Annotated in this window: 101 protein-coding genes and 1 riboswitch (1 of these 102 cut by a window edge); of the genes, 48 read left to right on the top strand and 53 right to left on the bottom strand. The window is 68.4% G+C overall.

Going from position 1 to position 114,991, the window contains the following annotated elements:
* Window positions 1–3,027 carry the 3' portion of an alpha-mannosidase gene (locus E3T61_RS09520; RefSeq protein WP_134640616.1) on the top strand. 183 nt of this gene lie to the left of the window's left edge, so only the last 3,027 of its 3,210 coding nucleotides appear in the window; its start codon lies off the left edge, out of view; its stop codon occupies window positions 3,025–3,027.
* 126 nt (window positions 3,028–3,153) lie between these two features.
* Here E3T61_RS09520 and E3T61_RS09515 read toward each other — a convergent pair whose 3' ends face one another.
* From E3T61_RS09515 to E3T61_RS09505, 3 genes are all read right to left on the bottom strand, one after another.
* Window positions 3,154–5,106, bottom strand: a complete 1,953-nt coding sequence (locus tag E3T61_RS09515; RefSeq protein ID WP_134640676.1) for an ABC transporter ATP-binding protein — start codon at window positions 5,104–5,106, stop codon at window positions 3,154–3,156.
* Window positions 5,107–5,298: 192 nt separating this feature from the next.
* Complete coding sequence (locus E3T61_RS09510) at window positions 5,299–6,654, bottom strand: MFS transporter (RefSeq protein ID WP_134640615.1); 1,356 nt, start codon at window positions 6,652–6,654, stop codon at window positions 5,299–5,301.
* 129 nt (window positions 6,655–6,783) lie between these two features.
* Window positions 6,784–8,535, bottom strand: coding sequence for a sensor histidine kinase (locus E3T61_RS09505; protein WP_134640614.1), 1,752 nt, complete (start codon window positions 8,533–8,535; stop codon window positions 6,784–6,786).
* A 71-nt stretch (window positions 8,536–8,606) separates the two neighbouring features.
* Here E3T61_RS09505 and E3T61_RS09500 point away from each other — a divergent pair, with 71 nt between their 5' ends.
* Window positions 8,607–8,981 (top strand): response regulator transcription factor, encoded by a 375-nt coding sequence (locus E3T61_RS09500; protein WP_134640613.1) that lies wholly within the window; start codon window positions 8,607–8,609, stop codon window positions 8,979–8,981.
* A gap of 49 nt (window positions 8,982–9,030) precedes the next feature.
* Here E3T61_RS09500 and E3T61_RS09495 read toward each other — a convergent pair whose 3' ends face one another.
* The 4 genes from E3T61_RS09495 to E3T61_RS09480 all read right to left on the bottom strand — a co-directional run bounded on the left by E3T61_RS09495 (window position 9,031) and on the right by E3T61_RS09480 (window position 14,157).
* Entirely contained in the window at window positions 9,031–10,347 is a 1,317-nt protein-coding gene (locus E3T61_RS09495; protein ID WP_134640612.1) for an MFS transporter, read from the bottom strand.
* On the bottom strand, window positions 10,344–11,798 hold the full coding sequence (locus tag E3T61_RS09490; protein ID WP_134640611.1) for an FGGY-family carbohydrate kinase: 1,455 nt from the start codon (window positions 11,796–11,798) through the stop codon (window positions 10,344–10,346). The genes E3T61_RS09495 and E3T61_RS09490 overlap by 4 nt, the downstream gene beginning before the upstream one ends.
* A gap of 29 nt (window positions 11,799–11,827) precedes the next feature.
* Window positions 11,828–12,616: an SDR family oxidoreductase gene (locus E3T61_RS09485; protein ID WP_134640610.1), complete on the bottom strand. Its 789-nt coding sequence runs from the start codon at window positions 12,614–12,616 to the stop codon at window positions 11,828–11,830.
* A 95-nt stretch (window positions 12,617–12,711) separates the two neighbouring features.
* Window positions 12,712–14,157, bottom strand: coding sequence for an FAD-binding oxidoreductase (locus E3T61_RS09480; protein WP_134640609.1), 1,446 nt, complete (start codon window positions 14,155–14,157; stop codon window positions 12,712–12,714).
* Window positions 14,158–14,411: 254 nt separating this feature from the next.
* Here E3T61_RS09480 and E3T61_RS09475 point away from each other — a divergent pair, with 254 nt between their 5' ends.
* Entirely contained in the window at window positions 14,412–14,987 is a 576-nt protein-coding gene (locus E3T61_RS09475; RefSeq protein ID WP_134640608.1) for a glycerol-3-phosphate responsive antiterminator, read from the top strand.
* A gap of 37 nt (window positions 14,988–15,024) precedes the next feature.
* Here E3T61_RS09475 and ribH read toward each other — a convergent pair whose 3' ends face one another.
* The 5 genes from ribH to E3T61_RS09450 form a co-directional block, all read right to left on the bottom strand.
* The gene (ribH, locus tag E3T61_RS09470) at window positions 15,025–15,498 is read right to left on the bottom strand and encodes a 6,7-dimethyl-8-ribityllumazine synthase (RefSeq protein ID WP_134640607.1); all 474 of its coding nucleotides are present in this window, start codon (window positions 15,496–15,498) and stop codon (window positions 15,025–15,027) included.
* The gene (ribA, locus tag E3T61_RS09465) at window positions 15,495–16,757 is read right to left on the bottom strand and encodes a GTP cyclohydrolase II (RefSeq protein WP_134640606.1); all 1,263 of its coding nucleotides are present in this window, start codon (window positions 16,755–16,757) and stop codon (window positions 15,495–15,497) included. Before ribA ends, ribH begins: the two co-directional genes overlap by 4 nt.
* Window positions 16,754–17,431 carry a riboflavin synthase gene (locus E3T61_RS09460; RefSeq protein WP_134640605.1) on the bottom strand — a complete coding sequence of 226 codons (678 nt, stop codon included), beginning with the start codon at window positions 17,429–17,431 and terminating at the stop codon, window positions 16,754–16,756. The genes ribA and E3T61_RS09460 overlap by 4 nt, the downstream gene beginning before the upstream one ends.
* 8 nt (window positions 17,432–17,439) lie before the next feature.
* The gene (ribD, locus tag E3T61_RS09455) at window positions 17,440–18,528 is read right to left on the bottom strand and encodes a bifunctional diaminohydroxyphosphoribosylaminopyrimidine deaminase/5-amino-6-(5-phosphoribosylamino)uracil reductase RibD (protein ID WP_241992486.1); all 1,089 of its coding nucleotides are present in this window, start codon (window positions 18,526–18,528) and stop codon (window positions 17,440–17,442) included.
* Between the two features lie 83 nt (window positions 18,529–18,611).
* A riboswitch (FMN riboswitch) is annotated at window positions 18,612–18,743 on the bottom strand.
* A gap of 75 nt (window positions 18,744–18,818) precedes the next feature.
* Entirely contained in the window at window positions 18,819–19,793 is a 975-nt protein-coding gene (locus E3T61_RS09450; protein ID WP_241992485.1) for a sugar-binding transcriptional regulator, read from the bottom strand.
* 174 nt (window positions 19,794–19,967) lie between these two features.
* Between E3T61_RS09450 and E3T61_RS09445 the strand changes: the two genes are divergently transcribed.
* From E3T61_RS09445 to glpK, 3 genes are all read left to right on the top strand, one after another.
* Window positions 19,968–21,701 (top strand): glycerol-3-phosphate dehydrogenase/oxidase, encoded by a 1,734-nt coding sequence (locus tag E3T61_RS09445; protein ID WP_241992484.1) that lies wholly within the window; start codon window positions 19,968–19,970, stop codon window positions 21,699–21,701.
* Window positions 21,702–21,842: 141 nt separating this feature from the next.
* Window positions 21,843–22,607 (top strand): MIP/aquaporin family protein, encoded by a 765-nt coding sequence (locus E3T61_RS09440; RefSeq protein ID WP_134640604.1) that lies wholly within the window; start codon window positions 21,843–21,845, stop codon window positions 22,605–22,607.
* A gap of 59 nt (window positions 22,608–22,666) precedes the next feature.
* Window positions 22,667–24,184, top strand: a complete 1,518-nt coding sequence (gene glpK / locus E3T61_RS09435) for a glycerol kinase GlpK (protein WP_134640603.1) — start codon at window positions 22,667–22,669, stop codon at window positions 24,182–24,184.
* A 200-nt stretch (window positions 24,185–24,384) separates the two neighbouring features.
* Here the strand turns inward: glpK and E3T61_RS09430 are convergent, their stop codons facing one another.
* The 10 genes from E3T61_RS09430 to E3T61_RS09385 all read right to left on the bottom strand — a co-directional run bounded on the left by E3T61_RS09430 (window position 24,385) and on the right by E3T61_RS09385 (window position 33,788).
* Window positions 24,385–25,131: an HAD family hydrolase gene (locus tag E3T61_RS09430; protein WP_134640602.1), complete on the bottom strand. Its 747-nt coding sequence runs from the start codon at window positions 25,129–25,131 to the stop codon at window positions 24,385–24,387.
* Window positions 25,132–25,195: 64 nt separating this feature from the next.
* On the bottom strand, window positions 25,196–25,828 hold the full coding sequence (locus E3T61_RS09425; RefSeq protein WP_134640601.1) for a GNAT family N-acetyltransferase: 633 nt from the start codon (window positions 25,826–25,828) through the stop codon (window positions 25,196–25,198).
* Window positions 25,829–25,850: 22 nt separating this feature from the next.
* Window positions 25,851–26,855, bottom strand: a complete 1,005-nt coding sequence (gene trpS / locus E3T61_RS09420; protein ID WP_134640600.1) for a tryptophan--tRNA ligase — start codon at window positions 26,853–26,855, stop codon at window positions 25,851–25,853.
* A gap of 52 nt (window positions 26,856–26,907) precedes the next feature.
* Complete coding sequence (locus E3T61_RS09415) at window positions 26,908–27,765, bottom strand: exodeoxyribonuclease III (protein WP_134640599.1); 858 nt, start codon at window positions 27,763–27,765, stop codon at window positions 26,908–26,910.
* Between the two features lie 39 nt (window positions 27,766–27,804).
* Window positions 27,805–28,878, bottom strand: a complete 1,074-nt coding sequence (locus E3T61_RS09410) for a YihY/virulence factor BrkB family protein (protein ID WP_134640598.1) — start codon at window positions 28,876–28,878, stop codon at window positions 27,805–27,807.
* 92 nt (window positions 28,879–28,970) lie between these two features.
* Window positions 28,971–29,732 (bottom strand): succinate dehydrogenase iron-sulfur subunit, encoded by a 762-nt coding sequence (locus E3T61_RS09405; protein ID WP_134640597.1) that lies wholly within the window; start codon window positions 29,730–29,732, stop codon window positions 28,971–28,973.
* Window positions 29,732–31,546 carry a succinate dehydrogenase flavoprotein subunit gene (gene sdhA / locus E3T61_RS09400; RefSeq protein ID WP_134640596.1) on the bottom strand — a complete coding sequence of 605 codons (1,815 nt, stop codon included), beginning with the start codon at window positions 31,544–31,546 and terminating at the stop codon, window positions 29,732–29,734. The genes E3T61_RS09405 and sdhA overlap by 1 nt, the downstream gene beginning before the upstream one ends.
* Before the next feature lie 27 nt (window positions 31,547–31,573).
* The gene (locus tag E3T61_RS09395) at window positions 31,574–32,026 is read right to left on the bottom strand and encodes a succinate dehydrogenase hydrophobic membrane anchor subunit (protein ID WP_134640595.1); all 453 of its coding nucleotides are present in this window, start codon (window positions 32,024–32,026) and stop codon (window positions 31,574–31,576) included.
* A gap of 12 nt (window positions 32,027–32,038) precedes the next feature.
* Entirely contained in the window at window positions 32,039–32,455 is a 417-nt protein-coding gene (gene sdhC / locus E3T61_RS09390) for a succinate dehydrogenase, cytochrome b556 subunit (RefSeq protein ID WP_134640594.1), read from the bottom strand.
* Between the two features lie 178 nt (window positions 32,456–32,633).
* The gene (locus tag E3T61_RS09385; protein ID WP_134640593.1) at window positions 32,634–33,788 is read right to left on the bottom strand and encodes a glycosyltransferase family 4 protein; all 1,155 of its coding nucleotides are present in this window, start codon (window positions 33,786–33,788) and stop codon (window positions 32,634–32,636) included.
* Between the two features lie 78 nt (window positions 33,789–33,866).
* Here E3T61_RS09385 and E3T61_RS09380 point away from each other — a divergent pair, with 78 nt between their 5' ends.
* The 7 genes from E3T61_RS09380 to E3T61_RS09350 all read left to right on the top strand — a co-directional run bounded on the left by E3T61_RS09380 (window position 33,867) and on the right by E3T61_RS09350 (window position 42,305).
* Complete coding sequence (locus E3T61_RS09380) at window positions 33,867–34,988, top strand: mannose-1-phosphate guanylyltransferase (RefSeq protein ID WP_134640592.1); 1,122 nt, start codon at window positions 33,867–33,869, stop codon at window positions 34,986–34,988.
* Window positions 34,989–35,195: 207 nt separating this feature from the next.
* On the top strand, window positions 35,196–36,296 hold the full coding sequence (locus E3T61_RS09375; protein WP_134640591.1) for a BMP family lipoprotein: 1,101 nt from the start codon (window positions 35,196–35,198) through the stop codon (window positions 36,294–36,296).
* A 175-nt stretch (window positions 36,297–36,471) separates the two neighbouring features.
* Window positions 36,472–37,989: an ABC transporter ATP-binding protein gene (locus E3T61_RS09370; RefSeq protein ID WP_134640590.1), complete on the top strand. Its 1,518-nt coding sequence runs from the start codon at window positions 36,472–36,474 to the stop codon at window positions 37,987–37,989.
* On the top strand, window positions 37,986–39,248 hold the full coding sequence (locus E3T61_RS09365) for an ABC transporter permease (protein WP_134640589.1): 1,263 nt from the start codon (window positions 37,986–37,988) through the stop codon (window positions 39,246–39,248). The genes E3T61_RS09370 and E3T61_RS09365 overlap by 4 nt, the downstream gene beginning before the upstream one ends.
* A complete protein-coding gene (locus tag E3T61_RS09360; RefSeq protein WP_134640588.1) occupies window positions 39,245–40,543 on the top strand; it encodes an ABC transporter permease in 1,299 nt (432 codons plus the stop codon). Before E3T61_RS09365 ends, E3T61_RS09360 begins: the two co-directional genes overlap by 4 nt.
* A 59-nt stretch (window positions 40,544–40,602) precedes the next feature.
* Complete coding sequence (locus E3T61_RS09355) at window positions 40,603–40,992, top strand: cytidine deaminase (RefSeq protein ID WP_240694553.1); 390 nt, start codon at window positions 40,603–40,605, stop codon at window positions 40,990–40,992.
* Window positions 40,989–42,305 carry a thymidine phosphorylase gene (locus E3T61_RS09350; RefSeq protein WP_134640587.1) on the top strand — a complete coding sequence of 439 codons (1,317 nt, stop codon included), beginning with the start codon at window positions 40,989–40,991 and terminating at the stop codon, window positions 42,303–42,305. The genes E3T61_RS09355 and E3T61_RS09350 overlap by 4 nt, the downstream gene beginning before the upstream one ends.
* A 246-nt stretch (window positions 42,306–42,551) precedes the next feature.
* On the opposite strand, the gene E3T61_RS09345 is transcribed toward E3T61_RS09350, so the two are convergent.
* Entirely contained in the window at window positions 42,552–43,454 is a 903-nt protein-coding gene (locus E3T61_RS09345; RefSeq protein ID WP_134640586.1) for a DUF559 domain-containing protein, read from the bottom strand.
* 185 nt (window positions 43,455–43,639) lie between these two features.
* Between E3T61_RS09345 and E3T61_RS09340 the strand changes: the two genes are divergently transcribed.
* Genes E3T61_RS09340 through E3T61_RS09330 form a run of 3 tightly spaced genes read left to right on the top strand, consistent with a single transcriptional unit; the run spans window position 43,640 to window position 45,543 of the window.
* Window positions 43,640–44,761, top strand: a complete 1,122-nt coding sequence (locus E3T61_RS09340) for an adenosine deaminase (RefSeq protein ID WP_134640585.1) — start codon at window positions 43,640–43,642, stop codon at window positions 44,759–44,761.
* Between the two features lie 30 nt (window positions 44,762–44,791).
* Entirely contained in the window at window positions 44,792–45,274 is a 483-nt protein-coding gene (locus E3T61_RS09335) for a PTS sugar transporter subunit IIA (RefSeq protein ID WP_134640584.1), read from the top strand.
* The gene (locus E3T61_RS09330; RefSeq protein ID WP_134640583.1) at window positions 45,271–45,543 is read left to right on the top strand and encodes a PTS sugar transporter subunit IIB; all 273 of its coding nucleotides are present in this window, start codon (window positions 45,271–45,273) and stop codon (window positions 45,541–45,543) included. Before E3T61_RS09335 ends, E3T61_RS09330 begins: the two co-directional genes overlap by 4 nt.
* 47 nt (window positions 45,544–45,590) lie before the next feature.
* Here E3T61_RS09330 and E3T61_RS09325 read toward each other — a convergent pair whose 3' ends face one another.
* Complete coding sequence (locus tag E3T61_RS09325) at window positions 45,591–47,294, bottom strand: phospho-sugar mutase (protein ID WP_134640671.1); 1,704 nt, start codon at window positions 47,292–47,294, stop codon at window positions 45,591–45,593.
* Between the two features lie 236 nt (window positions 47,295–47,530).
* Window positions 47,531–48,364: a purine-nucleoside phosphorylase gene (locus tag E3T61_RS09320; RefSeq protein ID WP_134640582.1), complete on the bottom strand. Its 834-nt coding sequence runs from the start codon at window positions 48,362–48,364 to the stop codon at window positions 47,531–47,533.
* 70 nt (window positions 48,365–48,434) lie between these two features.
* Between E3T61_RS09320 and E3T61_RS09315 the strand changes: the two genes are divergently transcribed.
* Window positions 48,435–49,874, top strand: coding sequence for an NAD(P)H-quinone dehydrogenase (locus E3T61_RS09315; protein ID WP_134640581.1), 1,440 nt, complete (start codon window positions 48,435–48,437; stop codon window positions 49,872–49,874).
* 34 nt (window positions 49,875–49,908) lie between these two features.
* Here the strand turns inward: E3T61_RS09315 and E3T61_RS09310 are convergent, their stop codons facing one another.
* Window positions 49,909–51,672 (bottom strand): acetyl/propionyl/methylcrotonyl-CoA carboxylase subunit alpha, encoded by a 1,764-nt coding sequence (locus E3T61_RS09310; protein WP_134640580.1) that lies wholly within the window; start codon window positions 51,670–51,672, stop codon window positions 49,909–49,911.
* A gap of 102 nt (window positions 51,673–51,774) precedes the next feature.
* Window positions 51,775–52,434 (bottom strand): Maf family protein, encoded by a 660-nt coding sequence (locus E3T61_RS09305; protein WP_134640579.1) that lies wholly within the window; start codon window positions 52,432–52,434, stop codon window positions 51,775–51,777.
* A gap of 41 nt (window positions 52,435–52,475) precedes the next feature.
* Here E3T61_RS09305 and E3T61_RS09300 point away from each other — a divergent pair, with 41 nt between their 5' ends.
* The 4 genes from E3T61_RS09300 to E3T61_RS09285 are packed head-to-tail and all read left to right on the top strand — an operon-like array spanning window position 52,476 to window position 56,880.
* Entirely contained in the window at window positions 52,476–53,789 is a 1,314-nt protein-coding gene (locus E3T61_RS09300) for a class I SAM-dependent RNA methyltransferase (RefSeq protein ID WP_134640578.1), read from the top strand.
* Window positions 53,790–53,820: 31 nt separating this feature from the next.
* Complete coding sequence (locus E3T61_RS09295) at window positions 53,821–54,528, top strand: response regulator transcription factor (protein ID WP_134640577.1); 708 nt, start codon at window positions 53,821–53,823, stop codon at window positions 54,526–54,528.
* On the top strand, window positions 54,515–55,822 hold the full coding sequence (locus E3T61_RS09290) for a sensor histidine kinase (RefSeq protein ID WP_134640576.1): 1,308 nt from the start codon (window positions 54,515–54,517) through the stop codon (window positions 55,820–55,822). The genes E3T61_RS09295 and E3T61_RS09290 overlap by 14 nt, the downstream gene beginning before the upstream one ends.
* Window positions 55,819–56,880, top strand: coding sequence for a hypothetical protein (locus E3T61_RS09285; protein ID WP_134640575.1), 1,062 nt, complete (start codon window positions 55,819–55,821; stop codon window positions 56,878–56,880). Before E3T61_RS09290 ends, E3T61_RS09285 begins: the two co-directional genes overlap by 4 nt.
* A gap of 240 nt (window positions 56,881–57,120) precedes the next feature.
* Here the strand turns inward: E3T61_RS09285 and E3T61_RS09280 are convergent, their stop codons facing one another.
* On the bottom strand, window positions 57,121–57,360 hold the full coding sequence (locus tag E3T61_RS09280; RefSeq protein WP_134640574.1) for a hypothetical protein: 240 nt from the start codon (window positions 57,358–57,360) through the stop codon (window positions 57,121–57,123).
* 11 nt (window positions 57,361–57,371) lie between these two features.
* On the bottom strand, window positions 57,372–58,970 hold the full coding sequence (locus tag E3T61_RS09275) for an acyl-CoA carboxylase subunit beta (RefSeq protein WP_134640573.1): 1,599 nt from the start codon (window positions 58,968–58,970) through the stop codon (window positions 57,372–57,374).
* Between the two features lie 178 nt (window positions 58,971–59,148).
* Here E3T61_RS09275 and E3T61_RS09270 point away from each other — a divergent pair, with 178 nt between their 5' ends.
* A complete protein-coding gene (locus E3T61_RS09270; RefSeq protein WP_134640572.1) occupies window positions 59,149–59,976 on the top strand; it encodes a biotin--[acetyl-CoA-carboxylase] ligase in 828 nt (275 codons plus the stop codon).
* 7 nt (window positions 59,977–59,983) lie between these two features.
* Window positions 59,984–60,541: a PH domain-containing protein gene (locus tag E3T61_RS09265; RefSeq protein ID WP_241992483.1), complete on the top strand. Its 558-nt coding sequence runs from the start codon at window positions 59,984–59,986 to the stop codon at window positions 60,539–60,541.
* On the opposite strand, the gene E3T61_RS09260 is transcribed toward E3T61_RS09265, so the two are convergent.
* Window positions 60,500–61,066 (bottom strand): GtrA family protein, encoded by a 567-nt coding sequence (locus E3T61_RS09260; RefSeq protein WP_134640571.1) that lies wholly within the window; start codon window positions 61,064–61,066, stop codon window positions 60,500–60,502. The two genes, E3T61_RS09265 and E3T61_RS09260, sit on opposite strands and share 42 nt — an antisense overlap.
* 109 nt (window positions 61,067–61,175) lie before the next feature.
* Between E3T61_RS09260 and E3T61_RS09255 the strand changes: the two genes are divergently transcribed.
* The 3 genes from E3T61_RS09255 to E3T61_RS09245 all read left to right on the top strand — a co-directional run bounded on the left by E3T61_RS09255 (window position 61,176) and on the right by E3T61_RS09245 (window position 64,254).
* Entirely contained in the window at window positions 61,176–62,342 is a 1,167-nt protein-coding gene (locus tag E3T61_RS09255) for a 5-(carboxyamino)imidazole ribonucleotide synthase (protein ID WP_255455668.1), read from the top strand.
* Between the two features lie 86 nt (window positions 62,343–62,428).
* A complete protein-coding gene (gene purE, locus E3T61_RS09250; protein ID WP_134640668.1) occupies window positions 62,429–62,896 on the top strand; it encodes a 5-(carboxyamino)imidazole ribonucleotide mutase in 468 nt (155 codons plus the stop codon).
* Window positions 62,893–64,254 (top strand): LCP family protein, encoded by a 1,362-nt coding sequence (locus tag E3T61_RS09245; RefSeq protein WP_241992482.1) that lies wholly within the window; start codon window positions 62,893–62,895, stop codon window positions 64,252–64,254. The genes purE and E3T61_RS09245 overlap by 4 nt, the downstream gene beginning before the upstream one ends.
* Before the next feature lie 25 nt (window positions 64,255–64,279).
* Here E3T61_RS09245 and E3T61_RS09240 read toward each other — a convergent pair whose 3' ends face one another.
* The 3 genes from E3T61_RS09240 to rfbB are packed head-to-tail and all read right to left on the bottom strand — an operon-like array spanning window position 64,280 to window position 67,264.
* Window positions 64,280–65,425 carry a glycosyltransferase family 4 protein gene (locus E3T61_RS09240; protein ID WP_134640569.1) on the bottom strand — a complete coding sequence of 382 codons (1,146 nt, stop codon included), beginning with the start codon at window positions 65,423–65,425 and terminating at the stop codon, window positions 64,280–64,282.
* Entirely contained in the window at window positions 65,422–66,276 is an 855-nt protein-coding gene (gene rfbD / locus E3T61_RS09235) for a dTDP-4-dehydrorhamnose reductase (protein WP_134640568.1), read from the bottom strand. The genes E3T61_RS09240 and rfbD overlap by 4 nt, the downstream gene beginning before the upstream one ends.
* 1 nt (window position 66,277) lies before the next feature.
* Window positions 66,278–67,264, bottom strand: coding sequence for a dTDP-glucose 4,6-dehydratase (gene rfbB / locus E3T61_RS09230; protein ID WP_134640567.1), 987 nt, complete (start codon window positions 67,262–67,264; stop codon window positions 66,278–66,280).
* A 74-nt stretch (window positions 67,265–67,338) separates the two neighbouring features.
* Here rfbB and E3T61_RS09225 point away from each other — a divergent pair, with 74 nt between their 5' ends.
* Together E3T61_RS09225 and rfbA are read left to right on the top strand one after the other, a co-directional pair.
* The gene (locus E3T61_RS09225; protein WP_134640566.1) at window positions 67,339–67,947 is read left to right on the top strand and encodes a dTDP-4-dehydrorhamnose 3,5-epimerase family protein; all 609 of its coding nucleotides are present in this window, start codon (window positions 67,339–67,341) and stop codon (window positions 67,945–67,947) included.
* A gap of 2 nt (window positions 67,948–67,949) precedes the next feature.
* A complete protein-coding gene (gene rfbA, locus E3T61_RS09220) occupies window positions 67,950–68,816 on the top strand; it encodes a glucose-1-phosphate thymidylyltransferase RfbA (RefSeq protein WP_134640565.1) in 867 nt (288 codons plus the stop codon).
* On the opposite strand, the gene E3T61_RS09215 is transcribed toward rfbA, so the two are convergent.
* Genes E3T61_RS09215 through E3T61_RS09205 form a run of 3 tightly spaced genes read right to left on the bottom strand, consistent with a single transcriptional unit; the run spans window position 68,813 to window position 71,722 of the window.
* Window positions 68,813–69,781: an NAD-dependent epimerase/dehydratase family protein gene (locus tag E3T61_RS09215; protein WP_134640564.1), complete on the bottom strand. Its 969-nt coding sequence runs from the start codon at window positions 69,779–69,781 to the stop codon at window positions 68,813–68,815. The genes rfbA and E3T61_RS09215 overlap by 4 nt on opposite strands.
* On the bottom strand, window positions 69,778–70,794 hold the full coding sequence (locus E3T61_RS09210) for a glycosyltransferase (protein ID WP_241992481.1): 1,017 nt from the start codon (window positions 70,792–70,794) through the stop codon (window positions 69,778–69,780). Before E3T61_RS09210 ends, E3T61_RS09215 begins: the two co-directional genes overlap by 4 nt.
* A gap of 40 nt (window positions 70,795–70,834) precedes the next feature.
* Complete coding sequence (locus E3T61_RS09205; protein WP_241992480.1) at window positions 70,835–71,722, bottom strand: glycosyltransferase family 2 protein; 888 nt, start codon at window positions 71,720–71,722, stop codon at window positions 70,835–70,837.
* A 202-nt stretch (window positions 71,723–71,924) separates the two neighbouring features.
* Here E3T61_RS09205 and E3T61_RS09200 point away from each other — a divergent pair, with 202 nt between their 5' ends.
* The 7 genes from E3T61_RS09200 (at window position 71,925) to E3T61_RS09170 (ending at window position 81,106) form a co-directional block, all read left to right on the top strand.
* The gene (locus E3T61_RS09200) at window positions 71,925–74,156 is read left to right on the top strand and encodes a YfhO family protein (protein WP_166793195.1); all 2,232 of its coding nucleotides are present in this window, start codon (window positions 71,925–71,927) and stop codon (window positions 74,154–74,156) included.
* The gene (locus E3T61_RS09195) at window positions 74,153–75,142 is read left to right on the top strand and encodes a glycosyltransferase (RefSeq protein ID WP_134640562.1); all 990 of its coding nucleotides are present in this window, start codon (window positions 74,153–74,155) and stop codon (window positions 75,140–75,142) included. The genes E3T61_RS09200 and E3T61_RS09195 overlap by 4 nt, the downstream gene beginning before the upstream one ends.
* A complete protein-coding gene (locus E3T61_RS09190) occupies window positions 75,139–75,984 on the top strand; it encodes a glycosyltransferase (RefSeq protein WP_134640561.1) in 846 nt (281 codons plus the stop codon). The genes E3T61_RS09195 and E3T61_RS09190 overlap by 4 nt, the downstream gene beginning before the upstream one ends.
* Window positions 75,985–76,031: 47 nt before the next feature.
* Window positions 76,032–77,198: a UDP-galactopyranose mutase gene (glf, locus tag E3T61_RS09185; protein ID WP_134640560.1), complete on the top strand. Its 1,167-nt coding sequence runs from the start codon at window positions 76,032–76,034 to the stop codon at window positions 77,196–77,198.
* 25 nt (window positions 77,199–77,223) lie between these two features.
* On the top strand, window positions 77,224–78,447 hold the full coding sequence (locus tag E3T61_RS09180; RefSeq protein WP_166793194.1) for an acyltransferase family protein: 1,224 nt from the start codon (window positions 77,224–77,226) through the stop codon (window positions 78,445–78,447).
* A gap of 80 nt (window positions 78,448–78,527) precedes the next feature.
* Window positions 78,528–80,210 carry a glycosyltransferase gene (locus E3T61_RS09175; protein WP_134640558.1) on the top strand — a complete coding sequence of 561 codons (1,683 nt, stop codon included), beginning with the start codon at window positions 78,528–78,530 and terminating at the stop codon, window positions 80,208–80,210.
* Window positions 80,198–81,106 carry a glycosyltransferase family 2 protein gene (locus tag E3T61_RS09170; RefSeq protein ID WP_134640557.1) on the top strand — a complete coding sequence of 303 codons (909 nt, stop codon included), beginning with the start codon at window positions 80,198–80,200 and terminating at the stop codon, window positions 81,104–81,106. The genes E3T61_RS09175 and E3T61_RS09170 overlap by 13 nt, the downstream gene beginning before the upstream one ends.
* A 27-nt stretch (window positions 81,107–81,133) precedes the next feature.
* Here E3T61_RS09170 and E3T61_RS09165 read toward each other — a convergent pair whose 3' ends face one another.
* The 6 genes from E3T61_RS09165 to E3T61_RS09140 form a co-directional block, all read right to left on the bottom strand.
* Window positions 81,134–83,371 (bottom strand): YfhO family protein, encoded by a 2,238-nt coding sequence (locus E3T61_RS09165; RefSeq protein ID WP_134640556.1) that lies wholly within the window; start codon window positions 83,369–83,371, stop codon window positions 81,134–81,136.
* Entirely contained in the window at window positions 83,371–84,666 is a 1,296-nt protein-coding gene (locus tag E3T61_RS09160) for a hypothetical protein (protein WP_166793193.1), read from the bottom strand. The genes E3T61_RS09165 and E3T61_RS09160 overlap by 1 nt, the downstream gene beginning before the upstream one ends.
* On the bottom strand, window positions 84,659–85,408 hold the full coding sequence (locus E3T61_RS09155) for an ABC transporter ATP-binding protein (protein ID WP_134640554.1): 750 nt from the start codon (window positions 85,406–85,408) through the stop codon (window positions 84,659–84,661). Before E3T61_RS09155 ends, E3T61_RS09160 begins: the two co-directional genes overlap by 8 nt.
* Window positions 85,392–86,261 (bottom strand): ABC transporter permease, encoded by an 870-nt coding sequence (locus E3T61_RS09150; RefSeq protein WP_134640553.1) that lies wholly within the window; start codon window positions 86,259–86,261, stop codon window positions 85,392–85,394. Before E3T61_RS09150 ends, E3T61_RS09155 begins: the two co-directional genes overlap by 17 nt.
* 226 nt (window positions 86,262–86,487) lie before the next feature.
* The gene (locus E3T61_RS09145) at window positions 86,488–87,789 is read right to left on the bottom strand and encodes an O-antigen ligase family protein (protein ID WP_134640552.1); all 1,302 of its coding nucleotides are present in this window, start codon (window positions 87,787–87,789) and stop codon (window positions 86,488–86,490) included.
* On the bottom strand, window positions 87,786–89,099 hold the full coding sequence (locus E3T61_RS09140; protein ID WP_134640551.1) for an O-antigen ligase family protein: 1,314 nt from the start codon (window positions 89,097–89,099) through the stop codon (window positions 87,786–87,788). Before E3T61_RS09140 ends, E3T61_RS09145 begins: the two co-directional genes overlap by 4 nt.
* A gap of 105 nt (window positions 89,100–89,204) precedes the next feature.
* Between E3T61_RS09140 and E3T61_RS09135 the strand changes: the two genes are divergently transcribed.
* Entirely contained in the window at window positions 89,205–89,516 is a 312-nt protein-coding gene (locus E3T61_RS09135) for a rhodanese-like domain-containing protein (protein WP_134640550.1), read from the top strand.
* A complete protein-coding gene (locus E3T61_RS09130; protein WP_134640549.1) occupies window positions 89,513–89,812 on the top strand; it encodes a metal-sensitive transcriptional regulator in 300 nt (99 codons plus the stop codon). The genes E3T61_RS09135 and E3T61_RS09130 overlap by 4 nt, the downstream gene beginning before the upstream one ends.
* A gap of 58 nt (window positions 89,813–89,870) precedes the next feature.
* Here E3T61_RS09130 and E3T61_RS09125 read toward each other — a convergent pair whose 3' ends face one another.
* From E3T61_RS09125 to E3T61_RS09105, 5 genes are all read right to left on the bottom strand, one after another.
* Window positions 89,871–91,718 carry an HNH endonuclease signature motif containing protein gene (locus E3T61_RS09125; RefSeq protein ID WP_134640548.1) on the bottom strand — a complete coding sequence of 616 codons (1,848 nt, stop codon included), beginning with the start codon at window positions 91,716–91,718 and terminating at the stop codon, window positions 89,871–89,873.
* A 150-nt stretch (window positions 91,719–91,868) separates the two neighbouring features.
* Window positions 91,869–92,312 carry an SRPBCC family protein gene (locus tag E3T61_RS09120; RefSeq protein ID WP_174777001.1) on the bottom strand — a complete coding sequence of 148 codons (444 nt, stop codon included), beginning with the start codon at window positions 92,310–92,312 and terminating at the stop codon, window positions 91,869–91,871.
* Window positions 92,313–92,316: 4 nt separating this feature from the next.
* Window positions 92,317–93,798, bottom strand: a complete 1,482-nt coding sequence (locus tag E3T61_RS09115) for a phytoene desaturase family protein (protein ID WP_241992479.1) — start codon at window positions 93,796–93,798, stop codon at window positions 92,317–92,319.
* Window positions 93,799–93,885: 87 nt separating this feature from the next.
* On the bottom strand, window positions 93,886–94,674 hold the full coding sequence (locus tag E3T61_RS09110) for a polyprenol monophosphomannose synthase (RefSeq protein ID WP_134640547.1): 789 nt from the start codon (window positions 94,672–94,674) through the stop codon (window positions 93,886–93,888).
* A gap of 60 nt (window positions 94,675–94,734) precedes the next feature.
* Entirely contained in the window at window positions 94,735–95,913 is a 1,179-nt protein-coding gene (locus tag E3T61_RS09105) for an acyl-CoA dehydrogenase family protein (protein WP_134640546.1), read from the bottom strand.
* Window positions 95,914–96,038: 125 nt separating this feature from the next.
* Here E3T61_RS09105 and manA point away from each other — a divergent pair, with 125 nt between their 5' ends.
* Window positions 96,039–97,322 carry a mannose-6-phosphate isomerase, class I gene (gene manA, locus E3T61_RS09100; RefSeq protein WP_134640545.1) on the top strand — a complete coding sequence of 428 codons (1,284 nt, stop codon included), beginning with the start codon at window positions 96,039–96,041 and terminating at the stop codon, window positions 97,320–97,322.
* Here the strand turns inward: manA and E3T61_RS09095 are convergent.
* Window positions 97,250–98,326: a GlxA family transcriptional regulator gene (locus tag E3T61_RS09095; RefSeq protein ID WP_134640544.1), complete on the bottom strand. Its 1,077-nt coding sequence runs from the start codon at window positions 98,324–98,326 to the stop codon at window positions 97,250–97,252. The genes manA and E3T61_RS09095 overlap by 73 nt on opposite strands.
* An 87-nt stretch (window positions 98,327–98,413) precedes the next feature.
* Between E3T61_RS09095 and E3T61_RS21905 the strand changes: the two genes are divergently transcribed.
* The 6 genes from E3T61_RS21905 to E3T61_RS09070 all read left to right on the top strand — a co-directional run bounded on the left by E3T61_RS21905 (window position 98,414) and on the right by E3T61_RS09070 (window position 105,828).
* Window positions 98,414–98,557 carry a hypothetical protein gene (locus E3T61_RS21905; RefSeq protein WP_166793191.1) on the top strand — a complete coding sequence of 48 codons (144 nt, stop codon included), beginning with the start codon at window positions 98,414–98,416 and terminating at the stop codon, window positions 98,555–98,557.
* A 51-nt stretch (window positions 98,558–98,608) separates the two neighbouring features.
* Window positions 98,609–99,574 carry a UDP-glucose 4-epimerase GalE gene (gene galE, locus E3T61_RS09090; RefSeq protein ID WP_134640543.1) on the top strand — a complete coding sequence of 322 codons (966 nt, stop codon included), beginning with the start codon at window positions 98,609–98,611 and terminating at the stop codon, window positions 99,572–99,574.
* Between the two features lie 148 nt (window positions 99,575–99,722).
* Window positions 99,723–100,058 (top strand): WhiB family transcriptional regulator, encoded by a 336-nt coding sequence (locus E3T61_RS09085; RefSeq protein WP_130178162.1) that lies wholly within the window; start codon window positions 99,723–99,725, stop codon window positions 100,056–100,058.
* Window positions 100,059–100,170: 112 nt separating this feature from the next.
* Entirely contained in the window at window positions 100,171–103,257 is a 3,087-nt protein-coding gene (locus E3T61_RS09080; RefSeq protein WP_134640542.1) for a glycosyltransferase family 2 protein, read from the top strand.
* On the top strand, window positions 103,247–104,704 hold the full coding sequence (locus E3T61_RS09075) for a DUF5719 family protein (protein ID WP_134640541.1): 1,458 nt from the start codon (window positions 103,247–103,249) through the stop codon (window positions 104,702–104,704). Before E3T61_RS09080 ends, E3T61_RS09075 begins: the two co-directional genes overlap by 11 nt.
* Window positions 104,705–104,727: 23 nt before the next feature.
* Window positions 104,728–105,828, top strand: coding sequence for an NAD-dependent epimerase/dehydratase family protein (locus E3T61_RS09070; RefSeq protein ID WP_241992478.1), 1,101 nt, complete (start codon window positions 104,728–104,730; stop codon window positions 105,826–105,828).
* Window positions 105,829–105,846: 18 nt separating this feature from the next.
* Here the strand turns inward: E3T61_RS09070 and E3T61_RS09065 are convergent, their stop codons facing one another.
* Window positions 105,847–106,998 (bottom strand): sensor histidine kinase, encoded by a 1,152-nt coding sequence (locus E3T61_RS09065; RefSeq protein WP_134640540.1) that lies wholly within the window; start codon window positions 106,996–106,998, stop codon window positions 105,847–105,849.
* The gene (locus tag E3T61_RS09060; RefSeq protein ID WP_134640539.1) at window positions 106,995–107,756 is read right to left on the bottom strand and encodes a response regulator transcription factor; all 762 of its coding nucleotides are present in this window, start codon (window positions 107,754–107,756) and stop codon (window positions 106,995–106,997) included. The genes E3T61_RS09065 and E3T61_RS09060 overlap by 4 nt, the downstream gene beginning before the upstream one ends.
* Window positions 107,757–107,865: 109 nt before the next feature.
* Between E3T61_RS09060 and E3T61_RS09055 the strand changes: the two genes are divergently transcribed.
* The 3 genes from E3T61_RS09055 to E3T61_RS09045 are packed head-to-tail and all read left to right on the top strand — an operon-like array spanning window position 107,866 to window position 109,861.
* Complete coding sequence (locus E3T61_RS09055; RefSeq protein ID WP_198418664.1) at window positions 107,866–108,534, top strand: glycosyltransferase family 2 protein; 669 nt, start codon at window positions 107,866–107,868, stop codon at window positions 108,532–108,534.
* Window positions 108,531–109,172, top strand: coding sequence for a TIGR04282 family arsenosugar biosynthesis glycosyltransferase (locus E3T61_RS09050; protein ID WP_134640538.1), 642 nt, complete (start codon window positions 108,531–108,533; stop codon window positions 109,170–109,172). The genes E3T61_RS09055 and E3T61_RS09050 overlap by 4 nt, the downstream gene beginning before the upstream one ends.
* Window positions 109,169–109,861: a class I SAM-dependent methyltransferase gene (locus E3T61_RS09045; protein WP_134640537.1), complete on the top strand. Its 693-nt coding sequence runs from the start codon at window positions 109,169–109,171 to the stop codon at window positions 109,859–109,861. Before E3T61_RS09050 ends, E3T61_RS09045 begins: the two co-directional genes overlap by 4 nt.
* Here E3T61_RS09045 and E3T61_RS09040 read toward each other — a convergent pair.
* On the bottom strand, window positions 109,810–110,298 hold the full coding sequence (locus E3T61_RS09040; protein ID WP_134640536.1) for a hypothetical protein: 489 nt from the start codon (window positions 110,296–110,298) through the stop codon (window positions 109,810–109,812). The genes E3T61_RS09045 and E3T61_RS09040 overlap by 52 nt on opposite strands.
* Window positions 110,295–111,575, bottom strand: coding sequence for a molybdopterin-dependent oxidoreductase (locus E3T61_RS09035; RefSeq protein ID WP_134640535.1), 1,281 nt, complete (start codon window positions 111,573–111,575; stop codon window positions 110,295–110,297). The genes E3T61_RS09040 and E3T61_RS09035 overlap by 4 nt, the downstream gene beginning before the upstream one ends.
* 109 nt (window positions 111,576–111,684) lie before the next feature.
* Here E3T61_RS09035 and E3T61_RS09030 point away from each other — a divergent pair, with 109 nt between their 5' ends.
* Complete coding sequence (locus E3T61_RS09030; protein ID WP_134640534.1) at window positions 111,685–113,088, top strand: glycosyltransferase family 87 protein; 1,404 nt, start codon at window positions 111,685–111,687, stop codon at window positions 113,086–113,088.
* On the opposite strand, the gene E3T61_RS09025 is transcribed toward E3T61_RS09030, so the two are convergent.
* A complete protein-coding gene (locus tag E3T61_RS09025) occupies window positions 113,076–114,662 on the bottom strand; it encodes a glycosyltransferase family 39 protein (protein ID WP_134640533.1) in 1,587 nt (528 codons plus the stop codon). The genes E3T61_RS09030 and E3T61_RS09025 overlap by 13 nt on opposite strands.
* Between the last annotated feature and the right edge of the window lie 329 nt (window positions 114,663–114,991).

Raw genomic sequence — 114,991 nt, 5'->3', positions numbered from 1 at the left:
ACGCCGATCACTCCCGGCACCGGCTGGGGGACCCCGTGGGGCACCACCTGGCTGCACCTCACCGGGGAAGTCCCCGGTGACTGGACCGGCCTGCCCGGCACCGAGGTGGAAGTGGTCGTCGACCTCGGTTTCACCGATGCGATTCCCGGGTTCCAGACGGAGGGCCTCGTGTATGCCGCGGACGGCATGGTGGTGAAGGGGCTGCAGTCCCGCAACCGGTGGGTGCCCGTGCCCGCCATGACGCCATCCGACGACGGCACCTCCCCGGCGGCGGGAGCCACCAGCCCGGGCGGGTTGATCGACCTCTACGTGGAGGCCGCGTCGAACCCCGACCTCGTGCACGACTTCGGCTTCACGCCCACGGCGCTGGGCGACCCGGCCACGCTTCCGCCCGGCCCGCTGTACACGCTCGGGCGGGTGGATGTGGCGCTGCGCGACCTCGAAGTGTGGAACCTGGTGCAGGACCTCCGGGCGCTCGACGGCCTGCAGGGCGAATTGCCGGCCGCGTCGACCCGACGGGCCCGGCTGCGGGCCGGGCTGGAGCAGAGCCTGGACCGGATCGACCCTGACGATGTGGCGGGCACCGTCGTCGCCGCCCGGGCGGTGCTGGCGCCGTTGCTGGCGCGCCCCGCGTCGGCCAGCGCACACCACGTGCATGCCGTCGGGCACGCGCATATCGACAGCGCCTGGCTGTGGCCACTGCGGGAGACGCCGCGGAAGGTCTCCCGCACACTCGCCAATGTGCTCGCGCTGATAGAGGCGAACCCCGACTTCCGATTCGCTATGTCTTCGGCCCAGCAGTTCGCCTGGGTCAAGGAGCACGACCCGGCCCTGTTCGAGCGGGTGCGGGCGGCCGTGGCTGCGGGCACCATCGTGCCGGTCGGCGGAATGTGGGTGGAGTCCGACACCAACCTGCCCGGCGGCGAATCCCTGGTGCGACAGTTCGTCACCGGCCAGCGGTTCTTCCGTGAGGAGTTCGGTCTCGAACCAGGTGAGGTGTGGCTGCCCGACTCCTTCGGCTACTCGGCGGCGTTCCCGCAGATCGCCCGGCTGGCCGGGATGCGCTGGTTCCTCACCCAGAAGCTGTCCTGGAGCGACACCAACGTGTTCCCGCACCACACGTTTCTCTGGGAGGGCATCGACGGCAGCCGGATCTTCACCCATTTCCCGCCGGTCGCCGACTACAACGCCGAGCTCACCGCCGCCGAACTCGCCCGCGCCGAGCGATTGTTCGCGGAGAAGGCGCACGCCACGGTGTCGCTCGTACCGTTCGGCTGGGGCGACGGCGGGGGCGGCCCCACCCGGGAGATGCTCGCGGCGGCCCGCCGCACCCGCGACCTCGAGGGGTCGCCGACCGTCGAACTCTCCACTCCGCAACGGTTCTTCGACGCGGCCGAGGCGGAGTACCCGGCACCATCGGTGTGGTCGGGTGAGCTCTACCTCGAGTTCCACCGGGGCACCTACACCTCCCAGGCCCGAACCAAGCGGGGCAATCGCCGCAACGAACTGCTGCTGCGTGAGGCCGAGCTCTGGGCTGCGACCGCCGCCGTGCGGAGCGGGGCGCCCTATCCGTACGCGGCTCTGGAGCGAGCCTGGCAGAGTGTTCTCCTGCTGCAGTTCCACGACATCCTGCCCGGCACCTCGATCGCCTGGGTGCATCAGGAGGCCGAGCGCCGGCACGCCCGGACCGCCCACGCGCTCACCGGCCTGATCGACGAGGCGGTGCGGGCGACCGCGGGTGTCGGCGAGCGCCGGCTGCGCCTGAACGCCGGCCCGTACCCGCTGGATGGTGTGCCCGCGCTGGGTGCCGACTCCGACGGAGACACCGCCCATCCCGGTTATGCCGCCGCCCTGATCGAACGCACCGCCGCCGGCATCGTGCTGCGCAACGACCACCTGTCGGTCACCATCGACGCCGACGGGCTCATCCCGTCGCTTCGTGACGTCCTCGCCGGCCGTGAGCTGATCCCGGCCGGCCTCTGCGGCAACCTGCTGCAGTTGCACCGCGACATCCCCACCCACTGGGATGCCTGGGACATCGACGCGCACCACCGGCGCACCGTCACCGACCTCGTCGGCGCCGACACCGTGGAGGTCAGCGTGGAAAGTGACGAACTCGTGGGGGTGCGGGTGGTGCGCACCGTCGGCCGGTCCCGGATCGAGCAGCACCTCACCCTCCGCGCCGGCTCACCCACCCTGGACCTGCGGATGGTGATCGACTGGCACGAGCGGCAGAAGCTGCTGCGGTTGGTGTTCCCCCTGGATGTGCACGCCGAGCGGGCCGCCTCCGAGATCCAGTTCGGGCATGTCTTCCGCCCGACCCATGCGAACACCAGCTGGGATGCGGCCCGGTTCGAGACGGTCGCGCACCGGTGGGTGCACGTGGGGGAGCCCGGCTACGGGGTGGCGGTGGCGAACGACTCCACCTACGGGCACGCGATCGACCGCACTCCGCCCGACGTGGAGGGGCACGCGAGCGATGCTGCCGGCGCCGCCGCCCCGCGCGGCGCCGAGCGGTCTGGAACGACGGTCCGGCTCAGCTTGCTGCGCGCCCCGCTCTACCCCGACCCGGGTGCCGACCAGGGGCGCCACGAACTGCGGGTGTCGGTGCGTCCGGCCGCCGGCATCGCCGAGGCCGTGGCCGAGGGCTATCGGCTGAACCTGCCGCTGCGCACCGTGACCGGGGTGGCCGCCGCGGGCATCGAGCCCCTGCTGCGCGTCGACAACCCGGCCGTCGTGGTGGAGGCGGTCAAACTGGCCGAGGACCACAGCGGCGACCTCATCGTGCGGCTCTACGAAGCGCACGGCAACCGGTCGACGGCGCGGCTCATCCGGCACTTCGAGGCGACGGATGTGGTCGAGACCGATCTGCTCGAACGCCCCCTGGCCGAGCCCCGCGCCGAGCTCGCCGCAGGGCGGCCTCTGCCGGAGGACTCCGCCGTTCCGGCCCCGGCCGAGGCCTCGCGCGAGCTGATCCTCACCCTGCGCCCGTTCGAGATCGTCACGCTACGCTTCCGCCGCCCCTAGCACTCCCTCCCTCGCCCTCTCTCCTTCGCGAGAGCGGCCCTGTGGTTGCTTCGTGGCGCTGAGGCAGCCACACGGCCGCTCTCGCGGAGAGGGTGGGAGTCGCGAGCGATGCTCGCGCGGCGCGGGTTAGACCAGCAGCTGGTGCTTGGCCAGGTCACGGTACAGCGGCGTCGAGACCACCAGCTCGGAGTGCGTGCCGGTGCCCACGACCTCGCCGTGGTCGAGCACCACGATCTGGTCGGAGTCCACCACGGTGGAGAGCCGGTGCGCGATCACGATCAGGGTGCGGTCCACGGCGACGGCGTCGATGGCCTCGCGCATCAGCTGCTCGTTCATGCCGTCCAGGCTCGAGGTCGACTCGTCCAGCAGCAGGATCGGCGGTGCCGCGAGCAGCGCCCGGGCGATCGCCAGCCGCTGGCGTTCGCCGCCGGAGAGCTTCACGCCGTCCTCGCCGACCGCCGCGCCGAGCCCGGCCGGGTCGCGATCGAGCACCTCACCGAGGTTCACCGCGTGCAGCACGGCCACACACTGCTCGTCGGTGGCGTCCGGCGTCGCCAGGGTGAGGTTGTCCCGCAGCGACCCGGCCAGCACCGGGGCATCCTGCTCCACGTAGCCGATCTGGCTGCGCAGGTCGGTGCGGTCCAGGCTGCGGATGTCCAGGCCGCCGAGCCGGACCACGCCCGAATCGGCGTCGTAGAACCGCTCGATCAGGGCGAGGATGGTGCTCTTGCCGGCTCCCGAGGGGCCGACCAGTGCGGTGCGGAGGCCCCGCGGGGCGCTGAACGAGACCCCGCGCAGCACCGGCTTGGGCACGGCGGCCGCGGCGGGACCGGCAGCGGCGGCGGTCGAGTCCGGGCCGGCGAACTCGGTTGTCGCGTCCGGGGTGCTGCCGTCCTCGGCCGCGAGAACCGCCTGCGCAACCGGGCCTGGGCGCACGGTGGCCAGCTGCTCGCCGGTGACGGCATCCGTCGTGGCGAGCACGGTCGGTGCATAGTGGAAGCGCACGTCCTCGAACGAGATCGCCGGAGCATCCGGGTTGACCCGGGCGTTCGCGGCGCCGACCACGATGGCCAACGGCGCGATGTCGCGGTCGAACTGGTCTTCGCTGGGCAGGTCGATGATCTCCTGGATGCGGCCGAGCGCGCCGAGCGCCGAGTTCACCGAGGTGATCGCGCCGAAGAACTGGCCCAGCGGCATGATCATCATGAACAGGAACAGGATGAAGGCCACCAGATTGGCGACGGTGATGCTTCCATCGGCCACCCGGAAGCCGCCGACGCCGAGCACCACGAGCAGCGACACCTGCAGGGCGATGCCGGCGATCGGCACTACGAGGGCGGAGATCTTGGCGACCTTGATGCCCATCTGCCAGGCGCCCTCGGCGTCCTTCTCGACCACCGTGATCTCGCGGGCGGTGGCGTTGGCGGCACGCACGGTGCGCACCGCGCTGATGGCGCGTTCCACACTCGCGGCGAGGTCGCCGACTTTGGTCTGCGCGGCCAGGCTGGCGGTGCGGATGCGCCGCGACAGCAGCACCACGGTGACCACGGACACCGCGATCACGAGCACGGTCAGGCCCAGCAGCACCGGGTCGATGATGAGCATCGCGATGATGGCGCCGATGAAGGTGAGCGAGCCGCCGATGGCCTCGACGGCGCCCTGGGTGAGTACGGCGCGGAGCAGTGTGGTGTCCGAGCTCACCCGGGAGACCAGGTCGCCCGTGCGGCGGGCGTCGAACTGGCTGATCGGCAGGTTGAGCATCCGGGCGATCAGGCGTTTGCGGCTGGAGAGCACCACACCCTCGCCGGTGCGCTGCAGCAGGTAGTGCTGGTAGCCGCTGATCAGCGCGGACACCACGACGAGCGCCACCAGGGCGCCGACGATGCCGTCGAGCGGGTCGCCCGCCTCGACGAGGGTGATGACCTGGCTCACCAGCAGCGGCTGGGCCAGGCTGGCGGCGGCACCGAGCACGCTGAGCACCACGACCACACTGAGCACGGCCTTGTGTTCGGCCAGGTAGGGCACCAGCTGACGCACGGATGCCCGCGGCCCCTCGGCCGGGGAACCGCGGCGGCCCATACGGGAGCGCGGTTTCGGTTCGGGGGTGTCGGACGAAGCGGTGCCGGGGGTAGTCGTACTCACCAGTCGAGCTTAACCGCCGCCCGCCCGGATCCCTCCCAGAGCGCGAAAGCGGCCATGTGGTCACCTCAGCGAACTGGGGCAGCCACATGACCGCTTTCGCGAGCACTGGTGCGCGCTGGTGCGCGCGGGTCAGCGCTCGATGTCGAGGTCGCGGGTCTCGCGGCTCAGGTACAGCGCCACCAGGGTGACCAGGCCCATCACCGAGAGGTAGATGCCCACCCAGAACGGGCTGCCCCCGCCGAGGGTCCACAGCCACACGGCGATGAACGGTGCCACGGCCGCACCGAGGATCGAGCTCATGTTGTAGGCGAACGCGGAGCCTGTGTACCGCACGTGGGTGGGGAACAGCTCGGGCAGCAGTGCGCCCATCGGGCCGAACGTCATGCCCATCAGGGTGAAGCCGAGCACCAGGAACACCATCACACCGATGAACCCCGCGCCCAGCAGCGGCACGAACAGGAACCCGAACACCACGATGCCCGCGGTCACCCAGAGCAGCGTGCGGCGGCGGCCGAACCTGTCGGCCCAGGGGCCGGAGGCGAGCGTGAAGATTCCGAAGAACAGCACCCCGCCGATCATCATGAGCACGAAGGTCGTGTAGCTGTAGCCCAGGCCGGCCACCGGCGCATCCGTCGCGGCACGGCCGTAGCTGAGGCTGAACGTGGTCATCAGGTAGAACAGCACGTAGGTGGCCAGCATGATGAAGGTGCCCAGGATGAGTTCACGCCAGTTGGACTTGAACACAGCGGCGAGTGGCAGCTTGGCCACCTTCTTCGTCGTGACGATCTTGGTGAACGCGTCGCTCTCCACCAGGCGCAGCCGCACCCAGAGGCCCACGATCACCATGACCGCGCTGAACAGGAACGGGATGCGCCAGGCCCACTCGAGGAACGCGTCGGACGGCCGGGTGGGGTCGTCGGAGGGCAGCAGCAGGGCGATGAGCAGGAACAGGCCGTTGGCGATGATGAAACCGAGCGGGGCGCCGACCTGCGGGAAAGTGCCGTACCAGGCGCGCTTGCCCTTCGGGGCGTTCTCGGTGGCGACCAGGGCCGCGCCGCTCCACTCGCCGCCGAGCGCGAAGCCCTGGGCGAGACGCAGGATCACGAGCATCGCCGGGGCGAGCCAGCCGACCATCGCGTAGGTGGGCAGCAGCCCGATCAGGAACGTGGCGATGCCCATGGTGAGCAGCGCGCCGACCAGGGTCGCCTTGCGGCCTTTCCGGTCGCCGAAGTGGCCGAAGAACAGGGCGCCGAGCGGGCGGGCCACCATGGCGGCGCCGAACACCGCGAACGAGGCGAGCAGCGCCGCGGTCTCGTTGCCGCTGGGGAAGAACAGGTGCGGGAAGACCAGGACCGCGGCGGTGGCGTAGACGTAGAAATCGTAGAACTCGATCGTGGTGCCGATGAGGCTGGCCAGGATGACGCGGCTGCGAGGATTCGTGGGCGCGGGGGCGACGGAGATGGCCGCCGCTGTGGATGCTGACATGGGGGCTGGCGCTTTCGAATGAAGGTAAATGGCGTGGCGGAGTCTCGGCCAGAGACGGCGGTCAGCTGCCTGGGGCGGACGGGGTAACGCTCAGAAAGAGATCGGCCGCTTGTGGCGGCCTGATTCAGCCTACATTCGGCGCATGTGGCTGGACGAATCCGCGCCGGGGCCGGCGGGGAACGGTTGCGGTGCCGGCGGGGTCGGCGGCGCGACGGCCAGGAGCGCCGGGTCGCGGGGCAGGGCGACGGTGACGTGGGTGCCGGTGCGGCCGTCGGATTGCAGATCGATTGTGCCGCCGAGCCTCTCCACGAGTCCCTTTGTGAGGGGCAGTCCGAGACCGGTTCCGGCCAGCGACTCGGCGCTGGCCGACCTGAAGAACCTGTCGAAGACCTTCTCGATGTCGGCAGGCGGGATGCCGATGCCGTTGTCGCTGACGGTCAGCAGCATGCCATCGGCGCCGGCGGTGCAGCCGACCCAGACCTGGCCGTGCGGGGGTGTGAACTTCACCGCGTTGGAGACCAGGTTGGTGAGCACCCGGCGCAGGTCGGAGGCCGAACTGTGCACGTTGAACGGCCCGGCGCCGAATTCGACGGTCAGGCTCACCCCGGCGGTCTGCGCCTGCGGTGCCAGTTCCTCGACACACTCGGCGACCAGCGCCGCCAGGTCGACGGGTTCGGACTGGCCGGCGTCGGACTGGGTGCTCATCTTGGAGAGGTCGAGCAGGTCCTCCACCAGCTGGGCCAGCCGATGTGAGTTGCGCACGATCACCCGGGTGAACCGGGCCTGGTCGGGGTCGAGGGCCGTGTCTTCGAGTTCCTCCGCGAAGCCCAGGATGCTCGTGATCGGGGTGCGCAGCTCGTGGCTGACCGACGACACGAAGTCGTCCTTCTGCCGGTTCAGGTCGCGCAGTGCGTTCGCCACCTCACGCTCCCGCTCGAGCAGGCTGTCTCGCTGCGCCAACTCTGCGGCAAGCAGCAGCACCGAGCTGGCGTAGGTGACCAGGAAGATCTGCACAAAGGACCCGGCGGTGCCGATGCCGCCGCCGGCCTGACCGGAAGTGAAGTAGCCGATCCCCATCGAGGTCAGACCCGACGCGACCAGCGCCGTGCCGCACAGCTCCCAGGCCACGATTTTGATGCCGAACCTGAACGCCGCCCAGGTGAGCAGGGGCAGGATCAGGAACGAGATCGGCAGCGACCGGCCCGGCCCGTAGGCGATGCCGAGGGTCAGGAGCATGAAGCCCACCTGAATGAGCAGCTCCAGGCGGCGGTCCGGCCGGCCCCGGCCGCTCTGCACCAGCGCGAGCGGCACGAGGACGAAGACCGCGAACGCGTGCGAGGGGACGGCCGAGAGCAGGACAGTGCCGAATGATGCGGAGTTGACCAGGGTCAGGGTGGCCGCGGCGATGATGCCGATCGTCACGGCACCGCACAGCACCGCGACCGTGAACCGGAGCACGTCACGCACACTGTGCAGCCGGGCGGGCTCGTCACGGGTGGCCAGGATGCCGGTGACCACCACCGCCTCGAGAGCGTTGGCCAGGCCGAAGCCGAGGGCCACCGGCAGGGAGCGGCCGCCGCCGAGATTCGAGGCCACGCTGACCAGGGCCACCAGCACGGCCACCACGACGCGTTCCCTGCCCCTGGCCACCAACATGGCGAGCACGGCGGCGGCGGCGGCGGGCCACCAGGCGGCGACGCCGAACTGGGCGTTGGGTGCGGCGAGCGAGGCAAGTCCGAGGCCGTAGGCCGCGAGCAGGATCAGGAGAACGGCCGTGTAGCGCCAGCGGCGCGGAGCCGCCCAGAGCATGGCGACGAGGTTGTTCACCGGCGTGGTGTCTCCCCCCGTGAAACCGACCGCGGCGCGATTGGATAGTGTCAACGTAGCGTGTCGTGTGCCCAGTGCGGGTGGCACACGCGCGAGATCGAACGTCGAACCAGGGGACACGCCGGATGCCACGCATATTGATCGTCGAGGACGACGAGGACGTCAGGGCCCTGATCGGTCACAAACTGCGCCGGGCCGGGCACGAGGTGACCGAGGCGGGCGACGGCGAGGAGGGCCTCGCGGCCGCCCGCGCGCAGTCGCCCGACCTGATCGTGCTGGACTGGATGATGCCCAAGCTGACGGGTATCGAGGTGTGCGCCCAGGTGCGTGCGGACTCCTCGCTCACCCAGCCGCGCATCCTGCTGCTCACCGCGAAGTCGCAGGACAGCGATATCGCGCTGGCGATGGAGACCGGTGCGGACGCCTACCTGATCAAACCGTTCCGCGCCAACGACCTGCTCGAACGGGTCTCCGCGCTGCTGGTGTCCCCGGCCGTCTGAGCCCAGCACCCGAGCGTGCACTGGCCTGTCGGCGGCCGGGGCGCCCAGATCAGATTCCGGCCGCGGTTTCGAGAACGGCCGGCTGCTCGGCTTCGGCGGTCTTGCGCCTTTTCACCAGAACAGCGAAGTACCCCGCGGCGATCGCACCGACCAGGCCGACACCGGCCGTGATGAGGAAATACATGTTGTTCGCGCCGGCCACATCATCACCGTAGGCGGTGTAAATAGCCGCGCTGATCTGAGGAAGCACGATGTCGGGAAGGTATCCGACCAGGGAGATCAGCCCGATCGCGATACCTGTCGCCGACACCGGCACGCGGCAGTCTTCAAGCAGCGACCAGTAGACACCGCGGATGACGTAGACAAAGAGGCCGACGAGCACGACCATCACGTAGACCAGTCCGATGGTGGTGCCTCCGGGCATCAGTGCCAGAGTGATGAGCCCGACTGCGGAAATCAGCATCGCCGCCGACAACACCCGCGACTTGCCCAGCTTGTCTGCGAGGTACCCGCCGCCGAAGCCACCGATGGGTCGCATCCACATTACGACGACGGTCACCACGCCCGCGGCAACGGGGGTCACTCCGTGATTCGTGGTGAGGTACCCCGAAAAGTAGTAGTACACCCAGAAGAGTGTGTAGCCGCAGAACAGCGCGAACATCAGGACCCACACTTCGCGGATCTTCAGGATGCGGCGAACTGCGGAAAAAGTCGATTCGCTCGGTTCCACCTGGGTGACCTCGGCCGCCATCTTCTCGTCGCTGGACAGCACGAAGAAGAGAGCAACTGACAGCAGAATGAGCACGCCGCAGTACATGTAGACCACGGCCTGGAATCCTGCCGTGGTGTCAGCGAGGTTCGATCCGTTGTCGCCAACGAAGAGCGCGAAGATGGCAACGGCGACAGTGGCCAAGGCCGCTTCGACGACCCCTCGGCCACCATCCAGGGCGCCGAAGAATCGTCCTTCTTCGTTCTTCTCGGCGAGAAGGTTGACGGCCTTCAGCAGTGCGCTCCAGAACGTGAAGACCGAGGCGAATCCCCAGACCAGGAAGACGAAGACCAACGTCGACTTGTCCGGGATCTGGGCATAGAACAGTCCGGTGAGCGCTGTGAGCGCCAGCGAGAAGGTGATCATGTATTTCGTCGGGAACTTGTCAGCCAGCCACCCGCTGGGGAGGTAGCCCACCACGAAGATGATGCCGAGCATGGAGTAGAGATTGGCCAACTCGGCGTTGGACATATCGAAGACCTGCAGAATGGTCGCTTCGAAGTTCTGACGCAGGTAGACCAGCGGATAGATGGAACCTCCGGCCAGGATCAGCAGGACGAGCTGGAAAATCTTCTTTGATTGACCGGACTTATTCATGTGCGATTTGCCTCTGTGTGATCGAGAAGGATACGGCGTGTGCGAAGAAGGATGGCGTCGGTCTGCGCCCGGAGTTCGGCGGAAACCTCTCGGAGCCCGTCATAGAGGGTGACGTTCCGGGGATTCGGCTCGAAGCGGGCTTCGCGCCGCACCATCGCGTGTGAGGCATCGCCGAAGCTGGGATAAACACCGCAGGACACGGCGACGCAGATGGCAGCGCCGAGGCCTGCAGCGTTGCGAACCTCGTTGCGCACCACAGGAATGCCGAAGACATCGGCAAAGATCTGCATGCACAGGTCGCTGTAGGAACCGCCGCCTGAGAGGACCAGCGTCTCGATGCTGATCTGTCGTTCCGCCTCCATGGCCATCATGTTGTGCTTCATGGTGAACGCGATGCCTTCGAGTATGGCCCGGTACATATGGGCGTAACCGTGGCGCTCATCGAAGCCGACGAACATCCCCTTTCTGTGGGGCTCTGTCGGTGGCGCGAGCCAATCGAGGACGCACAGAAGGCCGTCACTGCCGGCGGCAACCTGCGCCGCCAGGGTGTTGAGGTGTTCATCTCCGGACACTCCTGCCGCCGCGGCGCCCGCTCTGATCTCGTCTCCGAGCAGGTTGCGGAGCCACGAAACTGTCCACATGCCACGGCGGATGCCGCCGCACTCGTAGATGTACCGATGCGGCTCCGACGCGAAATTGGAGAAGTAGGACGCCGAATCGGCAACGTACTCGTTGCCGACGACCATTCCGGTGACGTACGTGCCCAGGGATACGAGGCCTGTCGTCTCATCGCGCAGCCCGGCTCCCAGCGCTTCTGCAGCCTTGTCGTTGGCCGTGTGAACCACGGGAAGTCCCTGCGGGATTCCGGTGACGGCCGAGAAGCGCTCGTTCACGTAGCCGCCGACGTCGCCAGGCATCTGCACCCGGTACAACATGTCTCGGCTGACGTTGAAGGAGTCGAAAGTCTCCTGGTCACTGAACCAGTCCCACGTCTGAACGTCCATGGGCCAGGGGCCGATGTAGTTGGCAACGGTATCGGTGAGTTGACCGGTGAGTCGCCCCATCAGGTAGCCCGATGTCGTGGTCACATAGGCGACCTCGTCGTTGGTGTGTTCATAGGGTCTGGCCAGGCGTTCGTCCATCCAGCTCTGCACCGGCTCAACCAACGTGCCGTCCTGGCGGGTGAGCGCCCGACAGCAGCGGATGGTGCACAGGCCCACCCCGATGATGTCGGCCGGATCGCCACGGAACTCCTTCATCACGCGCGACGCCGCTGCAACGATCGAATCGTAGAGGTCGTCGTCCGGATGTTCGACGACGCCCGGCTCGGGCGTGTAGAGGGGTTGCAGGGCCTGGCTGGCCTCGCAGACAACGCGCCCGTCGGTGTCGAAGATGACTACCTTCGAACTCTGCGAGCCACCGTCAATCCCAAGAATGTACTTCTTTGTCATTGTGAGATCCATGTTCTTTCTGCCGGTGCTCAGCGCACCAGGTATCCTCCGTCGACGCTCAGGATGTGCCCGTTCACGTAGTCGGAGGCGCGGCTGGCGAGGAATACGGCCGCCCCCATCAGGTCTTGGCTCTGGCCCCATCGATTCGCGGGGATGTGGTCGAGGACACGCTGGTTGGCCTGCGGGTCTGCTCGGGTGTCGCTGGTGAGCTCGGTTGCGTAGTACCCCGGGGCGATGCCGTTCACCTGGATTCCGAACTGCGCCAATTCATCGCAATAGGCCTTGGTGAATCCGGCGATGCCGTGCTTCGTCGCGGCGTACGCGGGTGACCACTGGCCGCCGAGGAAGGTGAAGACCGAGCAGATGTTGATGATCTTGCCGCTGCGCTGCGGGATCATGTATTTGGCGCTTTCATGCGACATCTCGAACGCTGCGGTGAGGTTGAGCGCAACCATCGGGTCCCACTGCTGGCGCGTGTATTTGGTGACGTCGGGTTCGTTGATGCTGCGACCGGCGCAGTTCACGAGGATGTCGACGCCGCCGAATTCTTCGATGCAGGCCTCGACGATTTTTCGAGGGTTTCCCTCGACAGTGATGTCAGACATGAGATACGCGTACTTTGCGCCGGCCGCATCGATCAGTGCCCCGGTTTCGCCGTCGTCAGCCATGATGCTGACGGCGAACACGTTCGCGCCGGCCTGTGCCAGAGCGAGGCTGAAGGCCTGGCCCAGGCCGGTGTTGCCGCCGGTGACGATGGCGGTCTTGCCGTTCAGTGAGAAGAAGTCCATCTGGAAGTCAGAAATATTGACGTCGGTCATGCGTTTTCTCGATTTCTGTGTGGGGATGCGCGGGTGCGCCAGGCGCCACGGTCGTTGTGCGCGTCCTGGCGCACCCGCGCCGGAAAAGGGGGAAGCTACTTGGCGAGCGGGAAAATGGTTCCGCGGTTCATGATCCCGTTCGGGTCGAACGCGGTTTTCAGCGTCTCGAGCATGTACAGCGAGGAACCGTATTCCTCGGCGAGGAAGTGCGTGCGGTGCTTTCCGACACCGTGGTGGTGGCACATCGAACCGCCAAGCTTGAGGGTTTCCTCGACGATGATGTTCTGAATCGGGTCGTGGTAGGTGGCGCGTTCCTCGGTGGGGTCAACGTCGATCTTGTAGTAGTAGACGAAGTACATATTCGTTCCGTTGAGGTAGCTGTGGCTGGAGTGTCCGCCGAGCAAACTGAACTCGGCCGAGATCTCCTCCCGGATGCGGGCGAGCGCATTGACGTAGATGTCGTGGATGACGCTCCAGTTACCGGAGATCTCGGTGGTGAAGCCGTTGATCAGGGTGTCCCGAATCTCAACTCGTTCTTCTTCGATCTTCGAGACATCCCAGTTGAGGTTGTCGAACCAGTCCTCGATGAGTGTGTCGTCGACCCGATCGGCGGAGCTGAAGGTGGAGACGATCTCTTCGATGGCGGCCCCCGTGGCATCGGCGATCGGCTGGGGACCTTCGGCGACGAAGATGAGCACGCAGCGGCCGTCGGAGAAATGCTTGAAGTGGTAGAGACCATCTTCCGTGTCGTACAAGCGCGCAACAGACGGTCGGTAGCCCTGCGTGATGACCTCGCGCAGAATCTCCAGACCGGTCTTCATGTCATCAAGCAGGTAGCCGTAGAACTTGTTGTTCTCCGGGTAGTAGCGGAAGATCTTGACGGTCACCTCGGTGATGTAGTTGAGGGCCCCCTCGTTGCCGATCACCAGGTGACGGATATCCGGCCCGGCCGCCCGTCGCGGCACATTCTTGATGCGGCAGATCTCACCATTCGGGAAGACAGTTTCAACGCCGACGAGCATGTCTTCGATTCCCCCATACAGGGTCGAGAATTGTCCGATCGAGCGGGTGGCGACGAGCCCCCCATACTGAGCCAGGGGCTTGGACTGTGGCGAGTGCCCGGTGGTGTAACCGATCTTGCGCAGTTCGTTCTCGAGGTCCTCGAGGCAGACGCCGCACTGAACAGTGGCCAGCATGTTCACGGTGTCGACGTTGAGAATCTGGTTCATGCCCGAGCCGTCCACGACGATGGAGTTCTCGACGACCGTCTCCAGGCCGCCCTCGGTTGCGGATCCGCCCGTCTTCGGCACCACGTTGATGCCGTTGTCGTTGGCGAACTTCAGCACCTGTGCCACCTCTTGCGGGCTGCTGGGCTTCACCACGGCCGCTGGGAGAGGCAGGGCGTAGATCCCGAAGATGTTCTCGACCTTGTAGTACCGATCTGCGCTGTTGTCCTTCAAGGTCTGCTCGTCGGTGATGACCCGGTCGAGGCCGAGGATTTCAACGTAGGCACTGACAATCTGTTCACGGGTGAGGCGCATGGGTTCGACTGATTCCGTTCGTTCTAGGTGTTCCTGATTTCGGAGGTTGAGCAAGGTGTCCACCCCTTCGTGGGTTAACGACAAAAAAGAACAGCGATCCCCTCAGATGAGGGGGTCGCTGTTCTCTGGGTTTTAGCAACAGTTCCGAACGAGGTCCGGAACGTGTATGAAGTTGTAAGTTGTGCGGAAGCCTAACACGGCCGTTCATCCCGAGCGCCGGAGTCGGGCCGGAATCGCGAGGTAGAGTACAGCGCATGTCTGCCGAACCGACCTCGATCAGCGATGTCCTGTCGCTTCATCCCGTTATCGCGAGTATCAAGGACGACGACGGCTTGAGAGCGGTCCTCACTTCCCCCTGCCCCGTCGTCTTCGTTCTCTTCGGGTCGGTCATGACGATTCACAAGATCGTGGCGACCCTCAAGAATGCCGGGAAGACGGTCTTCGTGGATGTGGATCTGCTTGACGGCTTTTCAAGCAAGCCCGTTGCCGTCGACTTCCTCAAGGCGCACACCGACGTCGACGGGGTCCTGAGTTCGAAATCGATTATGGTCCGAGCTGCCAAGGCAGCGGGACTGATGGCCGTCCATCGGCTTTTCCTTGTCGACTCGTTCAGTTACCACAGTGTCTCCAAGCAGGTGAAGATTTCGGATCCTGACGCCATCATGATCCTGCCGGGATGCATGCCGCGGGTGATTTCCTGGGTCCGTGCCGACACCGACCTCCCGCTGATCGCCGGTGGGTTGGTCTGCGACAAGGCAGACGTGATGGCGGCACTCGCCGCGGGTGCCGGCGCAATCGCGTCGTCGAACCGCGACGTGTGGCTGATGTAGCCGACCACGACGCCGACCCAGGGAATGCAGGGACGGCCTAACGCTCGCGCAGTTCCTTGAGCACCAGAGCGGTGGACAGTGCCGCGGTGGCGGCTTCCTCGCCCTTGTCCTCCTTGGATCCGGGCAGGCCGGCCCGGTCCAGGCCCTGCTGTTCGTCGTCCAGGGTGAGCACGCCGAAGCCCACGGGCTTGCCGGTGTCCAGGGCCACGCGGGTGAGGCCATCCGTGGCCGCCGCCGACACGTACTCGAAGTGCGGGGTGCCGCCACGGATGATCACGCCGAGCGCCACCACCGCGTCGGCGCCGTTCTCCAGTGCCACCTTGCTCGCCACGGGCAGCTCGAAGCTGCCGGGCACGCGCACCAGGGAGTACGTCGCCCCGGATGCCTCGAGCACCCGGGTGGCCCCCGCGATGAGGCCGTCGGTGATCACGTCGTGCCAGCGGCCGGCGATGATGACGACCTCCAGTCCGGTGCCGTCGACGGAGATGTCGGGGGAGCCTGCTCCACTCATAGTGCGAGTCCTTTCACGATCTGGTGTGCTGAGATTTCATGGCCCATGCGGTCACGTTTGGCCGCCAGGTAGTCCTCGTTGTGGCTGCCGACGCCCACGACCAGCGGTACCCGTTCGGTGACCGTCACGCCGTGCGCCTCGAGCTGGCGCACCTTCTCGGGGTTGTTGGTGAGCAGCCGCACCGAGCCGAGGCCCAGTTCGTCCAGGATGGCCGTGGCCGCGCCGTAGTCGCGGGAGTCGGCCGGCAGGCCAAGCGCCAGGTTGGCGTCGAGGGTGTCCAGGCCGTCCTCCTGCAGTTTGTAGGCGCGCAGCTTGTTGATCAGGCCGATGCCGCGGCCTTCCTGGCCGCGGAGGTAGACGACCACGCCGCCCTCCCGCTCGATGGTGTCCAGCGCGGCCTGCAGCTGCGGTCCGCACTCGCACTTGAGCGACCCGAACGCCTCACCGGTGAGGCACTCGGAGTGCACCCGCACCAGGGCGCCGTCGTGTGGGGTGCCCGAGACGATCGCCACGTGGTCGGCCCCGGTCATCCGGTCGCGGTAGGCGCGGATCTTGAAGGCGCCGTGCGAGGTGGGCACTGTGGTCTCCACCTCGAAGTCCACCCGCGGCGATTCGCGGATCGGGCTGACCGAGGCGAGGTCGTCGTCGCAGTGGAACTTCTGCAGGTAGTCGATGAGGTCGGCGATGGTGATCACCGGCACGCCTTCGCGCTCGCCGAGCACCAGCAGGCCGGGCAGGCGCATCATCTCGCCGTCCTCGGCGACGATCTCGGCGATGCCGGCCACGGGGGTCAGCCCGGCCAGCTTCATCAGGTCGACGGCCGCCTCGGTGTGGCCGTCGCGCTCCCGCACGCCGCCGTCCATGGCCCGCAGCGGCAGGATGTGGCCGGGCCGGTTGAGGCTGGCCGGCGTGGAGCTGGGCTCGGCGAGCACCCGCAGGGTGTGCGCGCGGTCGGCGGCGCTGATGCCGGTGCTGAGGCGGTCGGCGGCGTCGACGGTGACGGTGTAGTTGGTGCCGCGCGGGTCCTCGTTGTTCAGCACCATCACGGGCAGGTCGAGGGTGTCGGCGATGTCGTTGGTCATCGGCGCGCAGATGAACCCGCTGGAATGGCGCACGGTCCAGGCGATCCATTCCTGGGTGGCCAGCTGGGCGGAGATGATCACGTCGCCCTCGTTTTCGCGGCCCTCGTCGTCGGCGACGATGACGGGTTTGCCGAGCCGGAGTGCCGCCAGTGCGGTGGGGATGTCGGCGAGGCTCATGGGGTGCTCCTTAGAACAGCGGATGGTGCGGATGGTTCGGTTGAGGGGGCCGGCGGGGCGACGGTGCGGGCCGCGAGGGCGAGCATCCGTTCGACGTGCCGGGCGATGATGTCGGTTTCGAGGTTCACCCGGTCGCCCACCGTGAGTGCGCCGAGCGTCGTGGCGGCGAGGGTCTCGGGGATCAGGGACACCTCGAACCACTGGTCGGCCAGGTCGGCGGGGGAGATGTTGCTCACCGTGAGGGAGACGCCGTCGATGGCGATCGAGCCCTTGTCGACCACCAGCGGCGCCAACGCCGCATCGAGACTGAATCGCACGACGCGCCACGCCTCGCCGGGCACCACGGCCAGCACGCTGCCGGTGCCGTCGATGTGGCCCTGCACGATGTGGCCGCCGAGCCGGCCGCCCACCAGGGCGGCGCGTTCCAGGTTCACCGGGGTGCCCGCGGCGACGCCGTCGAGGGTGGACATCGACAGGGTCTGCGCCATCACGTCGGCGGTGAAGGTGTCCGGGGTCTGCTCCACCACGGTGAGGCAGACGCCGTTCACCGAGATGGAGTCGCCGTGCCCGGCGCCGTCGACCACGAGCGGCCCGCGGATGGTGAGGCGGGCGGCATCCGGCGTGCGCTCGATGCGCTCGATGGTGCCGAGTTCCTCAATGATTCCGGTGAACATACTGGTCCTCAACTTGTCTGGGCCGGGGTGGCGGTGGCGGTCTGATCGGTGGGTGGGGTCGTGCCGGGCGCGGCCGCCGGCAGTGCGGGGTGGGCGACCAGCAGCAGGTCGTCGCCCAGGTGGCGCAGCGCGCCGATCCGCAGCCGTCGCTGCTCGTTGATGCCGGCGACGCCGATGTCGCCCAGGGCGAGCCTGTCGCCGCCGAGCAGGGTGGGCGCCAGGTAGATCAGGTAGTCGTCGACCAGGCCCGCGCGCACGAAGGCGCTGGCGAGGGTGGGGCCGCCCTCCACGAAGACCCGGCGGATGCCGCGTTCGCGCAGGTCACCGAGGAGCGTGGGCAGGTCGTGTTCGGTGAGAAACCACGGGGTGAGCGGATGCCCGTGCACGGCCGCACCGGCCGGCACCGGGCGTCGCCCCACCACCACGGGCCGCGGCTGGTGGGCGAGCAGGGTGCCGTCGGCGGCCCGGGCGGTCAGCGCCGGGTCATCGGCCAGAACGGTGCCGGTGCCCACGAGGATCGCGTCGGCGCCGGAGCGGCGCTCGTGCACGTCTGCGCGAGCGGCCGGTCCGGTGATCCACTGACTGGAGCCGTCGGCGGCGGCGGCGCGGCCGTCGAGGCTGGAGGCCCATTTCACGGTCACGTGCGGGCGGCCCAGGCGTGCCGACACCAGCCAGTCGGCCAGGAAGGCCTGGGCTTCGGCGGCGAGCAGGCCGCCGGTGACGTCGACGCCGGCCGTGCGCAGCCGCTCGGCCCCGCCGGCGGAGTGCGGTCCGGGATCGGCGACGGCGTAGACCACCTGGGCCACGCCGGCGTCGATGAGCGCAAGCGCGCACGGGCCGGTGCGGCCGGTGTGGTTGCAGGGTTCGAGGGTGACCACGGCGGTGGCGCCGCGGGCGCCGCCGGGGGCCAGCTGGGCGAGGGCATCCACTTCGGCGTGGCAGGTGCCGGCGCCGCGGTGCCAGCCCTCCGCGAGAACCTCGCCGGCCGGGCTCAGGATCACGCAGCCGACGCGGGGGTTGACTCCTTCGGCCGGGCCGTTGGCCGCCAGCTGCAGGGCTCGACGCATCGAGCGCTCGAGCGTGTGCTGCTGCTGCATTCCCTGTCCCGTCGTTGTGACGCTCTCCGGGAGGGGGTTTTCGCGTACGCGAAAGCCGTCGACGGTTCACAAGGAACCATCGATCCGTGCGCCTCCCATCCGGACTTTAACCGTCGGTGCTGGAATTTCACCAGCTCAACCGGTACCCAAACATCAGGTCCCGGCTCGCGGACTTTCACCGCCGGTTCGGATTCTCACCGACCCCGGAGCACGTTTCTTATATCCAGTTATATCTCAACGCGCAGGCCGGTGCGGTATTCCCGACGTAACCTGACGACGTCTGGGTACCGTCAGATGGTGGCGACCAGGGCCCGGGCGGTGCTTTCGTCGACGAACAGGTCGGTGATCAGATCGGCCTTCAACGCCCCACGGAGGCTCGGCAGTTTCGCCGTTCCCGAGACCACGCAGAGCCGGCGCGGAGTGCGCCGGAGCACGTCGAAATCCGGCCCGGTGCCGCGGGTGTTCAGCGGGATCCCGTCGGTGGAGCCGTCCGCCCGGAAGAAGATGGTGGCCACATCGCCCACCACCTCGGAGCGGCTGAGCGAGGCGTAGTCCGCCTCCTCCAGGTAGCCGCCCGCGTAGACATGGCTGGGCACCTCGGAGAACGGCGAGCCGAGGCCGAACAGCGCCACGTCCATCCGCGCCTGCATCTCGAGCAGCCGGCTCACGCTGCGCTCACGCCACAGGGCTTGTTTGGTGGCCGGGCTGTCGAAGAACGCCGGCACCGGGAACTGGTGCACGTGCGCGCCGAACGCATAACCGAACCGGCCGAGGATCTCACTGGCGTAGCTGAGGCCGGTGGTGCGCATGTTGCCGGCGCCGTTGAGCTGGATGATCTGCGACCCGTGAGTCTGCTTGGGCGTGACATGGCGGCTGATGGCATTCATCGTGGAGCCCCAGGCGATACCCATCACCATGTTCGAGTCGAAGAACTGACCGAGAATTCGTGCAACCGAAAGCGCCACCCGCTCCAATCTGTCCACATCCGAGGCGTGATCGGGAACCGGAACGACGTGCGCGGTGATCTGAAAACGCTCCTGGATGAGCAGCTCGAGACGGCTCGGCGCGTCCAGGGGAGAGCGGATCTGGATGTCGACCAGGCCGGTCGCGCGGGCGTGACTGAGCAGTCGGGACACCGACGAGCGGGAGGTGTGCAGTTCGTGGGCGATGGCATCCATCGTCAGGTCCTGCATGTAATACAGGTGCGCGGCGGTGAGGGCATCCCGCACCCGATCGGACTGCGCTGACTCGTCGACGAGGCTCACGGCCCCTCCTTGCACGTTTGTTCACTCGGCTTGACCAGATGTGATTGATCTACTCAAGCTTGATTAATCCATATGGAGGGCCCCCGCGCAAACCCGGCTGGGTCATCCGCACCAATTCGGTCGAGCACCACCCGGTTAACCGCCCGGCCGAATGACGAACAAAGGTAGTGAACAGTGCAGTCCATCCCCCTCTCCTCACCTGCTGATTCCGCCCGATCCGCCCTCGCCGAGCGCCCCAACGCGAAGGTGCTGATCATCGGTGCCGGCATCAACGGCATCGCCACCTTCCGCGACCTGGCGTTGCAGGGAGTGGACGTCACCATCGTCGACCGGGGCGACTTCGTCTCCGGCGCCTCCGCCGCGTCGTCGCACATGATCCACGGCGGCATCCGCTACCTGGAGAACGGCGAGTTCCGCCTCGTCAAGGAGTCGGTCACCGAGCGCAACGGCCTGCTCAAGATCGCGCCGCACTACGTCAAGCCGCTCAAGACCACGGTGCCGATGTTCTCCGCGCTCTCCGGAGTACTGGCCGCCCCGCTGCGCTTCCTCACCCACAAGCAGGGCAAGGCGCAGGAGCGCGGTGCGCTGCTGATCAAGGTCGGGCTGGTGCTTTACGACTCCTTCTCCCGCGACGGCGGCTCGGTGCCCAAGCACGAGTTCCACGGCCGTAAGAAGTCACTGGAACGCCTGCCGCGGCTGAACCCCGGCCTCAAGTACACCGCCACGTACTACGACGCGTCGATGCACGACCCCGAGCGCCTCGCGCTGGACGTGCTCCGCGACGGCCTGGACACCGGCCCGCACGCCCGCGCCGCCAACTACGTCGAAGCCGTGGGCATGGATGCCGACGGCGTGCGCCTCCGCAACACCGTCACCGGTGAGGAATTCAGTTTCGCCGCCGACGTGGTCGTGAACACCTCCGGTCCGTGGACCGACCTGACCAACTCCGCGCTCGGCCAGGCCAGCACCTACATGGGCGGCACCAAGGGCTCCCACATCGTGCTGGACCACCCCGAGCTCTACGCGGCCACCGGCGGCGGCGAGATCTTCTTCGAGAATAACGACGGCCGGATCGTGCTGATCTACCCGCTCGCCGGTCGAGTGCTCCTGGGCACCACCGACCTCGAGCACGACATGAGCCAGCCGATCCGCACCACTGAAGAAGAGATCGACTACTTCTTCGACCTGGTCAAGCACGTGTTCCCCGACATCGAGGTGAACCGCTCGCACATCGTGTTCAGGTTCGCCGGCGTCAGGCCGCTGCCCAGGCACGACGACGAGGCCCCCGGCTTCGTCTCCCGCGACTACCGCATCGAGTCCACCCCGCTCGGCGCACGCCCCGGCACCCTGCTCAGCCTGGTCGGCGGCAAGTGGACCACCTTCCGCGCCCTCGCCGAGCACCTCAGCGGCGACATCCTCAGCCTGCTCGGCCAGCCCCGCACGGTGTCCACCGTCGGGCTCGCCATCGGTGGCGGCAAAGACTTCCCGGCCACCGCGGCCGCCCACACGGTGTGGCTCGCCGCCCACGGCGACGAGGTCGGCCGGGACCGCGCCCAGGCGCTGCTCACCCGGTACGGCACCCGCGCCGGCGCGATCATCGACTTCCTCACCGAGGCGGCGGATGCGCCCCTGGCGCACAACCCGCTCTACACCCGCCGCGAGATCGAGTACCTGGCGCGCGAGGAGTCGGTCACCCACCTGATCGACCTGCTGCTGCGCCGCACCAGCCTCGCCTTCATCGGCGGACTGACCGTGCCCCTGCTTGAGGAACTGGCCGGCGTGCTGGCCCCCGTGCTCGGCTGGGACGCCGCACGCACCGCCGACGAGGTGACCCAGGCCGGCCAGGAGCTTGCCGAGGTGCACGGCGTCGACCTGATGGGCGCGTCAGAGGCCGTTCCGGCCCCGTAAACCAGACGGGAGGTGGGGGACTTCCCCGCCTCCCAATCTGCACAAACGTGCGCGTGGGGCTATCTTTTTGCTGTTTTTGACTCGGTAGCGTGTCAGGACCGCACAATTTCCCGCGGGTACGGAAAAACACGAAAGGTCAATGTGGACAATCTCGGTGTTGTATTCCTCTCGGAGCTGGTGGGCACTGCCCTCCTAGTGCTCCTCGGCTGCGGCGTTGTCGCCAACGTCGCCCTCACGAAGAACAAGGGCTTCGGCGCCGGGTTCCTCATGGTCACCATCGGTTGGGGCCTCGCGGTCTTCGCCGGTGTGATCGTCTCGTACAACTCCGGTGCGCATCTGAACCCGGCGGTCACGCTGGGCCTGGTGTCCTCCGGAGCCACCGAATTCGGTTCCGGCGTGCCGGTGAACGTCGTCTCGGTGCTGGTGTACATCGCTGCCCAGATGATCGGCGCCATCATCGGCGCCGTCGTGGTCTGGCTGGCGTACAAGCAGCACTTCGACCAGGAGCCGGAGCCGGCGAACAAGCTCGGCGTCTTCTCCACCGGTCCGGCCATCCGCTCGTACGGCTGGAACCTGGTCACCGAGATCATCGGCACGTTCGTGCTGGTGTTCGTGGTTATCGCCTTCGGCGGCGGTCGCCAGGGTGAGAACGGCGGCCTCGCGGCCCTCGGCGCCCTGCCGGTGGCCCTGCTGGTGATCGTGATCGGCACCTCCCTCGGCGGGCCGACCGGCTACGCCATCAACCCGGCCCGTGACCTGGGCCCGCGCATCGCCCACGCCCTGCTGCCCATCAAGGGCAAGCGGGGATCCGACTGGTCCTACTCGTGGGTTCCCGTCGCCGGACCCGTCATCGGCGGTGTGCTGGCCGGCTGGGCCTCGCTGGTGCTGCTGCCCATCCTCGCCTGATCCTCACCCGATCCACCCATCAATCTCAAACAGCCACGTCCCAACACAGGAGTTCCGACATGAGTGACAAGTACATCTTCGCCATCGACCAGGGCACCACGAGCACCCGAGCGATCATTTTCGATCACTCCGGCTCGATCGTCTCCACCGGTCAGCTCGAGCACGAACAGATCTTCCCCCGCGCCGGCTGGGTCGAACACGACCCCATGGAGATCTGGGGCAACACCCGCCAGGTCATCGGCCAGGCCCTGTCCAAGGCCAACCTCACCCGGCACGACATCGAGGCCGTCGGCATCACCAACCAGCGGGAGACCGCCGTGGTCTGGGACCGCACCACCGGCCTGCCGATCTACAACGCCATCGTCTGGCAGGACACCCGCACCCAGCCGATCGTCGACCGGCTCGCCGCGGACGGCGGCGGCGACCGGTTCAAGGCCACCGTCGGCCTGCCGCTTGCCACCTACTTCTCCGGCACCAAGATCGCCTGGATCCTGGAGAATGTCGACGGCGCCCGCGAAAAGGCCGAGGCCGGCGACCTGATGTTCGGCACCACCGACACCTGGGTGCTCTGGAACCTCACCGGCGGCCTCGAGGGCGGCGTGCACGCCACCGACGTCACCAACGCCAGCCGCACCCTGTTCATGAACCTGGAAACCCTCGAATGGGACGACGAGATCCTCGGGATCTTCGGCGTTCCGCGCTCGATGATGCCCGAGATCCGCTCCTCCAGCGAGGTCTACGGCACGGTCAACGAGCACAGTCTGCTGCGCGAGGTGCCGATCGCCGGCATCCTCGGTGACCAGCAAGCCGCCACGTTCGGCCAGGCCGCGTTCGACCAGGGCGAGGCCAAGAACACCTACGGCACCGGTAACTTCCTGATCTTCAACACCGGCACCGAGATCATCCACTCCAAGAACGGCCTGCTCACCACGCTGGGCTACAAGCTCGGTGACGCCGAACCGCACTACGCTCTCGAGGGCTCGATCGCCGTCACCGGGTCGCTCATCCAGTGGCTGCGCGACAGCCTGGGCATGATTTCGTCGGCGAGCGAGATCGAGGCGCTCGCCCGCACCGTCGACGACAACGGCGGCGCCTACTTCGTGCCGGCGTTCAGTGGCCTGTTCGCGCCGTACTGGCGCTCGGATGCCCGCGGCGCGCTCGTGGGCCTGACCCGGTTCGTGAACAAGGGCCACATCGCCCGCGCGGCCCTGGAGGCCATCGCGTTCCAGACCCGCGAGGTCATCGACGCGGTCAACGCCGACTCCGGCGTGCCGCTGACCGAACTCAAGGTCGACGGCGGTGCCACCGGCAACAACCTGCTGCTGCAGTTCCAGGCCGACATCCTCGGCGTGCCCGTGGTGCGCCCGGTCGTCGCCGAGACCACCGCGCTCGGAGCCGCCTACGCGGCCGGACTGGCCGTGGGCTTCTGGAGCGGCCTGGGCGAGCTGCGTTCGAACTGGCAGGAAGACGCCCGTTGGGAGCCCGACATGGAGGAAGCCGAGCGTGCCCGCCTGCTCCGCAACTGGAAGAAGGCCGTCACCAAGACCCTCGACTGGGTCGACGAAGACGTCCTGTAGCCGGGCAAGACCGGTAGCCGCCGGGACCCGGTAGACGCCGCATCCGCCACTCTTCTGAGTTGTGCGGGTGCGGCGCCGCTATGCGGGTGGCGCGCCACCCGCATGGCGGCGCCCACCCCGCATGGCGCCCGTGCCGCCCCGCCTCACCCGCCTGCGGCCGCTCTTAACGGCCACAGAGCCGCGCATCGGCCCGGGTTCGGCTACCGGGCGGCGAGCAGGGCGGGCAACTCCGCGAGGCCGCTCAGACGGATGACGCCCAGCGCGCGGGCCTCGGCGAGGTCGGCCTCCGGTGGGGGAGGGCCCGCGGAGCCGAGACGGTCCAGCCACACCCCGGTCAGCCCCGCGGCGGCGGCCCCGATGGCGTCGGTGCGGAGGCGGTCGCCCACGTACACCGAGCGGGTCGGTTCGGCGCCGAACAGGGCGCAGGCGTGCAGGAAGATCTCCGGCCTCGGTTTGGCCAGGCCGAACTCGGCCGAGGTGATCACGTGCTCCACCCGGGCGTCCAGGCCGGTGTCGGCCAGTTTCACGCTCTGGTAGGCCAGCTCCCCGTTGGTGATCAGGCCGAACCGCACCCCGGGGATGCGCCGGGCCAGCTCGTCGAGGCAGGGCAGCGCATCCGCGTGCAGGCGCCAGTGGGCTCGGTAGTGCACGAAGTAGTCCTCGAACCAGGCGGTGGCCTCCGCCGCCGTGAGCTGCACCCCGTGTGCCGCCGCGAAGTCGCGGGCGCGGGCGCCGCGCTGCCCGGCGAAGTCGAGCGAACCGGCGAGATAGGCGTGGTAATGCTGCTCCTCGAGAGCGTTCCACAGCGCCACCACGTCGTGCGGGTCGGCGGCCGCACCCCGGCCGCCCTGCGCGGCGACGTGGCCGAGGATGCCGGCGGCCACGGCTTCCCGGTGCGCGAACAGGGTGTCGTCCAGATCGAACAGCACCAGCGTCGGCGCGGTCACACCCGTCCCACCGGTCACGGCAGCCTCACCGGCCACAGTCGCCCGCAGGAGCGCACGGCACCGCTCACGCGCCCACGACCTCGGCCGGCCAGCCCGCGGGCGCTGTGCGGTCGTCGGTGGCGTGCAGCACGGCCTTCCACGACGGCGGATGCGTGCCGTCGCGGTACGCGATCCCGGCCGGTCCCAGCCCGGTGTAGCGGAACCCGGCCTTCCGGGCGGCCCTGGCCGACGCGAGGTTGCCCGCCACGGCCTCCCAGTGCACGGTGTCGCAGAGACCGGTGCCGAAGCCCCAGTCGAGCACCAACCGCTGCGCCTCGACCATCAGGCCACGGCCCCGATGCGCCGGTCCCAGCCAGAACCCGATCGAACTCGAGCGGACCGCCGAAGCCGAAGCCGCAGCCCCATCCGAAGCCGCATCCACCCCAGCCGGCACAGGCACGCTCAGGCTGATCACGCCGAGCAACTCCGGCGACGCCGAATCGCGCACCGCCCAGGTGTACTCCTGGTCCCCGGCCCACGCGGCCGGCACGTAGCCGGTGACGAAGTCGGTGGCATCCGCGAGCCGGTACGGCCAGGGCAGCCGGGCCAGGTACTCGGGCATCACCGGGTCCTGGCAGTACTCGAACACCCGCGGCACGTCGGCGCCCTGCGGCGTATCCAGCCGCACCAGCGGAGAGGCCAGCTCGACCGGACGCATCAGCACACCACCAGAGCGCGCCTCAGCGGCGCGCCAGGAAGCCCATCCGGTCGAACGCGGTCGCCAGGGTGACGTCGGCCACCGCGGCGGCCCGGTCGGCGTTGGCGGCCAGGATCCGGTCCAGTTCGGCCGGGTCGTCGAGGAGCTCCAGCACCCGTCCCCGAATCGCGCCGAAGGTCTCGGTGACCACCTCGGCCAGGCCCTTCTTGAAGTCGCCGTAGCCCTTGCCCGCGTACTCGTCCTCGAGCGACTCGATCGACCGCTCCGCCATCACGGAGTAGATCGTGAGCAGGTTGGCCACGCCGGGCTTGTTCTCCCGGTCGAAGACCACACCGCCCTCGGCGTCGGTGACGGCGCGCATGATCTTCTTAGCGGTCACTTTCGGCTCGTCGAGCATCCAGATCACGCCGGCGTGCGACTCGGCCGACTTGGACATCTTCGAGGTGGGGTTCTGCAGGTCGTAGATCTTCGCGGTGTCGCGGATGATCGAGGCCTCCGGCACCGTGAAGGTGTCGCCGAAGCGCGAGTTGAACCGGGCCGCCAGGTCGCGGGTGAGTTCAACGTGCTGGCGCTGGTCCTCGCCCACGGGCACGATCTCGCTCTGGAACAGCAGGATGTCGGCGGCCATCAGCACCGGGTAGGCGAACAGGCCCACCGTGGTGGCGTCGGCGCCCTGCTTGAGGGACTTGTCCTTGAACTGGGTCATCCGGCTGGCCTCGCCGAACCCGGTGAGAGTGTTCAGAGCCCAGGCCAGCTGCGCGTGCGCGGCCACGTGCGACTGCACGTACAGGGTCGACTCGGCCGGGTCGATGCCCGCCGCGATGTACTGAGCGGCGGTGGCACGGGTGTTCTCGCGCAGCTTCGCCGGATCCTGCGCCACGGTGATGGCGTGCAGGTCCACGATCGAGAAGAACGCGTCGTGGTTCTGCTGCAGTTTCTTCCAGTTCAGCAGCGCACCGATGTAGTTGCCGATCTGCAACGAGTCGGCGGACGGCTGCATGCCGGAGTAGAGGCGGGTCTTGGTCATAGGAGAAGTCATTTCGTCAGGTTCGAGGCCGCGCAGGCGGCAAAAACAGCAATCAGATGGCGTAGTCGACGACCACGGGGGCGTGGTCGCTCCAGCGCTGGTCGTAGGCTTCCGCCCGGTCGACCGTGTAGTTCACGACGGATGCCGCCAACGCGGGCGTCGCGAGCTGGTAGTCGATGCGCCAACCGGTGTCGTTGTCGAACGCCTGGCCGCGCCAGGACCACCAGGTGAACGGTCCGTCCATCTCGCCTGCGGCCTTGCGGCCCACATCCACCCAGCCCAGGCCGGCGCCGTTGTTGTAGTCGGCCTCGTCTTCGGCGCCCAGGATCTTGTCGAAGTAGGCGCGCTCCTCGGGCAGGAAGCCGGCCCGCTTGACGTTGCCCTTCCAGTTCTTGATGTCGAACTTGCGGTGGCCCACGTTGAGGTCGCCGAGCACGACCACCCGCTCGCTGTGCGCCGCCAGTTCGGGCAGCCGGGTGAGCATGGAATCGAGGAAGGTGAACTTCTCGACCTGCTTGGGGGTGTCCACCTCGCCGGAGTGCACGTAGGTGCTCACCACGGTGACGATCTTGCCGTTCACCTCGTAGTCAGCCTCGAGCCAGCGGCCGGCGCTGTCGAAGTCGGGGTGGCCCAGCTCGACCCGGTGGATCGACGCGCTCTTGCGGCTGGCGATGGCCACGCCGGCGCGGCCCTTCGCCGAGGCGGCGTCGTGCAGGATGTTCCAGTCCGGCCCGAGCAGGCCCTCGATGTCTTCGGTGGCGGCGCGCACCTCCTGGATCGCGAGGATGTCGACGTCGCGGGTTTCGAGCCAGTCGCCCATGCCCTTCCGGAAAGCGGCGCGGATGCCGTTGGTGTTGATGCTGGCGATGCGCAGGGGGCGGACGGACTCTGATGCGGGAGAAGACGGCATGCGCCGATTCTACCGAGTGCCACCGACGTGCGGCCGGGGCTACCGCTCCGCCGGCTCGGTGACGCCGTACTTCTCGGCGCGCTGTTCGGCGCGGCGCAACCGCCGGTTGCTGCCGAATCGGTGCAACCAGGATGCGCTCTCCCGCGCCAGCCGTGCCTGCCTCAGCTCTACCGCGGCGGCCAGGCGCAGCGCCTCGGCTTCCTTCTCCTCGGCGAGCTTCTTCGTCTCGTCAGCGCTGAGCGTGGCCGGGGGGATGCCCGCGTCCTGCATGCCCACGGCGATCCAGGATGCGGAGATCAGGGTGACGGTGGAGGTGAGGTTGAACCAGATCAGCAGACCGATGATCACCGCGAAGCCGGCCAGCAGCGGGTTCTTCGCCGCGCCGCCGAGCAGGGCGGCGCCGAGCACCTTGAGCACCCCCAGGGCGATCGCGCCGAGCAGCGAGCCCACCAGCAGGTTCTTCCACGGGATGCGCACGTGCGAGAGCAACCGGAACAGGGCGGCGAGGGTGATGGTGTCGATGATCAGCACGATCAGCAGCCCGACCGCCTGGCTCGAGGCGATGAACCAGAACGAGTCGGCGCCCTGGCCGAAGAGGCCGAGGAAACCACGGAGCAGTTCGGTGCTCACGATCGAGATCACGGCGGATACCACCAGGGCCAGGCCGAACAGGAGCCCGAGGCCGAGTTCGCGCAGTTTCACCAGCACGAAGAAAGTGGTCTCCTGGCCCATCCCGAAGATGCCGCGCACGGCCTGCGAGGTGGTGTTCAGCCAGCCGAGAGTCGTGGCGAGCAAGCCGACCAGGGCGATGGCGCTGCTCCAGGTGAGCGCCCCGGTGTTGCCCAGGTCGGCCGGGTCGACGACGCCGTCCTTTCCGATCAGGCCGGGAACGGACTGGTTGATCAGCACGAACAGCTGGTCCATCAGCTGGGGGTTGCTGGCCAGCCACAGCCCGGCAACCGAGAACACCAGCCAGAGCGCGGCGAAGATCGCGAAGATCGCCTGGTAGGCCATGCCGGCGGCCAGAATCGGTCCGCGGCTCTGGCCGAAGTGGGTGTACACCCGCGCCGGTCGTGAGGCCATGACACGCTTGATGAGGTCGCCGATCTTCATCGACCCAGCCTAACCAGCGGGTGCGGCCGACCCGGTGCGAAACGACGAACGGCGGCCAGAAGGCCGCCGTTCGTTAGAAACCCGTAAGGGGTTTAGGGCTTGCCACGCATGATGGCCTGCTTGACCTCGGCGATGGCCTGGGTCACCTGGATGCCACGGGGGCAGGCTTCGGTGCAGTTGAAGGTCGTGCGGCAGCGCCAGACGCCTTCCTTGTCGTTGAGGATGTCCAGGCGCACGGCGGCGTTCTCGTCGCGGGAGTCGAAGATGAACCGGTGCGCGTTGACGATCGCGGCCGGGCCGAAGTACTGTCCGTCGGTCCAGAACACCGGGCAGCTCGACGTGCACGCCGCGCAGAGGATGCACTTGGTGGTGTCGTCGAAACGCTCGCGCTGGGCGACGGTCTGGATGCGCTCCTTGCCGTCCTTGGGCGTGTTCTGCGCCATCAGGAACGGCTGCACCTCGCGGAAGGACTCGAAGAACGGCTCCATGTCCACGATCAGGTCCTTCTCCAGCGGCAGGCCCTTGATGGCCTCCACCGTCACCGGCTTGGTGATGTCGAGGTCCTTGATCAGGGTCTTGCAGGCCAGACGGTTGCGCCCGTTGATGCGCATCGCGTCGGAGCCGCAGATGCCGTGCGCGCAGGAGCGGCGGAAGCTCAAGCTGCCGTCCTGCTCCCACTTGATCTTGTGCAGAGCGTCCAGGATGCGGTCCGTCGCGTACATCTCGACGTCGTAGTTCTCCCAGTGCGGGTCTTCGTCGGTCTCCGGGTTGAACCGGCGCACCGACAGGGTGACCGTGAACGACTGGATCTCTTCGGGAACGGCTGGGGGGCTCTCGAGGGTGGGGGTGCTCACTAGTACTTCCTCTCCATCGGCTGGTAGCGCGTAATGGTCACGGGCTTCCAGTCGAGCGAAATGTGGTCGGCAGCATCCGCGGACAGCGCGTCGCCCGACAGGTAGGCCATGGTGTGCTGCAGGTAGTTCACGTCGTCGCGCAGGGGGAAGTCGTCGCGCATGTGGCCGCCGCGGCTCTCCTTGCGGTTGCGGGCGGAGAACACGACAACCTCGGCCAGGTCGAGCAGGAAGCCCAGTTCGACGGCCTCGAGCAGGTCGGTGTTGAACCGGCGACCCTTGTCCTGCACGCCGATGTTCTTGTAGCGCTCGCGCAGGGTGTGGATGGTCTCCGTCACCTCACGCAGCGACTCGTCGGTGCGGAACACCTGAGCCTTGGCGTCCATGACCTCCTGCAGCTCGCGGCGGAGCACCGCGATGCGCTCGGTGCCCGTGGAGGTACGGATGGTGGCCAGCAGCTCCCGCACGAACTTCGCCGGGTCTTCGGGCAGCGGCACGAACTCGGCCGTCTTGACGTACTCGACGGCGTTGTTGCCCGCACGCTTGCCGAACACGTTGATGTCCAGCAGCGAGTTGGTGCCGAGCCGGTTGGAGCCGTGCACCGACACGCAGGCGCATTCGCCGGCGGCGTAGAGGCCGGGCACGACGGTGGTGTTGTCGCGCAGCACCTCCGCCTTCACGTTGGTGGGGATGCCGCCCATGGCGTAGTGCGCGGTGGGCATCACCGGCACCGGTTCGGTGACCGGGTCGACGCCGAGGTAGGTGCGGGCGAACTCGGTGATGTCGGGCAGCTTGGTCTCGAGCACCTCGGCGCCCAGGTGGGTGCAGTCCAGGTAGACGTAGTCCTTGTTGGGGCCGGCGCCGCGACCTTCCGCGACCTCCTTGACCATGCAGCGGGCCACGATGTCGCGCGGGGCGAGGTCCTTGATGGTGGGCGCGTAGCGCTCCATGAACCGCTCGCCGGACGCGTTGCGGAGGATGGCGCCCTCACCGCGGGCGCCCTCGGTGAGCAGGATGCCCAGGCCCGCCAGGCCGGTCGGGTGGAACTGGAAGAACTCCATGTCCTCCAACGGCAGGCCCTTGCGCCAGATGATGCCCACGCCGTCGCCGGTAAGGGTGTGCGCGTTGGAGGTGGTCTTGTAGATCTTGCCGAAACCGCCGGTGGCGAAGATGAACGCCTTGCCGGAGAAGACGTGCAACTCACCGCTGGAGAGGTCGTAGGCCACCACGCCGGAGGGCTGGTCGACGCCGTCGACGTTGGTCATGATCAGGTCGAGCACGTAGAACTCGTTGAAGAAGTTGATGCCGCGCTTGACGCAGTTCTGGTACAGCGTCTGCAGGATCATGTGGCCGGTGCGGTCGGCGGCGTAGCAGGCACGGCGCACCGGGCTCTTGCCGTGGTCGCGGGTGTGGCCGCCGAAGCGGCGCTGGTCGATCTTGCCCTCGGGGGTGCGGTTGAACGGCAGGCCCATGTTCTCGAGGTCGATGACCGCGTCGATGGCTTCCTTCGCGAGGATCTCCGCGGCGTCCTGGTCGACGAGGTAGTCGCCGCCCTTGACGGTGTCGAAGGTGTGCCACTCCCAGTTGTCTTCCTCCACGTTCGCCAGGGCTGCGGCCATGCCGCCCTGCGCTGCACCGGTGTGCGAGCGGGTGGGGTAGAGCTTGGAGATCACAGCGGTCGATGCGTTCGGTCCGGCCTCGATGGCGGCCCGCATGCCCGCTCCTCCCGCGCCGATGATCACGATGTCGTACTGGTGATAGTGCACTCCGTCGACGATGGTGGATTCGGCGGGCTTGGTCACAGGTGCATCCGTCATGAAAGTTTTTTACAGCTCCTCGAGGGCCTAAAGGGCCTGGCAGAAAGTGGGCAGAAGGTCGGCGGGCTGGCCGGCCGGGCAGGCGTCGAAGGTGAACACCACGAGCGTGCCGAGCACGATCAGGATGACCACGGCGGCGAGGATCGCTGACTTGAGGATGCCGCGGCTGACGCGGGTTGTGGCGTAGTCGTTCACCAGCGTGCGCATGCCGTTGCCGCCGTGGATCAGGGCGAGCCAGAGCATGGCCACGTCCCACCACTGCCAGAACGGGTTGGCGAGCTTGCCGGCGACGAAGGCGAAGTTGAGGGCACTGACGCCCTCGCCCACCATGAGGTTCACGAAGAGGTGGCCGAAGATCAGCACGACCAGCACGATGCCGGAGACGCGCATGTAGATCCAGCCCCACTTCTCCCAGTTCACACCGCGTCGCTGCGGGTCACGGGAGTAGGGGCTGCGGGGGGCGGCGAGTGTCGTTGTCATGATCTCGTCCTCCTAGTGGCTGAACACGTTGATCAGGTGACGGGGTGTGAAGGCGAGCATCGTGATCACCCAGAGGCCGATCACCACGTAGAAGAGCACCCGCTGGTACTTCGCGTTCCAGAAGTCGATGGCGATGATGCGCAGGCCGTTGAAGGCGTGGAACACGATCGCGCCGACCAGGGCAACCTCGCCCAGGCCCATGATGGGCGTCTGGTACTGGCTGATCACGGCGTTGTACGCCTCGGGGCTGACCCGCACGAGTGCGGTGTCGAGGATGTGTACGAGGAGGAAGAAGAAGATCGCCACCCCGGTGATCCGGTGCAGGACCCAGGACCACATGCCCTCACGGCCACGGTAGAGCGTTCCGGCCGGGCGACGCGAGGTCGTCTTCCGCTGAGCTGTCAGGGCCTCTGCCGAATTCTGTGGCATGACCAACCCTCCCTGGCTGAGTCGTGACCCCTGCGAACGAGGTGTCATCGTTGAACAAACACGTACAGACATTCTATGTCTCGATGGCGACATAAGTCTGGTTAGGGCTGCCTAAGCCGTGGGCGGCCCGTCGACATGACCAGAGGCTTTGGGCCCTGTCGGGTGAACGGATGTTCGTTCAGCGGCGCTGGGCCAGCGGCACCAGGGTTTCCGCCCGGCGGGCGAGGCTCTCGTCGATGACCTGCTGGTAGTGGTCGAACAGGGTGGCGCAGACGTTCTCCCAGCTGCGGCCGAGCACGGCGCGCCGCCCGGCCTCGCCCATCCGGTGCCGCAGCGGGGCATCCGCCACGAGCGCGGCCACGTGCCGGCGCAGGTCCCTCTCGTCGTCGGGGGTGAAGAGGAAACCGTCGGTGCCGTGCCCGACGAGGTCGATCGGGCCGCCCGCGCGTGGCGCCACCACGGGCAGGCCCGCCGCGTGCGCCTCCTGCAGGGTCTGGCCGAAGGTCTCCTCGGTGCCGGCGTGCAGGAACACATCGAAGCTGGCGTAGGCCGCCGCGAGCTCGGCGCCGGCGAGCCGGCCGAGCCAGGTGACCGGCAGGCCGGCCAGGGCGCGGGTCACCAGGGGAGTGGACGGCCCGTCGCCGACCAGGGCGATGCTGATCCCGGCCAGGCCGCGCAGGGCCCGGAACCTCTCCACCTGCTTCTCCGGGGCGATTCGGCCGACGTAACCGATCACCACTTCGCCGTTCGGGGCCAGCCGCCGCCGCAGTGCCGCGACCTCAGGGTCCCGCCGGTTGTTGGGGTGGTAGCCGTCCAGGTCCACGCCGCGGGTCCACAGGTCCAGGCGCTGCACGCCGATGCGGCGCAGGTCCCGCATCGACGCCGTCGAGGGCACCAGGGTGAGGTCGGCACCGTCGTGCACCCACTTCACGAACCGCCAGGCCAGCTTGCTGGCCTGGCCGAGGCGGTTGCGGTTGGCGTAACCGGCCACATCCGTCTGGAACACGGCGACGCTCGGCACGCCCAGACGCCGGGCGGAGGCGATGCCCTGCGCGCCCAGCAGGAACGGCGACGCGGCGTGCAGCACGTCGGGCTGGAAGTCGGACAGGAGGCCCAGAACCCTCGGGTTCGGCAGGCCCACCGGGAACTGCCGGTAGGACAGTGCGGGCACGGTGTGCACCGGGAAACCCGCGAACGACGCCGGGGCGCCGGACGGGGCGATCACCAGCGCATCGTGGCCCTGGCGGCGTAATTCGCCGAGCACCTTGCAGACGCTCGTGGTGACCCCGCTGACAGTGGGGAGGAAGCTTTCGCTGACGACGGCAACCCTCATGCCGCCAGAGTAGGCAGCCAGCACATCCGTGCGGTGAACCCTGGATGAACAGGGCAGACGGACCGGTAGTCTGGCGCAATGTCCCACTCCAGCGCTGCCCTCGACCGCTTCTACAGTGTGATCCCCGCCGGCGGGATCGGCTCCAGGCTCTGGCCGCTGTCGCGCGCCGATGCTCCCAAGTTCCTGCACGACCTCACCGGCAGCGGCCAGACGCTGTTGCGCGCCACCTGGGACCGGCTGGCCCCGCTCTCCGGCGATCAGCGGATCATGGTCGTCACGGGGCGGGCGCACCGGGCCGCTGTCGAGGAGCAGCTGCCTGAGCTGGCCGACCTCAACGTGGTCCTGGAGAGCGAACCGCGGGATTCCTCAGCCGCCATCGGCCTGGCCGCCGCGATCCTCGAGCGCCGCGAACCCGGCGTGATCATCGGCTCGTTCGCCGCCGACCACGTGATCAAGGGCCCCGCTGCGTTCCGCCAGGCCGTCGTCGAGGCGATCGCCGCCGCCGACACCGGCCTGATCGTCACCATCGGCATCCAGCCCACCGAGCCGGCGATCGGCTTCGGCTACATCAAGACCGGCGCGGACCTGGACATCCCCGGCGCGCCGAGCGCCCAGTCGGTCAACTCGTTCGTGGAGAAGCCCAGCCCGGCCACCGCGAAGCGGTACCTCTCCAGCGGCCAGTACCTCTGGAACGCGGGCATGTTCATCGCCCGCGCCGACCGGTTGCTCGAGGAGATCGGCGCGGCCGAGCCCGAGCTGCTGGCCGGCCTGCTCGAACTGGCGGAGGCCTGGGACACCCCGCGCCGCGGCGCCGTGGTCGACCAGGTCTGGCCCAAGCTCAAGAAGATCGCCATCGACTACTCCGTCGCCGAGCCCGTCGCCGCGAGGGGCGGCCTGGCCGTGATCCCCGGCCAGTTCGACTGGGATGACGTGGGGGACTTCGCGTCGATCGCCAAGATCCACGCCAACGGCCGCAAGCGCGACCTGGCGATCCTCGGCGAGGGCGCCCGGGTGCTCGCTGACTCCTCCAGCGGGATCGTCGTCAGCCACACCAAGCGCATGATCGCGCTCATCGGTGTGGACGACATCGTGGTGGTGGACACCCCCGATGCACTGTTGGTGACCACGAGCGCGAACGCCCAGAAGGTCAAGGCCGTCGTCGACGCGCTGCGGCTGTCGGGCAGCTCCGACGTCCTGTAGCCGACGTACGGGCCGAGCCGCGAGGGTTTCTCATCAATAGGCCCGGTAGATGACTATTTGTGTCGTCCGGATTTCCGAAATGTCGCGGCTTGATAACCTTTTGGCTACAGTGTCGGTTTGCTCATCTGAGCAGGGCTGTTCTGGGTAACGTGTAGACCATATAGCAGCCCGCGCGATCCCACGCCGGGCCTCATCTGGAGGTCAATCTTGACAATCACGACCCGCAAGGCAACGCTCGGCGGCCTTGCCTCACTCGGCGTTCTCGCTCTGCTCGCGGCGTGTGCGCCGGCCCCCACCGACGACGCCGGCTCCAACGACGCCGCATCGGACTTCCTGCCCTGCGTCGTCTCCGACTTCGGCGGCTTCGACGACAAGTCCTTCAACCAGTCCAGCTTCGAGGGCATCTCCCAGGCCTCCGAGGAGCTCGGTGTTGAGTTCAAGCAGGCCGAGTCCACGTCCGAGGACCAGTACTCCGGCAACGTGACCAGCATGGTCGACCAGGGCTGCAACTTCATCCTCACCGTCGGTTTCGCCCTGGCTAACGCCACCCGCGACGCTGCGCAGGCCAACCCCGACGTCGAATTCGCGATCATCGACTCCGCCCTCTCCAACGACGACTTCAGCCCGCTGACGCTCGACAACGTGAAGCCGGTCCTCTATGACACCGCGCAGGCCGCGTTCCTCGCCGGCTACCTCGCTGCAGGCACCACCAAGACCGGCACCGTCGGCACCTTCGGTGGCATGCAGTTCCCGTCCGTCACCATCTTCATGGATGGTTTCGCCGACGGCATCGCGTACTACAACACCGAGAAGAAGACCGACGTCAAGCTCACCGGCTGGTCGAAGGACACCCAGGAGGGCCTGTTCGCCGGTGGCTTCGATGACATCAGCGCGGGCAAGACGCTCAGCCAGGGCCTGATCGACGCCGGTGCGGACATCATCCTCCCGGTCGCCGGCCCGCTCTTCCAGGGCACCGCGCAGGCCATCAGCGAGTCCGGCAAGGACGTCGCCATCGTCGGAGTCGACAGCGACCTGTTCGAGACCACGCCCGAGTTCGCGGCGCTGTACCTCACCTCCATCATGAAGTCGATGACGGATGCCACCGACCAGATCATCACCGACGCGGCCGCGGGCGACTTCTCCTCCGACCCGTACGTCGGAACCCTTGAGAACGAGGGCGTCGGCCTGGCCCCGCTGCACGACTGGGAGTCCAAGGTCGACCCGGCCCTGGTCACCGAGCTGGACGACCTCAAGGCAGCGATCATCGCCGGCGACATCGTCGTGACGAGCGACGCCACGCCCAAGTAACCCGTCGCCGGGAGCACAACACCGGCAACACCGCACAGCACTAACGCGCAACCAGCACTACCGCACAGCAGTACCACAACGGGGAGGCCAACGACACGTTGGCCTCCCCATTTCGTTGTGCGTCATACTCCCGGCAGGCGCGCAGCCGGGCAGCATCTCAATAGAATCGAAGACTATGAAGCTCGAACTTCGCGGCATTACGAAGAGATTCGGTGCCCTGGTTGCCAATGACGACATCAACCTCACCATCGAGGAGGGTGAGATCCACGCCCTGCTCGGCGAGAACGGAGCCGGTAAGTCAACGTTGATGAACGTGCTCTACGGCCTCTATCGGGCCGAAGAGGGTGAGATCCTGCTGGACGACGTCGCCCAACACTTCGCCGGACCCGGCGACGCGATGAACGCCGGTATCGGCATGGTGCACCAGCACTTCATGCTGATCCCCGTCTTCACCGTCGCGGAGAACGTGATGCTCGGCCACGAACAGACCAGGGTCGGCGGCTCCCTGGACCTCGCGGCCGCCCGCGCCCGGGTGCGCGAGATCTCCGACCGGTTCGGGTTCGACGTCGATCCCGACGCCCTCGTCGAGAACCTCCCCGTCGGCGTGCAGCAGCGGGTGGAGATCATCAAGGCGCTCTCCCGCGACGCGAAGGTGCTCGTCTTCGACGAGCCCACCGCCGTGCTCACCCCGCAGGAAACCGACGAGCTGATGAACATCATGCGCCAGCTCAAGGCCGCGGGCACGTCCATCGTCTTCATCACCCACAAACTGCGCGAGGTGCGAGCGGTCGCCGACCGGATCACCGTCATCCGGTTGGGCAAGGTCGTCGGTGACGCGGCGCCGACCGCGAGCAACGAAGAACTCGCCACCCTGATGGTGGGCCGCGCGGTCGACCTCACCGTGGACAAGGCGCCCGCCGCCCCCGGCGCGCCCGCGCTGGTCGTCACGAATCTCACCGTGATCGACGCCCTGGGCCAGATACTGGTCAACGATGTCAGTTTCGACGTCAAGGTCGGCGAGATCCTCGCGATCGCCGGCGTTCAGGGCAACGGGCAGACCGAACTGACCGAGGCCCTTATGGGTCTGCAGCCCCGCGTCGTTGGCGACATCACCCTCGACGGCAAGTCCCTGCGCGGCCATTCGGTGCGTCAGGTGCTCGACGCCGGGGTCGGCTTCGTGCCGGAGGACCGCACCAGGGATGGCCTGGTCGGCGGTTTCACCATCGCCGAGAACCTGATGCTCGACCGCTCCAACAAGCTCCCCTTCGTCAAGCGGTTCAACCTGCAGCTGGCATTCCTGGCCGATTTCGCCCGGGACAAGGTGAAGGAATTCGACGTACGGTCCCAGGGCATCGAGACCCCGGTCGGCCGGCTCTCCGGCGGCAACCAGCAGAAGGTGGTTCTGGCCCGTGAGCTCAGCCGCGACCTGCGCCTGTTCATCGCCGCCCAGCCCACCCGCGGCCTCGACGTCGGCTCGATCGAATTCGTGCACGAACGCATCGTGGCGACCCGGGATGCCGGCACTCCGGTCATCGTGATCTCCACCGAACTCGACGAGGTCGCCGCCCTCGCCGACCGGATCATGGTGATGTACCGCGGCCGCATTGTCGGCATCGTCCCCGGCGACACCCCCCGATCCGTTCTGGGTCTCATGATGGCGGGCGAAACCCCCGCAGAAGGAGCCGCAGCATGAGCGCCTCTCAGCAGCCCGCCGTGACCCCGACCAAGGTCACCGAGCCCGACGAACCGTCGCGCTGGCACGGCATCTTCCGCGAGATCACCACCGGGAACGCGATCATCTCCGTGCTCGCCGTTGTGCTCGCCCTGCTCGTCGGCGCCGTGATGATCGCGTTGACCAACCCGAACGTACAAGAGAGCGCCGGCTACTTCTTCTCCAGGCCGGGCGATATGCTCTTCGCCGTCTGGGACGCGGTGTCCGGAGCGTACTCGGCCCTGTTCCAGGGCTCGGTGTACAACTTCCGCCGGCCGAGCTTTGCCGACGGCATCAAGCCCTTGACCGAGACCCTCACCTACGCCACCCCGCTGATCGCGGCCGGCCTGGGTGTCGCACTCGGCTTCCGGGTGGGCCTGTTCAACATCGGCGGCCGCGGCCAGATGCTCATCGCCGCCACCCTCGGCGGCTGGGTCGCCTTCGCGCTTGAGCTGCCGGCCGGCATCCACATGATCGCCGCGCTGGTCGCGGGCGTGCTCGGCGGTGCTCTCTGGGGCGGACTGGTCGGCCTGCTCAAGGCCCGCACCGGCGCGCACGAGGTGATCACCACGATCATGCTCAACTATGTGGCGTTCTACCTGGTCAGCTTCCTGTTGCGCGACGGATTCCTCAGGACCCCCGGCTCCAACAACCCGAAGAGCCCGGCCACGAAAGAGACCGCGGTCTTCTTCGACCTGCTCGGCCCGAACTACAACCTGCACTTCGGCTTCATCCTGGTGATCGCCGCCACGGTGTTCACCTGGTGGCTGCTCAGCCGCTCCAACCTGGGCTTCAAGTTCCGCGCCGTCGGTGAGAACCCGAACGCGGCCAAGGTCGCCGGCATCAGCGTGCAGCGCATGTACGTCTACGCGATGCTGTTCTCTGGCGGGCTCGTCGGCCTGGCAGGCATCAACCAGGTGCTCGGCACCACCACCAGCGGTTTCGGTGCCGGCATCGACTCGGGGATCGGCTTCGACGCCATCACCGTGGCGCTGCTCGGCCGGTCCAAGCCGTGGGGCGTGTTCGCGGCGGGCATCCTGTTCGGTGCATTCAAGGCCGGCAGCTTCTCGATGCAGGCCGCCGAGGGCGTGCCCATCGACATCGTGCTCGTGGTGCAGTCGCTCATCGTGCTCTTCATCGCCGCGCCGCCGCTGGTGCGTGCGATCTTCAGGCTCCCCGCCCCCGGGGCTCCCCGCCGCAGACCGCTCCCCAACGTGACCCAGGAGGTGGCGGCGAAATGAGCACCATCGCGCCAGTGAACCAGCCCACCCAGCCCACCGGCCCCGAGGAGGGCCCGGCAACCACGGTGATCAAGAGCTGGAAGGTCCCGATCATCCTCGGCGTCTTCACGGTGCTCGGTTTCCTGCTGATGGTGGTCTTCGGCCGCACCGGAACCAGCACCATGGTGCTCTCCACCTCCAGCGACCTGATCCAGCTGCCCGATGTGCTGCTGCCGACCCTGCCGACCGGCATCGTCATCAGCATCCTGCTCGCCGGCATCACCGCCCTGAGTGCCTGGATGGTGCAGACCCACCGCAAGGTGCCGCTCTGGCTGATCTCGGTGTTCGCGGTGCTGCTGCTGATCGGCTTCCTCACCTGGGCATCCGCCGACGAACGCATCCCGGTGCCCGGGCTGCTCTTCGGCTCGCTGAGCCTGGCCGTGCCGCTGATCTTCGGTGCCCTCGGTGGCGTCATCTCCGAGCGCGTCGGCGTGGTCAACGTGGCGATCGAGGGCCAGCTGCTGGCCGGCGCGTTCACCTCCGCGATCGTGGCCTCCGTGACCCAGCAGCCGCTGCTCGGCCTGCTCGCCGCGATGGTGGCGGGTGTGCTCGTCTCCTTCGTGCTCGCGGCGTTCTCGATCAAGTACTTCGTCGACCAGGTCATCGTCGGTGTGGTGCTGAACGTGCTCGTCACCGGCCTCACCGGGTTCCTGTTCTCCGAGGTGCTCGCTCCGAACGCGGCCACGCTCAACCAGCCGCCCAAGTTCGAGCGCATCAACATCCCGCTGCTGAGCGAGATCCCGATCATCGGCCCGGTCTTCTTCAGGCAGACCCTGATCGTCTACATCATGTACATCGCCGTCGCCGCGGTGTACTACGGCATCTTCCACACCAAGTGGGGCCTCCGCCTCCGCGCCGTGGGCGAGCACCCGCAGGCCGCCGATACCGTGGGCATCAACGTCACCGGCACCCGGTTCTGGAACGTGTCCCTCGCGGGTGCCGTCGCCGGTCTCGGTGGCGCGTACTTCACGCTGGGGTCGGTGGGTGCCTTCGGTAAGGAGATGACGGCCGGCGCCGGCTTCATCGCCCTGGCGGCGGTGATCTTCGGCCGGTGGGACCCGATCAGGGCCACCCTCGCGGCGTTGCTGTTCGGCTTCGCCAGCAACCTGCAGAACGTGCTGAGCATCATCGGGTCGCCTGTGCCCAGCGAGTTCATGCTGATGCTGCCCTACCTGGTCACCATCTTCGCCGTGGCCGGCCTGGTGGGCCAGTCCAGGGGCCCGGCGGCATCCGGCAAACCATACATAAAATCGTGACGGAGACCACAGTGACCAGCCACGACGTGACCCCGACATCCGGCGAGATCGACTGGGGCATGCTGCGCACCGCGGCCGCCGAGGCGATGACGCACGCCTACGTGCCGTACTCGAAGTTCCCCGTCGGTGCGGCCGCCCTCGTCACCGACGGCCGGGTGATCAGCGGTTGCAACGTGGAGAACGCCTCCTACGGCCTCACCCTGTGCGCCGAATGCGCCCTGGTGTCGGTGCTGCACCTCACCGGCGGCGGCCAGCTCGTCGCGTTCTCCTGCGTCGACGGCAACGGCAACACGCTGATGCCGTGCGGGCGCTGCCGCCAACTGCTCTACGAACACTCGGCACCAGGCATGCTGTTGGAGACCGTCTCCGGCGTGCGCACCATCGACGAGGTCCTGCCGGACGCCTTCGGGCCCCGCCAACTCGCCGCCTACAGGGAAGACAACTCATGAGCTCCACCCCCGCCCGCACCATCGAGGCCTTCGACGCCGTCGACCTGATCCACGCCAAGCGTGACAAGGGCGAGCTGTCCACACCGCAGATCGACTGGCTGATCGACGCGTACACCCGCGGTTACGTCGGCGACGAGCAGATGGCCGCGATGACCATGGCGATCTTCCTCAACGGCATGTCCCGCCGGGAGATCCGCGACATGACCATGGCCATGATCAACTCCGGCGAGCGGATGAGCTTCGACAGGCTGGACAAGCCCACCACCGACAAGCACTCCACCGGCGGAGTCGGCGATAAGATCACGCTGCCGCTGATGCCCCTCGTGGCGGTCTTCGGCGCCGCGGTGCCGCAGCTCTCCGGCCGCGGCCTCGGCCACACCGGCGGCACCCTGGACAAGCTCGAGTCCATCCCGGGCTGGCGCGCCAACCTCAGCAACGATGAGATGTTCCAGCAGCTGCAGGATGTCGGCGGAGTCATCTGCGCCGCCGGCAGCGGCCTGGCCCCGGCCGACGGCAAGCTCTACGCCCTGCGCGACATCACCGGCACGGTCGAGGCGATCCCGCTGATCGCCTCCTCGATCATGTCCAAGAAGATCGCCGAGGGCACCAGCGCCCTGGTGCTCGACGTCAAGTTCGGCTCCGGCGCGTTCCTGAAGGACATCGAGCGCTCCCGCGAGCTGGCCCGCACCATGGTCGCGCTCGGCGAGGACGCCGGGGTGGCGACATCCGCTCTGCTGACCAACATGAACGTGCCGCTCGGACTGGCCATCGGTAACGCCAACGAGGTGCGCGAGTCGCTCGAGGTTCTCGCCGGCGGCGGCCCCGCCGACGTGGTGGAGCTCACCGTGGCGCTGGCCCGGGAGATGCTCAACCTGGCCGGCATCGTCGACGTCGACGTGGAGGCGGCCCTCAAGGACGGCCGGGCGATGGACAAGTGGAACGCCGTCATCCGCGCCCAGGGCGGCGACCCGACCGCCGCGATGCCCGTGGCCAAGGAAACCCACACCGTGGTCGCCGACCGCGACGGCGTCCTCGTCGAACAGCAGGCGCTGCCGTTCGGCATCGGCGCCTGGCGCCTCGGCGCCGGACGGGCCCGCAAGCAGGACCCGGTGCAGCACGCCGCGGGCATCGACCTGCACGCCAAGCCCGGCGACACCGTGCGGAAGGGCGAGCCGCTGTTCACCCTCAGCGCCGACGAGCCCGAGCGCTTCGCCCGGGCCCTCGAGGCCGTCGAGGGAGCCTGGCGCATCGGCGCCCCTGGTGACCCGATCCTCGACGGCGGCCCCCTGATCGCCGAGCGGATCGGCAACTAACCCCACCCTGCCCCCCCCCCGCGAGAAGTCACTTGGGGCTAGTGCTCAGCTCCGCGACTGCCCCCAACTGCCCTTTCGCGCCATCACCATTTCGCGAGAGGCCAGTTGGGGCCAGTGTGCGCGCCAGGAACTGCCCTCAACTGCCCTCTCGCGCCAGGCTCATTTCGCGAGAGGACAATTGGGGCCGGTGTCGGCGCCAAGAACTAGCCGCAACTGCCCTCTCGCGGTGGCGTTCTTCGTGTGGGGCTACGGGCGCCAGCCTCTGGCGCGCAGGGCCTCGTCCAGGCGGGCCAGTACCTCTGCTGGGTGCGTCGCCTTCGTGGCCCGGATGACTCGCCATCCGTCGGCGGCGAGGTCGTCGAGACGTTCCACGTCCCTGGCATATTGAGTGTCGTCAGTGCGATGCTGCTCGCCGTCGTACTCGACCAGGACCTTGTACTTCAGGTAGACGAGGTCTCCTCGGGCACCTTTGCGTCCCGGTCGCAGAGGCAGCGGGACATTCGTGTCGGGTTCGGGGAAGCCAGCTCGAACCACCATCAAACGCAGATAGGTCTCCCGTCGCGACTCCACTCGCGGCCGCACCAGCTCGAGTGCCTCGCGCAGCCGCTGCACGCCTCGCCGGCCGGCGCGGTTCGCGACAGCTGCTGCGAGATCAGACCTGGTGGCGGGCGGAACGAGTTTTCCCAGGAGGAAATCACCCACAGAAATGAGGTCGTCCAGGCCGAGGCTGAGGGCCAGATCGCACCACGTGGTCACCGGGTCGGTCGTCGTGAGTCCGTTGACGATCCACAGGCCGGGGCGCCGATGCACTGTATGCCCGACAACGCCCCTCATCCGCAGCGCGCGTTCGGGGACCAGCACGCTCACATGGAGCCGGGGGTCGTTCTCCAGCCGCGGCGGCAGCGGAAACCCGAGCAGACGCGCCGCCGTCGCATGGCTGAAGAAGTGCCCGGCGGGCATCCGTGCTGCATACGCACGGATCAGCCCAGCCGGTTCTGCCCGGCTGCCGGCGGCGGCCCGCACACCACGGAATGGGGTCTCCAGGTCCAATGCTCTGGTTCGATTCCGGTTGACGCCCGCCGCGCGGGCCTCCGCCAGCGTGAAACCGTCCAGAGGGAGGACGCGCGGGAGCTCCGATCGACGAGACATGCCAGCACCGTGCCAGATTCCCTTGGCCCGCGTCAGAGTTATCCACCGGCGCCGCTTCCAAGCGGCCCGAGAAGGCAGTTGAGGCTGGTCCGCGGCGCAGAGACTGGCCTCAAGTGCCTTCTCGCCGCGGGGGCGGATGTGGCGGTGTCGGGACGCGCACAGCGGCGGAGCGATAGATTGGAGGAGTGAATACCAGCTCCGAGGAATACCTGTTGCCCGGCAGTGGCGTCAGCATCAACGCTCTGCCCAAAGTCTCTCTGCACGATCACCTCGACGGCGGGCTGCGGCCGGCCACGGTTCTCGAGCTGGCCGCGGAGATCGGGCTCGAACTGCCCGCGACCACCGAGGCCGGACTCGCCGACTGGTTCGTCAGCCAGGCCACCTCCGGCTCGCTCGTCGACTACATCAAGACCTTCGACATCACCGTGGCCGTCATGCAGACCCACGACGCCCTCGCCCGGGTGGCCAGGGAGTTCGTTGAAGACCTCGCCTTGGACGGCGTCATCTACGGTGAGGTGCGCTGGGCGCCCGAGCAGCACCTGTCCGGCGGCCTCAGCCTCGACCAGGCCGTCGACGCCGTGCAGGAGGGCATCACTGCCGGCATCGACCGGGTCGCCCAGGCCGGCATCAGCATCAAGATCGGCCAGCTGATCACCGCGATGCGGCACGCCGACCGCTCGCTCGAGGTCGCCGAACTCGCCGTGCGGCACCGCGACCTCGGCGTGGTCGGTTTCGACATCGCCGGCGCCGAAGAGGGCTTCCCCGCCGGCAACCACACCGCCGCATTCGACTACCTGGCCCGGAACCTCTTCCCGGTCACCGTGCACGCCGGCGAGGCCGACGGGCTGGACAGCATCCGCGGCGCCCTGTTCGACGGCCGCGCGCTGCGCCTGGGCCACGGGGTGCGCCTGGCCGAAGACATCGAAATCGGCCGGGAGGATCAGGAGAACACCTACGTCACCCTCGGCCCGCTGGCCCAGTGGGTGCGCGACCGGGAGATCCCGCTGGAACTCAGCCCCTCGTCGAACCTGCAGACCGGCGCCATCGCCGCGTGGGGCGACGACATCCTCGACCACCCGTTCGACCTGCTCTACCAGCTCGGCTTCAGGGTCACCGTCAACACCGACAACCGGCTGATGAGCGCCACCAGCCTCAGCCGTGAGCTGGCCCTGCTCACGGATGCCTTCGGCTACGACCTCGACGACCTCGAAGCCCTGCAGCTCAACGCGGCCTCCGCGGCCTTCCTGCCGCTGGAGGAGCGCGAAGAGCTCGCCGACGCCATCGTCGCCGGTTTCTCCAACGCCTGACCCGCCGAAAGCCCACGCCAGAAAGCTGCCATGTCCCTCCCCCCACTTCCCCTCGACGCGATCGACGTCGGCCTGCATGTTCCCGATTGGCGGGCCGCCGTCGGCGCCGCCGGCGCCGCGCTGGAGAGGTCCGGTTCCACCGGCCCCGGTTACACCGAACGCATGGTGGGTGTGATCGAGGAATTCGGCGCCTATGTGGTGATCGCGCCCGGGCTGGCCCTGGCGCACGCCCGGCCCGGCCCCGATGTGCTCACCGAGGGCCTGAGCGTGGTCACCCTCGCCGAACCGGTGGCCTTCGGGCACCCGCACAACGATCCCGTCAACGTGATCCTGGGCCTGGCGGTGACGACGGGCGACGAGCACGTGCACTTCGTCGCCGAGCTGGCCAACGTGTTCAACGACGCGAGCATCATCCCGGCGCTGGCAGCGGCGCCCGACGCAGCATCCGTACGCTCACTTCTGGGCATCACGGCACCAAACGGCGAAGACGCCAGCACGGAGGAATCATCATGAAGATCGTCGCACTGTGCGGAGTGGGTATCGGGACGTCCGCCATCCTCAAGGTCAACGCCGAACGTGCCCTCGAACGCCTCGACATCGAAGCCGATGTCACCGCCGCCGACATCGCCAGTGTGAAGCTCGCCGCCGCCGACGCGCAGGTCATCCTCACGTCGAGCGAGCTGGTGCCGTCGATCGGCAAGACCAACGCCGACGTCATCATCATCGACAACTTCTTCGACCTCGACGAACTCACCGCCAAACTCGAAACCGCGCTGGGTTAACCAGCGCAGGGCGGATGCCGCCACCGGCAGCATCCGCCCCACCCGGACTAGCCGATCAGCGCTCGCATGCCCCGCTCGAGGTCGGCGAGGGCCGTACTGGCCGTCTCGGTGCGCTCGGCGAGCGTGCCGACGGCGCAGCTGGTGTCCAGGTACACCTTGAGCTTGGGCTCCGTGCCGCTGGGCCGCACCATCACCCGGGACCCGTCGGCGAGCACGATGCGCAGCACGTCGCTGGCCGGCAGGCCGTTGAAGCCGGCGCTGAGGTCGTCGATGTGGTCGACGGTGCTGCCGCCGACCATCGCCGGCGGGCTCTGGCGCAGCCGGGCCATGACCCGGTCGATTTCGGACAGGTCGGTCACCCGCACCGAGATCTGGCCTGAGGCGAAGTAGCCGAACTTCTCGGCGAACGCATCGAGGTGCTCTGCCAGCGTCGACCCGTCGGCCTTGAGGTCGCTCACCAGCGACAGCAGGGCAACGGCGGCGGAGATGCCGTCCTTGTCGCGCACGGTGCCCGGGTTGACGAGGTAGCCCAGGGCCTCTTCGAAACCGAAGAGCAGGCCGGGAGCGCGGGAGACCCACTTGAATCCGGTGAGGGTGTCGGCGAAGTTCAGGCCGTACGCGTCGGCGACGGCCTTGAGCGCCGGCGTCGACACGATCGAGCAGGCCAGGGTGCCGTCGGGACCGCCATCGCCGGGGGCGTTCTGGGCGAGTTCAGCCGCACGCCAACCCAGGATCGCGCCGACCTCGTTGCCGCTCAGGCGCCGGTAGCCCTCCGGCGCGTCGGCGTCCGGGATGGCGATGGCGAGCCGGTCGGCATCCGGGTCGTTGGCGATGATGAGCTCTGCGCCCACCTCGCGGGCGGTCTCGAAGGCCAGGTCCATCGCGCCGGGTTCCTCGGGGTTGGGGAAGGCGACGGTGGGGAACGCGGAGTCGGGGGCGATCTGCGCGTCGACGAGGGTCGGCAGGGCGAACCCGGCGGCGTCGAGCACCCGGCGGGTGGTGTCCCAGCCCACGCCGTGCAGCGCCGTGTAGACGGCGTTGACCTGGGCGCGCGGGCGAGTGGCGATGCCGGCGGTCGCGTCCACATAGGCCTGCACGACCGACTCCGGCGCGGTCTCGTAGGCGGCGCGGGGCAGGTCGGAGACCAGCAGGGTGTCGGCCACCCGCTGGATCTCGGTGGCGATGGCCACGTCGTCCGGCGAGACGATCTGCGAGCCGTCGTTGGCGTCGCCGAGGTAGACCTTGTAGCCGTTGTCGTTGGGCGGGTTGTGCGAGGCGGTGACCATGACACCGGCACTGGCGCCGAGGTGCCGCACCGCGAAGGCCAGCACCGGGGTGGGCAGCAGCCGGGGCAGCAGGATGGCGCGGACGCCGGCGCCGGCCATGACCGACGCGGTGTCGGTGGCGAAGACGTGCGAGTTGCGACGGCCGTCGAAGCCGATGACCACCGACGGGATGCCGCCGGGGCGGACCGTCTCGACCTGCTTGAGCAGGAAGGCGGCCAGGCCTGCGGCGGCCTGGGACACGAGGACCCGGTTCATCCGGTTGGAGCCTGCCGCGATTTCGCCACGCAGCCCGGCGGTGCCGAACGCGAGTCGCTCGTCGAACCTGGAGTGCAGGTCGGCGACGGCGGCCGGTTCACGGTCCTGGGCCTGCTGCAGGAGCAGGCGCAGCTCGGCGCGGGTCTCCGGGTCTGGGTCCTGGGCGAGCCAGGCGGTGGCGGTCACGATCAGGGCGTTGACCGGGTCGATAGGGGCGTCCTCGACGACGGTGTCCAGTACCGCGGTCTCGGCCGGGATCTCGTCGGACCCCGCGACGGTGTCGAGTACGGCGGTCTTGGGCTCGCGCTCGTCGGCCGGGGCGGCGTCGGGCACGGCGGGCGCGGCGGCGGGCTGGGAAGCGGCGGGCTCGGACGGGTCGGCGGCGTGTGCGCCGCGGCGGCGGGTTTCGCCGGTCGGGGTCAGGTCGGCCGGGCCGTCGGTCAGGCTCACAGTGCGGCCACGATCTTGGCGAGGAGGGCGCTGATGGCGGCCTCGGCCTGCTGGCCGGCTTCGAGAACTTCGCCGTGGCTCAGCGGCGACTTCTGGATGCCGGCGGCCAGGTTGGTGATCAGCGACATGCCGAGGATCTCCATGCCGGCCTGCCGGGCCGCGATGGCCTCCAGGGCGGTGGACATGCCCACGATGTGGCCGCCGATGGCCTTGGCCATCTGCACCTCAGCGGGCGTTTCGTAGTGCGGGCCGCGGAACTGGCAGTAGACGCCCTCGTCCAGGGTGGCGTCGATGCCACGGGCCAGGTCGCGCAACCGCTGCGAGTACAGGTCGGTGAGGTCGATGAAGGTGGCGCCCTCGAGCGGGGAGTCCGCGGTGAGGTTGATGTGGTCGCTGATCAGCACCGGGGTGCCGGGCGTCCAGGTCTCACGGATGCCGCCGGCCCCGTTGGTGAGGATCATCGTCTTGGCTCCGGTGGCGGCGGCGGTGCGCACGCTGTGCACGACCCGGCGCACGCCGTGACCCTCGTAGTAGTGCGTGCGGGCGCCGATGACCAGGGCGCGCTTGCCGCCGGGCAGCAGCACCGAGCGCAGCGTACCGGCGTGGCCGGCCAGGGCGGGAGCACTGAACCCGGTGATCTCCTGGGCGGGGATCGTGTGCGTGGTCTCGCCGATCAGGTCGGCGGCCTTGCCCCAACCGCTTCCGAGGGTGAGGGCGATGTCGTGGTGTGCGACGCCGGTGGCGGCGCTGATTTCCGAAGCGGCGAGCCTGGCCACGTCAAACGGGTCGGTTTCGGGCGCGTCAAGAGGATTGATCTCGGTCGTGAGCATCTCCCTACTCTAATTGCACGGGCGTCGGCCATGGTTTGGCCCGGCGCGCACGGCGCGACAGAATAAGTGAATGTCTTACGAGTTCGAGAGAAAACAGCGCATCGCGGTCATCGGCGGCGGCCCCGGCGGTTATGAAGCGGCCCTGGCCGGCGCGCAGCAGGGCGCCGAGGTCACCCTCATCGAACGCGTCGGGGTCGGCGGAGCCGCAGTGCTCACCGACGTCGTGCCGTCGAAATCCCTCATCGCCACGGCGGAAGCGTCGAACTCGATCCGGGAAGCCAACGACCTCGGCGTGCAGTTCTTCGTGCGCGGCGAGAACGGCAAGCCGCTGCACCCCGAGGTCGCGATCAACCTCGCCGCCGTGAACAAGCGGCTGCTGGCCCTGGCCAGGGAACAGTCCGAAGACATGCGCGCGACGCTCCTGAAGGCCGGCGTGAAGCTGCTGAGCGGCCACGGCCGGCTCGACGGCCGGGACGCCGTGATCGTTTCCACCGGCGACGACGGCTCCGGCACCGACTTCGACCGGATCGAGGCCGACACCATTGTGCTGTCGGTCGGTGGCAGCCCGCGCACCCTGCCCAGCATGATGCCCGATGGGGAACGCATCCTCACCTGGACCCAGCTGTACAACCTCAAGTCGGTGCCCAAGCACCTCATCGTCGTCGGCTCCGGCGTCACCGGGGCGGAGTTCGCCTCCGCCTACCGGGCCCTGGGCGCCGAGGTCACCCTGATCTCCAGCCGCGACCAGGTGCTGCCCGGCGAGGATGCCGACGCCGCCGCTGTCATCGAGAACGTGTTCACCCGTAACGGCATGGTGGTGCTCAGCAAGTCCAGGGCCGCCTCGGCCGAACGCACCGAGACCGGTGTGCTCGTCACGCTCGCCGACGGCCGCACGGTAGAGGGCAGCCACTGCCTGATCGCCGTCGGCGCCGTACCCAACACCACGGGCCTCGGCCTGGCCGAGGCCGGGGTGCAGCTGGACGAGTCCGGCCACATCCGGGTCAACCGGGTCGCGCGCACCTCGATCCCGAACATCTACGCCGCCGGCGACTGCACCACCGAGATGCCACTGGCCTCCGTCGCGTCGATGATGGGCCGCACCGCGGTCTACCACGCGATGGGCGACGCCGTGAAGCCGATCGAGGTGCGCAACGTGGCCGCGAACATCTTCACCCAGCCCGAGATCGCCACAGTGGGCTGGGCGCAGAAGGAGATCGAGGAGGGCCTGCGCCGCGGCGAGGTCTACAAGATCCCGCTCGAGGGCAACCCGCGCGCCAAGATGATGGGCATCACCGACGGTTTCGTCAAGCTGATCGCCTCCCGCGGCACCGGCACCGTCATCGGCGGCGTGATCGTGGGCCCCAAGGCCAGCGAGCTGATCTTCCCGCTCACCCTCGCCGTGGAGCACGGCCTCACGGTCGACGAGGTCGCCGAGGCGTTCACCGTCTACCCGTCGCTGACCGGCTCCATCACGGATGCCGCACGTGCCATGCACAAGGTGCACTACTGACCAGAGGCTGACCCGCGGGGCGCGCTCGGGCCGGTTAGCCGACCGTCATGAGCAGGTGGCCGGAGGAGACCGTCGAGCCGACGTTCGCGCCGATGGCGCCGATGACGCCGTCCTTGTGCGCGGTGAGGGGCTGTTCCATCTTCATGGCCTCCAGCACCAGCAGCAGGTCGCCCTTGACGACGGTGTCGCCCTCGGCGACGAGGATCTTCACGATCGTGGCCTGCATGGGCGCCTTGACGGCATCCCCGGTGGCGGTGTTGACCGAGTGCGCGGCCGTGCGGCGGCGCGGTGCGGGCCCGGCGGTCTTCTCCGACGCGGTACCCGGCAGCAGTTTGCTGGGCAGGCTCACCTCGATGCGGCGGCCGTCCACCTCGACGACCACGCTGTGCCTGGCGTCGGAGCGGGGACGGTCCTCGACGGTGCCGCTCCAGGGGTCGATGGTGTTCTCGAACTCGGTTTCGATCCAGCGGGTGTAGATCGAGAACGGGGCGCCGTCGGCCGGGGCGAAGGCCGGGTCGCGCACGATCATGCGGTGGAACGGCAGCACGGTGGGCAGGCCGGCCACCTCGAACTCGTCCAGGGCGCGCCGGGCGCGCTCCAGGGCCTGCTCGCGGGTGGCGCCGGTGACGATGAGCTTGGCCAGCAGCGAGTCGAACGAGCCGGAGATCTCGTCGCCGGACTGCACGCCGCTGTCGACGCGCACGCCGGGGCCGCCGGCGGCCTTGAACACGTGCACGGGGCCGGGAGCGGGCATGAAGCCGCGGCCGGCGTCTTCACCGTTGATGCGGAACTCGAAGGAGTGGCCCACCGCGATGGGGTCGTCGTAGTCGAGCACGCCGCCCTCGGCGAGCCGGAACTGTTCGCGCACCAGGTCGATGCCGGTGACTTCCTCCGACACCGGGTGCTCCACCTGCAGGCGGGTGTTCACCTCGAGGAAGGAGACCGTGCCGTCCTGGCCGATCAGGAACTCGCAGGTGCCGGCGCCGACGTAGCCGACCTCCTTGAGGATGGCCTTGGACGCCCGGTACATCTCGGTCGTCTGCGCCTCGGTGAGGAACGGCGCCGGTGCCTCTTCGACGAGCTTCTGGTGGCGGCGCTGCAGGGAGCAGTCGCGGGTGGAGACCACGACGACGTTGCCGTGCGCATCCGCCAGGCACTGGGTTTCAACGTGGCGGGGCTTGTCCAGGTACTTCTCCACGAAGCACTCGCCGCGGCCGAACGCCGTGACGGCTTCGCGCACCGCGGAGTCGAACAGCTCCGGCACTTCTTCGCGGGTGCGGGCGACCTTGAGGCCGCGGCCGCCGCCGCCGAAGGCCGCCTTGATGGCGACGGGCAGGCCGTGCTGGTCGACGAAGTCGAGCACCTCGGATGCGTCCGCGACGGGGTTCAGGGTGCCGGGCGCCATCGGTGCGTGCACCTTCTCGGCGATGTGCCTGGCCGACACCTTGTCGCCGAGCTGTTCGATGGCCTCGGGGGACGGCCCGATCCAGATCAGGCCGGCGTCGATCACGGCGCGGGCGAAGGCGGCGTTCTCGGCGAGGAAGCCGTAGCCGGGGTGCACGGCGTCGGCGCCGGAGCGGCGGGCGATGGAGAGGATCTTCTCGATGACCAGGTAGGTTTCGGCGCTCGTTGTGCCGTCGAGCCCGTAGGCCTCGTCGGCGAGGCGGGAGTGCAGGGCGTCCCGGTCCTGGTCGGCGTACACGGCGACCGAGAGGATGCCGCTGTCCTTCGCTGCTCTGATCACTCTGACGGCGATCTCGCCCCGGTTAGCGATGAGGACCTTCGTTATACGCGACATAGGTACTGAGCCTATTGGTCAGAACCCCCGCAATTTTGGTTCTTTCCCACAAAAACCGATTGGAGAACACTGCGTCGGCCTACAAAGGCCCCGCTACAACGGTCAGTTCGGTAGGGCCGAAGTGCCCATATTCCACAGAGTTGGCCAGTCATAGCCCAGCTGGAGCACCAATCGGCGCAGCGTGGGCAACGACAACCCCACCACGGTGGACGGGTCGCCCTCAATGCGGCTGATGTACGGCGCGCCGAGGCTGTCGATGGTGAACGCGCCGGCGACGAAGAGCGGTTCGCCCGTCTGGATGTAGGCGTCGAGCTCCGCATCGGGGATGTCGTCGGCGAACGTCACGTCGGCCACGGCCACCGCGCCGACGCCCCGGCCCGGCTGTTCGGCGGTGTGGTCGATCAGCCAGTGGCCGGAATACAGCTGCCCGGTGCGTCCGCGCTGTCGGTGCCAACGCTCCCTGGCCCTGTCGACGGTGTGCGGCTTGCCGTAGATCACTCCGTCGAGCACGAATACCGAGTCCCCGCCGAGAACCAAGCCGTCTATGCCGTGCGCGGCGCCGTCGGCGGCCACGGCCTCGGCCTTCGCCCTGGCCAGCAGCTCCACCACGTGGTGCGGCGTGAGGGCGGCGCCGGTGCGGGCCGCCTCGGCCGCGGCGACCGCATCCTCGTCGACGTCCGGAGAGATCGTCACCGGTTCGATGCCCGCCGCGCGCAGTAGCGACAGTCGGGCCGGGGACGTGGAGGCGAGATACAGGCGCATGAAACCCTTCGGTGGCTCATCAGGTGTGGGATGCTCATTCAATGGGCACCAACACTAATCGTCAGGCAAGTCAGAGCATTCCAGAGGGCGAGATCGGCACTGAACTCGACCTCGATATCACCAACGTAGCCCACGGCGGCATCTTCGTTGCCCGCCACGAGGGCCGGGTGATCTTCGTCAGCGACACGCTGCCGGGGGAACGGGTGCGCGTGCGTCTCACCGACGCGAACAAGAAGAGCTTCTGGCGCGCCGAGACCGTCGAGGTCCTCGACGCGGCCCCCGAACGCCAGCCGCACATCTGGGCTGCGGCCGCTATCGACCGGGATCCGGCCGACCGCGCCGGCGGCGCCGAATTCGGTCACATCGAACTCGGCCACCAGCGAGAACTCAAGCGCCAGGTCCTCACCGACGCCCTGCACCGGATGGCCGGCGTCGACAGCGATGTCACGGTCGAGCCGGTTCCGGTCGCCGCGGATGCCTCACCGGGCGACGCCATGGACGGCACCGGTTGGCGCACCCGGGTGCGCCTGCACGTGACCGAGACCGGCATCGTCGGCCCGTACGCGGCCCGCTCGCACCGGGTGATCCCCGTCGACGACCTGCCGCTGGCCGTGCACGCCCTCGAAATGGCCGCGCCGCTGGACAAGCTGTTCGCCGGCGCCGCATCCGTCGATGTCGTCGCCCCGAGCGTGGGCCCGGTGCAGATTCTGGTCGCCGAGCAGGATGACAAGGGCCGCCGGCGCCGCACTGCGCCCAAGCCGATCACCGAGGTCGTTGGCGACCGCGAGTTCCGGCTCGACGCAGCCGGGTTCTGGCAGGTGCACGCCCGCGCCGCCGAGACCCTGTTCGCGGCCGTGCAGGACGCCATCGACCCCGACCTGTTCGACCCCAAGGCCGCCAACCTCGACCTGTACGGCGGAGTGGGCCTGCTCGCCGCCGCCGTCGGCGACAGGTTCGGCTCCGACGTTCGCATCACCTCGGTGGAGAGCGACGCCCAGGCCACCGAGAACGCCAGCGCGAACCTCGCCGAGTGGGTCGGCGCCACCGCCCAGACCGCCAGGGTGGACAAGTTCCTGACCGGCCTCACCCGCGAGGCCGACGAGGCCGAGCGTGGCCGGCAGCGGGCCGCCACCGTGGTCCTTGACCCGCCGCGTTCCGGTGCCGGCGGCGAAGTCGTGGACACCCTGGTGCACCTCGGACCGGCCCAGGTGGTCTACGTCGCATGCGATCCGGTGGCCCTGGCCCGCGACGTGGCCCTGTTCAGCGAGCACGGCTACACCCTGCGGAGCCTGCGCGCCTTCGACCTGTTCCCCAATACCCACCACGTCGAAGCCGTCGCCCTGCTCACCAGATAGCTAGTCTTAGCACCAAGAACGTAGACGAAAGATGACAACCGTGACCGAGCCTGCCGCAGCACCCGACCTGGCCCACCGTCCCGTGCGTGTGGGCATCGCCGACGACCATGAGTCGGTGCGGCTGGGCATCAAGGCCGCCTGCGAGAACACCGGCTTCGTGGTGGTCTTCGCCGCCGCGACCGTGCGGGAGCTCGTCGACGGCATCGCCGGGCGTGAGGTCGACGTGATCGTCCTCGACCTCTCCCTCGGCGATGGGTCCCTGGTCACCGACAACGTGCACCTGGCCCGCGGCACCGGGGCGTCGGTGCTGGTGCACAGCATCGCCGACCGGGTCGCCCTGGTCCGCGAGGCCTTGGCCGCCGGCGCGGCCGGCGTCATCCCCAAGTCGAGCCCGACGACCACCGTGATGGCCGCCGTCGCCTCTGTCGCCCGCGGCGACGTGCTCAACAACCTGGAATGGGCCACGGCCATCGACGCCGACCGGGACTTCGCCAAGGCCCAGCTGGGCCGGCGCGAACGCGACGTTCTGCACCTCTACGCCTCCGGCCTGCCGCTGAAGATGGTGGCCATGCAGCTCGGCATCGCGCACTCCACCGCCCGGGAGTACCTGGACCGCATCCGGGTGAAGTACGTCGAGGTAGGCCGCCCGGCGCCCACGAAGGTGGACCTGCTGCGCAGGGCCGTTGAAGACGGCATCCTGCCGGGCCTCGACCCGGAAGGCGGGGATGGGCGCTCCTAGTCCGGCAGAGGTCCTGCCGGTCCGGTCCTTCAGACTCTCACCGGGACGAAGCGGGCCCGACCAGCTCGGCGCCGACCTTCTCAACGAATCCAAGCAGCCGCGCAAGCCCATCAGCCGCGCGCAGATCGAACGCGTCGTCTCCCGCGCAGTCGGCGGCGTCGGCCTGATCTTCGCTCTGCAGACCTACCCGGCGATGCTCAGCCAGATGGACAGCCTGAAGCCGGGCCTGGGTCTCGCGCTCACCGTGGCGATGTACGGCGGCCTGGGCCTGGCGATCATCGCCACTCTGGTGAAGAGATTCATCAGGGTCACCAGCGGCCTGTTCGCCGTGCTGTACCTCGCGGCGCTGGTCGCCTGGCCCGCGATGCTGAACACCCCAGACGGCGTCCTGGACGGCAAATCCTGGCTCTGGTACCTCTGCACCGTCGCCACATCCTGCGCCGCGGTGTCCTTCCCGTTGTGGTGGGCGATGATCTACACGCTGCTGGCCCCGATCGCCTACGGCGTGGTGCGGGTGCTGCCCGCCGGGGGTGGCGCGGAGCCGATGCTCGGCGCCCTTGACGCGTTCTACGCGATCCTCCTCGGCCAGGTGGTGCTGATCATCATCACCATGCTGCGCCAGGCCACTGCGGCCGTCGACACCGCCCAGACCAACGCCCTGTCCATCTACTCCTCGGCCGTGCGCCAGCACGCCACGGAGGTGGAGCGGGTGCAGGTGGACTCCATTGTGCACGACAGCGTGCTCGCTGCGCTGCTCTCGGCCGCGGCCGCCGGCACGCCCAAGGCCGCCCAGCTTGCCGCAACGATGGCGCAGGAAGCCATGGTGCGGCTCAACGAGGCAGGTTCCATCCCCGCCGCCGACGACAGCATGGTGCCGTTCAGCGACCTCAAAGGGCGCATCCGCACCATCGCGAACAGGTTCGACGAGCCGATCGAGTTCATCGACTGCGACGCGGAGGACCTCAGCCTGCCCGCGTACGCCAGCGAGGCGCTCTTCGCCGCCAGCGCCCAGGCGATCGTGAACAGCATCCAGCACGCCGGCGCCCGCGGAGACGCGGTGGCCAGGTCGGTGCGGATGAACACCAACCTGCTCGGCGGCTGCATCATCGAGATCGCCGACTCCGGGGTGGGTTTCGACCCCACCGCCGTGCCCAGCGAACGCCTGGGCCTGCGGATCTCGATCCGCGAACGGGTCGCGACAGCCGGCGGTGCCGTGCAGGTGCGCAGTGGCCCCGGCCGGGGCACCTCCATCCTGATCGAGTGGCCGCTCGGCGAGCCCGGTGACGCCGCATGATCACTGTTCCTCGCGGGCTGATCCTGTCCCTGGCTGCCCTGTTCTCGACCTATCACGTGATCCTGGCGCTGTATTCCCTGGATGCGCCCACCTCGCCGGTGCCGCCGCTGATCGCGGTCCTGCTCTACGCCCTGGCCACCGTGCTGAGCCTGTGGCCCACCAGCCCGGCCCGGATGTCGCTCTGGCTGGGGTTCTTCAACGTCGCCGTGTGCGTCGCCGTTCCGCTCCTGGTCGGCAGCCAGCTGGACGGGACGGTGTCCGACAACGGCTACGCCACCTGGTACGTGGCCGCCGTCGGCACCCTGATGACCATCACAGCCACCCGCAGGCGTGCGACCCTGGCCTGGGTGGGCACGGGCTTCCTCATCGCCCACACCATCGTCTGGGCCGGTGCGGGCGCGCTCGCGTCGATGGGTGTGATCGGCAGCGCCGTGTGGGTGTTCGTTGCGGTCACGCTGGCCAGGGCGCTGGCCAAGGCCGGCCGGGACGCCCGGCAGTACGGCCTCGCCGAACGGGAGGCCACCGAATGGCAGGCGGCGCAGGAGGCGCACCTGTACGAGCGTCAGGTCCGCCTGGCCCAGACCATCCGGCTCGCGGCGCCGATGCTGCGCCGCATCGTGCAGGAGGGCGGCAGTCTCAGCGAAGGGCAACGCCAGGAGTGCCGGTACCTGGAGGCCGCGATCCGCGACGAGATCCGCGGGCGCAAACTGCTCAACGATGCCGTACGCCGCGAGGTGATGGCGGCCAGACGGCGCGGAGCCATCGTCACCCTGCTCGACGAGGGCGGCATCGACGACCTCACCGGCGCCGACCTGGAGCTCGTGCTGAACACCCTGGCCGACGCCATGGCTGCCACCACAGCGGCCACGATCATCGCCAGGACCGCGGCGGACGGGTCGGGAACCGCGGTGACCGTCGTGGGCATCAACAGCCCGGACCCGAGGCTCAGCGCCCTCGGCCAGGAATCACCTGACGAAGAGGTGGACCTCTGGATGGAGATCCCGCGGGCCAACCACGTTCAGGACGTTGCGACCGGGCGGGCGACCCGCCGGCACTGAACGGACATGCGAAAGGGGACCCATCCGAAGACAGATCCCCTTCCGACATTTCCGTGTCAGGGCGACAACCCGAATGTCGCCTAGACGCGCCCCCAACACATTCGCCTGCTTACCCTAGTCGGCGAATGATTGGTCGTGTCACTCGAGAGCAACACCCAGCAATATCAATGATGCTGTCCCATCGCCCCCGTGAAAAGTCGTCATTTAGGGGGACAGTTTCGCCGCGGGTGTCCGCGACGGTCAGGCCGTGAAGCCGCGCCAACGCGCGTCGCCGCGGGGCAACGCGGGCCGGACGGCCCGCTGGCTGTCCTGCCACGGGCTGGCGGCGCCGTTCGGCGCGGCCCGGAGGTCGTCGGATTCGGCGCGCAGCAGGGCCCGCAGAACGGCGGTGACGGCGGCGGCCTCCTGTTCGGAGACCCCCGTCGTCACGAAAGTGAGCTCGGCCGGGTCGAAGCCGGTGGTGTCCTCGGAGTCGGTCATGATGGCGCCGCCTACAGCGGGATGTTCCCGTGCTTCTTGGGTGGCAGGGTCGCGCGCTTGGTGCGCAGCGCCCGCAGTGCCTTCACGACGGACACCCGGGTGGCCGCAGGTTCGATGACCCCGTCGAGCTCGCCGCGCTCGGCGGCGAGGAACGGGCTGGCCACGTTGTAGGTGTATTCGTTGGCCAGCCGGCTGCGCACGGCGGCGACATCCTCGCCGCTGGCCTCGGCCTTCTTGATTTCGGCCCGGTAGAGGATGTTCACGGCGCCCTGGCCGCCCATCACCGCGATCTCGGCGGTCGGCCAGGCCAGGTTGATGTCGGCGCCGAGCTGCTTGGAGCCCATCACGATGTACGCGCCGCCGTATGCCTTGCGCAGGATCACGGTGATCAGCGGCACGGTGGCCTCGGCGTAGGCGTAGAGCAGCTTCGCGCCGCGGCGGATGATGCCGGTCCATTCCTGGTCGGTGCCGGGCAGGAAGCCGGGCACGTCGACGAGGGTGAGGATCGGGATCGAGAACGCGTCACAGAACCGCACGAACCGTGCGGCCTTCTCGCCGGCGGGGATGTTCAGAGTGCCGGCCATCGCGTTGGGCTGGTTGGCGACGATGCCGACGCTGCGGCCCTCGATGCGGGCGAAGCCCACCACGATGTTCGGCGCGAACAGCGGCTGGGTCTCGAGGAAGTCGCCGTGGTCGACGATGTGCTCGATGACGGTCTTCACGTCGTAGGGCTGGTTGGGCGAATCCGGGATCAGCGTGTTGAGCTTGAGGTCGGCATCCGTGGTCTCGAGCTCGACCTCGCTGTCGAAAACGGGCAGCTCGGCCAGGTTGTTGTCCGGCAGGAAGCCGAGCAGGGTGCGTGCGTAGTCCAGCGCGTCGGACTCGTCGCTGGCCAGATAGTGGGCCACGCCGGAGACCGAGTTGTGGGTGAGCGCGCCGCCGAGCTCCTCCATACCCACGTCTTCACCGGTGACGGTCTTGATCACGTCGGGTCCGGTGACGAACATCTGGCTGGTCTTGTCGACCATGATCACGAAGTCGGTCAGGGCGGGGGAGTACACGGCGCCGCCGGCGGCGGGCCCGCAGATGATCGAGATCTGCGGGATGACGCCGGATGCCGCGGTGTTGCGACGGAAGATCTCGCCGTACTTGCCCAGGGCCACGACGCCCTCCTGGATGCGCGCTCCGCCGGAGTCGAGGATGCCGATGATGGGCACGCCGGTCTTCAGCGCCAGGTCCATCACCTTGATGATCTTCTCGCCGGCGACCTCGCCGAGCGACCCGCCGAAGATCGTGAAGTCCTGGGAGTAGACGGCCACCTGACGGCCGTGGATGGTGCCGGTGCCGGTGACGACGGAGTCGCCGTACGGACGCTTCTTCTCCATGCCGAACGCCACGGTGCGGTGCCGCACGAACTCGTCCAGCTCGACGAACGATCCTTCGTCAAGCAGCTCGGCCACCCGCTCGCGGGCGGTCATCTTGCCCTTGGCGTGCTGTTTTTCGATGGCGGCCTCGCCGCTCGCGGTCACGGCCTCGTGATAGCGATGTTTCAGGTCGGCGAGTTTACCCGCCGTCGTGTATAGGTCAGGTCCGGTCGGGTTCTCAGTCACGCCGCTTACTCTACCGGCCCCACCCGCACAGCCCCCAGGGTCCGGAGTCCTCTGCACCGGCGCGGGTGCATAACTCCTGCAATTCGGGCCCGGCCGGGGCTGATCCTGCGGTTCGGGGCCAAACTGGGCAGAATTGCAGGAGTTATGATCCCTGCGGGGTGTGAGAAGAGGCGTCAGCATGGAATTTCCGATCAGCCGCGGCATCGGGGCACGGTTCGAGTACCTCCCCGAGGCCGGCTCGACCAACGATGTGCTGGTGACCGCGGCGAGCGGCCCGGATGCTGCGGAGTGGCCGGACCTTTCCGTCATCGTCACCGACAACCAGACCAGCGGCCGCGGCCGGCTGGGCCGCACCTGGCTGGCCCCCAGCGGCAAGTCCCTGGCCATCTCGGTGCTGCTCCGGCCCCGGCTGGAGACCGGGCCGTTGCCGCCGAACCGGTTCGGCTGGTTTCCGCTGCTCGCCGGGGCGGCCATGACCCTGGCCGTGCGTTCGGTGGTGCAGGCCGCCGCGACCGGCGACGAGGACGAACCGCGGCACGAGGTGGCGCTCAAATGGCCGAACGACGTGCTCATCGACGGCTACAAGGTCTCCGGCATCCTGTCCGAGCTGCTGCCGGATGCCAGCGGGCTGTGCATCGGCACCGGGCTGAACCTGGCCTTGGACGAGCACGACTTGCCCACGCTCACCTCCACGTCGCTGATGCTGGTGACCGGCGCCGTACCGGACCCCGACGCCGTGCTCGCGGCCTATCTGACTCAGCTGAGAACCCTCACCACGAATTTCCTCGCCGCCGGCGCCGATCCGGTGGCCAGCGGCCTGCACGCCGAGGTCACCGCGCTGTGCGGCACCCTGGGCACCGCGGTCCGGGTCGAACTGCCCGGCGGCCACGACCTGGTCGGAACGGCGGTCGGTCTGGATCCGGACGGCCGGCTGATCGTCGAGGACCAGACGAACGGGGAACTGCAGGCCGTCGCCGCGGGGGACGTGACCCATCTGAGGTATTAATGGGTATATGACCAACCCAGCCAGCTCGTTGCCCGCCGTGCCGACGGCGCCGCCCGAGGTGGTCATCGCCCGCCTGCGTTCGCACGCACGGGTGCTCTTCTGGCCCACCCTCGTTTTGATCGGCGTCTGCGGCGCCACGGGGTACTACTACGGCAGCCTGGCCGAGCAGTGGCAGAACGATCTGCTGCTGGTCGGGGCCGGCCTGGTCGTGGTCCTGCTCTGGCTGCTGCCGTTGGTGGCCTGGCTCACCCGGCGGTACACGGTGACGAGCCGGCGGATCATTTTTGTGCACGGCATCTTCGTGCACGTGCGCCAGGAGCTGCTGCACAGCAGAGGTTACGACGTGAGCGTGCGCAGGACCTGGTTGCAGTCGCTATTCAGGTCAGGGACCGTGCGCATCAACTCGGGCCTGGAGCATCCGCTGTCGTTGCGGGACGTGCCGGACGCCGATCTGGTGCAACAGGTGTTGCAGGACCTGATGGAGCAGTCTCAGACCGTGATGGCCACGCGTCGGCAGGAGCAGTCAGCGCTCGGTGACGAATTCGGAATCCGCCCGGGCCTGTAACCGCAGCGCCGCCGTACTCGTCGGCACCGTGCCTGTCGCACCCGCACCCGCGCTGGCAGGAGCCGCTGCCTGGCGGGACGGCGAGAACACCCAGTAGCGGTACAGGGTGAAGCGGAAGATCGCGCCGAGGAGCAGGCCGATGACGTTCGACGAGATGTTGTCGGCGAGGACGCTGGTGTAGCCGAGAACGTAGTGGCTCACCCACAGGCAGGCCAGCCCGATGCCCATGCCGACGAGGCTGACCGCGAAGAACTCCAGGCCCTCCCGCAGGGTCTGGGAGCGGCGGTCCTTGGAGAATGTCCAGTATCGGTTGCCGACCCAGTTGGCCAGGATCGCGAGGATCGTCGAGACGACCTTCGCCCAGATCGGGCCGGAGGCCAGGGCCTCGGGGGAGAAGATCGTCGCCCGAAGCAGGTTGAAGACCGTGATGTCCACCGCGAAACCGACGAGCCCGACCATGCCGAATTTCGCGAGCTGTGCCGCGAAGGCAAACACCCGATGCCTGCTGAAGGTTGGTCTCGACATGCATCCGTCCGGCCGATAGGTGAAAATGGAACGTGTAGCGAGATAACGCGCTTCTCTCGCAGTCTACGTCCCGGCATGATCCCCATCCTGAGAGTTCCCAGCCCCTCGGATGAACGGTCGCACAGAAATTGGTGAACAGATGAGCACGATCGTTGGTGTGATCGGCGGAGGCCAATTGGCCCGCATGATGATCCCCGCCGCGGTGAACCTCGGCATCGACCTCCGGGTCCTGGCCGAGTCCGACGGCATGTCCGCCAGCCTCGCCGCGGTGTCGGTGGGCGACTATCGCGACCTGGCCACGGTCCTCGCGTTCGCCGAGACCGTCGATGTCGTGACCTTCGACCACGAACACGTTCCGCAGGTGATCCTCCGAGAACTGGTCAGCCGGGGCATCAGCGTGCACCCCGGGCCCGACGCTCTGCTCTACGCCCAAGACAAACTGCTGATGCGGGAGCGACTCACCGAGCTCGGCCTGCCCGTTCCCGACTGGGCGCGGGTGGCGGATGCCGACGCCCTGGCCCGGTTCCTGGCCGACCACGGCGGCCGGGCCGTCGTGAAGACGGCCAGGGGCGGCTACGACGGCAAGGGGGTGCGGGTGGTGTCCCACGCCCACGAGGCCGACGACTGGTTCCTCGCGCTCGCCGAAGACGCCAACGGTGGTGACCTGCTGGTCGAGGAGCTTGTCGACTTCCGCCGCGAGCTGGCGCAGGTCGTCGCCCGGCGCCCGTCAGGGGAGATCTCGATCTGGCCGGTGGTGGAGACCGTGCAGCTGGACGGCGTCTGCGCCGAGGTGATCGCACCGGCCCCGAAATCTGCCGGGCGGCTCAGCGAGGTCGCTGCCGACATCGCCGAGCGCGTCGCGGAGGGCATCGGCGTCACCGGTGTGCTCGCCGTGGAACTCTTCGAAACCACCGACGGCCGGCTGCTGGTCAACGAGCTCGCGATGCGGCCGCACAACAGTGGCCATTGGTCGATCGACGGGTCCACCACCAGCCAGTTCGAACAGCACCTGCGCGCCGTGCTGGACCTCCCGCTGGGCGGCACCGGGCTCCGGGAGGCCTGGTCGGTGATGGTCAACATCCTCGGCGGTCCCGCCGAGGGCAGCATGGCGGACCGCTACCCCGCAGCCTTCGCCGAACAGCCCACGGTCAAGGTGCACAACTACGGCAAGGCCCCCCGTCCGGGACGGAAGATCGGCCACGTCACCGCATCCGGGCCCGATCTGGACTCGGTCACCTACCAGGCGCGTGCCACTGCGGCGTTTTTCCAGGACTAAAGCCTAAGATCATCACCGTGCCAGAGAACTTCGCGACTTCCGACCCTGAGTCCGCCCCCTCCGCAGCCGCGCTCGTCGGTGTCGTGATGGGGTCGGACTCCGACTGGAACGTGATGAGCGACGCCGCGGCGATGCTGACCGAGTTCGGCGTCGCCCACGAGGTGCAGGTGGTGTCCGCACACCGCACACCCGAGAAGATGATCCGTTACGGCTCGGAGGCCTGGAGTCGCGGCCTCAAGGTGATCATCGCCGGTGCCGGCGGTGCGGCGCACCTGCCGGGCATGCTCGCCGCGGTCACCACGCTCCCCGTCGTCGGCGTTCCGGTTCCACTCGGCCGCCTGGACGGCCTGGACTCGCTGCTGTCGATCGTGCAGATGCCGGCCGGCGTGCCCGTTGCGACAGTGTCGATCGGCGGTGCCCGCAACGCGGCCCTGATCGCGATCAAGATCCTGGCGACCGCGGATGACGCGCTGCGCCTCAAGCTGGAGGCCTACGCCGACCAGCTGGCCGAGCAGGTGGAGCAGAAGAACACGGCCCTGCAAGCCAGACTATGAGCAGCGCCAGCAGCCCGATCCGGTACCCGAACTCCGGCTCCCGACAGGTCATGACCCGCCGGGCCTGGTGGCTCGTGGTCCTCAACATCCTTCTGCCCGGCTCCGCCCAGGTGCTCGCGGGAAGCCGCGGCCTGGGCCGTTTCGGGCTGCGCGCCACCCTGACCTTCCTGGGCCTGGTGATCGTCGCCGGCGTCGTCTATACGCTGAACCCGGAGATCGTGCTCACCGTGGCCACCAACTCGATCGGGTTGTGGATCCTCGCCGCCGTGATGGTCTTCTATGCCATCGTCTGGGTGATCCTGACCTTCGACACCATCCGGCTGACCCGACTCGTCAAGGCTCGGCCCAAGGCCCGCCCGTTCATCGCTGGGCTCGCGACCGTCGTGATGGTCGTCTTCGCCGGCACGGCCGGCTACGGGGCCTACGTCGCCACCACCGCCAGCGGGTTCCTCTCCTCGGTGTTCGCGGCCGGGCCATCGGAGCCGCCCGTGGACGGGCGGTACAACATCATGCTGCTCGGCGGCGACGCCGGACCCGACCGGGAGGGAATGCGACCTGACAGCATCTCGGTGGTGAGCATCGATGCCGAGACCGGCAAGGCCGACATCATCGGGCTGCCCCGCGACCTCGAGTATGTGCCGTTCCCCGAGGGATCCCCGCTGAACGCCGTCTACCCGGACGGGTACGGCTACGACGGGGTCTGTGACGTGTCGGCCTGCATGCTCAACTCGATCTACACCGAGGTCGAGCTCAAGAGCCCGGAGATGTATCCGAATGCCGAGGCCGAGGGCAGCGAGCCCGGCATCGAGGCCATGCGGGACGCCGCCAGCGGCATCACCGGCCTCACGATCCAGTACTACGTGCTGATCGACATGCAGGGCTTCTCCGAGCTCATCGACGCCCTCGGCGGGGTCGACATCAACGTGGCCGAGCGGTTGCCCATCGGCGGCGACGAGGAGTTCAACAACGTCGACGGCTGGGTCGAGGCCGGGCAGCAGCACATGGACGGCTTCACCGCCCTCTGGTACGGCCGGGCCAGACACGGCACCAGCGACTACGACCGGATGGCCAGGCAGCGCGTTCTGCAGGAGGCGATCCTCAAGCAGTTCAACCCGGCGAACGTGATCACCAAGTTCCAGGGTGTGGCCGAGGCCGGCCAGCAGGTGGTCTCGACGGATGTGCCGCAGGGAATGCTCGGGTACTTCACCAACCTGGCCGGCAAGACCAAGGAGCTCCCGGTGGGTGCCGTCGAACTGGTGCCGGCGAACAACGTCGACCCGCAGGATCCGGACTACGACTACATCCGCAGCCTGATCGACACGGCCCTGAACCCGGTCACCGAGACGCCGGCGCCCTGAGCCGCGCGGCTCAGTCCCGACCGGCTCAGAGGTCGGCGTGCAGCTGCCAGACCCGCTCGGCGGTGTCCCGCCAGCTGAACGCCCTGGACCTGTCGCTGCCGAAGATGCGCAGCCGGTCGGCCAGCGCGGCGTCGCCGAGTACCCGGTCAAGCGCGGCGGCGAGCCGCTCGGGGTAGCCGGCCGGGTCGTCACGTTCCACCACGAAGCCCGCGTCGCCGGCGGCCTCGACCAACGCCGGCGCATCCGAGTGGATGACCGGTGTACCGAAGTGGAAAGCCTGGATGATCGGCAGGCCGAAGCCCTCTTCGAGGCTGGGGTAGACGAAGACCGACGCCCGGGACATCACCAGGGCGAGCTGCTGGTCGCTCAAGCCGTCCAGCGCGCGCACCCGGTCCGGGGCGAGGCCGGCCTCGTCGGCCACCGAGGCGAGGGTGAGTTCCCCCCATGAGTCCGGACCGACGACAAGCAACGGCAGGTCGACGGCGCCCGGACGCCCGAGGGCTTCGATGAGCGCGGTGACGGCGCGGCGCGGTTCAAGGGTTCCGGCCGTGAGGATGTACTCGTCGGGCAGGTTCAGCTCGACGGCCATGTTCTCGGCGGCGGCGGAATTCGTCGGCAGCGTCAGGCTGCTGCTGACGGCCCCGCCGATCACCCGCACCCGGTCGCCGAAGTTCATGATCTCGCGCAGCTGGTCGGCGAGGGCGTGGCTGGGCGCCACGATGGCGTCAGCGTGCTTGCGGGCGCGTTTGAGCATCAGCTTGGCGCGCGCGACGGTGGTCGGGGTCAGCGTTTCCGGATGCGTCCAGGCGAGTACGTCGTGCACCGTCACTGCGACCTGGGTCTCGTCCTTGGCCCTGTCGTGGCGGTGCAGCGGGGCGAACAGCCCGGGGGCGTGCACGAGGCCGTGGCCGGCCGAGGTGGCCACGCCCAGCTGCCAGGCGGCGGAGAGCTCGCGGCGTGCCAAGGCCATCTTGTGCAGGCCGGCCAGGCCGGGCAGGGCCGCGATGATCTGGTCGTAGTGTTCGGCGGAGGTGGCCGATACGATGCCTTCGACCTCGCAGCCGGCCGGCGCCGTCGCGATCAGCGACCGGGTCAGTTCCTCGGTGTAGCGGCCGAGTCCGCCCGGCACCGGGGAGACCAGCTGGTCCACGATGACCTTGAGGGTGATCATGACGGAGTGAACGCGCCGTGGGTAGCGGCGTCTGCGAGGGCCTCGGTCCAGGGGCGCATCGGGGTCAAGCCGGCTGCCGCCCAGGCGTCGTGGCCGAGCACCGAGTAGGCCGGTCGTGCGGCGGGCCGCTGGAACTTGCTTCCGTCGGTGGGCAACACCCGCTCCGGGTCCAGGTCCGCGCTGGCGAACACGGCTTTGGCGAAGCCGAACCAGTTCGTCTGTCCGGCGTTGGTGCCGTGGTAGATCCCGGCGGGCGTATCCGCGTCGAGCATCGTCACGATCTGACGGGCCAAATCGACCGTCCACGTCGGCTGGCCGAACTGGTCGGCGACGACGGAGACCGTGTCCCGGCCCGCGGCGAGGGTGAGCATCGTGCGGCCGAAGTTGGGTCCGTGGGCACCGTAGAGCCAGGCCGTGCGCACGATGTAGCTGCGCGCAGGGTTCTCGGTGAGCACGAACTGTTCGCCGGCGGCCTTGGTGCGGCCGTACGCGTTCAGCGGGTCGATCTCGGTGTCTTCGGGGTATGGGCTGTTGCCGGCGCCGTCGAAGACGTAGTCGGTGGAGATCTGCACGAGTTTCGCGCCGACCGCGGCGGCGGCGATCGCGAGGTTGCGTGGGCCGATGGCGTTGACCGCGTATGCGGCGGCCTCGTTCTCCTCCGCCGCATCCACGGCGGTGTACGCCGCGGCGTTGATGATCACGTCGTGGCCGGCGACGGCCTTCTGAACGGCGGCGAGGTCGGTGATGTCCAGCTCGCTGCGGTCGACGGCTGTGACGTCGCGCCCGGCGAGGGCGTCCTGCAGGTCACGACCGAGCATCCCGGCCGCGCCGGCGATCAGATAGCGGGTCATGTCAGCTCAGCGCCGCGCGGGCTTTGAGGGGTTCCCACCAGGTGCGGTTGTCGCGGTACCACTGCACGACGTCGGCCAGGCCCTTTTCGAAGGGCACCTCGGGGGAGTAGCCGAGTTCGGCCTGGATCTTGGAGATATCCACGGAGTAGCGCAGGTCGTGGCCGAGGCGGTCGGCGACCCGGTCTACGTAGGACCAGTCCTTGCCGGTGGCGTCCAGCAGCAGCTGGGTGAGTTCGACGTTGGTCAGTTCGGTGCCGCCGCCGATGTTGTAGATCTCGCCGGCGCGGCCGTTGACCAGCACCATGGCGATGGCGCGGGTGTGGTCGTCCACGTGCAGCCAGTCGCGGATGTTGTTGCCCTCGCCGTAGAGGGGAACGTGCAGGTCGTCGATGAGGTTCGTCACGAACAGCGGGATGACCTTCTCGGGGAAGTGGTACGGGCCGTAGTTGTTCGAGCAGCGGGTGATCGACACGTTCAGGCCGTGGGTGCGGTGGTAGCTGCGGGCGAGCAGGTCGCTGCCGGCCTTCGACGCCGAGTAGGGCGAGTTCGGTTCCAGGGCGCGTTCTTCGTTCCAGGAGCCTTCGGCGATGGAGCCGTAGACCTCGTCGGTGGACACGTGCACGAACCGGGGCAGGTCGTTGCGCAGGGCCGCGTCGAGCAGCTGCTGGGTGCCGAGCACGTTGGTCTCGACGAAGATCGATGCGTCACGCACGGAGCGGTCCACGTGGGACTCCGCGGCGAAGTGCACCACGGCGTCCAGTCCGGGGAACAGGGTGTCGAGCAGCGCGCCGTCGCGGATGTCGCCCTTGACGAAGGAGTACCGGGGCGAATCGGCCACGGGGGCCAGGTTCTCCAGGTTGCCGGAGTAGGTGAGGGCGTCCAGGACGACGACTTCAGCGCCCTCCAGGCCGGGGTAAGCGTCTTGCAGGGTTCGGCGAACGAAGTTCGAGCCGATGAACCCGGCGCCGCCGGTGACGAGGATCTTCATATATTGGTAACCATTCCGTTTGCGTAAAGGTGCCTACGCGATTGTACTGGACGCGCATTGCTAGGCTGGCGAACGTGCAGATTCGTGAACTCTCCATCCCCGATTCCTACGAGGTGACCCCCAAGCAGTTCGGGGACGACCGGGGAGTCTTCCTCGAGTGGTACCGATTCGACAAGCTGTCCGAGGCTCTCGGGCACCCGCTGGACCTGCGTCAGGCCAACACCAGCGTCTCCAGCCGTGGCGTTGTGCGCGGCATTCACTTCGCCGACATCCCGCCGGGCCAGGCCAAGTACGTCACCGCCACACACGGTGCGATCATCGACTTCATCGTCGACATCCGGGTCGGCTCGCCCACCTTCGGGCAGTGGGATTCGGTGCTGCTGGACGACGTGGACCGCAAGGCCGTCTACATCGCCGAGGGCCTCGGCCACGCGTTCGTCGCCCTGACCGACAAGGCCACCGTGAGCTACCTGGTCTCCTCCACCTACACCGCCGGCGCCGAGCACGGCATCAACCCGCTCGACGCCGAGGTCGGCCTGGTGTTCCCCAAGGACGCCGGTGAGCTGCTGCTGTCCCCGAAGGACACCGACGCCCCCAGCCTCGCCGAGGCCGCCGCGAGCGGACTGCTGCCCACCTGGGACGCCGCCCGCGCCTACTACCAGACGCTCAACGAACGGAACTAGACATGCGCGGAATCATTCTCGCCGGCGGATCGGGCACACGCCTGTGGCCGATCACCAAGGGCATCTCCAAGCAGCTGATGCCGATCTACGACAAGCCGATGATCTTCTATCCGCTGTCGACGCTGATGATGGCCGACATCAAGGACATCCTCATCATCACCACCCCGGAGTACAACGACCAGTTCAAGGCGCTGCTGGGCGACGGGTCCGACCTGGGCATCAACATCCAGTACGCCGTGCAGCCGTCCCCGGACGGCCTCGCGCAGGCGTTCATCATCGGTGAGGAGTTCATCGGCGACGACAGCGTCGCCCTGGTCCTGGGCGACAACATCTTCCACGGCGCGGGCCTGGGAACGGCGCTGCGCAACAACGCCGACATCGACGGCGCCCTGATCTTCGCGTACCACGTCTCCGACCCCACCTCGTATGGGGTCGTGGAGTTCGACGACGACTTCACCGCCGTGTCGATCGAAGAGAAGCCGGTCAAGCCCAAGAGCAACTACGCCGTTCCCGGCCTGTACTTCTACGACAACTCCGTCGTCGAGATCGCCAAGTCCATCGAACCCTCCGCCCGCGGCGAGCTGGAAATCTCCACCGTCAACGAGCGCTACCTCAACCAGGGCAACCTGCACGTGCAGGTCCTGGACCGCGGCACCGCCTGGCTGGACACCGGCACCTTCGAATCCATGATGCAGGCCAGCGAATACGTGCGCGTCATCGAAGACCGCCAAGGCCACAAGATCGGCTGCATCGAAGAGATCGCCTGGCGCGCCGGCTGGATCGACGACACCCAGCTCGCCCGCCTCGCCGCCCCGCTCGCCAAAAGCGGCTACGGCGTCTACCTGAACGGGCTGCTCAAGACCGACTAGCCGCCGGACTGGATGTGGGCGAGGACGTCGTCCATGGTGGCCTTGATGCCGGCGGGCAGGCTGGTCAGCTGCCGTCGGTCCAGGTCCGGCCACACCGTCGAGGTGATGCGCAGGTCCAGACCCTGCATCGAGGCCTCAGCCGAGTAGCCGAGCATCACGTTCGGCCGGCCCTTGGCGAGGCTGCGGATCTGGCCGAGCAGGTTGCTGATCGTCACGGCCTGGCCGGAGGCAAGGTTCTTGATCGCCTCGGTGCGCCCGGTCGCCTCGGTGACCGTGAGCAGCCTGGCGACACAATCCAGCACGAGTTCGGCGCAGTCACGCACGAAGATGTAGTCGCGCATGGTTTCCAGCGGCACGAAGATCGACGCAGGCTTCGGCGAGAACTGGGCTTTGGCCAGGTGGGAGATCAGTCCCTGCATCTTGCCCAGCTTCTGCCCCGGACCGTACAGGTTGGCGATCCGGCCGGCGAGCACCGAGACACCGGTGGCGCGGGAGAAATCGAACAGGCTCGCCTCGGCGTCCAGCTTGAACCGCCCATAGCCGGAGATCGGCACCGGTGTGCTCTGCTCGTCGAACGGCGGATGCGCCGAACCGCCGTACACGCCGCCGGCCGAGGACGCGTAGAACACGGCGCCGGAGCGTGAGGTGCCCTGGTAGGCGGCCGCGCCGCCGACGGCATCCAGCACCAGGCGCAGCTGGCGGAGTTCCCGGCTGATCGCCTCAGGCGGGGTGGACGTGACGGCGTTGCCGGCCAGCCAGAGGACCGCCCAATTCGCGCGCTCGGTCGCGGCGGTGGCCAACAGCCTGGTCGCCGTCGCGGCTGCCGCAGCGGAGAGCGCCTCGTCGTCCGCCCAGGGCAGGGGGTCAGCGCTCAGCAGCTCCCAGCCGGTGCGGCGGGTGATCGCGGCGGCCGTGGCGCTGCCCAGGAGGCCCCTGGCCCCGATCACCCAGACGTAGGTGGTCACTTGGCGGCTTTGCGCGTCCGCCCGAGAGGCCCATCCGCCGGGTCGGTCGTGATCAGGTACGGCGGCTTGCCCATGGCCATGTTCACGTTGATGCCGATGTACTCGGCGATGATGCCCAGCGAGAACAGGATGAACCCGGCGCTCAGCAGCACCAGCACGCTGAGCGACGCCCAGCCCTGGATCGCGATGTCACCGGCGAGGCGCTGGATGAAGATGACGATTGCGAAGATCACGCCGATCACGGCGAAGATCACACCGAGGCCGCTGACGATCCGCAGCCCCCTGGTGCCGGTGGTGAGGATCATGCGCCAGAAGTGCGAGAACAACCGGCGGGCCGAGTAGCCCGAGCTGCGTTCGCCTTCCTCGCGCAGTTCGACCGGGGAGGTCGTGACGCGGGAGGCGACCCAGCCGATGGCGACGTCGAGGTACACCCCGGAGCCGGCATAGGCGGCGACGCTGCGGCCGATGTTGCCGAGCATCAGCCGGTAGCTCTGGTAGTCGGCGGCGGCGCCGGTGCCCGAGAGCTTGGTGAGCAGGTACTTGGCCGTCTTCGAGGCGGCGTTGCGCACCGGCCCGTGCGGGGCCGGGTTGGTCGGTTTGGCGTAGACGACGCTGGCCTGCTCGCGCATGGCGGTGTCGAGCATCCCGCCGATGGCGCGCGGGTCGTGCTGGCCGTCCTCGTCGAGGGTGACGATCCAGTCACCGCCGGAGGACGCCATGCCGGCGAGGGTGGCGGCGTGCTGGCCGAAGTTCTTGCTCAGCCAGATGCCGCGGGCGAACGGGAAACGTTCGGTGATGCTGCGGATGATCGACGCGGAGTCGTCAGGGCCGTGGTCGAAGACCAGCAGGACCTCTTCAACCTGGAAGCTGTACCCGTCGGGGGTGATGCTCAGCCGGGTCAGCGGTTCGATCTCGTCGAGCACGCCGGTGAGGGTGCGTTCTCCCTGGTAGACGGGGATGACGATCGAGATGGTGTGGTCGGCGACGTCGGGTTCTGCTGAGGGGAGTGTCACGGGTTCAGAACCTACCACACGGGCGGTTTCGTCGGCCGGGTCAGTTGGCTGCGGCATCCGTCGTCACCGCCTTGGACATGCGGCGGCCGAGCCAGATGTAGGCGAGCCGGCGGACCTGGGCCATCACCCTGGCGCGGGTGTTGCCGATGCGCCGGTCGGTGGCCGAGATGACATCCGGGCGGGTCTTCGCCAGCCAGTTGTGGAAGCCGATCGCCTGCTCGGCCTGCTCGGCGACCAGGCGTACGCTCCACTGGCTGTCTGAGATGCGGAAACCGGCGAGGCTGCCGGGGACGCCGACGAACTTTCCCTCCAGCAGCACCATCGAATAGGAGGTTTCGTCGATCAGGTACGGCCAGCGGGAATCCCACCAGCCCACCTTCTCCAGGGCGCTGCGGCGCATCAGCACGCAGCCGGGTTCTCCGAAGATGTTGGTGCCCTGGGTGACGGTCTTGCGCACGGCGACGGCACCGTCGTGCACGCCGGTCAGGCCGGCCAGGCCGCGGTTCTTGAGCACCGGAGCGCCGTTGGCGTCGACGATGTCCCGCGGGGAAGCGGCGAGCATGGCGCCGGGCTCATTGATGAGCGCAGCGACCTGCTGGGCGACGATGGTGGGGTAGAGCAGGTCGTCGCCGCAGACGAGTTTGATCAGGTCGCCGGTGGCAGCCTGGCTCACCCGGTTCCAGTTGCGCAGTGCGCCGCCGCCGCCCTCGGTGTGCAGGAGGGTTACCCGGGGGTCGGAGCTGTAGCGCTGCATGACGGCCCAGGTGTCGTCGGTGGATGCGTGATCGGAGACGATCACCTCGAGGTTGGTGTACGTCTGGCCCAGCACACTCTTCATGGTCTCGTCGAGGTAGTCCGCATTGTTATAGGCGGGGATGACGATAGAGACGAGAGGCTGATCATCAGGGAACATCGCATCGTGTGTCATAGGTTAGGTGTGACTCGCATCCTTCGTAGTGCTGAGCCTTCACGATACCGGGTGCTCCTGAGGGAGCTCTGTCCCCGCGCGGGGCGGCCCTAGGCGAGAATGGGGAGGCGGTTCGCGCGGAGCGGGCCGGCAATCACCCCTGCGGGCGCGCACAGTGACGACCGTCACATCCTGATCAGGGCGAGAAAAGGGCATTCTGTTGGTGAAGTCGAGATTCGTGTGGCCCGCCGTTGTGGTCGTCGCCGTACTGCTCGGGGCCGCTCTCCCACTGCTGGTCAACCGCGGCTACTACTTCATCGACGACACCCAGTCCGGTGCCTTCGGCCAGTGGTACGAGATCGGCACCCGCATCCTCGAGGGGAACTGGTCGCTGATCAACCCCCTGGTCTGGCAGTCCGGCAACTACCTCGCCGAAGGCGCCTGGGGCATCTTCAGCCCGGTCCTCTGGCTGATCGGCCTCTGGTCGCACTGGGCGGGCAACGCCTTGATCTTCTCCACCGTGGTCAAGGTCGTCTGCCTGGTCGCGGGTTCGCTGGGCGCGTACCTGCTGGCGCGCACCTTCCAGTCCAGCCGGGGGTGGGCGGCAGCGGTGGCCGTCGCGCTGCCGTTCACGGGCGTGACGTTCTACCTGGATGCGACCACCTGGGTGAACGGTCTGCTGGCCTGGAGCATGTGGGCGCTGGCCTGGGCGCTGACCAGGCGCGCCGTCTTCTCGGCCAAGTCGCCCACCCTTGCTCTCCTGGCATGCATCGGTACGGTCGGCATCGGCTACGTGCACGCCACCATCTTCCTGGCCGTCGCTCTCGCCGCCACGATCGCTGAGGCGTTCATCGCCCGGCACCGGGCATCCATCGTGCGGGCGTTCCTGATCGCCACCGGTGCCGGTCTGTTCGCGGTCATCGTGCACCTGCCCGGCCTGCTGACCGCGGGAACGTCCGGGCGCACCAAGGGTGTCGTGAACACAGGGCTGCTGACGGTGGACCTGAGCGGTCTGGTGGCCGCGAACACGCCGGTCGGGATCCCGCAGGTCGGCTTCTTCGGCGCCTTCTTCCCCTCGGCGCCGCTGGTCTACATAAGTTGGATGCTCCCGCTGTTCGCCTTCATCGCCTGGAAGCGGCTGATGCCGGTTCTCGCCACCCGGCTGAGCGTCGTCATCTTCTTCGGCGTCGCATTGATCGGTGTGCTCCTGCCCAGCGACGTCGGACCACTCCGGATCCCGTTGCGCATGATGCCGTATCTGGCCATCGCGGTGCTACTGATCCTCGCCATCGGGTTGTCCCTGGCCCGGGTCGAGGTGCTCTCCCGCCGGCGGTTCCTGGCCGGCAGCGCATACGCGGTTTTCGGCGGCCTGTTGACGGTGTTCCAGGGTCCGCAATACGCCGGGGTGGTCGCCCTCGCGATCCTCGCGGTGATCATCGTGCTCTGGGTGTTCTACCGGATCACCTCTCCGCGTGGTCTGCCGGGCCTGTCCGCCCCCTGGCGGGACCGGGCCAGGGCCTCACGAGCCTGGCTGCTGCCCGCTCTGGCGGTTCTGGTCACCCTGGGTGTCATCCTGCCCCAGCACGTCGTGCACACCAGCGGCCCGCTGCTCAACTACCAGGTACCCAGTTCGGTGCAGAGCTACCGGGACCTGCTCGCCGACGCGAAGGGCGATGTCCTCGTGGTCGGCGGACCGCAGAACGGTCAGATCCAGCAGGGCGACTGGGCCGAAACGACCGTCGCCAATCTCTGGTACATCCCGGAGGCTCCGGTGCAGAACGCGTACACCTCGGTCTTCTACCCGGGGTACGGCGATGCGCTGTGCATGGCCTATCAGGGCGTGACCTGTGCCGACCTGTTGCCGAAGCTGTTCACGGCGGATTCCGACACCGAGCAGAACCTCGTGGATGACCTGGGCGTCAGCTCGATCTTGATCGTGAAGAGCTCGGTTCCTGAAGAGCTGTGGGCCGAGACGCCCGCCGGCTGGCAGGTGGCGGCTGACACCGCGCTGACCAGGTTGATCGTCAGGGACACCCCGGTACCCGGCGCCGGCAGCGTCGTGTGGTCCGACGACGAGACCTCGGTGACCGTGCTCCACGAAGACGATATGGGCGTCTCCTTCCGCGTCGACGAGGTCGGCGCCGACGGCGGCCAGGTCGCCCTGAGCCGGATCTCGTGGCCCGGCTACGAGGTTGACGGCGGAACGGTGTCCGACGAACTCATCAACGGGTTCATGATGGGCATCGACATTCCTGCCGATTCCGCCGGCGAGGTCGTGACGGTGTCCTTCCGGGCGCCGGGCTGGCCCGTCCAGATCCTCTCCGGCGTCCTCCTGGTCCTTCTGCTCCTGGGCTGGGGTGCCATCCGGCTCTGGGGACGAGGCCGGGCCGGATCACGCCCCCGGCCGGCCTGGGCCACCGAGCTGCGGGAACCACTGAAAGTTGAGAACTCATGACCAAGACACCCGGTGAGAAAGTCGTGGTCGTGGTCGTTGCCTTCAACCGTCGTGACCTGCTCCTGGAGAGCCTCGCCGCCCTGGCCGGTCAGACCCGACGGCCCGATGACGTGCTGGTGGTGGACAACGCATCCACCGACGGCACGGCCGAGGCCGTCCGTGCGGCGCATCCAGAAGTCACCCTGGTCGTGCTGGACCGCAACACCGGCGGAGCAGGCGGCTTCACCGCCGGCCTGGCCGAGGCCGTCGGTCCGCTCGGCGCAGACCTGGTCTGGCTGATGGACGACGACACCGTCCCCACCGAGACCGCCCTCGCTGAACTGCTCATTGCCCGGACGCATGCTCCGGCGACCACCCGGATCCTCGCCTCCGCCGTGCACTGGACGGACGGCAGGGACCACCCCATGAACATGCCGCGGGCGCGACCCTTCGCCTCCCGCAGCGCCCTGGAGCGCGCTCGCGAATTCGACTGCTATCCGGTCCGCTCGGCGTCGTTCGTCTCGGTCATGATCGACGCGCGCGCCATCCGGCAGCACGGCCTGCCGGTCGCCGCGTACTTCCTCTGGAACGACGACTTCGAGTACACCGCGCGGATACTGCGCGGATCCACCGGGTACATCTGCCGGCGCAGCGTTGTCGTGCACAAGACCAAGGTGTTCGGGTCGACGAACATCGATCCCGGGCCCCGGTTCCGGCTGGAGGTGCGCAACAAGCTCTGGCTGCTGCGTCTCTCACCGGCCCTCTCCAACGCCGAACGGTTGCTCTACGCCGGGGCGACGGCCAGGAGCTGGGTCAGCACCTTCGCGCACTCCGCCGACCGCGCCACGCTCTGGCAAGGTCTGCGGGACGGCCTGCGCGAAGGGCTCACCACCCGCCCGGCCGGCAACGATGAGGTCCTCGCCGGGTTCGGCCGGGTCAGCGAGTCCGTCGCCGCTGCGGAGTCCGTCGCCTCTGCGCAGTCAGGCCCGACGAGGTCCTCGTCGTGACAGCCACCGACCTCTCCTTCTCGTTGCTGCTGCCGGTGTACCTGGGCGACCGGCCGGAGTATTTCACCCGGGCGTTCTCCAGCGCCGTCACCGACCAGATCCGCCGACCCGCCGAGGTCGTCCTGGTGCGGGACGGACCGATCAGCCCGGCCCTCGCCGACGCCGTCGCGGCGGCCATCGCCGCGTCACCGGTCGAGGTTCGCCGGGTCGACCTGGACGTCAACGTCGGCCTGGCCGTTGCGCTCACCCTGGGGTTGGCCGCCTGCCGGTTCGACGTGGTCGCACGAATGGATGCCGACGACATCTCGCTGCCCGAACGTTTCGCCAAGCAGCTGCCCGCCATCGAAGAGGGCTGTGACCTGGTCGGAACGGGCATGCTCGAATTCAATGAGCTGGACAAGATCCTCGGCCGCAGGGTCCCTCCGGTCGGACAGGCCGAAATCACCCGCCAGGCGAGATTCCGCGACCCGTTCAACCACCCGACCGTCGTGTACCGCAAGTCCGCCGTGGAGGCCTCCGGCGGTTACCGGCACCTTCCTCTCATGGAGGACTACTGGCTGTTCGCCAGGATGATCATGAACGGCGCCACCGTGCGCAACCTGCCGGAACCCCTGGTCATGTACCGGGTCGACTCCGGCGCGTACAACCGGCGCGGCGGCCTGTCCCTGTTCCGCAGTGAGCTCGCCCTGCAACGCCGGCTGCTGGCCGACAGGTTCGTCACACCCGGCCAGTTCCTGCGCAATGTGATCGTGCGTGGCGGGTACCGCTTCGTTCCGGTCGTCATCCGCCGCGCGGTCTATCGTCGGATGGCCGTGAGCAAGCACACAGACACGCCCCAGTAGGATCAAAGTTTGGTCCGAAGCGGCCGGCGTAAGTGAGGATGGGTGTTATGAACGTTGACCTTGTGGTTGTCGGAGCCGGATTCTTCGGCCTCACTGTGGCCGAGCGCTGCGCCAACGAATTGGGCCTGCGGGTTGTCGTCATCGACAAGCGCGACCACATCGGAGGCAATGCATACAGCTCGGTGGAACCTGAAACCGGGATCGAGGTGCACCGCTACGGCGCCCACCTCTTCCACACCTCCAACAAGGTGGTCTGGGACTACGTCAACACCTTCACTTCCTTCACCGACTACCGGCACCGCGTGTATACCACCCACAAGGGCGAGGTCTTCCCGCTGCCGATCAACCTCGGCACGATCAACCAGTTCTTCCACAGCGCCTACTCACCGACCGAGGCCCGCGCGCTGATCAGCGAACAGGCCGCTGAGGGCGCGGTCGCCACGGTGGCCAATCTCGAGGACAAGGCTGTCGCCCTGATCGGTCGCCCCCTCTACGAGGCCTTCATCCGCGACTACACGGCCAAACAGTGGCAGACCGACCCGCGTGAGCTGCCGGCCGAAGTGATCAGCCGCCTGCCCGTGCGATACAACTACGACAACCGGTACTTCAGCGACACCTACGAGGGTCTGCCCGTCGACGGGTACACCGCCTGGATCGAGCGCATGGCCGACCACCCCAACATCGAGGTGCGCCTGTCGACCGACTTCTTCGACCTCGACCAGGAAATCAACATCCGTGACACGGTCGGTACCGTCCCCGTCGTCTACACCGGTCCCGTTGACCGGTACTTCGACTACTCGGAGGGACCGCTGTCCTGGCGCACCCTCGATTTCGAAGAGGAAGTCGTCCAGACCGGCGACTACCAGGGCACCCCGGTGATGAATTACGCCGACACCGACGTCGAGTACACCCGCATCCACGAGTTCAAGCACTTCCATCCCGAACGGGACTACCCCGCTGACAAGACCGTCATCATGCGCGAGTACTCCCGCTTCGCCGAGGATGCCGACGAGCCGTATTACCCGGTCAACACGGCCGTGGACCGTGAGCGCCTGCTGCGCTACCGGGAGCGGATCGCCGAGCAGCCCAATGTGATCTTCGGTGGTCGCCTGGGGACCTACCAGTACCTCGATATGCACATGGCCATCGGTGCCGCCCTGTCCACCTTCGAGAACAAGCTTCGTCCGCTTTTCGCGACGGACGCGCCGGCCTGAGCGGGCCGCCGAACGGAAGGCTGACGTGTCAGGAACCTCCCTCGCCGACACCCCGGTCGGGGCCGCCCCGATCAGGCAGATTCATGCGCTGACCGGTGTGCGGATCCTCGCCGCGCTCTGGGTGGTGCTGTTCCACATCCGGTTCAGCATCGCCGCGGAGTTCCCGGCGGTGTACGCCGTGTTCGCCCCGATCATCACCCACGGCGACTACGGCGTCGACCTGTTCTTCATCCTCAGCGGCTACGTCATCACGCTGAACTACGGGCGGAAGATGGGCGGCTCCCTCGAGCGCAAGGCGACAGTCAAGTTCTGGTGGGCGCGACTGTCCAGGATCTGGCCGGCCTACTTCGTGATGCTGGCTTTCGTCTCGGTGTGGCACGGCAGTTTCCTGATCTTCGGCGCCACGGACCCCGTCGCGCCGCGGGATTTCAGCGTGTGGAGTTTTCTTCGCCAGTCGACCCTCGTCGTGCAGTGGACCGAAGCCGACTTCAACCGGTTGACCTGGAACGGCGCCGCCTGGTCGGTGTCCGTCGAAGCACTCGCCTACCTGCTCTTCCCAGTCCTTGCCCTGTTGCTCTTCCGCCTGTCCAGGGTGCTCGGTTCCCGGGGCCTCGGCATCCTCGCGGTGCTCACCGTGATGCCGGTGGTGCTGTTCGCCCTCGCGCTCGGATCGTTGTACGCCCCCTGGATGTGGTTGATCCGTATCCTCTGCGAGTTCGTAGCCGGCGGATTGCTCTTCTACGCACTCGAGAAGGTACAGAATCGGCCCGGCGCGCAGCGCATCGCCAACTGGCTGGCGCCGGCCCTGATCGTTGCGGTGCTCATCGTGGCGTACCTGCTCAACGGCCGGGTGAACGAGCGCTGGGGTGTGCTCGTAGTGCCCGCCCTGCTGGTCTTCGTCGGCGCGATCGTGGTGGGTCGGAAGGGCCTCATGAGCCTGCTCGGACACCGGTGGCTGGTCGTCGGCGGAATGGCGTCCTACAGCGTCTATCTGGTGCATATGCCACTGATCGAAATCGTCTGGACGGCCCAGGAAAGGCTTCCGTTCCTGGCGCAAGGTACACTTGCGAGTAAGATCCTCATCTTCCTGGTCCCGGCGCTTGCCACGTTTTTCGGCTTCGTCCTGTGGAAGTGGGTCGAGGAGCCGGCCCGTCGCGCCATGCGGCGCATGTCCCTCCAGAACATCCCCGAACGCGCCGTTGACGACGTGCCCATCAAACAGGCCGGCATCGAGGCACCACGTGCTTGATCCGGCCGGCTGCGGGAATCGACGGCGCCACCGAGCACCTGTTTCTGCCAGCCAAGCGAAGTGAAAGTACCCTCTTCACCATGTCTGACCTCCTCTCGACGGCCTTCGGCCGCCCCGCATTGTTCAGCGCCGAGCTGTCAGCCCGCGCGGCAGAGCAGCTCGGGTCCGCACTGACAGAGCGCCAACTGGCCCTGCTGGTCTCGGCGGCCAACTTCCATGCCCTCGACAACCCCGGCGTGACCCTGCGCATCGTGGTGCACATCGCCCGTCCCGGTGACATGGCCCACCTCACGGATGCCGGCACCCGGCACGAGAAGGTGCGCGCCGAAGCCCGCAAGGTGGCCGAGTTCAGCATCGTGAGCACGGTGGCCGGCTCTCCGCACCCGCATTACACGCACCACCGCAAGGGCTGGCGGAGCGACCCGGAGACCGGCGTGCGCAACATCGTCCTCGATCCGGAACGCGAACCAGGCGCACCGGCGGTCGTCGGCCGGGCCAGCCTGTACTGGCGGCTGCGCGGCGGGATCGAACGGCGGTACCCGTTCGAATACGACCGGTTGCGGCAGTGGCTGCTTCGCGGACGGGAGTCCGCGCTGAATTCCCACGTGGTGGAGCGTCGGGTCGTCGACCTGACCGGCGTACCGACCGGGGGAGCCAGGGCAGAACGCGAACCTGCCGTCATCTTCGGCCTGCACTGGCTCGAACTAGGCGGTGCGGAGCGCTGGGCGATGGAGTCGATCGCCCTCGCCCGAGCCAAAGGCCTCCGCCCCATCGTCATCACCGACGTGCCGTCCACCCACCCGTGGATCACCAGGGCCGAGCTGGACGGTGCGATCGTCCTCGCGCTCACTCACCCGGTCGGGCAGCCCGAACACTCCGAGCCGGTGCTTGAAGCCCTCGCAACGAATTTCGACGTCCGCGGCGTCTTCGTGCACCACAGCCGGTGGGTCTACGACCGGCTGCCGTGGCTGCGTAACCGGATCCCCGGCCTGCACGTGGCATCCACCCACCACATCCTGGAATACAACGGCGGCGGCTACCCGGCCATCGGCGCCGCTCTGGACGAATTCATCGACGTGCATCACGTGATCTCGCCGCAACTGCAGGACTGGTTCGTCGATGTGCAGCGCGTCGACCCGGCGAAGGTCGCGTTGGCGCCCCTGATCGGCCTCACGACGACCGGGGCGGTCGCTGAGACAGCCCGCGCGCGCGTCGACGAGTCCGTGCTCACCCTGGGCTTCATCGGCCGCTTCGCCGCCCAGAAACGTCCCTACCTGTTCACCAAGCTGGTCAGAGAACTCCAGGACATCCAGGGGTTGTCCGTGCGGGTCGTGATCCAGGGCGGCGGTGAGCTCGAGCACTTCGTGCGGAGGGACATCGACGGCCACAACCTGACCGGCATCGTCGAGTGGGTAGACGAGTCGGCCCCGGTGAGCAACACCCTCGCCCGGATCGACTGCCTCGTGCTGAGTTCTCAGAACGAGGGCCTCACCCTCACCACGCTGGAGGCCCTGGCCGCCGGAGTTCCCGTCATCTCCACCGACGTCGGCTCCCAGCGCACCGTCATCGTGCCCGACGCCCTCGTGTCCCGCGAGCCCGGGCTGTTCCTGACCGGGGCGATCGAGGTCGTCACGCGGATGGCGGGTTCAGAGGAGTACCGCGCAGACGTCTGGCGCCGTGAAGTGGCCCTGGCCCAGGAATTCACCGAGTATGAAAGCGCCCACGATTGGGCCGGAAAGCTGTTCGAGCTATGGAACAAGTAAGCGCCGTCGTCGTCACCTTCAACAGGCTCGCAAAGCTCAAGACGGTGATCGCCTCCATCGAAGCCCAGACCTTCGCGCCCACCCGCCTCATCATCGTGGACAATGCGTCGACCGACGGCACCGCGGAGTACCTCGGCCAGCTGACCACGAGCATCCCGCTCGAGGTCATGTCCCTGCCGACCAACACCGGCGGCGCCGGCGGGTTCTCGGCGGGCATGGAACGCGGCTACCAGCTCGGCGCGGACTTCGTCTGGATCATGGACGACGACTGCTACCCCCAGCCCGACGCCCTCGAGAAGCTTCGCGACGGCTTCGTCAGCGCCGTCGCCGAGCTCGGCCCCGACGTGCCCTTCTCCTGCTCGCTGGTCAACTACATCGACGGCGCCATCTGCGAGATGAACAACCCCGAGCCCACCTGGGACTGGGCCAGGCTCGTGTCCAAGGGTCAGCGCTCCGTCATGGTCAAGAGCTGCTCCTTCGTGTCGGTGCTCATCCCGCGCTGGGTGATCGAGAAGCACGGCCTGCCGTACTCCGAATACTTCATCTGGTTCGACGACCACGAATACACCCTGCGCATCACCCGCACCTGCCCGGGCGTGCAGGTGCTGGACAGCGTCGTCGTGCACGACATGGGCGACAACAAGGGCGTCAACTTCGGCCTGATCGACGACGCCAACGCGTGGAAGTTCGCCTACGGCATCCGCAACGAGGCGTCCTTCCGGCTGCACCACCAGAGCCTCTTCGCCTACCTGTACCTGGCGGCCCGGGTGGCCCTGATGATGCGCCGCGGTCGGGTGAACGGAGCGTTGCAGCGCAAGATGTACGGTCGGCTGTTGGCCGGCATCCGGTTCAACCCGGCGATCGCGTTCCCGGCCAAGTCGGCAGAGCGGCTCTGACCCGTCGGTGATCGGCCTCCGCGGACGCTAGGCTGCCGGGCGAGGGGTGCGGCGGCGCAGCCGGCCGATCACCACGAGCAACGTCCAGATCAGGATGCCGCCAACGGCCGTGAGCCAGGCGGCCACCTCGATGGCCCAGCCGGGCGGCTGGAAGGTGACGGTGACGACCTCGCCCACCGAGGACTGCGGAATATCCAGCCCGAGGAGGAAGCCGTCCACAGGCTCCGTGGTGAGGGTGGCGTTCTCGGCCGAGTATCCCGGCCAGGCCAGACGGCTCAGGGCCACGGTGCCCCCGTCAGCGGGCGCTGAGAGCACCTTCATGGTCACAGACGTGTCGGTCTGGGACAGTGTCTCCACGCTGGTGCCGTCGCTGGACCACACGACGTCACCGGCGGCACCGACGGGTTCGTCACGGCTCCAGACCACGGTCAGCCCGGTGTCACGCAGAATGCTCCATCCGTCGGGCGGGCTGAGCCACTCCTCGTCGTCGAAGGCGACCTTGAGAATCTGGATGTTGTCGATCGAGAGCTGGTCCACCAGCAGCATCCCGGTCGCATCGCGCGGCTCGAACAGGGTGGTCAGCAGCTCCGGGCAGGTGCCGCCGAGGTATTGCAGGCACAGCGTCGAGTTGTACGCGGCGAAACCGATCAGCTGATAGCGGTTCTGCACCTGCGCAGGGCTGAGGTACCACGTGTTGGCCATCAGGGTTTCCTCCCAGGCCGCTGGGTCGCTTCCGTACGCCAGGGGGTCGCCGACCACGAGGACGTCGCCGTCGACACCCTCGAGCACACCCTTGGGGATGCTCGTGTCGGCGGGGACGTTGTTCATTGACAGCGGGCTCGAGTTCGTGTCGTAGTGCTGGGCGGCGGTCAGCACCAGGCTGACGGCGACGGTGACGGCCGCGACGCTGGCCCAGACCGAGCTCTCCTGGCGACCGGAGCGGCGGAGCAGCCACCAGATCGCGCCGAGACCGGCAATCGCGACCAGTCCGCTGAAGATCAGGGCGAGATAGTGCGGCGGCAGCTGTGCCCAGGACAGGTACACGGCGGCCGCGATCACGATGGTCGCGCCGATGATCCGGTTGCGGCCCGGGCGAGGCACCGCTGCGCGGCTCAACGCCACCATGGTGAGCACGATCAGGGTCAGGGCGAAGTAGGGCATGAACCGGACGGGGTAACGCAGCGGTCCGATCACCGTCGGAAGCAGCACGTAGAGCAGCGACAGGCTCATCACGATGGTCAGATCCCGCACCTGCGAGCGGTTCTGCAGGGCCTTTCGCCAGTCCACGAAGAACAGCACCGGCAGGAACCAGGCGATGTAGACGACGGGGCTGGTCGCGGTGGGACCTGACCACCACCATGAGCTCACCTGCGGGTACCCCGTGGCGATGGTGGAGCTGAAGATGCCGCCGAGGTCCACGCTCATCATGCCGTCGTTGCCGACGATGTTCACCGCTCGGTTGGTGACGGACCCCGTCAGCGCGCCGGGCAGGAAGACGGTGACGGCGACCAGAACCAGCGCGACGCCGACCCCGACGATCCGCAGGGCCTTGGCCCAGTGACGGCGGATGAGGCAGTCGATGCCGACGGCGAGCAGCACGAAGCCGATGGCGAAGACACCCTGAACGTAGCCGACGGTGACGATGAGATAGCCGGCCAGGAAAGCGGGCAGCGGGTTCGCCGAGCGCTGGGTGAGCCGCCGCAGGGCGACCCAGAAGTAGGGAATCAGCGCCCAGACCAGCAGGCCGGTCACCCAGGAGGGAGCGTCGAAATAGATCGTGAACCCGTTGAGGGTGACGGCGAAACCCGCCACGTACGCCAGCGGGGGAGCGGCACGGTAGGACCGCGCCAGGAGGTAGACGCCGCAGCCGGCGATGACCAGGAGCAGGACCTTCAGCACGGTCATGAAGACCACCGCGTTCGCGCAGAGGTAGGCACCGATGCCGATGAGCATGATCAGCGGGTTCCAGGTGCCCCACTGGCCTTCGGCCAGGTAGTTCCCGCTGGACCACACGGACGGGTTGAGGACCGGGATCTTCCCGGATAGGAGGCTTTGGCCGATGTGGTACCAGACACCGAAGGCGCCGTTTTCCGAGTCGTCCTGAAAGTAGAACCGACGGCTCCAGATCAGCGGAACCAACGCCAGCAGGCCGACGGTCAGTGCGGTCAGCGCCAGCCACTTGAGATCGGCTAGCCGGTGCGGGCCGGTGCGGTTCATGGTGGCAGCGTCTTTCGTCGGGGTGGTCGGCAGGGGCGGGACTGTCATCAGTCGGTGACCAGTGCGTCGGGGGATACCGGTGCGCTCTCGCCGTTCCGCGCGACGGCGAGGTAGATGCCGTGCACCAGAACGCCGGCGGCCGGGCCGACGAGCAGCGCCAGCATGGTGCGCTCGAGGAAGCCGACGGGCAGCAGCAGGCAGAGCACTGTGGTGACGGCGGCAACCACCCACCCGGCGGTGAAGGCGCTGTGCGCATTGCGGGAGAGCACCGCGGGGGCGCTCACACACAGGGCCCCGACGAGGGCGGAGGAGGCCACGAAGGTTGCGATGACCCAGCCCTCCGGCACGGCCTGGCCGGGGAACAGGAACGCGAAGACGGCGGGACCGGCCAGGAGCCCGGCAACGGCCAGGACGGCGCCCAGACCCAGCACCAGGGCCTCCAGCTGCAGCAGCGATCGCCAGAACCGATCCAGTCGGCCTCGGAAGAAGACGATGAGGAAGCTCTGCAGGGCCATCCCCACGACGATCAGCGGGGCCCGGGTCAGGGTGGCCGCGAGGATGACGAGGCCGAGGTCGTCGGAGGGCACCGTGGGTGAGGTGAGGCTGAGCACCAGCGGGAACCCGCTGACCATCAGTCCCATCGACGCGGCGGCGACGGTGGTGCGCACGACGTTCCACGTGAGAGCAGGCAACGCCACGTCCAGCTGCGTCTTGCCGACGACGCGGGCCCTGGCCAAGGGCCAGATGACCAGCACTGCGACGGGGAACGGGATGGCGACGGCCCACGCGAGCGGAACAGAGCCGGGCAGGAAGGCCAGAGCGATGCCGATCAACACCAGTCGCAGCAGGCCTTCGACCGCCATGAGGCCGAAGAGGGCATTCCAGTGGCCGACGCCATAGAGCGACCCGGCCAGCACGGCCAGCGGCACATAGGACGCGGCACCGACCGCCAACGGCAGCACCAGCGACCAGCCGTCGACGGGGAAGACCTGGGCCTGCCACAGCGGGGCCGTGCCCAGTACGAGCACCAGGACCACCACGAATGCGGCCAGCGCGAAGACGCCGGCGCGGTTGCGGTAGCTGGTATTAGCGGGGTCGCGCAGGTGCGTCGCCCTGGTGACCTCCTGCTGGATGCCCGAGAGCGCGGCGGCGACCAGGAAGATGAACGACCAGAACACGGCGAACACGGCGTACGGGCCGACGCCGATGGTGCGGGGCACGAGCCAGGTGATGACGTACCCGGCAATGCCCACGATCCCGGTCGCGGCGACGATGAGGATGAAGCCTGAAGACTTCTGCTTCACATCCTCGTCGGCACCGGGGGCCGTCACAGCGTCACGCACCGTTTCCCTGCATGGAGGCAACGGCATCGTTGACCGCGCCGTCGAAGCAGACCTTGCCGTCCCGTAGGACGATGCCCCGCCTGCACACCTGGGTGACCATGTCGACATCGTGGCTGACCACCAGCATGGTCTTGCCCTGCTCGGTGAGTTCCAGGATCTTCCGCTTGCACTTCTCGCGGAACGGGGCGTCCCCGACGGCAAGTACCTCGTCGACCAGCAGGATGTCGAGTTCGGTGTGGATCGCCACGGAGAACGCCAGCCTGACGAACATGCCTGAGGAGTAGTGCTTGACCTCGGTGTCGATGAACTCGCCGATCTCGGAGAACTCGACGATGTCGTTGAAGCGGCGGTCGATCTCGTCCTTGTTCATGCCGAGGATCGCGGCGTTGAGGTACACGTTCTCCCGGCCGGAAAGGTCGGGGTGGAAACCGGCGCCGACCTCGATCAGCCCGGCGACCCGACCGCGGGTGAGGATCCGCCCGGAATCCGGCCGCATCACGCCGGAGATGAGCTTGAGGAGAGTGGACTTTCCCGAACCGTTGTAGCCCAGCAGCGCAACGGATTCGCCCTCCTCGACGGTGAATCCGATGTCGGAGAGCGCGGAGAAACTCGTCGTCGTCTTCTTCTTCTGAAGCTTGGCGATGAATGATTCCTTGAACGAGTGCGTGTGCCGCAGGGTGAAGGTCTTGTCGACGCCGTCGATGATGATGCGCGGAAGGACGGGATCAGAGGTTCTGGGCAAAATGCCCCTCCAGACGCTTGAAGACGAGTTGCCCGATAGCAAGGATGATGAGCGAAATCAGCAGGCCGATCAGGCTGAAAGCAGCCAGGTGCGGCGGCTGGGGCAGTGAGCCCGACGTGGTGCTGAACCAGAATCCCGCGTGGAACAGCTCAACGGCGGATGTCAGCGGGTTGGCCAGGTAGAGGTTGAACACCCAGGGCGAGACCTTGTCCGCGACCATCGTCCAGGCGTAGAGCACCGGAGAGGTCCAGGTCGCGAACAGCAGGATGAGCTCCACGAGGTTCTGGGCGTCGCGGAACGCCACGTTGATGGCGCCGAAGAACAGGCCGAGCCCGATGGCCAGGGTGACGACGATGAGCATGCCCAAGATGATGCTTGCGATCCCGATCAGGCTGGGCACCCAGCCCGCGATCAGGCACACGACCACCAGGATCAGGACCTGTGGAAGGAAATGCACGAAGGCCACGATGACCGCGGAGATCGGGAAGAGTTCCCGAGGCAGGTAGATCTTCTGGACCAGGGCGGTGTTGTCGACGATCGACCTGGTGGCGTTGCCGAAGGCCTCGCCGAACAGGTTGATGGCGATCATGCCGGAGAAGAGGTAGATCGGGAAGTTGTCGATGCCCTTGTTCAGACCAAGGAAGAAGCCGAAGACCAGGTAGAAGACCAGGAACTGCGCCGCGGGCTTGACGTACGACCAGACCCAGCCGAGAACCGAGCCGTGATACCGGGTGAGGGTGCCTTTTCGGATCAGGAGCCGCAAGAGGTATCGGTACGACAAAGCGTCGATGAGCCCGCGGCTATGGCCGGGCACGGTGAATTCGCTGAGGTCAGCAGGAAATTTTTGACTCACTCGAACTGGTTCCGATCACTTGACTGCGTCAGGGAATGCGCGCTCCCCTCCGCGTGATGCGGCCGGAGAGCTCGCAAGATTGTAGCTGCACTTGTTCAGCGGATGGTGCGGGCGGCAGGGCTGGTCGGCCATAGCGCGTTTTCGCGGATTCGTGAAGTGCCAGCTTAGACTTCACAGTCCCCGCTCCTGAAATCCCAAAGGGGGGAGCGCGGTCGTGCCCCGGCGGCTAGACCAGCTCGTTGCGGGGGCTCGGCGACAACAGCCGGCGCCAACTCTGGCCCTGCGCGGCCTTCACCGAGCAGATCAGCAGCAGCAGCCAGCCGAATTCGACAAGCACGGTGCTCTCGGCCGCCGACGTGACCAGGAGCACCACCAGGACCAGTGGGGACCAGACGTAGACGACGGGCTTCTTGTTGGAGGCCAGCAGCCAGGACCTGATGAAGGCCAGCGCCACCAGCACGACGAACGACAGGAATCCGACCAGGCCGACCTGGAAGTACACGTCGAGGAACGCGTTGAGGGCAGAGGAGTGCTCGCTGCCGGTCACGAAGTCGAGCCAGCCGTACGGGCTTACGCTCTGGGGCCAGATTCCCGTCCAGCCCCAGCCTTCGAGCGGATGCAGCTCAACCAGGCGCCACATCTCCCGCCACAGCGACGAGCGGGTTTCGAACTCGCTGCCGGCGTTGAGCATGTCGATGATGCCGGTGCGGCCGACAAAGGCGAACAGCGCCGCGAGCACCGTGGTGCCGAGCAGGCTCAGCTGCAGCAACCACCGGTTCTCGGCGGGGGTGCGGCGCAGCCAGTACAGCGCGAGTGCGGCGATGCCGACGGCGCTCGCGACGACCACGAACACCGGGGAGTGGGTGAGCACCAAGCCCAGGAACGCCAGCGCGATCGACGCGGCGGCCCGGCCCGGACGCACCGAGCGGGACCGCAGCTCGATGATGAAGCTGATCGCGGCGATCAGGGACACCAGGCCGAGAACGTTCCGTGACCCGAATATGCCCTGGATGGGTCCGAGCAGGCTGATGTTGCCCTGGATGCCCAGGAACACGATCGGCAGATCCAGGAGCAGGCCGGACAGCACCTCGAGGGCGATGGACAGGCCGAGCAGCAGCCTGAGCACATCACCCGTCGCCCGGACGATCTGGATGGTGTCGCGCACCAGGGCGACGTAGATCGCGAGGAAGGCGAAAGCCAGTTGGTAGGCGATGCCGGCGACGGTGTACAGGGCATACCCGCTCCAGAGCACTGACAGGGCGCACCAGACCAGGAAGACCAGAATCGACAGCGGCAACAGCCCGTGCCATTCGATGCTGTGCCGCCTTGCGATCATCGACGCGGTCGCGAGCACAACCAGGCAGACCAGCGCGGCGAGCAGGCCCGGCCAGCCGACCAGGCTGCGCACCAGGTGCGTCGAGAAGGCGAAGCCGATGATCAGGTGTGTGAGGGTGGCGCTGAATCGCGGCGAGGCCAGCACCGCGGTGATGGCATCGGGGAGGTAGGGCGGGCGGGCGGGTCCGGTCATCGACGGCCCAGGCCGAGAAGTTCCGCGTCTGCGCCGGGGCGCTTGGAGCGTACGGCCAGGATCACCAGGAGGACCCAGCCCGATTCGACGAGGATCCGGCTCTCGGCCAGGCTCTGCGCGAGCAGCGCCACCGTGAGCAGGAGCGGCAGTAGAGAGGAGATGGCGTACGGCTCCGAATCGGCGACGCCGAGCCTGGGCCGGTCGACGGCGAGGAACCAGGACCGCCACAGGGTCGAGAGGATGAGTGCGGCGAAGATGATCAGGCCGAGGATGCCCAGTTGGAGCCAGACATCCAGCCACGCGTTATGCGCCTGGAGGTATTGCACGCCCTTGCGCACGGCGAGGCCGTCGAAGGGTTCGACCCATGGCGCCCAGTAGCTCACCCAGCCCCAGCCCAGCACGGGCCGTTCGCCGGCCAGGTCGACGACCCGATGCCAGATGTCGAAGCGCCCGGTCAGGTCGTCGCTCTTGCCGAGCAGGGTCAGCAACGCGGGCGAGAACGCCACGAGCCCGACCACTGCGGCGGCCAGCACTCCAGCGGCGGTCAGGTAGAGCGGGCGCCGGCCCATCGGTGGCAGCCGTCGGGCCCAGAGAGTGAAGGCCAGGGCAAGAACGACGGCGAGCAGGGCGACCGACACCGTGGCCGACCGGGTCAGCCACAGCATGATCAGCGCCACGACCACCCAGGCGATGCCCCGGCCGCGGGCCACGGTGCCGGCGGCGAGTTGAACGGCGAACACGATCAGGGCCAGCAGGGCTATGAAGCCGAGCAGGTTGCGGCTGGCCACGATTCCCTCGATCGGACCGCCGTCCAGCAGAAGTCCGCGCGACCAGTAGAACGCAGCCGGGATCTTGCCGCTGTATTCAACCCAGAACGGCAGCACGGCGTGGCCGATGAACACGGCGACGACGACCTCGAAGAGGATCGACAGGCCGAGGATCCACCGCAGGGCGACAGCGAGGGTGCGCAGCAGTTCGGCCCAGCTGAGGCACAGGGCGAGGAACAGGGCGGTGATCGTGGTGATCCACTGCAGGGTGATGCCGATCGCGCTGGCGCCCGGATACGCTGACCAGGCGAGGGAAACCGTGGCGACGAGCATGAACGCGGCCAGGGACTTCGGGAAGCCGCGCCAGCTCCATTCGGGCTTGAGCGAGACGAGGAGACCGATGCTGCCTACCAGGATGAACACGGCGATCGCGCCGAAGCCCCACCAGCCGAGCAGGTTCCGCCAGAACTGGCCGGCCAGGACGCTGAAGAACACCAGGGTCGCGAACAGGCGAACGGTGAGACGGCTCTGAACGGCGGGCATGTGTCTAGGGTACTGGGGCGACCTCCCCTCAACCTGCTCCGATGTTCTGATACCCTATGGGGTATATAGCTGTACCGCAGTTCTCACCCCCGAAGGGACCTCCACATGACCGACATCTCGGTGACCGAACTCGCCGCCCTTGCCGACCCCGTCGTGGTCGATGTGCGCGAACCCTACGAATTCGATGCGGGCCACACGGCCGGTGCCATCCTCATCCCCCTGGGCGAGCTGAGCGAACGGCTGGGTGAGGTTCCGCGCGAGGCCCCCGTCTACGTCATCTGCGCCGCCGGCGGCCGCAGCCAGCAGGGAACGACATTCCTCGAGCGCAACGGCGTCGACGCCGTGAACGTGACCGGTGGCATGACGGCTTGGCAGCAGGCCGGTCTGCCCACGACCGTGGACGGGGCCCGGTCATGACCGCGTCGGTTCCCGTGACCGCCGTCGTGACCGCCGACGAACGCGCCGCAAGCCAGAAGAAGGTGCTCAACCGGCTGCGTCGCGCCCAGGGGCAGTTGAGCGCGGTTATCAATGCCGTTGAGGCCGGTGGCAGCTGTAAGGATGTCGTCACCCAGCTGGCCGCGGTGTCGAGCGCCCTCGACCGGGCCGGCTTCACGATCGTCTCGTCGGCCATGCGCGACTGTGTCGCAGACCCCGACAACGCCGACTCGCTCACGGTCGACGAGCTGGAGAAGCTCTTCCTCGCCCTCGCCTGACCTCACCTGACCTGCTGGAGCCCACAGCACAGCATCCCTCGGGTTTGCCCCGGCGGGTCTACTCGTCTTGCCGTTCGTCGTGCCGGCGGGTTTCGGGGTCGTGGGCGCGGTGTCTCTCGGGTGTGCGCCATTTCCCGGTCGGGTCGATCCAGTGTGGTGCTTTCACCTGCGGCAGCCCGTGCACCATCCGGATTTTCCATCCGGCGGTGTCGATGGTGTGGTGGTGGTACCAGCAGAGCAGGACCCCGTTGGACACGTCGGTTTTCCCGCCGGTTTGCCAGGGGATGACGTGGTGCACTTCGGTCCATTGGGGTGGGCAGTCGCATCCCGGGATGATGCAGCCGCCGTCCCTGGCGGTGATCATTTTGCGTTGCATCGGGCTGAAGCAGCGGGCCTTGTTGCCCAGGCCGAGGACCGCGCCGGTGCCGCCGAAGAAGATGGGTTGGAAGCCGCCGTTGTCGATCATCTGGTTGATGGTTCTCATCGAGATCGGCCCGTCAATGCCGTCGATCCAGCCCACCCCGGCCTGTGCGAGTAGGTCGGCCGCGTTCACGTGCACCATCACGGTGGGTGGCATGCCGCCCATGGTGGGGGTGCGGGGGTCCTGGGCGACCTGGACCAGGATGCCGCGGAGGATATCGGCGCGCTTTTCGCCGCCGGTGCGCTCGTCGATCACCTCGCCCGGCACCAACTCTCCGGCCTCGATCCGCTGCTGTTCCTCGGCGGAGGGGAAGGCGGGTGCGGAGCGGGCCGATTGGAACGTGTTGAACAGGTTCTGGATCACCCCCTTCAACTCCGGCGTCACGCCACCGCGCAGGGGGTGGAGGCCCCGGGCGAGCTCACCGAAGGAGATGGTGGATGTGGCTTCGAGGGTCGTCTCGTTCGGGGCGAGCCCGTCGGGGTTGAGCAGCGCTTGCATCCGCACGGCCAGGGGCCGGAGGTCATCAGCCGGGTAGGTGAAGCCGTCCGAGTCGCGGAGCCGGCGGATCGGCCCGGTGAACCCAGACGGGACACCGCCGCCCACGCCGGGCTCGGTATCGGTATCGGGCTCGCTCTCGCCAGGGCCGGGGATGCGGTCGAAGACCGACCCGGTGGCTCGTTCGACCAGGCTGATCTCGGCGGATTCGACGTCGGCCTGGTCGGCGTCGAAGCGGCCGTGCACCTTGAAATCGGTCAGCCCCTTCACGATGTTCTCGGCCGCATCAACCCCGAGTTCGCCGGCTTTCAACGCGGCGGCGACCGCGGGGAACTCCGGCTCCAGCACTTGACCGCCCAGCACCCTCGGGGCAACCTTCTCGCCCAGGGCGAGTCGTCGTTTCATCTCCTGCCGCGAGGCCAGGGTCAGCCGGGTGAGCAGGTCGTTCTGGTGCGAGGCGCCCAGCCGCCAGGCCATCGAGTCCCGGCCCAACCCGGGCCGGGACCGGTAGCCGACCACCGTCGCGGCACCGACCCGGGCCGCGTCCACGGGACGCCCGGCGTGTTCGACCATCTGGGTGAACGCCACCACCTCCGCGTCGCTGAGCGCGTCCAGGTCGATCGACGCCAGCACCGCCTGCACCATCCCCGCGGCATCCTCGAGGACCCGGAGTTTGTCACCGAACGCACCGGTGTGGGCGCGTTGGACCCCGGGAAGTTCGGCCGGATCCCGCCACACGGGCTGCCCCACACTCGGGCCACTCCGCGGGTGGCCAGGATGAGTGCCCCGCGACCCACGAGCCCGAGTGCGGCCCGGCCTGCCGGCATCGGTGTCGCTGGGGCCACCTAGATTGCCAGCATCCGGGCCCGCAGCATCCAGCCCAGTGACATCCGGAGCCGGAGCGGCCAGAGCGGTGTTCCAGTCGTGGGGATTCGTGCCGGCGGGAGGAGTTCCCGTCGGGGTGGTGGAGCCGAGTAGCTCTTCGTCCATACCCCCATTCTCCCACGAATCAAAGATAAATGTGAAGAAATGTCAAGTTGTGCACAGAGGAGTTTCGAATCTTTTTCTGAAGCGGCATTGCCGGCTCACTGGGCCTGAGGTGGGGCCCCCGTAGATCGGATCGCCGTCAGGTCGGTGCGCTTAGGAGAACCCGGCGCCGCCCTCGGCGAGGAGCGCGAGGCGGTGCAGGGTCTCGGCGTTTCGCAGCTTGATGGCGGGGCTGCGCAGGGTCACGGGGACGAACCGGCCCGGACCGGCGGTGGCGTCCTCGCTGATGCGAACGACGCAACCGTTGCCGCGTGGTTTGACGTCCACGGCCACGTGCGCCTCGCCGATCGGCCAGCCCCGCGCCTTGAACAGCGCGTGCCGCGGCGGGTCCCACTCCAGAACTGACGTCGTGTCGTCGATCAGGGCCGGCCAGACACCCACCGAGTGATGGATGGCGCTTCCCACGGTCGGCCACGCCGCGTCGACATCCCGCATCCGGGAGGCTCCGACAACCCAGCTCGGGTACAGCCAACCATCGGCCAGAACGGCGAACACGTTCTCGGGCGGGCAGTTCATGGTGCGATAGTTCTCGGCCACAGTGTCACCTATTTCCGGTTGTCGGGGAGAGGTCGGGTGCCGTCGGCACCCCGAGGTCGTGTCGAAGAGCGCTCAGAGCAGCGTGCCAGCCGGCGAGACCGTGCACGCCGGGGCCCGGGGGAGTGGACGACGAGCACAGGTACACGCCGGCCAGCGGTGTGCGCCACGGGTCGGGGGAGAGGACCGGCCGACGCACAAGCTGGGTGAGGCTCACCTCACCGGCCGAGATGTCGCCGCCGACGTAGTTGGGATTGTGCTGCTCGACCTCCGTCGCGGTGCGACTCGCGCTGGCCAGGATCGTGTCGCGGAACCCCGGAGCGTAACGCTCGATCTGCCGCACGATCGCTTCGGTCTGGTCGACGGTGGACCCACGCGGAACGTGGGTGTACGCCCAGAGCGTGTGCCGGCCTGCCGGGGCCCGGCTGGGGTCGATGCCGCTGGGCTGGGAGACCAGAACATACGGGTCTTCGGCGTGCCGGCCCCGCGCGACGGTGTTCTCCGCCCGCCGGATCTGCGCCCGGGTGCCGCCCACGTGCACGGTGCCCGCCGCCCGCAGCCCTGCTGCCGTCCACGGCACCGGATCAGACAGGGCGAAGTCCACCTTGGCGACACCGTTGCCGTATCGGAAGGCCCGCAGCCGGCGCGCGTATCCGGCGGGCAGTTCCCCCTCGGCGAGCCGCAGCAGCGCCCGCGGTGTCAGGTCCAGCATCACGACGCGGGCCGGCGGCAGGTCGCTCAACCGTCGAACCTCGGTCGACGTCACGATCTCGCCACCGTGGGCGAGTAGGTCGTCCACCAGCGCGGTCACGATCGCGCCGCTGCCGCCCACCGGGATCGGCCAGCCGCCGGCGTGCGCGTACGTGGCGAGGGTGAGCCCGGCTCCGGCGGTGGCGATGCTCGGCAGCGCCCGGATCGTGTGCGCGCTCACGCCGGTGAGCAAGGCGGGCGCGGCCTCGCCCGAAAAGCGCAGGTTCCAGAACGGGCTGCCCTGCTCCAGCGACCGCACCCCGAAGCGGAACGCGGTGACCGGATGCTTCGGCAGCCGCAGCAGCTGCCCGCCGGTGAACTCCGCCACCTGCTCGGAGTGGGCCACCAGGGGAGCGAACAACCGGTTCCAGGCCGCGCCGTCCCGGCCCAGCTCGGCGACGGTGCGGGACAGGCTCTGGTAGGCCAGCCCAGCGGTGCCGCCGGGCAGCGGATGTCCGTAGGAGACCTCCGGGACGACCAGCCCGATCCGGTCCGCGAGCTGGAACCGCGCGAAGAACTCGGAGGCGAGCGCGAGCGGATGCACGGCGGAGCAGACGTCGTGGTGGAAGCCCGGCAGGGTCAGCTCCGCGGTCGCTGCCCCGCCACCGACGCTGGCGGACTTCTCATAGACGCGCACCGACAACCCGGCCCTGGCCAGCGTCACCGCGGCGGCGAGCCCGTTCGGTCCGGAGCCGACCACGATCGCGTCGACCTCGGGGGCGCCGCGGCGCACCGTCACCGTGTCACCGTCATCCGCTGCCCAGTCGTCGTGGTCATGGGGACAGTCTCGCGCAGGGCGCCGACATCGTCCAGCGAACCGGGCCGGCTAGCCGACCGTGGCCTGCGACCGGCCGGAACGGAGCTTCGCGACACGACGGCTGAACCCCCACTGCGTGACCCGCAGCATCGCCTCGACGACGATGGCCTGGCTCATCTTCGACTCGCCGGCCTCCCGCTCGCGGAACTCGATGGGCAATTCCACGACCGAACGGCCCTGATCGAGCACGCGCAGGGTCATATCGACTTGGAAGCAGTAGCCCTTCGACGACACATCCGCGAGGTCCATCGCCGCGATCGTCGCCGACGAATAGACCCTGAACCCGGCCGTGATGTCCTTGAGAGTGAGCCCGAGCATCAGGCGGGCGTAGGTGTTCCCGCCCCGGCTGAGGAGCTGCCGATGCCGGGGCCAGTTGACCACGCTGCCGCCGGGCACCCACCGTGAACCGACGGCGAGGGACGGGGCCCCAGGTGCGTCGGAGGCGACCTGAGCGATCATGTCGGGCAGCCGCTCCGGCGGATGGGACCCGTCGGCATCCATCTCGATCAGGTAGTCGTAGCCCCGCTCAAGGCCCCACCCGAAGCCCAGGACGTAAGCCGAACCCAATCCCAGCTTGCCGGTGCGGTGTTCGACCTTGATCCGGTCGTCCGACCCAGCCATCCGGTCGGCCAGCTCCCCGGTCCCGTCCGGGCTGCCGTCGTCGACGATCAGGACATGGGCGCCTGGCGTCGCCGCCAGCAGCCGCGCCACGATGCTCTCCAGGTTCTGGAGTTCGTTGTAGGTCGGGATGATCACCAGACTTCCGAAGCCAGCGCGGGCGTTACCTGTGGTTGGCATGCGGAAGAGCTTAGTTTGTCCGCCTGTCTGATCCCTCTGAGGCCGGCACGGATGCGTCGGTCAGACGAACGCGGCCAGGCCGGTGATGCTGCGGCCCACAATCAGGGTGTTCATCTCCTGAGTGCCCTCGTAGGAGTAGATGGCCTCGGCGTCGGCGAAGAACCTGGCGATGTCATAGTCCAGCACGATGCCGTTGCCGCCGAAGAGCTCGCGGCACCACGACACGGTCTCTCGCATCCGTGAGGTCGTGTATGACTTGGTCAGGGCCGAGTGCTCGTCACGCTGGGTGCCCTCGTCGAGCATCTGGGAGACCCGCACCACCATGCCCAGGCTCGCCGTGATGTTGCCCAGGCTCTTCACGAGCAGGTCCTGCACCAGCTGGTGGCCGCCGATCGGCTTGCCGAACTGCACCCGCTCGACGGCGTAGGCCGCCGCGGCCTCGTAGGCGCCGATGGCCAGGCCGACGGCCGCCCAGGACACCTCGGCGCGGGTGAAGCGCAGCACCCGGGCGGTGTCGCGGAACGAGTTCGCGTTCTGCAGCCGGTTGTGCTCGGGCACCTCCACGTTCGCCAGGGTGATGTCGGCGTTCTGCACCGACCGCAGGCTGATCTTGCCCTCGATCTTGGTGGCCGTGTAACCCGCGGTGTCCGTCGGCACGATGAAACCCTTGACGGCGCCGTCCGCAGTGTCCTTGGCCCAGACGATGGTGATGTCCGAGAAGGTGGCGTTGCCGATCCAGCGCTTCTGGCCGTTGAGTACCCAGGTGTCTCCGGTCAGGGTCGCTGTCGTCCGCAGCCCCTGCGCGGAATCCGACCCGCTCAACGGCTCGGTGAGGGCGAAGGCGCCGACGATCTCGCCGCTGGCGAGGCGCGGCAGCCACAGTGCCCGCTGCGCCGCCGATCCGCACGCGGCGATCGACCCGGCGACGAGCCCGTTCTGCACGCCGACGAAGGTGGCGACGGATGCGTCCACCCGCGCGAGCTCCAACGCGACGAAACCGCGGAACACCGCCGAGTTCTCGAACGGACGGGTTTCCTCCCATCCGAACGAGTACGCGCCGAGGGCGCCGAGGGGCTTGATGATCTCGGACGGGAACTCTGCCCGCTCCCAGCATCCGTTCACGACCGGCCGCACATCCGACTCGAGATAGGAGCGGATGCGCGAAAGCGCCGCCTTCTCCTGATCCTCGAGGAGGTTCTCGTACCCGAAGAAATCACTGCTGAGCGGTTCGAAAGTCATCTGGCTCCCTTGCACGATGATGCCCGGCGCGCGCCTTGGCACCGGGACGTTCAGCCTAGGACGGGGCGCCGCGTGAACGAAAGCGGTTGGTAGTTTGGTCTAAACCCGAGGTTTAGGAGCCATGCATGTTTGTGGGCATCAGCAACACACCGCGCGATTACGCCTGGGGTTCGCCAACTGCGATCGCCGCGCTCCTGGGCCGGCCGGCCTCCGGCGGCCCGGAGGCCGAGCTCTGGCTCGGCGCCCACCCCGGCAGCCCCTCGGTGATCGCCGACCCCGCACTCACCGGGGGAGCGGCCACCCTCACCGAATGGATCGACCGGGACCCGGCCGCCGCGCTCGGCGCCGCTCACGCCGGAGCGGGCCGGCTGCCGTTCCTGATGAAGATCCTCGCCGCCCACAGCCCGCTCTCCCTGCAGGCACACCCGTCGCCGGATCGCGCAGCTGCCGGGTTCGCGCTCGAGAACGCCGCCGGCATCCCGATCGACGCCGCCGACCGCAACTACCGGGACCCGTTCCACAAGCCGGAGATCATCTTCGCGCTCAGCGACACGTTCCAGGCGCTGTGCGGTTTCCGCGACCCGCGGCAGATCCGCTCCATCCTCGCCGAGCTGCGCGCGCTGGACGCCACCATGGACGACCCGCAGCCCGCTGCACTGCTCGGCCTGGAGAACCGCCTGGTAGGCGACGAGGCGATCCACGACGTCGTCGACTGGCTGCTGCGCGACGGCCGCGGCGGCGACACCGGTGAGGTGTCCTGGCTGGTCGAACGGGTGGTGGCGCTCGCCGAGCAGGCCGCGTTCCTGATCGAGGGCGGCGCCAGGGTGAGCTTCGCCGCCGAACTCGACACGGTCCGTTCGCTCTCGGCCGCGTACCCGGGCGACCCGGGCATCGTCATCTCACTGCTCACCAATCTGGTGTCGCTGAAGCGCGGCGAGGTGCTCTTCCTTCCGGCCGGCAACATCCACGCCTATCTGTCCGGGCTCGGCGTGGAGGTGATGGCCGCCTCAGACAACGTGCTGCGCGGCGGGCTCAGCCCCAAGCACATCGACGTCGACGAACTGCTCGAGGTGCTCGACTTCGCGCCGCTGCCGGTGCCCTACCTGGCCCCCGAGCTGCAGGCCGACGGCGTCGCCGTCTACAGGCCCGACGTGCCCGACTTCGAGCTGGCCCACATCACGGTGCCGGCGGATGCGTCCACCACCGAATCCGGTCAGGGCGGCGTGCCGATGCGGCAGGTGAGCCTCACCGGCCCCGCCATCGCCATCTGCACCGCCGGCCGGTTCCTGGTCGCCGGTGCGTCGTCGTCGATCTCGTTGGCCAGGGGAGAATCCGTCTACATCACCCCGGACGAGGGCACCGTCACCTTCGCGGGCTCCGGCGAGGTGTTCCTGGCCACCACGCCGTAGTCCCATCCTGGCGAGCCGGAGTCGCCGACGACGGGGACCTGGTTGTCCGGGGCGGGCCGGCGTGCGCCGAAGGTCCGGCGGTACGCCGTCGGAGTGGTCTGCAGGCTGCGCACGAAATGGTGCCGCATCACGCTCGCGGCCCCGAACCCGGTCTGCGCGGCGATCAGGTCGAGCGTGTCGTCGGTCTGCTCGAGCAGCTGCTGCGCCATGATCAGGCGCTGCCGGTTCAACCAGGCTGTCGGGGTGGTGCCGAGCTCGGCACGGAACCGGCGTGCGAAGGTGCGCGGCGACATCAGTGCGCGCCGGGCGAGCTGGTCGACGGTGAGATCCTGGTTGAGGCTCTGCAGCATCCAGTCGGTGATCGTGGCGAAGGAGTCGCTGCGCTGTTCGGGGATCGGCGCCTGGATGAACTGGGACTGGCCGCCGTCGCGCTGCGGCGGCACCACCATGCGACGGGCGATCACGTTTGCGGCCGCGGCGCCGAGTTCCCGGCGCACCACGTGCAGCGCGGCGTCGATGCCGGCGGCTGTCCCGGCGCCGGTGACCACATGCCTGTCGTCCACGAAGAGCACATCAGGGTCGACGGTGGTGTTCGGATAGGACTCGGCGAGGGCGTCGGCGTACATCCAGTGGGTGGTGCTGCGCCGGCCGTCCAGGATCCCGGCGGCGCCGAGGATGAACGCGCCGCTGCAGACGCTGAGCACCCAGGCGCCCCGCGCCTCGGCCTCCCGCACCACCCGGAGCACGTCGGGGTGGATCTCGCTGCCGGCCTCGTAGGCGGGGATCGCGATCAGGTCGGCATCCGCCGCGGCGGTCAGGTCGTCGCGCACGACGATATCGAAACCGATCTTGGTGCGCAGGGCCCCCGGCACGGCCGTGACCACGTGGAAATCGAAGACCGGACCGCCGTGCGCCGACCGGTCGATCCCGAACACCTCGCAGATGACTCCGAATTCGAAGGGGGCCATTCCGGGGATGGCGACGCAGACAATCTTCTTCAGCATGGTTCTCCGGGACGTTGGCAGGAATGTGTCGGTAAGTGGCAACTCTGCCACTCGTGGCAGAAAGTCGCAAGACCTAGCGTTAGTGCCATGATCCTGTTCCTGTTTTTATTGCTGGCCCTGTCGATCTGGGCCGTGGCCGCGAGCATCCACGCGGTGCGCTCGGATGGCTTCGGCGACGCCGAGCTGGCTCGGCGCAACCGGCATCCCGAACCGTTCACGCGTGGACGATAGTCTGGTGGGAATCGGCAGCATCCGGCTGCCTCGAGAGCGCAGGGGCACCACATGGCTTGGCTTGTAACCGGAGGAGCCGGCTATATCGGTTCCCACGTCGTCCGCGCGTTCCTGGCCGAGGGAATCGACGTCGTCGTCCTGGACGATCTGTCCAGCGGTCACGCTGACTTCGTTCCGGCCGGAGTCCCGTTCGTCGAGGGCACCCTGCTCGACACCGCGCTGCTGGCCCGGACGTTTGCCGAGCACACCATCAGCGGCGTCGTCCACGTCGCCGGATTCAAGTACGCCGGCGTCTCGGTGACCCGGCCGCTGCACACCTACGAGCAGAACGTCACGGCCACCGCCCTGCTGCTCGCCGCCATGCAGGAGGCCGGCGTCGGCCGCATCGTCTTCTCGTCCAGCGCCGCCGTGTACGGCACACCGTTCACGGACCTCGTCACCGAAGAGACTCCGAAGAGCCCCGAGTCGCCCTACGGCGAGTCGAAGCTGATCGGCGAGTGGCTGCTGCGCGACCAGGCCGTCGCCGCGGGACTCGCGCACACCTCGCTGCGCTATTTCAACGTGGTCGGCTCCGGAAGTGCCCAGCTGCGCGACACCAGCCCGCACAACCTCTTCCCGATGGTTTTCGAGGCCCTGATCGATGGTCGCACTCCGCGCATCAACGGCAACGACTACAACACCGCCGACGGCACCTGCGTGCGCGACTACATCCACGTCGCCGACCTCGCCGTCTCGCACGTCGCCGCCGCCCGGCGATTGGACGAGGGCCTGTCGATCGAGCCGGTGTACAACCTCGGCAGCGGGGACGGCGTCTCGGTCGGTGAGATCATGAGCACGGTCGCCTCCGTGACCGGAATCGCGTTCACCCCGGTCATCGGTCCGCGTCGCACCGGAGACCCCGACCGCATCGTGGCGTCGGGCGAGCTGGCGGCGCGCGACCTGGACTGGAAGATGCGCCACAGCCTGGAGGACATGGTGCAGAGCGCCTGGGAATCCCGGCAGGCATCCGTCGTCTGATCGAACGACACGATTCGGACAGGCTCGGCGAGTCTGAACCCTCCAGCCCGTATTGAGGGTTTACGATCTGCGACTTGACGGAAGCGAACTACACCGGTGTAATTAGTTCTAGCGCGAAAACGTGCATGAGCTGATGGGTGGAGGCGATATGACGTTGTCCGAATATCGTTCTGGGGTACCTGAGGACTGGTTCGTCGATCCTGTACGCCTCGGCGTGCCCGGCGTTCGCAAGGAACCGTCGATTGTCGAGGGCGCGGATGACAACCCGCTCGCCTGGCAGTCCGATTCCCTGTGCGCCCAGACCGACCCTGAAGCCTTCTTCCCGGAAAAAGGCGGCTCGACCAGGGACGCCAAGAAGATCTGCTCGTCCTGCGAGGTGCGCCCCCAGTGCCTGCAGTACGCCCTCGCCAACGACGAACGCTTCGGAATCTGGGGCGGCCTGTCCGAACGCGAGCGACGCAAACTCCGCAAGCGCGCGGGCTGATCCGGACCGAACCGGCAGCACGTCCGACCCGCGAGGTCGGTCGGCTGGTTTCGGGGCGCGCCTGACCGGTTGAGCGATCTTCACCGATAACCGACCTAGGCTGTCTTCTGATATGCAAGCCAGAGTCACCGCCATCATCGTCGCCCGCAACGGCGCCTCGCACCTCGAGCGAACTCTCGAGGCCCTTCGTCGACAGACCCGGCAGCCTGACACCGTCATCGCCGTGGACTGCGGCTCGAGCGACACCACCTCGGAGCTGTTGGCGGCATTCGGCCCCACCCACCTGATCTCAGCGGACGCCAATCTGTCGTTCGGCGCCGCGATCAACGTCGCGACCCAGGTGATGAGCCCGCCGGACGGCGACCACCAACTGCTCTGGCTCCTGGCGCAGGACAGCGCCCCGGCGATCGGCGCGCTCGAGAACCTCGTCGGGGAGCTCGAGATCGCTCCGTCCGTCGCGGTGGCCGGACCCAAGGTCATGGAGTGGGTCGCCGACGACTACATCCACGACTTCGGCCAGTCGATGACCCCGTACGGCGCCACGGTCACGCTGGTCGAGAGCGAACTCGACCAGGAACAGCACGACGGCATGAGCGACGTCCTGGCCGTCAGCGCCGGCGGAATGCTCGTGCGCCACAGCGTCTGGGACAAGCTCGGCGGCTTCGACCCTGCATTGCCCATCGTTGACGATTCCCTCGATTTCTGCGTGCGGGTGCGGCTCGCGGGCTACCGCGTCTCGGTGGTCGCCGCCGCGCGGGTCAGCTCGGCCGGCGACGGCGTGGCCGGACCCGACGGGTCGTCCCGTGGACGCGCCAGCCGGCGCCGGGTGCGTGCCGAACGGTCGGCCCAGCTGCATCGCCGGCTGGTCTACGCCCCGGCCTGGGCGCTGCCGGTGCACTGGATCTCCCTGATCCCCCTCGCCTTCCTCCGCGCCATCGGCGACCTGCTGCGCAAGGAGCCGGGGGCGATCCTCGGCGAGTTCTCTGCGGCGTTCGCCGCCGCCTTCCGTGGCGGCCGGGTCAGTACGGCCCGGCGCCGGCTGGCGGCCACCCGCACGCTCGGCTGGTCCTCGATCTCCTCCCTGCGCGTCTCAGCCGCCGAGGTACGCCGTCGGCACGCCCTCACCAGGGAAGCCGCCCTCACCGGTGCCCGCGGTGACCGGCCAGAGGTGCGCTTCTTCGCCGGCGGCGGGGCCTGGACCCTGCTCGCCGCCGCCGTCGTCGGCGTCGCGATCCTGGCCCCCCTGCTCGGCGCGCAGTCGCTCACCGGCGGCGGCCTGCTCCCGCTCTCGGCGACGGTCGGTGACCTCTGGGCCAACGTGGGCTACGGCTGGCGTGACATCGGGTTGGGCTTCATCGGCGGTGCCGACCCGTTCGCGGTCGTTCTCGCAATCCTCGGCACGCTGACCTTCTGGTCGCCGTCGTTCGCCCTGGTCCTGGTCTACCTGCTGGCCCTCCCGCTCGCCGCGATCGGCGCCTGGATGGCCACCACCCGGCTCACCCACCGTGGCTCGCTCCGCGCCATCGCCGCAGTGCTCTGGGCGCTCTCGCCCACCTTCCTCACCGCGATCGCGGCCGGCCGTCCCGCCGCGATCATCGTGCACCTGCTGCTGCCGTGGCTGTTCTTCGCCGGCTTCGCCGCCGCACGGTCCTGGTCGGCATCCGGATCGGCTGCCCTGCTGTTCGCCGCGATCGTCGCCTGCGCGCCGTCCCTCGCCCCGGCGCTGCTGGTCGGCTGGCTACTCTGCGTGCTCGTCAGCGGCCGCAGCGTGATGCGTTTTGTCGGGATCCCGCTGCCGGCGCTTGCGCTGGCGATCCCGTTGCTCTGGAACCAGGCCCTGCGCGGCAACTGGTTGGCGCTGCTGGCCGACCCCGGGGTTCCGGTGCCCACGGCAGCCGTGCCGATCTGGCAGTTCATCCTCGGCTTCCCTGCCGGCGACTTCGGCGGCTGGACCCAGCTGCTGCCACTGTGGGGCGGCGATGCCGCCGTGGCCGGCTACCTCGTTCCACTGCTGCTGGTCCCGATGGCCGTGCTCGCGCTGATGGCACTGCTCCTGCCGGGCGCCCGCGGTGCTGCGCTGGCCCTGGTCGCGGCCCTGCTCGGACTGGGCACCGCGATCCTGGCCGGTTCGCTCTCGGTGGCGGCGCTCGGCGCCCAGGCCGTGGGCATCTGGCCCGGCGCCGGCCTCAGCCTGTACTGGCTCGGCCTCGTCGGTGCCGTCGTCTTCGCCGGCCGGGGTCTGCACCGGATCGCCATCGCGCCACTCGTGGCCACCGCCGTCGCCCTGGCCGTGGTGTCCCTGCCGCTGGCCGCGGCGCTCCCGCTCGGCACTTCCGTCGTCGAAGAGGGCATCGGCCGCAGCCAGCCGGCCTTCGTGACCGCCGAGGCCGCCGTCGAGTCCAGAGTCGGCACCCTGCAGATCGTGCCGCAGCCGGATGGCGGCATCCTCGCCACAATCGTCCGCGGCTCCGGGGTGCGCTTGGATGTCGAGTCCACCCTGAACAGCACGGCAGGCACGGTCACCGCTGAGCAGGAAGAGCTGGCGACCCTGGCCGGCAACCTCGCTTCGCAGAGCGGCCTTGACGCGTCGGCGGACCTGGCCAAGTTCGGCATCCGCTTCGTGCTGCTGCTGCCGCCCGCCGAAGAACCCGTCGGCTGGGGCGACACCGCCACCATCACCCAGGCGGCTAGCGACACTCTCACGCGCACCACGACCTCCCTCGACGGCAACGCGGCCCTCGCGCCCGTCGGTGACACCGCGTTCGGCCGGCTCTGGCGCTCGGATGCGCCGACGGATGCCGCCGTCAACGGGCAGATCCCCGCGGATGCCGGCGGCGTTTTCGGCCTGGTGACCGGGTTGATCGCCGTGTTCGTGATCGGCGCGACCGTGCTTCTCTCGGTTCCCACCGGGGCCGGCCGCGAGGCCGTCCGGCAGGCGCACCGGGATGCGATCCGACGCGCATCCAGGCTGAGCAAACCGCCCAAGCCCACCCGGGTGGCCCGCCCGTCCAAGCCCGCGCGGCCCAAGCGCGTGAAACGTCCCGTCGGCCGGAGAGCCAAGGGAGTCGGCCCCGGCATCGAGGAGTCGGCAACGCCGGCCCCGGCCGAACCGACGAGCCCGGCCGAACCGACGAGCACAGCCGAACCGACGGCCGCGGCGGACACCACCAGCCCGAAGGATGCAGACCATGGCAACTAAGCGCAGGGTGGCCGTTCTCGGCGCCAGGTACGCCGCCGGCCTGATCGGCATCGGCATCGTTGTCGTCGCCGTCGGCGGTGCAGCGATCGTGCCATGGCCGACTCTTGTGCGGGAGGCTCCGTCCACCTTGGTGACCCCGGTCGCCGGTGACCAGATGCGGGTCTGCCCCGGACCCCTCCTCACCCTCGCCGAAGACTCCACGCAGGCTGATGCCGCGACCTCCGTCGGCTCGTACACGGCGGTGTACGCCGCTCGCGGAGCGGAGACCAACGCCGACGAGGTGCCGGTGGAGCGCACCGAGCTGGCCGCGACCGACAATGCGCAGGCCGAACGGGACGGCGCCCCGAGCGTGCTGACCGTGCCCATCGAAGACGGCGCCACCGAGGCCCCACTCGTTGCCGGCTCCCAATCGCAGACCGCGACCAGTGAAACCCTCGGCGGTTTGGCTGCGGCCGCCTGCACAGAAGCGTCCAGCGACTCCTGGCTGGTGAGCGGGTCGACGGATGTCGGCCGCACGAGCCTGGTCCTGCTGAGCAATCCCACCACCGTCGTCGCCTCCGTCGACCTCGCCGTCTATGGCGAAGCCGGTTTGGTGGATGCCCCGGGCTCCACGGGCATCCTGGTGCAGCCGGGTAGCCAGCGCATCGTGTCCCTCGCGGGGCTCGCCCCCAACCTCCGGTCCCCGGTCGTGCACGTCACGGCCACCGGAGGACAGGTCGCCGCGACCCTCCAGCAGAGCCTGATCAGGGGGATCCAGCCCGGCGGGGTCGAGCTCAGCGGGCCGACGACCACCCCGGCGACCGCCCAGACCATCCCCGGCGTCGTCGTCTCCGAGGTGGGCGCCGAAACCTCGGTCGATGTCGGCGCGGTGTCCGACGACACCCCGACGGTGCGCGTCCTGGTTCCCGGCACCACCGACGCCACCGTCAGCGTCGGCGTGCAGAGCGAAGACGGCACGTCAAGCGGTACCTCCCTGGAGACCGAAATCCAGGCCGGCATCGCGACCGAAATCCCGTTGACCGGCGTCGTCGCCGGCAACTACACGGTCAAGCTGAACTCCGACCAGCCCGTGGTCGCCGCGGCCGTCACCACGGCGACCGGCAGCGCCGGCGCCGACTTCGCCTGGGCATCCGCGGCTGCCTCGCAGGACGGCGACTTCCTGGTCAGCGTCGCCGGCGGCTCCTCGCCGGCCCTGCACCTGGCCAACACCTCCGGGTCGGACAGCGAACTGACCCTCACTCCCGTGTCTCAGTCGGCCGGGGTCGATATCAGCGTTGCCGCCGGTCAGTCCGTCGTGGTGCCCGTGGCCGCTTCCGAGACCTACCTGCTCAGCGGGGGAGAGGGCATCGCCGCCTCGGTCAGCTACTCGGGCGACGGCCAAGCCTCCTCGTTCACCCTCAGCCCGATCGGGCCGCTGGCCGCGGCCATCCCGGTCTACTCGCACTGACCTCGCCACAGAAGGAGCCCACCGTGACCCAGAGCATCAACGCGCCGGGCGGCGGGCCCGCCGGCGACCACCACCTCCTTGTCACCGGCGGCGCCGGATTCATCGGCGGGGCCATCGTCGATGCCGCCCTCGCCCGCGGCTGGCAGGTCCGGGTGCTCGATTCCCTCCGTCGCGACGTGCACGGCGGACTCCCCGTCGTCGATCCCCGCGTCGAGTTCGTGGTCGGCGACGTCACTGACCCCGGGGCAGTGGCGGATGCGCTGCGCGGTATCGCCGTGGTCTGCCACCAGGCCGCCAAGGTGGGCCTCGGCGTCGACTTCTCCGACGCGCCGGACTACGTGCACAGCAACGAGGTCGGCACCGCGGTGCTGCTGGCGGGCATGACCGCTGCCGGGATCGACCGGTTGGTCCTGGCCTCCTCGATGGTCGTCTACGGCGAGGGCAGCTACCGCAGCGCCACCGGTTTCGCGCGTCCGGGCCCGCGGAATCCGGCCGACCTCGACGCCGGCCGCTTCGACCCGACCGATGCCGTCACGGGGGAGCCGTTGGAACCCGTTCTGGTCGCAGAAGACGACCCGCTGGACCCCCGCAACGTCTACGCGAGCAGCAAACTGGGCCAGGAATATCTCGCGACAGCCTGGAGCCGCAGCACCAATGGCCGGGCGGCCGCGCTGCGGTACCACAACGTCTACGGCCCGGGGATGCCGCAGAACACCCCGTACGCCGGCGTCGCGTCCCTGTTCCGGTCTGCGCTCGAGCGCGGCGAGGCCCCCACGGTCTACGAGGACGGCCGGCAGCGGCGGGACTTCGTGCACGTGCGGGACATCGCCTCGGCCAACCTCGCCGCGATCGACTGGACCGCCGGCTCTCCGGCCGGCACCTTCCGCCCGTTCAACGTGGGCAGCGGCACCGTGCACACCATCGGCGACATGGCCGAGGCCCTCAGCACCGCCGCCAACGGGCCGGCGCCCGTCGTGACCGGCGAGTACCGACTCGGGGATGTGCGGCACATCACCGCGTCGTCAGAACGGCTGCGCACCGAACTCGGCTGGAGCCCCTCGATGAGCTTCGAAGACGGGATGCGCGAATTCGCCACAGCACCGCTACGGGCGGCCGTGGTCTGAGCCGGCCCCGGCCGGGGATCAGACCCCGATGGGCTCGGGGTGCGCCGGCAGCAGCACGTCGAACCGGCATCCGCCCGGCGTGTTCTGCACGGTGACCTCTCCGTGGTGAGCCGCCACGATGCCGTCGACGATGGCCAGGCCGAGTCCCGCTCGGCCCTGGCTCGCGGACTCGGCGTCCGGGGTGCGCGGTTCGGTGCCCCGCCAGCCCGGCTCGAACACCCGGCCCAGGTCCGCCGGCTCGATGCCGCCGGCCGAGTCCTGCACCGAGATCACGGCTCGGCCGTCGGCGTGTTCGGTGACCGACACCACGATGGCGCCGCCGGGAGCCGACTGCTGCACGGCGTTCATCACCAGGTTGCCCACCGCCCTGGCCAGCTCGCGCGGGTCGGCCAGGATCGTCAGGCCCATGGCACCCTCAAAACGCAAGTCGAGCGATTTCGACCTGGCGACCGGACCGAGGTCCGCCACGGTGTCGCTGATCAGGTCGTACAGCGCAACCCGCGCCATGGTCAACCTCAGGGTGCCCGACGTGATCCGCGACAGCTCGAACAGGTCGTCGACCATTCCGTTCAGCCGGTCCACCTGGCTGCGGATCTGGCCGTAGTACCGGGCCGGGTCCTCCACCATGTCATCTTCCAAGGCCTCGGCCATCGCGCGGATGCCGGCCAGAGGCGTGCGCAGGTCGTGGGAGATCCAGGCGACGAGCTCCCGGCGGGACGCCTCGATCTTGCTCTCGCGGTCCCTGGACTCCTGCAATCGTGCCCCCGTCGCCGCGAGCTGGTCGGCGAGGGTCGCGAACTCGGTGTTGCTGTGCCGTTCCGTCGCTGGGATCGGTTCGCCCCGGCCGAGGCTCGCTGCCGCGAGCGTGAGGTGCCGGCTGTCGCGCGCGATCCAGCGCCCGAGCAGCGCCGCCATCAGCAGTGAGACGCTGCCGGCCACCGCGGCGACGAAGTAGAACACCGTGAGGTCGTGGTCGGACACGTACATCAGGGAGGCGGCCGCGGCCATCCCGCTCACCACCGACACGATGGTGGCCAGGGCCACCACAACCAGTTGCAGCACCAGCGAGTACCTGGCGAGCAGGTGAAGAGTCAGCAGGCCGAGTGTGCCGACGATGACGGCGCAGGCCAGAGCGATGACCAGCACGCTGATGAGCCCGTTGACGCTCATCGACGGGCCCCGGCATCCCGGTCACCGGACTGGGCGGCGACCAGCGGCTCAGGGTCGAACCGGTAACCGACCCCCCACACGGTCTTCAGCAGGCGCGGCCGGGTCGGGTCTGCCTCGATCTTCTCCCGCAGCCGGCGCACGTGCACTGTCACCGTGGACAGGTCGCCGAAGTCCCAGCCCCAGACCGACTTGAGCAGCTCCTCCCGGCTCAGCGCCCGGTAGGGGCGCCCGATCAGGTGGGCGAGCAGATCGAACTCCCTGGCTGTGAGCACCAGGGCGTCACCGTTCATCCGCACCTCGTGCGCCGCCAGGTCCAGCGAGAACGGGCCCGCCTGCACAGACCCGCCGCGGACCGGCTCCGGCACGCTCCGCCGCAGCACCGACTGCACCCGCAGGACGAGCTCACGCGGCGAGAACGGCTTGGCCAGGTAGTCGTCGGCGCCGGCCTCCAGGCCGTCGATCCGGTCCTCTTCCTGGTTGAGCGCGGTCAGCATGATCACGGGTGTCGCCCAGGCGGCCTTGATCCGACGGCACACCTCGATGCCGTCCAGCGCCGGCAGCATCCGGTCCAGCACCACGAGGTCGGGACGTTGTTCCTCGGCCTGGCGGAGGCCGCTGTGGCCGTCGTGCGCGTGGTCCGCGAGGAAACCGGCCGCCACCAGGTAACGGCACACGATCTCGGCGACCGTCGGGTCGTCATCGATGACCAGGATGCGGCGCGGAGTGTCCGGATGCCCGGTCGCAGGCGTTGGGTTCACACTTGAAGGATAGGCGCTCCGGCTGCCCGGTACCTCTTGGACGGATCCTTCACAGGTCCGTAACGTTTCGCTCGGAGTGTCGGCCGGCCGGCCGACCTAGTGTCGAAGGGTGAGTGAATACCTGGTCGACGTCGTCATGCCGTGCCTGAACGAAGCCGGGGCCTTGCCCTGGTTGCTGGGCCGGCTGCCGGAGGGCTACCGGGCCATCGTGGTCGACAACGGCTCGACGGATGATTCGGCCCGGATTGCCGCAGCGGCAGGGGCCACCGTCGTGTTCGAGGCCCGCCGGGGATTCGGGGCCGCCGCCCATGCCGGACTCCTGCGAGCGACCGCTCCGATCGTCGCGTTCTGCGACGCCGACGCGTCGATGGATCCGCAGGACCTGCCCCTCGTGGTCGATCCCGTCGCGGCCGGGGACGCCGATCTGGTGCTCGGCCGGCGCCGGCCGACGACCGCCGGGTCGTGGCCGGTGCACGCCCGGATAGCCAATTCCACTCTTTCTTGGCGACTGCGCCGAATAACAGGTGTGAACATTTACGACTTGGGCCCGATGCGGGCCGCACGGCGAGAAGACCTCCTGTCCCTCGATCTCCAGGACCGGCGCAGCGGCTATCCGCTCGAGGTCTTCCTCAAGGCCGCCGCACAGGGCTGGCGCATCCGCGAAGTCGACACCCCGTACGCCCCCAGGGTGGGCCGCAGTAAGGTCACCGGCACGGTGCGCGGAACCCTCACGGCCATCACCGACATGTCGCGCCTCCTGAAGGACGCCGGCCGATGACCACCCTGATCGTCATCGCCAAGGAATGCCTGCCCGGCAAGGTGAAGACCCGGCTGCACCCGCCGCTCAGCCTCGACCAGGCCGCCGAGCTGGCCGCAGCCAGCCTCGATGACACCCTCGAGGCCGTCGCGGTTCTACCCGCCACCCGGCGGGTGCTCGCCTTCGACGGTGACGTCGCCCCCGATGCCGCTGCCGGCTACGACGTGGTGCCCCAGGTGACCGGCGGTCTCGATGAGCGCCTCGGCGCGATCTTCGACGGCTGCAGCGAACCCGCTGTGTTGATCGGGATGGACACCCCCCAGGTGGCGGCCGCCGATCTCGCCCCGCTGTTCGCGGACTGGCCCGACGACGTCGATGCCTGGTTCGGCCCCGCCGCCGACGGTGGATTCTGGGCGCTGGCGTTGCGGAACCCTGACGGCGACCTGATCAGGGGGGTGCCGATGTCGGAGAGCTTCACCGGCGACCACCAACTCGCCAGGCTCCGTGACGCAGGGCTTCGGGTGCGGCTGCTGCCCACCCTCACCGACGTTGATCACATCGAGGACGCCCACCACGTGGCCGCCGTCGCGCCGCACGGCCGTTTCGCCGCCGTGCTGGCCGGATTCGGTGTCAGCCGGCGGAACGGGGCGGAACGATGACCCTGCTCTCGGGCCGCTCCGGCCGCAACCAAAGTCCCACTTTCGGCGCCGGCGGCACCGAACCGTACGCGGCCGCACTCCAGAACGAGTCCGCGGTGCTGTACCTGCGGGGCAGCACAGCGCAGTCCCCGTCGGCGTCCCCGATGGATGCCGGCCGCTGGAGCGCCGGCGCTGACGCGACCGACTTCGACGTGCTGACCGGCGCCGCCGGGCCGGTGCTCGACATCGGCTGCGGACCGGGCCGGATGGTCAGGGCCGCCATGGACCTGGGCCTGTCGGCCCTCGGCGTCGACGTGTCGCCGACAGCCGTGCGCATCGCCACGGCGGCCGGTCTCACCGTTCTCAACCAGTCGGTCTTCGCCTCGATGCCGCTCGAGGGCGGCTGGGGCACGGCCTTGCTCCTGGACGGCAACATCGGCATCGGCGGCGACGCCGGGGCCCTCCTGGCCCGCTGCGCCGAGCTGCTCGCCGAGGACGGCGCGCTCGTGGTCGAAGTCAGTCAGGACCCCGATCGCGACCACGCCTTCGAGGGCACCCTCGAAGACGGCCAGGGTCGGCGCAGCGGAGTGTTCCCGTGGGCCGAAATCGGCATCGTGCCGCTCCGCGCGCGCGCCGAAGAGGCCGGGCTCCGTGTGGATCAGGACTGGATTCGCGACGGACGTTGGTTCGCCCGCCTGGTCCGCACGTAGAACCAGAGCGAGACCAGCACGCTGGCCACCGCGAGCGCCAGCCAGAACAGGCCCAGGTTCAGCGCGTAATCCAGCGGCAGGATGCTGGGATTCTTGGGCCCCAGATCCTGCGCCACGATGGCCGGCAGCACGATGAGCGTCATCAACGAACCGAGAACGATGGCGGCCTGCACGGTCACGATGATGCTGCCGGCCACCCGGTGCCCGGCCCGGCGGGTCAGCACGCCCAGCCCGAACACCAACGGGGAGATCACGGCGTCGTGCAGCACAATGGCCCCGCCGATCCAGAGGGCCAGGCCCGGCAACCGCTTCAGGGCCACGGTGTCGACCAGGACGTAGGCTCCGAAGGCGAGGCCGAGGACGCCGACGGCGATGAGGAGGACGCGCGCCGCGCGCATCCGCCTCGACGGCGGGGCCGGGGATGTTGTGGTCGTCACGCTTTGATCGCCTCGATCCGGCTGAGCCATTTGGTCTGCAGAACGCCGGGCCGGCCGGGCGCGATCATGCGCGCCGGGTAGCCGTGCTCGAGGTCGAGGGTCTCGCCGTTCAGCTCGAGGGCCACCAGTGTCAGCGAGTCCCGCACATACTCGCTGCCCATCTCGGTCTGCTTGAAGCCGCCGCGCTGCTCGAGGCTGATCAGCCTGAGGTCGGCGTCGGGGGAGCCTCCGGCCAGGTCGACGAGGTCGCGCAGGCGCACCCCCCGCCAGGAGGCCATTTGGCTCCACCCCTCCACGCAGGCGATGGGCAGCTCCACGTCGGTCTGCGGGAGCGCGACCAGCTCGGCACGGCTGAACGATCGTTCGGTGCCACCGACCGCCAGGGTGAGCACCCAGTCGGCCGCCAGGGCGGTGGTGGACACCTTGGCCTGGGCGGAGGTGCGGTTCACGGGTACGCCCTGCTGACCGACGCCCTTCTTGCGCGGTCCGAACAGGTTGACCCCGTCCAGCGGTGCGAAGGTCTGCCCTGCCGTGAGCCCGACTACGGCCGCGACCGACAGCGCCACGGTGGTCAGGAAGCCGCGGCGGCTGGTGCGGGCCGGAAGCTCGGGGGTCCGGTCGATGTAGGAGAGCACCCGCCCGGTCAGGCCGCGGGTGCGGGGCAGGCCCTCCGCTGCGGACGGCTCATTCTCGGCGTGGGCGTCGGTGGGCGTCTCGACGTTGCCGGTATCGACGGGGTGCCGTTCCTCGGGGGCCGGCACCGGCGCGGCGCGCCAGTTCGCCGAGATCAGGGGCAGCTTCACACCGATATGCACGGCCAGGGAGCCGATGATCACGAAGGCGAGGGCGAAGTGCACCTGCTTGAACGGGAAGGGGAACGGGTACCACTGATAGGTGTTGAGCAGGCCGATGGTGATCTCCACGAGCGAGGCGCCCACGAAGAGTGCGATCGACGCGCGCTCGAGAAAGTTCGCGAACGAAGTGACCGGCGGGTACTGGAACAGCTGGGGGAAGACCACGTAGAGCTTGGCCAGCAGCAGCGGGAAGCAGGCGATCCCGGCGACAATATGGGTGCCCTGGGTCACCTGGTAGAGGCCGGCCGGCCGGGTGGGGAACGTCATCCATGGCAGCGGTTGCTGCAGGAAATGGCTGTACAGGCCGGTGCCGAAACAGACCAGGAAAGCCAGCCCGAGCAGGCGGCCGATCACGGTGGCCATCCGCGGGTTTCGCACCGGGGAGGCGAGCTGGGCCCTGGCCTCGTACATCAATCGGCGCATAGTCCATTCCACCACTTCGGCCACGGCTGGAGCCCGCGGAATCATTACGGTTCGATGACGCCGGCACCCTCCGGTCGGGGCGTCCTCCGCGCTCGGGGAGGATGGCAGTGTGCGTATTGCCATCGTCTCGATCCTCCTGGCCGCCAGCGCCGCCCTCACCGCGGCTCTCGTGGTGGCCTTCGACCTGTTCAGGCCGCACCGGGACACGGTCCCGCTGCTGCTGGGCACCGTGGCACTCTGGCTGCTGTTCGCCGCCGCCGTGGTGGCGCTGCGCGGGGTCAAGGGGCGCGCCGTCGTGGTGCTCGTGCTCGCGGGATCCGTCGTGATCGGCGGGGCCGCGATGGCAGGCCCGCCCAACACGAGCACCGACTCCGCCCGTTACGCGTGGGACGGCATTGTACAGAACGCCGGGATCTCGCCGTACGCCTACGTGCCGTCGGATGAACGCCTCGACGGGCTCAGGCCGGACTGGCTGTTCCCCGGCCCGGTGGTCGGCGAGAGCGGGGCCGAGTGTGTGGGCGAGCGCATCGAAACCGTGCCACGGGACACCGGGCTGCCGCTCTGTTCGGCGCTCAATCGCACCACGGTGCCCACCATCTATCCGCCGGCGGCCGAGATCTACTTCGCCGCCGTCCGGGCCGTCGTCGGCACCGACGCCGGCTACTGGCCGCTGCAACTGACCGGTCTGCTGCTCTGCGTGGGCATCACCGGGATGCTGCTGGTGGGAATGCGCCGCCGCGGCATCGACCAACGCCACGCGGCGCTCTGGGCCTGGTGCCCGCTGGTGGCGACCGAGGGCATCACCAACTCGCACGTGGACCTGCTCGGGGTGGCCTTCGTCCTCGCCGCCGCGTTCTGGGTCAGCAGCACCAAGTACGTCCGCGGCGGCATCCTGCTCGGGGTGGCCATCGGCGTCAAACTCATCCCCGCCATCGCCGCGCCCGCGATGCTCAAACGGCAGGGGTGGAAGGTCATCGTCGCGGCCCTCGCGACCTTCCTGCTGCTCTACCTGCCGTACGTGCTGGCCACAGGCATCGGCGTGCTCGGTTATCTGCCCGGCTATCTCACCGAGGAAGGCTACGAGGACGGGTCCAGGTTCGCGCTGGTCTCCCTGATCGCACCGGGCAGTTCCGCGATCGTCGTGGCGGCGATCCTGCTCGCAGGCCTGGCCGTCATCACCATCTGGAAGACCGACCCGGAGCGACCGTGGCTCGGCCAGCTGCTGATGATCGGCGGCACCCTCCTGGTGCTCAGCCCGCGCTACCCCTGGTACGCGCTGCTGCTGTTGCCGTTCATCGCGCTCAGCGGCCGCTGGGAGTGGTTGGCGATCCCGTTGGCCCTGACTGTGCGTCTGCTGGTGCCCTCGCTCACTGTCACCAGGGTCTCGCTGGCCATCGCCCTGGTGCTGATCGTGGTCGTGTCGGTGCGCCGGGCCGGGCCCGGAGCGTTGGGGCGCTGGCGGGGATCGCTCATGCGTCTCGTCACCCCGCGCAGCAACCCTCAGCGCACGTAGCGCAGAACGTTCACCCCGGTCAGGCCCCATTCCTCGTCAACTGTGTAGCCGAGCGCGGCGAGCTTCTCGGTCACGCTCGGTCTCCAGTCCTGCTTGTCGCTGGTCACCAACCAGACCGCGTCGACCCCGTCGAACCGGTCGGTCACCGCGTCCAGCGGGTAGCGGGTCTCCCAGAGCCCACCGGACTGGGCGGCGGGGGTCTTGAGCTTCACGTCGATCAGCCCATCGAAGGCATCCGGATACGAATAGGCGATCACCCGGGTGGTCGCAGACGGATGCTGGCGCACGGGCCCGTAGATGATGGCGGCGGTCTCGTCGGGGTGGGCGGCCCGTTCGCCCGAGATGAGCTCGGCCACCTCGCTCCACGACGAATTCTGCTTGGCCTCCGGCTGTCGTTGGGCGACGAACTGGGGTGCGGCCAGGCCGACGAGCGCCACCAGGGCGGCCACGATCAACCACCGGCGCCGCAGCGCGTCCAGGGCCACCCCGATCAGGATGGCAACGGCCGGTGCGCTGAAGGTGAGATAGCGGGGGGAGTACAGCGGTGTGGCGATCGCCGACGCGACAATGACACCGAGCGTGGGAACAATCAGCCAGGGCACCGCGATGGCCAACAGCGACGGGTTCCGCGCCAGCATCCTGGGCACCGGCGGGTCGGTCGCGCGGCGGCGCAGGGCGGCGCGCACCAGAACCGCGGCTCCGGCAACCACCAGAGCCCATCCCACGACCGCGAACGGCCGGTTCAGATAGAACCACTGGGTGACGAACACGCCGTTCCAGCTGCCCCAGCTGATCGGGGCGATCCAACTCACCTGGCCGGACTGGCCCACCACGCCGAGGGCGAAGGGCACCACTAGTGCCGCGGCCGCGACGGAAGCCACGGCCCAGCCGAGAAACGACGACAGTGCCGCCCGGTCACGACGCCGGCCGGCCCACACCGTCCACAGTGCGGTCAGGCCGTGCGCGCCGACCAGGAAGGCGAGGTAGATGAAGGTGACGACGGCGACGATGGCGACGACGCCGTAGAGGGTCCACCAGAGCAGGCGGATGCGCCGGGGCGCCGGGCCGCGACGCCAGGCCGCCAGGAAGATCAGGGTCAGCGCCACCGCGAGGGCGGCGGTCAGGGCGTAAGACCGGCCCTCGGTGCCCATCCAGGTCACCCGGGGCAGCAGACAGAAAGCGACACCCGCGAGAACGGCGGTGCGACGGCCGGCCCGGGACCGAACCAGGATGACGGTCAGCGCAGCCGCGAGCCCGAGGCTGACGGCGCTCGGCAGCCGGAGTGCAAAGGGTGAGTAGCCCACAAGGTCGAGCCAGAGGTGCATTCCGGCGTAGTACAGGCCGTGCACGGCATCGATGCTCTGGAGCATCAGGCCGAGTTCCGGCCAGCTGCGCATCGTGGCGGACACCGTTGCCGCCTCGTCGAACCAGATCGACGGCTGCCAGGACCAGGCGAGCGTCAGCAGCGTGCCGAACAGTGCGACCAGCAGCGCGTCGCGCCCCGAGGCGCGCACCGGGATGCGGACGGCGGCCGGCACGGCAGCGCGTCGCAGTGTCGAGGTGGGGGTGGTCATGGTCGAGCGTTCTCCCATTCGTACCCATTCGTGTCGGCCGGGGGTCGCCGCGACCCCCTTGTCGAGGGTAGGCGACCTTCCCGGGAATCTACCCGGAGGGGTCGTCGTCGTGAAGCCCCGAGTGGTCCCTCGCGCTATGGGTATCTCGCGAAAGCGGTGGTGTGGTTGCTTCCCACGGTTGAGGTGACCCTTTGGCCGCTTTCGCGGGGGTGCGTGGGGGCACGAAAAACGGCCGAGCGGGTAGCTCGGCCGTTTTTCGTGTGCTGCGGGTGGTGCGGGGTGTTACTTGGTGTTGACGGTGATGGTGGCGATGCCCACGAGGAGCTGGT

Origin of the sequence: Cryobacterium lactosi, from assembly GCF_004403945.1 — a bacterium.
In the GTDB taxonomy this organism is placed as follows: Bacteria; Actinomycetota; Actinomycetes; order Actinomycetales; family Microbacteriaceae; genus Cryobacterium; species Cryobacterium lactosi.
Note: the sequence above shows the minus strand (reverse complement) of the source record. Positions and strands in the feature narration are given on the sequence as shown.

Coding starts and splice junctions, on each gene's coding strand:
- E3T61_RS09515 (WP_134640676.1), bottom strand. CDS start 5,106: ATGGGCCGCCGCGGTTCCCCGGCCGAGGGGCCGCGGGCATCCGTGCGT.
- E3T61_RS09510 (WP_134640615.1), bottom strand. CDS start 6,654: ATGTCAGCATCCACAGCGGCGGCCATCTCCGTCGCCCCCGCGCCCACG.
- E3T61_RS09500 (WP_134640613.1), top strand. CDS start 8,607: ATGCCACGCATATTGATCGTCGAGGACGACGAGGACGTCAGGGCCCTG.
- E3T61_RS09495 (WP_134640612.1), bottom strand. CDS start 10,347: ATGAATAAGTCCGGTCAATCAAAGAAGATTTTCCAGCTCGTCCTGCTG.
- E3T61_RS09490 (WP_134640611.1), bottom strand. CDS start 11,798: ATGACAAAGAAGTACATTCTTGGGATTGACGGTGGCTCGCAGAGTTCG.
- E3T61_RS09485 (WP_134640610.1), bottom strand. CDS start 12,616: ATGACCGACGTCAATATTTCTGACTTCCAGATGGACTTCTTCTCACTG.
- E3T61_RS09480 (WP_134640609.1), bottom strand. CDS start 14,157: ATGCGCCTCACCCGTGAACAGATTGTCAGTGCCTACGTTGAAATCCTC.
- E3T61_RS09475 (WP_134640608.1), top strand. CDS start 14,412: ATGTCTGCCGAACCGACCTCGATCAGCGATGTCCTGTCGCTTCATCCC.
- ribH (WP_134640607.1), bottom strand. CDS start 15,498: ATGAGTGGAGCAGGCTCCCCCGACATCTCCGTCGACGGCACCGGACTG.
- ribA (WP_134640606.1), bottom strand. CDS start 16,757: ATGAGCCTCGCCGACATCCCCACCGCACTGGCGGCACTCCGGCTCGGC.
- E3T61_RS09460 (WP_134640605.1), bottom strand. CDS start 17,431: ATGTTCACCGGAATCATTGAGGAACTCGGCACCATCGAGCGCATCGAG.
- ribD (WP_241992486.1), bottom strand. CDS start 18,528: ATGCAGCAGCAGCACACGCTCGAGCGCTCGATGCGTCGAGCCCTGCAG.
- glpK (WP_134640603.1), top strand. CDS start 22,667: ATGAGTGACAAGTACATCTTCGCCATCGACCAGGGCACCACGAGCACC.
- E3T61_RS09425 (WP_134640601.1), bottom strand. CDS start 25,828: ATGCGTCCGGTCGAGCTGGCCTCTCCGCTGGTGCGGCTGGATACGCCG.
- trpS (WP_134640600.1), bottom strand. CDS start 26,855: ATGACCAAGACCCGCCTCTACTCCGGCATGCAGCCGTCCGCCGACTCG.
- E3T61_RS09415 (WP_134640599.1), bottom strand. CDS start 27,765: ATGCCGTCTTCTCCCGCATCAGAGTCCGTCCGCCCCCTGCGCATCGCC.
- E3T61_RS09410 (WP_134640598.1), bottom strand. CDS start 28,878: ATGAAGATCGGCGACCTCATCAAGCGTGTCATGGCCTCACGACCGGCG.
- sdhA (WP_134640596.1), bottom strand. CDS start 31,546: ATGACGGATGCACCTGTGACCAAGCCCGCCGAATCCACCATCGTCGAC.
- E3T61_RS09395 (WP_134640595.1), bottom strand. CDS start 32,026: ATGACAACGACACTCGCCGCCCCCCGCAGCCCCTACTCCCGTGACCCG.
- sdhC (WP_134640594.1), bottom strand. CDS start 32,455: ATGCCACAGAATTCGGCAGAGGCCCTGACAGCTCAGCGGAAGACGACC.
- E3T61_RS09385 (WP_134640593.1), bottom strand. CDS start 33,788: ATGAGGGTTGCCGTCGTCAGCGAAAGCTTCCTCCCCACTGTCAGCGGG.
- E3T61_RS09380 (WP_134640592.1), top strand. CDS start 33,867: ATGTCCCACTCCAGCGCTGCCCTCGACCGCTTCTACAGTGTGATCCCC.
- E3T61_RS09370 (WP_134640590.1), top strand. CDS start 36,472: ATGAAGCTCGAACTTCGCGGCATTACGAAGAGATTCGGTGCCCTGGTT.
- E3T61_RS09365 (WP_134640589.1), top strand. CDS start 37,986: ATGAGCGCCTCTCAGCAGCCCGCCGTGACCCCGACCAAGGTCACCGAG.
- E3T61_RS09360 (WP_134640588.1), top strand. CDS start 39,245: ATGAGCACCATCGCGCCAGTGAACCAGCCCACCCAGCCCACCGGCCCC.
- E3T61_RS09355 (WP_240694553.1), top strand. CDS start 40,603: ATGCTGCGCACCGCGGCCGCCGAGGCGATGACGCACGCCTACGTGCCG.
- E3T61_RS09350 (WP_134640587.1), top strand. CDS start 40,989: ATGAGCTCCACCCCCGCCCGCACCATCGAGGCCTTCGACGCCGTCGAC.
- E3T61_RS09345 (WP_134640586.1), bottom strand. CDS start 43,454: ATGTCTCGTCGATCGGAGCTCCCGCGCGTCCTCCCTCTGGACGGTTTC.
- E3T61_RS09335 (WP_134640584.1), top strand. CDS start 44,792: ATGTCCCTCCCCCCACTTCCCCTCGACGCGATCGACGTCGGCCTGCAT.
- E3T61_RS09330 (WP_134640583.1), top strand. CDS start 45,271: ATGAAGATCGTCGCACTGTGCGGAGTGGGTATCGGGACGTCCGCCATC.
- E3T61_RS09320 (WP_134640582.1), bottom strand. CDS start 48,364: ATGCTCACGACCGAGATCAATCCTCTTGACGCGCCCGAAACCGACCCG.
- E3T61_RS09315 (WP_134640581.1), top strand. CDS start 48,435: ATGTCTTACGAGTTCGAGAGAAAACAGCGCATCGCGGTCATCGGCGGC.
- E3T61_RS09310 (WP_134640580.1), bottom strand. CDS start 51,672: ATGTCGCGTATAACGAAGGTCCTCATCGCTAACCGGGGCGAGATCGCC.
- E3T61_RS09305 (WP_134640579.1), bottom strand. CDS start 52,434: ATGCGCCTGTATCTCGCCTCCACGTCCCCGGCCCGACTGTCGCTACTG.
- E3T61_RS09300 (WP_134640578.1), top strand. CDS start 52,476: ATGGGCACCAACACTAATCGTCAGGCAAGTCAGAGCATTCCAGAGGGC.
- E3T61_RS09295 (WP_134640577.1), top strand. CDS start 53,821: ATGACAACCGTGACCGAGCCTGCCGCAGCACCCGACCTGGCCCACCGT.
- E3T61_RS09290 (WP_134640576.1), top strand. CDS start 54,515: ATGGGCGCTCCTAGTCCGGCAGAGGTCCTGCCGGTCCGGTCCTTCAGA.
- E3T61_RS09285 (WP_134640575.1), top strand. CDS start 55,819: ATGATCACTGTTCCTCGCGGGCTGATCCTGTCCCTGGCTGCCCTGTTC.
- E3T61_RS09280 (WP_134640574.1), bottom strand. CDS start 57,360: ATGACCGACTCCGAGGACACCACCGGCTTCGACCCGGCCGAGCTCACT.
- E3T61_RS09270 (WP_134640572.1), top strand. CDS start 59,149: ATGGAATTTCCGATCAGCCGCGGCATCGGGGCACGGTTCGAGTACCTC.
- E3T61_RS09265 (WP_241992483.1), top strand. CDS start 59,984: ATGACCAACCCAGCCAGCTCGTTGCCCGCCGTGCCGACGGCGCCGCCC.
- E3T61_RS09260 (WP_134640571.1), bottom strand. CDS start 61,066: ATGTCGAGACCAACCTTCAGCAGGCATCGGGTGTTTGCCTTCGCGGCA.
- E3T61_RS09255 (WP_255455668.1), top strand. CDS start 61,176: ATGAACGGTCGCACAGAAATTGGTGAACAGATGAGCACGATCGTTGGT.
- purE (WP_134640668.1), top strand. CDS start 62,429: ATGGGGTCGGACTCCGACTGGAACGTGATGAGCGACGCCGCGGCGATG.
- E3T61_RS09245 (WP_241992482.1), top strand. CDS start 62,893: ATGAGCAGCGCCAGCAGCCCGATCCGGTACCCGAACTCCGGCTCCCGA.
- E3T61_RS09240 (WP_134640569.1), bottom strand. CDS start 65,425: ATGATCACCCTCAAGGTCATCGTGGACCAGCTGGTCTCCCCGGTGCCG.
- rfbD (WP_134640568.1), bottom strand. CDS start 66,276: ATGACCCGCTATCTGATCGCCGGCGCGGCCGGGATGCTCGGTCGTGAC.
- rfbB (WP_134640567.1), bottom strand. CDS start 67,264: ATGAAGATCCTCGTCACCGGCGGCGCCGGGTTCATCGGCTCGAACTTC.
- rfbA (WP_134640565.1), top strand. CDS start 67,950: ATGCGCGGAATCATTCTCGCCGGCGGATCGGGCACACGCCTGTGGCCG.
- E3T61_RS09205 (WP_241992480.1), bottom strand. CDS start 71,722: ATGACACACGATGCGATGTTCCCTGATGATCAGCCTCTCGTCTCTATC.
- E3T61_RS09195 (WP_134640562.1), top strand. CDS start 74,153: ATGACCAAGACACCCGGTGAGAAAGTCGTGGTCGTGGTCGTTGCCTTC.
- glf (WP_134640560.1), top strand. CDS start 76,032: ATGAACGTTGACCTTGTGGTTGTCGGAGCCGGATTCTTCGGCCTCACT.
- E3T61_RS09175 (WP_134640558.1), top strand. CDS start 78,528: ATGTCTGACCTCCTCTCGACGGCCTTCGGCCGCCCCGCATTGTTCAGC.
- E3T61_RS09170 (WP_134640557.1), top strand. CDS start 80,198: ATGGAACAAGTAAGCGCCGTCGTCGTCACCTTCAACAGGCTCGCAAAG.
- E3T61_RS09165 (WP_134640556.1), bottom strand. CDS start 83,371: ATGACAGTCCCGCCCCTGCCGACCACCCCGACGAAAGACGCTGCCACC.
- E3T61_RS09145 (WP_134640552.1), bottom strand. CDS start 87,789: ATGACCGGACCCGCCCGCCCGCCCTACCTCCCCGATGCCATCACCGCG.
- E3T61_RS09140 (WP_134640551.1), bottom strand. CDS start 89,099: ATGCCCGCCGTTCAGAGCCGTCTCACCGTTCGCCTGTTCGCGACCCTG.
- E3T61_RS09135 (WP_134640550.1), top strand. CDS start 89,205: ATGACCGACATCTCGGTGACCGAACTCGCCGCCCTTGCCGACCCCGTC.
- E3T61_RS09130 (WP_134640549.1), top strand. CDS start 89,513: ATGACCGCGTCGGTTCCCGTGACCGCCGTCGTGACCGCCGACGAACGC.
- E3T61_RS09125 (WP_134640548.1), bottom strand. CDS start 91,718: ATGGACGAAGAGCTACTCGGCTCCACCACCCCGACGGGAACTCCTCCC.
- E3T61_RS09110 (WP_134640547.1), bottom strand. CDS start 94,674: ATGCCAACCACAGGTAACGCCCGCGCTGGCTTCGGAAGTCTGGTGATC.
- E3T61_RS09105 (WP_134640546.1), bottom strand. CDS start 95,913: ATGACTTTCGAACCGCTCAGCAGTGATTTCTTCGGGTACGAGAACCTC.
- manA (WP_134640545.1), top strand. CDS start 96,039: ATGTTTGTGGGCATCAGCAACACACCGCGCGATTACGCCTGGGGTTCG.
- E3T61_RS09095 (WP_134640544.1), bottom strand. CDS start 98,326: ATGCTGAAGAAGATTGTCTGCGTCGCCATCCCCGGAATGGCCCCCTTC.
- E3T61_RS21905 (WP_166793191.1), top strand. CDS start 98,414: ATGATCCTGTTCCTGTTTTTATTGCTGGCCCTGTCGATCTGGGCCGTG.
- galE (WP_134640543.1), top strand. CDS start 98,609: ATGGCTTGGCTTGTAACCGGAGGAGCCGGCTATATCGGTTCCCACGTC.
- E3T61_RS09085 (WP_130178162.1), top strand. CDS start 99,723: ATGACGTTGTCCGAATATCGTTCTGGGGTACCTGAGGACTGGTTCGTC.
- E3T61_RS09080 (WP_134640542.1), top strand. CDS start 100,171: ATGCAAGCCAGAGTCACCGCCATCATCGTCGCCCGCAACGGCGCCTCG.
- E3T61_RS09075 (WP_134640541.1), top strand. CDS start 103,247: ATGGCAACTAAGCGCAGGGTGGCCGTTCTCGGCGCCAGGTACGCCGCC.
- E3T61_RS09065 (WP_134640540.1), bottom strand. CDS start 106,998: ATGAGCGTCAACGGGCTCATCAGCGTGCTGGTCATCGCTCTGGCCTGC.
- E3T61_RS09050 (WP_134640538.1), top strand. CDS start 108,531: ATGACCACCCTGATCGTCATCGCCAAGGAATGCCTGCCCGGCAAGGTG.
- E3T61_RS09045 (WP_134640537.1), top strand. CDS start 109,169: ATGACCCTGCTCTCGGGCCGCTCCGGCCGCAACCAAAGTCCCACTTTC.
- E3T61_RS09035 (WP_134640535.1), bottom strand. CDS start 111,575: ATGCGCCGATTGATGTACGAGGCCAGGGCCCAGCTCGCCTCCCCGGTG.
- E3T61_RS09025 (WP_134640533.1), bottom strand. CDS start 114,662: ATGACCACCCCCACCTCGACACTGCGACGCGCTGCCGTGCCGGCCGCC.